99 protein-coding genes (2 of these 99 only partly in view) are annotated in these 115,343 nt (G+C 48.0%); 73 read left to right on the forward strand and 26 right to left on the reverse strand.

Features of this window, described 5'->3' with window-relative positions; translation table 11 throughout:
- From BLV50_RS11610 to BLV50_RS11635, 6 genes are all read left to right on the forward strand, one after another.
- Positions 1–735: the 3' portion of a sensor histidine kinase gene (locus BLV50_RS11610; RefSeq protein WP_090807800.1), read on the forward strand. Its footprint begins 729 nt before the window's first position; only the last 735 of its 1,464 coding nucleotides appear in the window; the start codon falls outside the window, past its left edge; its stop codon occupies positions 733–735.
- Positions 732–1,889, forward strand: coding sequence for a hypothetical protein (locus BLV50_RS11615; RefSeq protein ID WP_090807802.1), 1,158 nt, complete (start codon positions 732–734; stop codon positions 1,887–1,889). The genes BLV50_RS11610 and BLV50_RS11615 overlap by 4 nt, the downstream gene beginning before the upstream one ends.
- Before the next feature lie 234 nt (positions 1,890–2,123).
- A complete protein-coding gene (locus BLV50_RS11620) occupies positions 2,124–2,828 on the forward strand; it encodes an ABC transporter ATP-binding protein (protein ID WP_063565941.1) in 705 nt (234 codons plus the stop codon).
- Positions 2,825–4,189: an ABC transporter permease gene (locus BLV50_RS11625; protein ID WP_090807804.1), complete on the forward strand. Its 1,365-nt coding sequence runs from the start codon at positions 2,825–2,827 to the stop codon at positions 4,187–4,189. The genes BLV50_RS11620 and BLV50_RS11625 overlap by 4 nt, the downstream gene beginning before the upstream one ends.
- A 74-nt stretch (positions 4,190–4,263) precedes the next feature.
- Positions 4,264–5,373 carry an efflux RND transporter periplasmic adaptor subunit gene (locus BLV50_RS11630; protein ID WP_090807806.1) on the forward strand — a complete coding sequence of 370 codons (1,110 nt, stop codon included), beginning with the start codon at positions 4,264–4,266 and terminating at the stop codon, positions 5,371–5,373.
- Between the two features lie 549 nt (positions 5,374–5,922).
- Positions 5,923–8,355 carry a glycoside hydrolase family 6 protein gene (locus BLV50_RS11635; protein ID WP_090807808.1) on the forward strand — a complete coding sequence of 811 codons (2,433 nt, stop codon included), beginning with the start codon at positions 5,923–5,925 and terminating at the stop codon, positions 8,353–8,355.
- 165 nt (positions 8,356–8,520) lie between these two features.
- Here the strand turns inward: BLV50_RS11635 and BLV50_RS11640 are convergent, their stop codons facing one another.
- A complete protein-coding gene (locus BLV50_RS11640) occupies positions 8,521–8,985 on the reverse strand; it encodes a hypothetical protein (RefSeq protein WP_090807810.1) in 465 nt (154 codons plus the stop codon).
- Between the two features lie 491 nt (positions 8,986–9,476).
- Between BLV50_RS11640 and BLV50_RS11645 the strand changes: the two genes are divergently transcribed.
- A complete protein-coding gene (locus BLV50_RS11645) occupies positions 9,477–11,819 on the forward strand; it encodes a rhamnogalacturonan lyase (RefSeq protein WP_090808760.1) in 2,343 nt (780 codons plus the stop codon).
- A 252-nt stretch (positions 11,820–12,071) separates the two neighbouring features.
- Here BLV50_RS11645 and BLV50_RS11650 read toward each other — a convergent pair whose 3' ends face one another.
- Complete coding sequence (locus tag BLV50_RS11650; RefSeq protein ID WP_090807812.1) at positions 12,072–12,674, reverse strand: histidine phosphatase family protein; 603 nt, start codon at positions 12,672–12,674, stop codon at positions 12,072–12,074.
- Positions 12,675–12,857: 183 nt separating this feature from the next.
- On the opposite strand from BLV50_RS11650, the gene BLV50_RS11655 reads away from it, so the two are divergent.
- Positions 12,858–13,865 (forward strand): AraC family transcriptional regulator, encoded by a 1,008-nt coding sequence (locus tag BLV50_RS11655; RefSeq protein ID WP_256337939.1) that lies wholly within the window; start codon positions 12,858–12,860, stop codon positions 13,863–13,865.
- Between the two features lie 232 nt (positions 13,866–14,097).
- Positions 14,098–15,603, forward strand: a complete 1,506-nt coding sequence (locus tag BLV50_RS11660; protein ID WP_090807816.1) for an alpha-glucosidase/alpha-galactosidase — start codon at positions 14,098–14,100, stop codon at positions 15,601–15,603.
- A gap of 48 nt (positions 15,604–15,651) precedes the next feature.
- Here BLV50_RS11660 and BLV50_RS11665 read toward each other — a convergent pair whose 3' ends face one another.
- Entirely contained in the window at positions 15,652–16,239 is a 588-nt protein-coding gene (locus BLV50_RS11665) for a hypothetical protein (protein WP_143038113.1), read from the reverse strand.
- 145 nt (positions 16,240–16,384) lie between these two features.
- On the opposite strand from BLV50_RS11665, the gene BLV50_RS11670 reads away from it, so the two are divergent.
- From BLV50_RS11670 to BLV50_RS11700, 7 genes are all read left to right on the forward strand, one after another.
- Positions 16,385–16,744 carry a PadR family transcriptional regulator gene (locus BLV50_RS11670; protein WP_090808763.1) on the forward strand — a complete coding sequence of 120 codons (360 nt, stop codon included), beginning with the start codon at positions 16,385–16,387 and terminating at the stop codon, positions 16,742–16,744.
- Positions 16,741–17,433: a permease prefix domain 1-containing protein gene (locus BLV50_RS11675; protein WP_079695063.1), complete on the forward strand. Its 693-nt coding sequence runs from the start codon at positions 16,741–16,743 to the stop codon at positions 17,431–17,433. Before BLV50_RS11670 ends, BLV50_RS11675 begins: the two co-directional genes overlap by 4 nt.
- A complete protein-coding gene (locus BLV50_RS11680) occupies positions 17,430–17,987 on the forward strand; it encodes a DUF4825 domain-containing protein (protein ID WP_079695064.1) in 558 nt (185 codons plus the stop codon). The genes BLV50_RS11675 and BLV50_RS11680 overlap by 4 nt, the downstream gene beginning before the upstream one ends.
- A gap of 130 nt (positions 17,988–18,117) precedes the next feature.
- Positions 18,118–18,888 (forward strand): amino acid ABC transporter substrate-binding protein, encoded by a 771-nt coding sequence (locus BLV50_RS11685; RefSeq protein WP_079695065.1) that lies wholly within the window; start codon positions 18,118–18,120, stop codon positions 18,886–18,888.
- Positions 18,889–18,997: 109 nt separating this feature from the next.
- The gene (locus BLV50_RS11690) at positions 18,998–19,657 is read left to right on the forward strand and encodes an amino acid ABC transporter permease (RefSeq protein WP_090807818.1); all 660 of its coding nucleotides are present in this window, start codon (positions 18,998–19,000) and stop codon (positions 19,655–19,657) included.
- Positions 19,658–19,719: 62 nt separating this feature from the next.
- Positions 19,720–20,475: an amino acid ABC transporter ATP-binding protein gene (locus BLV50_RS11695; RefSeq protein ID WP_072735141.1), complete on the forward strand. Its 756-nt coding sequence runs from the start codon at positions 19,720–19,722 to the stop codon at positions 20,473–20,475.
- A 175-nt stretch (positions 20,476–20,650) separates the two neighbouring features.
- Positions 20,651–20,989 (forward strand): DUF4190 domain-containing protein, encoded by a 339-nt coding sequence (locus BLV50_RS11700; protein WP_063567824.1) that lies wholly within the window; start codon positions 20,651–20,653, stop codon positions 20,987–20,989.
- Positions 20,990–21,116: 127 nt separating this feature from the next.
- Here BLV50_RS11700 and BLV50_RS11705 read toward each other — a convergent pair whose 3' ends face one another.
- Positions 21,117–23,303, reverse strand: coding sequence for a YhgE/Pip domain-containing protein (locus BLV50_RS11705; RefSeq protein ID WP_090807820.1), 2,187 nt, complete (start codon positions 23,301–23,303; stop codon positions 21,117–21,119).
- Positions 23,304–23,383: 80 nt separating this feature from the next.
- Positions 23,384–23,962, reverse strand: a complete 579-nt coding sequence (locus BLV50_RS11710; RefSeq protein ID WP_090807822.1) for a TetR/AcrR family transcriptional regulator — start codon at positions 23,960–23,962, stop codon at positions 23,384–23,386.
- Between the two features lie 386 nt (positions 23,963–24,348).
- Between BLV50_RS11710 and BLV50_RS11715 the strand changes: the two genes are divergently transcribed.
- Entirely contained in the window at positions 24,349–24,552 is a 204-nt protein-coding gene (locus BLV50_RS11715; protein ID WP_090807824.1) for a hypothetical protein, read from the forward strand.
- 404 nt (positions 24,553–24,956) lie between these two features.
- On the opposite strand, the gene BLV50_RS11720 is transcribed toward BLV50_RS11715, so the two are convergent.
- Positions 24,957–25,508 (reverse strand): CGNR zinc finger domain-containing protein, encoded by a 552-nt coding sequence (locus BLV50_RS11720; RefSeq protein ID WP_090807826.1) that lies wholly within the window; start codon positions 25,506–25,508, stop codon positions 24,957–24,959.
- Between the two features lie 91 nt (positions 25,509–25,599).
- Here BLV50_RS11720 and BLV50_RS11725 point away from each other — a divergent pair, with 91 nt between their 5' ends.
- From BLV50_RS11725 to BLV50_RS11820, 20 genes are all read left to right on the forward strand, one after another.
- The gene (locus BLV50_RS11725; protein ID WP_090807828.1) at positions 25,600–26,508 is read left to right on the forward strand and encodes an arginase family protein; all 909 of its coding nucleotides are present in this window, start codon (positions 25,600–25,602) and stop codon (positions 26,506–26,508) included.
- A gap of 158 nt (positions 26,509–26,666) precedes the next feature.
- The gene (locus BLV50_RS11730) at positions 26,667–26,876 is read left to right on the forward strand and encodes a tautomerase family protein (RefSeq protein ID WP_063567830.1); all 210 of its coding nucleotides are present in this window, start codon (positions 26,667–26,669) and stop codon (positions 26,874–26,876) included.
- A gap of 56 nt (positions 26,877–26,932) precedes the next feature.
- On the forward strand, positions 26,933–27,850 hold the full coding sequence (locus BLV50_RS11735; protein WP_079695379.1) for an ABC transporter permease: 918 nt from the start codon (positions 26,933–26,935) through the stop codon (positions 27,848–27,850).
- Positions 27,851–27,862: 12 nt separating this feature from the next.
- Complete coding sequence (locus tag BLV50_RS11740; protein ID WP_063567831.1) at positions 27,863–28,741, forward strand: carbohydrate ABC transporter permease; 879 nt, start codon at positions 27,863–27,865, stop codon at positions 28,739–28,741.
- 42 nt (positions 28,742–28,783) lie between these two features.
- A complete protein-coding gene (locus BLV50_RS11745; RefSeq protein ID WP_090807833.1) occupies positions 28,784–29,821 on the forward strand; it encodes a response regulator transcription factor in 1,038 nt (345 codons plus the stop codon).
- Positions 29,818–31,656: a cache domain-containing sensor histidine kinase gene (locus tag BLV50_RS11750; RefSeq protein WP_090807835.1), complete on the forward strand. Its 1,839-nt coding sequence runs from the start codon at positions 29,818–29,820 to the stop codon at positions 31,654–31,656. Before BLV50_RS11745 ends, BLV50_RS11750 begins: the two co-directional genes overlap by 4 nt.
- A 30-nt stretch (positions 31,657–31,686) precedes the next feature.
- Complete coding sequence (locus BLV50_RS11755; protein ID WP_090807837.1) at positions 31,687–32,454, forward strand: SDR family NAD(P)-dependent oxidoreductase; 768 nt, start codon at positions 31,687–31,689, stop codon at positions 32,452–32,454.
- A 34-nt stretch (positions 32,455–32,488) separates the two neighbouring features.
- A complete protein-coding gene (locus tag BLV50_RS11760) occupies positions 32,489–34,858 on the forward strand; it encodes a DUF4962 domain-containing protein (protein ID WP_090807839.1) in 2,370 nt (789 codons plus the stop codon).
- Between the two features lie 359 nt (positions 34,859–35,217).
- Positions 35,218–36,768: an extracellular solute-binding protein gene (locus BLV50_RS11765; RefSeq protein ID WP_177031171.1), complete on the forward strand. Its 1,551-nt coding sequence runs from the start codon at positions 35,218–35,220 to the stop codon at positions 36,766–36,768.
- A 23-nt stretch (positions 36,769–36,791) separates the two neighbouring features.
- Entirely contained in the window at positions 36,792–41,138 is a 4,347-nt protein-coding gene (locus BLV50_RS11770; protein ID WP_256337940.1) for an alpha/beta hydrolase fold domain-containing protein, read from the forward strand.
- 227 nt (positions 41,139–41,365) lie between these two features.
- Complete coding sequence (locus BLV50_RS11775; RefSeq protein WP_090807843.1) at positions 41,366–43,351, forward strand: CotH kinase family protein; 1,986 nt, start codon at positions 41,366–41,368, stop codon at positions 43,349–43,351.
- 112 nt (positions 43,352–43,463) lie between these two features.
- A complete protein-coding gene (locus tag BLV50_RS11780) occupies positions 43,464–44,108 on the forward strand; it encodes a Vat family streptogramin A O-acetyltransferase (protein ID WP_072735152.1) in 645 nt (214 codons plus the stop codon).
- Between the two features lie 248 nt (positions 44,109–44,356).
- Positions 44,357–44,803 carry a hypothetical protein gene (locus tag BLV50_RS11785; RefSeq protein ID WP_063567839.1) on the forward strand — a complete coding sequence of 149 codons (447 nt, stop codon included), beginning with the start codon at positions 44,357–44,359 and terminating at the stop codon, positions 44,801–44,803.
- 54 nt (positions 44,804–44,857) lie between these two features.
- Complete coding sequence (locus BLV50_RS11790; protein WP_218135390.1) at positions 44,858–46,057, forward strand: sensor histidine kinase; 1,200 nt, start codon at positions 44,858–44,860, stop codon at positions 46,055–46,057.
- A gap of 9 nt (positions 46,058–46,066) precedes the next feature.
- A complete protein-coding gene (locus BLV50_RS11795; protein ID WP_079695083.1) occupies positions 46,067–46,753 on the forward strand; it encodes a response regulator in 687 nt (228 codons plus the stop codon).
- Positions 46,754–46,956: 203 nt separating this feature from the next.
- Positions 46,957–48,768 carry an ABC transporter substrate-binding protein gene (locus BLV50_RS11800; RefSeq protein ID WP_090807846.1) on the forward strand — a complete coding sequence of 604 codons (1,812 nt, stop codon included), beginning with the start codon at positions 46,957–46,959 and terminating at the stop codon, positions 48,766–48,768.
- Positions 48,769–48,857: 89 nt separating this feature from the next.
- Positions 48,858–49,868 (forward strand): ABC transporter permease, encoded by a 1,011-nt coding sequence (locus BLV50_RS11805; RefSeq protein WP_063567843.1) that lies wholly within the window; start codon positions 48,858–48,860, stop codon positions 49,866–49,868.
- Between the two features lies 1 nt (position 49,869).
- A complete protein-coding gene (locus BLV50_RS11810; RefSeq protein ID WP_063567844.1) occupies positions 49,870–50,706 on the forward strand; it encodes an ABC transporter permease in 837 nt (278 codons plus the stop codon).
- Positions 50,707–50,710: 4 nt separating this feature from the next.
- Positions 50,711–51,847, forward strand: a complete 1,137-nt coding sequence (locus BLV50_RS11815; RefSeq protein ID WP_090807848.1) for an ABC transporter ATP-binding protein — start codon at positions 50,711–50,713, stop codon at positions 51,845–51,847.
- 60 nt (positions 51,848–51,907) lie between these two features.
- Complete coding sequence (locus BLV50_RS11820) at positions 51,908–52,708, forward strand: ABC transporter ATP-binding protein (RefSeq protein ID WP_063567845.1); 801 nt, start codon at positions 51,908–51,910, stop codon at positions 52,706–52,708.
- A 271-nt stretch (positions 52,709–52,979) separates the two neighbouring features.
- Here BLV50_RS11820 and BLV50_RS11825 read toward each other — a convergent pair whose 3' ends face one another.
- Together BLV50_RS11825 and BLV50_RS11830 are read right to left on the reverse strand one after the other, a co-directional pair.
- Positions 52,980–53,252, reverse strand: a complete 273-nt coding sequence (locus BLV50_RS11825) for an HU family DNA-binding protein (RefSeq protein ID WP_053783990.1) — start codon at positions 53,250–53,252, stop codon at positions 52,980–52,982.
- A gap of 134 nt (positions 53,253–53,386) precedes the next feature.
- Entirely contained in the window at positions 53,387–53,587 is a 201-nt protein-coding gene (locus BLV50_RS11830; protein WP_062320808.1) for a cold-shock protein, read from the reverse strand.
- Between the two features lie 169 nt (positions 53,588–53,756).
- Between BLV50_RS11830 and BLV50_RS11835 the strand changes: the two genes are divergently transcribed.
- Positions 53,757–54,683, forward strand: a complete 927-nt coding sequence (locus BLV50_RS11835; RefSeq protein WP_063567846.1) for a tyrosine-type recombinase/integrase — start codon at positions 53,757–53,759, stop codon at positions 54,681–54,683.
- Between the two features lie 66 nt (positions 54,684–54,749).
- On the opposite strand, the gene BLV50_RS11840 is transcribed toward BLV50_RS11835, so the two are convergent.
- Positions 54,750–55,271, reverse strand: coding sequence for a hypothetical protein (locus BLV50_RS11840; protein WP_063567847.1), 522 nt, complete (start codon positions 55,269–55,271; stop codon positions 54,750–54,752).
- A 217-nt stretch (positions 55,272–55,488) separates the two neighbouring features.
- Here BLV50_RS11840 and BLV50_RS11845 point away from each other — a divergent pair, with 217 nt between their 5' ends.
- The 6 genes from BLV50_RS11845 to mglC all read left to right on the forward strand — a co-directional run bounded on the left by BLV50_RS11845 (position 55,489) and on the right by mglC (position 63,885).
- Positions 55,489–57,108: a response regulator gene (locus BLV50_RS11845; protein ID WP_090807850.1), complete on the forward strand. Its 1,620-nt coding sequence runs from the start codon at positions 55,489–55,491 to the stop codon at positions 57,106–57,108.
- The gene (locus tag BLV50_RS11850) at positions 57,105–58,919 is read left to right on the forward strand and encodes a cache domain-containing sensor histidine kinase (RefSeq protein WP_090807852.1); all 1,815 of its coding nucleotides are present in this window, start codon (positions 57,105–57,107) and stop codon (positions 58,917–58,919) included. Before BLV50_RS11845 ends, BLV50_RS11850 begins: the two co-directional genes overlap by 4 nt.
- A complete protein-coding gene (locus tag BLV50_RS11855; protein ID WP_177031172.1) occupies positions 58,909–60,087 on the forward strand; it encodes a sugar ABC transporter substrate-binding protein in 1,179 nt (392 codons plus the stop codon). Before BLV50_RS11850 ends, BLV50_RS11855 begins: the two co-directional genes overlap by 11 nt.
- Positions 60,088–60,208: 121 nt before the next feature.
- Positions 60,209–61,270, forward strand: a complete 1,062-nt coding sequence (locus BLV50_RS11860; protein ID WP_090807856.1) for a galactose ABC transporter substrate-binding protein — start codon at positions 60,209–60,211, stop codon at positions 61,268–61,270.
- 74 nt (positions 61,271–61,344) lie between these two features.
- Positions 61,345–62,850, forward strand: coding sequence for a sugar ABC transporter ATP-binding protein (locus BLV50_RS11865; RefSeq protein WP_090807858.1), 1,506 nt, complete (start codon positions 61,345–61,347; stop codon positions 62,848–62,850).
- 15 nt (positions 62,851–62,865) lie between these two features.
- Complete coding sequence (gene mglC, locus BLV50_RS11870; protein ID WP_090807860.1) at positions 62,866–63,885, forward strand: galactose/methyl galactoside ABC transporter permease MglC; 1,020 nt, start codon at positions 62,866–62,868, stop codon at positions 63,883–63,885.
- 63 nt (positions 63,886–63,948) lie between these two features.
- Here the strand turns inward: mglC and BLV50_RS11875 are convergent, their stop codons facing one another.
- On the reverse strand, positions 63,949–64,284 hold the full coding sequence (locus BLV50_RS11875) for a hypothetical protein (RefSeq protein ID WP_079695092.1): 336 nt from the start codon (positions 64,282–64,284) through the stop codon (positions 63,949–63,951).
- Positions 64,285–64,558: 274 nt separating this feature from the next.
- Between BLV50_RS11875 and BLV50_RS11880 the strand changes: the two genes are divergently transcribed.
- The 4 genes from BLV50_RS11880 to lpxA all read left to right on the forward strand — a co-directional run bounded on the left by BLV50_RS11880 (position 64,559) and on the right by lpxA (position 69,044).
- Entirely contained in the window at positions 64,559–66,115 is a 1,557-nt protein-coding gene (locus tag BLV50_RS11880; RefSeq protein WP_256337941.1) for an ATP-binding protein, read from the forward strand.
- Between the two features lie 279 nt (positions 66,116–66,394).
- Complete coding sequence (gene lpxC / locus BLV50_RS11885; protein ID WP_090807862.1) at positions 66,395–67,225, forward strand: UDP-3-O-acyl-N-acetylglucosamine deacetylase; 831 nt, start codon at positions 66,395–66,397, stop codon at positions 67,223–67,225.
- 20 nt (positions 67,226–67,245) lie between these two features.
- Positions 67,246–68,271, forward strand: coding sequence for a UDP-3-O-(3-hydroxymyristoyl)glucosamine N-acyltransferase (gene lpxD, locus BLV50_RS11890; RefSeq protein ID WP_090807864.1), 1,026 nt, complete (start codon positions 67,246–67,248; stop codon positions 68,269–68,271).
- Entirely contained in the window at positions 68,268–69,044 is a 777-nt protein-coding gene (lpxA, locus tag BLV50_RS11895) for an acyl-ACP--UDP-N-acetylglucosamine O-acyltransferase (protein ID WP_079695096.1), read from the forward strand. The genes lpxD and lpxA overlap by 4 nt, the downstream gene beginning before the upstream one ends.
- Before the next feature lie 97 nt (positions 69,045–69,141).
- Here the strand turns inward: lpxA and BLV50_RS11900 are convergent, their stop codons facing one another.
- The 9 genes from BLV50_RS11900 to BLV50_RS11940 all read right to left on the reverse strand — a co-directional run bounded on the left by BLV50_RS11900 (position 69,142) and on the right by BLV50_RS11940 (position 79,871).
- Positions 69,142–70,977, reverse strand: a complete 1,836-nt coding sequence (locus tag BLV50_RS11900; RefSeq protein ID WP_177031173.1) for an ABC transporter ATP-binding protein — start codon at positions 70,975–70,977, stop codon at positions 69,142–69,144.
- Entirely contained in the window at positions 70,961–72,682 is a 1,722-nt protein-coding gene (locus tag BLV50_RS11905; protein WP_079695098.1) for an ABC transporter ATP-binding protein, read from the reverse strand. Before BLV50_RS11905 ends, BLV50_RS11900 begins: the two co-directional genes overlap by 17 nt.
- A 70-nt stretch (positions 72,683–72,752) precedes the next feature.
- Complete coding sequence (locus BLV50_RS11910; protein ID WP_063568243.1) at positions 72,753–73,187, reverse strand: MarR family winged helix-turn-helix transcriptional regulator; 435 nt, start codon at positions 73,185–73,187, stop codon at positions 72,753–72,755.
- Positions 73,188–73,388: 201 nt separating this feature from the next.
- Entirely contained in the window at positions 73,389–74,336 is a 948-nt protein-coding gene (locus tag BLV50_RS11915) for an iron-hydroxamate ABC transporter substrate-binding protein (protein WP_063568242.1), read from the reverse strand.
- A 90-nt stretch (positions 74,337–74,426) separates the two neighbouring features.
- A complete protein-coding gene (locus BLV50_RS11920; protein ID WP_090807868.1) occupies positions 74,427–75,443 on the reverse strand; it encodes a FecCD family ABC transporter permease in 1,017 nt (338 codons plus the stop codon).
- A gap of 2 nt (positions 75,444–75,445) precedes the next feature.
- Entirely contained in the window at positions 75,446–76,417 is a 972-nt protein-coding gene (locus tag BLV50_RS11925; RefSeq protein ID WP_064641087.1) for a FecCD family ABC transporter permease, read from the reverse strand.
- A 202-nt stretch (positions 76,418–76,619) separates the two neighbouring features.
- Positions 76,620–78,338, reverse strand: coding sequence for a helix-turn-helix domain-containing protein (locus tag BLV50_RS11930; RefSeq protein ID WP_090807870.1), 1,719 nt, complete (start codon positions 78,336–78,338; stop codon positions 76,620–76,622).
- Positions 78,339–78,371: 33 nt separating this feature from the next.
- Complete coding sequence (gene fetB, locus BLV50_RS11935; RefSeq protein ID WP_064640349.1) at positions 78,372–79,121, reverse strand: ABC transporter permease; 750 nt, start codon at positions 79,119–79,121, stop codon at positions 78,372–78,374.
- A 9-nt stretch (positions 79,122–79,130) separates the two neighbouring features.
- Positions 79,131–79,871 (reverse strand): ABC transporter ATP-binding protein, encoded by a 741-nt coding sequence (locus tag BLV50_RS11940; RefSeq protein ID WP_079695103.1) that lies wholly within the window; start codon positions 79,869–79,871, stop codon positions 79,131–79,133.
- Between the two features lie 228 nt (positions 79,872–80,099).
- Here BLV50_RS11940 and BLV50_RS11945 point away from each other — a divergent pair, with 228 nt between their 5' ends.
- On the forward strand, positions 80,100–81,101 hold the full coding sequence (locus BLV50_RS11945; RefSeq protein WP_090807872.1) for a Gfo/Idh/MocA family protein: 1,002 nt from the start codon (positions 80,100–80,102) through the stop codon (positions 81,099–81,101).
- A gap of 21 nt (positions 81,102–81,122) precedes the next feature.
- Positions 81,123–81,743, forward strand: a complete 621-nt coding sequence (locus tag BLV50_RS11950) for a pyroglutamyl-peptidase I (RefSeq protein WP_177031174.1) — start codon at positions 81,123–81,125, stop codon at positions 81,741–81,743.
- 261 nt (positions 81,744–82,004) lie between these two features.
- Here BLV50_RS11950 and BLV50_RS11955 read toward each other — a convergent pair whose 3' ends face one another.
- Positions 82,005–82,847, reverse strand: a complete 843-nt coding sequence (locus BLV50_RS11955) for a 1,4-dihydroxy-6-naphtoate synthase (protein ID WP_063568235.1) — start codon at positions 82,845–82,847, stop codon at positions 82,005–82,007.
- Positions 82,844–83,716, reverse strand: coding sequence for a futalosine hydrolase (locus tag BLV50_RS11960; RefSeq protein ID WP_177031175.1), 873 nt, complete (start codon positions 83,714–83,716; stop codon positions 82,844–82,846). Before BLV50_RS11960 ends, BLV50_RS11955 begins: the two co-directional genes overlap by 4 nt.
- A 477-nt stretch (positions 83,717–84,193) precedes the next feature.
- Here BLV50_RS11960 and BLV50_RS11965 point away from each other — a divergent pair, with 477 nt between their 5' ends.
- From BLV50_RS11965 to BLV50_RS12010, 10 genes are all read left to right on the forward strand, one after another.
- Positions 84,194–84,583 carry a GntR family transcriptional regulator gene (locus BLV50_RS11965; RefSeq protein WP_053783970.1) on the forward strand — a complete coding sequence of 130 codons (390 nt, stop codon included), beginning with the start codon at positions 84,194–84,196 and terminating at the stop codon, positions 84,581–84,583.
- On the forward strand, positions 84,576–85,478 hold the full coding sequence (locus tag BLV50_RS11970; protein WP_090807874.1) for an ABC transporter ATP-binding protein: 903 nt from the start codon (positions 84,576–84,578) through the stop codon (positions 85,476–85,478). The genes BLV50_RS11965 and BLV50_RS11970 overlap by 8 nt, the downstream gene beginning before the upstream one ends.
- Positions 85,453–87,471, forward strand: a complete 2,019-nt coding sequence (locus BLV50_RS11975; protein ID WP_090807875.1) for a hypothetical protein — start codon at positions 85,453–85,455, stop codon at positions 87,469–87,471. Before BLV50_RS11970 ends, BLV50_RS11975 begins: the two co-directional genes overlap by 26 nt.
- A gap of 498 nt (positions 87,472–87,969) precedes the next feature.
- A complete protein-coding gene (locus BLV50_RS11980) occupies positions 87,970–88,836 on the forward strand; it encodes a hypothetical protein (protein ID WP_218135391.1) in 867 nt (288 codons plus the stop codon).
- Between the two features lie 107 nt (positions 88,837–88,943).
- Complete coding sequence (nikR, locus tag BLV50_RS11985) at positions 88,944–89,456, forward strand: nickel-responsive transcriptional regulator NikR (RefSeq protein WP_090807879.1); 513 nt, start codon at positions 88,944–88,946, stop codon at positions 89,454–89,456.
- A gap of 306 nt (positions 89,457–89,762) precedes the next feature.
- Positions 89,763–91,406, forward strand: a complete 1,644-nt coding sequence (locus BLV50_RS11990; protein ID WP_090807881.1) for an ABC transporter substrate-binding protein — start codon at positions 89,763–89,765, stop codon at positions 91,404–91,406.
- 41 nt (positions 91,407–91,447) lie between these two features.
- Positions 91,448–92,443, forward strand: coding sequence for an ABC transporter permease (locus BLV50_RS11995; RefSeq protein ID WP_090807884.1), 996 nt, complete (start codon positions 91,448–91,450; stop codon positions 92,441–92,443).
- Positions 92,440–93,423, forward strand: coding sequence for an ABC transporter permease (locus BLV50_RS12000; protein ID WP_256337942.1), 984 nt, complete (start codon positions 92,440–92,442; stop codon positions 93,421–93,423). The genes BLV50_RS11995 and BLV50_RS12000 overlap by 4 nt, the downstream gene beginning before the upstream one ends.
- A 2-nt stretch (positions 93,424–93,425) precedes the next feature.
- The gene (locus tag BLV50_RS12005) at positions 93,426–94,382 is read left to right on the forward strand and encodes an oligopeptide/dipeptide ABC transporter ATP-binding protein (RefSeq protein ID WP_090807886.1); all 957 of its coding nucleotides are present in this window, start codon (positions 93,426–93,428) and stop codon (positions 94,380–94,382) included.
- A complete protein-coding gene (locus BLV50_RS12010) occupies positions 94,372–94,974 on the forward strand; it encodes an ABC transporter ATP-binding protein (protein ID WP_090807888.1) in 603 nt (200 codons plus the stop codon). The genes BLV50_RS12005 and BLV50_RS12010 overlap by 11 nt, the downstream gene beginning before the upstream one ends.
- 240 nt (positions 94,975–95,214) lie before the next feature.
- On the opposite strand, the gene BLV50_RS12015 is transcribed toward BLV50_RS12010, so the two are convergent.
- Positions 95,215–96,411, reverse strand: coding sequence for a MalY/PatB family protein (locus BLV50_RS12015; protein WP_090807890.1), 1,197 nt, complete (start codon positions 96,409–96,411; stop codon positions 95,215–95,217).
- Positions 96,412–96,742: 331 nt separating this feature from the next.
- On the opposite strand from BLV50_RS12015, the gene BLV50_RS12020 reads away from it, so the two are divergent.
- The gene (locus BLV50_RS12020) at positions 96,743–97,438 is read left to right on the forward strand and encodes a stalk domain-containing protein (RefSeq protein ID WP_090807893.1); all 696 of its coding nucleotides are present in this window, start codon (positions 96,743–96,745) and stop codon (positions 97,436–97,438) included.
- 244 nt (positions 97,439–97,682) lie between these two features.
- Here BLV50_RS12020 and BLV50_RS12025 read toward each other — a convergent pair whose 3' ends face one another.
- Positions 97,683–99,683 carry a S9 family peptidase gene (locus BLV50_RS12025; RefSeq protein WP_090807895.1) on the reverse strand — a complete coding sequence of 667 codons (2,001 nt, stop codon included), beginning with the start codon at positions 99,681–99,683 and terminating at the stop codon, positions 97,683–97,685.
- Between the two features lie 343 nt (positions 99,684–100,026).
- Between BLV50_RS12025 and BLV50_RS12030 the strand changes: the two genes are divergently transcribed.
- The 6 genes from BLV50_RS12030 to BLV50_RS12055 all read left to right on the forward strand — a co-directional run bounded on the left by BLV50_RS12030 (position 100,027) and on the right by BLV50_RS12055 (position 104,157).
- Positions 100,027–100,596 (forward strand): STM3941 family protein, encoded by a 570-nt coding sequence (locus tag BLV50_RS12030; protein ID WP_090807897.1) that lies wholly within the window; start codon positions 100,027–100,029, stop codon positions 100,594–100,596.
- A gap of 35 nt (positions 100,597–100,631) precedes the next feature.
- Positions 100,632–101,498, forward strand: a complete 867-nt coding sequence (locus BLV50_RS12035) for an aldo/keto reductase (RefSeq protein ID WP_090807899.1) — start codon at positions 100,632–100,634, stop codon at positions 101,496–101,498.
- 188 nt (positions 101,499–101,686) lie between these two features.
- Positions 101,687–102,097: a GntR family transcriptional regulator gene (locus tag BLV50_RS12040; protein WP_090807902.1), complete on the forward strand. Its 411-nt coding sequence runs from the start codon at positions 101,687–101,689 to the stop codon at positions 102,095–102,097.
- Positions 102,090–102,788 carry an ABC transporter ATP-binding protein gene (locus tag BLV50_RS12045; RefSeq protein WP_063567684.1) on the forward strand — a complete coding sequence of 233 codons (699 nt, stop codon included), beginning with the start codon at positions 102,090–102,092 and terminating at the stop codon, positions 102,786–102,788. Before BLV50_RS12040 ends, BLV50_RS12045 begins: the two co-directional genes overlap by 8 nt.
- Positions 102,785–103,525 carry a hypothetical protein gene (locus BLV50_RS12050; RefSeq protein WP_063567683.1) on the forward strand — a complete coding sequence of 247 codons (741 nt, stop codon included), beginning with the start codon at positions 102,785–102,787 and terminating at the stop codon, positions 103,523–103,525. The genes BLV50_RS12045 and BLV50_RS12050 overlap by 4 nt, the downstream gene beginning before the upstream one ends.
- A 134-nt stretch (positions 103,526–103,659) precedes the next feature.
- Positions 103,660–104,157 carry an LURP-one-related family protein gene (locus tag BLV50_RS12055; RefSeq protein ID WP_090807905.1) on the forward strand — a complete coding sequence of 166 codons (498 nt, stop codon included), beginning with the start codon at positions 103,660–103,662 and terminating at the stop codon, positions 104,155–104,157.
- A 151-nt stretch (positions 104,158–104,308) separates the two neighbouring features.
- Here the strand turns inward: BLV50_RS12055 and BLV50_RS12060 are convergent, their stop codons facing one another.
- Together BLV50_RS12060 and BLV50_RS12065 are read right to left on the reverse strand one after the other, a co-directional pair.
- Positions 104,309–105,184, reverse strand: coding sequence for a WYL domain-containing protein (locus tag BLV50_RS12060; protein WP_256337943.1), 876 nt, complete (start codon positions 105,182–105,184; stop codon positions 104,309–104,311).
- Positions 105,150–106,505 carry a helix-turn-helix transcriptional regulator gene (locus tag BLV50_RS12065; protein WP_090807909.1) on the reverse strand — a complete coding sequence of 452 codons (1,356 nt, stop codon included), beginning with the start codon at positions 106,503–106,505 and terminating at the stop codon, positions 105,150–105,152. Before BLV50_RS12065 ends, BLV50_RS12060 begins: the two co-directional genes overlap by 35 nt.
- Positions 106,506–106,938: 433 nt before the next feature.
- Between BLV50_RS12065 and BLV50_RS12070 the strand changes: the two genes are divergently transcribed.
- From BLV50_RS12070 to BLV50_RS12090, 5 genes are all read left to right on the forward strand, one after another.
- A complete protein-coding gene (locus BLV50_RS12070; protein ID WP_063567680.1) occupies positions 106,939–108,432 on the forward strand; it encodes a TROVE domain-containing protein in 1,494 nt (497 codons plus the stop codon).
- A 24-nt stretch (positions 108,433–108,456) separates the two neighbouring features.
- Positions 108,457–109,260, forward strand: coding sequence for a nucleotidyltransferase domain-containing protein (locus tag BLV50_RS12075; protein ID WP_090807911.1), 804 nt, complete (start codon positions 108,457–108,459; stop codon positions 109,258–109,260).
- Between the two features lie 27 nt (positions 109,261–109,287).
- Complete coding sequence (locus BLV50_RS12080) at positions 109,288–110,745, forward strand: 3' terminal RNA ribose 2'-O-methyltransferase Hen1 (RefSeq protein WP_090807913.1); 1,458 nt, start codon at positions 109,288–109,290, stop codon at positions 110,743–110,745.
- Complete coding sequence (locus BLV50_RS12085; RefSeq protein WP_090807915.1) at positions 110,742–113,420, forward strand: polynucleotide kinase-phosphatase; 2,679 nt, start codon at positions 110,742–110,744, stop codon at positions 113,418–113,420. Before BLV50_RS12080 ends, BLV50_RS12085 begins: the two co-directional genes overlap by 4 nt.
- A gap of 247 nt (positions 113,421–113,667) precedes the next feature.
- Positions 113,668–113,919 (forward strand): RNA-binding protein, encoded by a 252-nt coding sequence (locus BLV50_RS12090; protein ID WP_063567677.1) that lies wholly within the window; start codon positions 113,668–113,670, stop codon positions 113,917–113,919.
- 196 nt (positions 113,920–114,115) lie between these two features.
- Here the strand turns inward: BLV50_RS12090 and BLV50_RS12095 are convergent, their stop codons facing one another.
- Complete coding sequence (locus tag BLV50_RS12095) at positions 114,116–115,036, reverse strand: AEC family transporter (protein ID WP_063567676.1); 921 nt, start codon at positions 115,034–115,036, stop codon at positions 114,116–114,118.
- A gap of 121 nt (positions 115,037–115,157) precedes the next feature.
- Here BLV50_RS12095 and BLV50_RS12100 point away from each other — a divergent pair, with 121 nt between their 5' ends.
- On the forward strand, positions 115,158–115,343 hold the start of the coding sequence (locus BLV50_RS12100) for a mismatch-specific DNA-glycosylase (protein WP_090807917.1). Its footprint extends 330 nt past the window's final position; the window shows 186 of its 516 coding nt (coding positions 1–186); it begins with the start codon at positions 115,158–115,160; its stop codon lies beyond the right edge, outside the window.

The raw sequence follows: 115,343 nt of genomic DNA on the forward strand, positions 1-115,343 counted from the left end.
CAGATTGACGTGATTGAGAGAGAACGGGATGAGGTCAAGCATTTACAGGCACGCAACAAGGTTTTTTTTGACAATGTGACGCATGAATTAAAGACACCGCTGACCACGATACTGGGGTATTCCCAGATTCTACGGGATAATGGATTTACGGATCAAGCATTCTTCGATAAAGGGTTGAAATATATTATCAACGAGAGCCAACGCCTCAACGTCATGGTTGCGGATATCCTTGAAGTGACCGTATCGTCCACACCGATTCAGACCTTCCGTTTTGAGCGGGTGAATGTATCGAATATTATTCGGGAAGCCTGCGAAGACATGTCCATCAAGGCGGGCAAGTACAATATTGGCATTCGCTATGAGCTGGAAGAATTGCTGTATGTCCAGGGGGACTGGAATAAGCTCAAGGAAGTTTTTTTGAATGTGCTGGATAACTCGGTCAAATACGGGAATGTGAATTCCATCATTCAGGTCCAATCGTTTCGGCTGGGGGATTCGGTAGCCATACTGATTCGTGATGAAGGAGAAGGCATTCCGGAGGAAGCGTTGAAGCATGTATTTGAACCCTTTTACAGGGATAACGGGAAGAACAGGACAGAGAAGGGAAGCGCTGGGCTGGGCTTGTCAATTGTGAAAAACACGGTGGAGCAGCATGGGGGAACGGTGGAGATGAAGAGTATATTAAACAAGGGAACACAGGTGAATATCAGTCTGCCTGGAGAATCGGACGTATGAAGAAACGAGGATTTTGGAGCAGATATCGCGATATGCTTATGTTATCCGGTTTGCTGATTGTATTTGTCGGAGGTATCTTTGGCATTGGTAGTCTGTTCAGCATTGGACATGGGAAGCCCAGGACCGTCATTCTGCCGGATAAACAGTTCAACAGCCGCCTCGCCCCACCGCCAAGCAGCACCATTCAGATTGAGTCGGCTACCAAGCTGCCCAATGACTTTGCCATTTATGATTTTGAGGTAGCTGATCCCAACACGGTCATATTGAATCGGCCGGATCGTTCCTATACCGGGATCAAGCTGTCGCAGCTGCATATGGATGATAATCTCTTGAAGGACATCGCCACGAATACAGAGTATGGGATTACTTTGAGTCCGGATCAGAGCAAGCTAATTTATTCACAGTACCGATCGACTCAGGCGCAGAAGACAACCTATGAATATGATTTGAAAACAGGAGAACATCTCAAGCTGAAGAATGACAACTCCTATTCACGCGTCTTTGTAGGTAATGAATCCTACATCGGATATGATGACCTGGTGTTCAACATGGTGGAGCTAAAGTCAGGAAAGAAACATGAATTGTACAGTTATGATGAGTTAGTTGCCAAGGTTGCGCAGGTGAGTAACATTTCAAGTCCGGATGATACTCTGATTATGCTGGATTCATATGAGATTAGCCGGGATCTATCACGGGTGTATGTGCTGGTCAAACTGAAAGAAAATTACGCCGTCTATAGCTTCTCTCTGAACGACAAAAATGATATCACCGCATACACCCCTGCCCAGGATATACAGCAGTTTAAGGTTTTGAAGAATGGGGACATGCTGATTCAGGGCATGATCAACAACGAACAGGGATTGTACAGATATCGAGCGGATACCAAAAAGTTTGAGCTGCTGGTCAAAGGGCCTATCTGGAGCTTCGATCTGGATGAGGAGGAGTCCCGCATTGCCTATTTTTTGACACTCGAAGGACAGAAGAATGAGGTGCACATTGCCTATCTGAATGACCGGAAGCTGGGGTCCGATACGGTTATTTACCGGAATATCGATTACTTTATCAAGTTGAAATGGAATGACAGCAATCTCTTTGTTGTCGGGAGCTCTATGGAAAAAAGCGAGTTATATCGGTTTAGCTTCCGAGCTTGGTAAAGATGTGAATATGGAATGCTCAGAAATTAGGCCCTATGGAATGAAGTCGCTATGTTAAGGACTGAACCCATAGGGTCTTTTTGTGATTTGAACATGTTGCATAAATCCAAAGAAGGCCATTCGATCCAATGGTGTAAAAGGCTGATTTTACAAATTGGATACAAGTCCAGATTGGACCGATACATCTGATGGCTATAATTACCTCTATTACATCGATGAGAGGAAGCCGGATTCATGCTGCGAGTTGAACAGGTATCACACACGTTCCGCAATGCACAAGGGATTGTTCCCGTATTGCAGGACATTAACATATCCGTGGGTAAGGGTGAGATGGTTGCACTGCTGGGAAGCTCCGGTTCAGGCAAATCGACGTTATTGCATCTGATGGCAGGTCTGATGAAGCCGGACACAGGCAAGATCCTTATTGCAGATCAGGATATTGTGCGTATGAGTGAGAACCGACTGGCGGAATTCCGCCGGACACATATTGGCTTTATTTTTCAGGCGTATGAGCTGCTGGCGAACCTGACAATTCGGGAAAATGTGGAGCTGCCGCTCGTGTTTCAGGGCATTCGCCCATCACGGCGTAAGCAAAAGGCGATGCACCTGCTGGAACAGGTTGGCCTTGTCGGCAAGTCCGAATTATTCCCTTCCCAGCTATCAGGAGGGCAGCAGCAGCGCGTCAGCATTGCGCGTTCACTGATTACGGAGCCGTCCGTCATATTCGCGGACGAGCCTACCGGGAACCTGGATACCCGAACGGAGGAAGAGATCATTTCCATTTTGCAACAGCTGAATCGGGAGATGCATACAACATTCGTTATTGTCACGCATGAGGCTGAAGTGGCGGAGCAGATGCAGGTTGTCATTACATTGCAGGACGGATGCTTGGTGGAGAGCGGCCAGTCCAAGGCAGTAGAGCAAGGAGAGCGGTTGTGAGAGTTCTGGATGTGTTGCGAATGTCATGGGGACAGATTGTGCGCAGAAAGGTGGTTACTCTTCTGTGCATGATTGGCCTGTCCATCGGCTGTGCGGCCATGATTATCGCATTAAGTGTGGGGCAGTCGGTACAGGTCTATGGTGAGAAAACGTTAAACGAGAATTACAAAATGGATGAGATTACGGTATCTCCCAATGAGGGAATCGGTTCGGGCGGAAGCAATGGGCAGACGTCCACCTTCGAACGAGGAGCGCTGACGGCTCGGAAAATCGATATTATTTCCAGCCTTCCGCATGTCGTCGCCGTTGCTCCGATGCTGAAGCTGGATATGCTGGAGATGGCTACATTGGATGGCAAAAGCTCCAATGTGGAAGTTATCGGTACAGAGCTTGGATCATTGAGCCGTTTCGGCTACCGTTTTGACAAAGGCGGGGCATCGGGGATCAGCGGAGCCGCTATTGTGAATTACGGTGCAACCTTCGGACTTGTGGACGCCGAGGTGATCCGCGAACTGAACAACAAGCTCATGGAGGATTCGTTTAATGACGAGTTTCTACAGCAATACATGGCGTTGATGTCTACCCAAACCGAGCTGTTTCAGGCACAGTTTAACCTGAAATATCAGGACATGAATGATTCATCCAAAGCCAAAACAAGCTCCCCTTTGCGAGTGACGGGTGTACTGAAGGTGCCTGGCGGCATGAGTGAGAACAATGCCATGTATGACAAAAAGGTCTATGTTTCCCTCGAAACCGCCCGAATGCTCGCTGAACAGTTCCAGAGCAGTCAGGCACAGGCCGCAGCAGCAGGACGGTTGAACTCGGCGCTCGTGAAGGTAGAGGACAAGAAGTATGTGGCACAGGTGCAGGAGCAGATTCAGAAGCTGACGCTGATGACAGACAGCAATCTGTATCAGGAGCAGGCGATGAAGGAACAGCTTGGCATGTATCAGAAGGCCGCTATGGGCATAGGGATATTCGTTATGCTGCTGGCTTCTCTATCCATTATCGTTGCGATGATCATGTCCACACATCAGCGCCGCAAACAGATTGGCGTCATGAAGGTGCTGGGAGCCAATCTGTGGCAGATCAGGCAGATGTTCATTACTGAAGCTGCTGTACTTGGAGTGTTGGGCGGCATTGTTGGTGTCTTCATCGCTTACGCAGCCATTCAGGGGGTAAATGGACTGCTCCAAGGGCAAATCTCGATGGAGGCAAGCACACCTCTCCAAGTGGTTATTGAGACGTCGGCCCTGCCTGCTGGTATAGCGTTTGCGGTGTTGACCGGAGTACTCTCGGGAATCTATCCGGCGATTAGCGCCTCGCGTACAAATGCGTTGCAGGTAATTAAATCGGCATAAATAAAGCAGAGATACAGGAAAGCACAGTTTATGGATTTAAGGATTTAACAGATGAAAATCACCAGACAGATTCAATGAAGGGACATACGGCAATGAAGAATTCGGCAATAGGCAAATGGATAAAGAGAATCATCATGATCGGACTGCTCGCAGGCGCTGGATATTTTCTGTACCAGCAATATAAACCGGTACCCGAAGCGCCCATCGAGGCTCCGCAGCCCATTACATTTGGAGTCACACAGGAGACGATCACGCAGGAAATTCAGGTCAAAGGCAAGTCGGCTTATGCCAAACAGACGGATGTGTACGCTCCTTTTGCCTCGAAGATAAAGCAGTGGAATGTGGAGAATGGGGAGCCCATTCACAAGGGAGCCGTCATGTTCTCGCTTGATTCGAAAGCATTGCAGACGGAAGTGCAGCAGTTGGAGACCGATATTGAGAAATCGAGGCTGGAAGCTCAATTGAATGAGATTGGTCTTACTCAGGGAGAGGGTCCCGAGCAATTGGGGGTTACTGAAGAAGAACGGAAGAAAGCCTTCGCCGAGCGGGAAACAAAACGACTGAGCAACGAAATGAACAAGGAATCCATCGCCGTAAAGGAGCAGGAGGTTCAGGCCAAGAAAGCGGTCATGGGTTTATCCACCGTGTACGCGCCGGTATCCGGTGTGTTTCTGATGAACGATACGGAGACCAAGACACGTATGGTGAGCGAAGGTCAGTATGTGGGTACCATTGTGGACACAGGCAAATTACAATTTGTGGCGGCCATTAGCGAGCAGGAGCTATTCAAAATCCAAACAGGCATGCCTGTAAGTGTACATATGACGGGAAACAAGGAGGTTCCGTTAACCGGAAAGGTCATCAAAATCTCCAAGTTTGCCAAAAAGGGAACGGAAACAGATCTGAAGCAGCCTTCCCAATTCGATATTGTCATTGATTTGAAGCCAAACGCCAAGCTGATCGGTGGATTAAGTCTGGAGGGCAAGATTGAAACGCTGCGCAAGGAGAAAGCGACGGTCGTTCCCACGCTGGCGGTCATGCGAGATCAGGATACGGCATATGTGATGCTGGATCAGGGCAACGGGCAATATGTACAGCAGACGATTCAAACAGGCATCGAGACAGATGACAAGACTGAAGTATTGAACGGCTTGAAACCAGGAGATATTGTTGTGCTTCCATAAAAAAATAGCATGAGAATATGCTATGTCAATTAGCTCATCACGGGAGAAAAGCCCGTGATGAGCCTTGTTTATGGCTTGGGGAGGCACATCTCAGAATTCCTGCCTGCTTTATGGAATTAAATATAATAAAATTTAATAAATTCAATTTACAGTAATATTTACATGGAGTATAATCGATTCATAAGGAGGTGGACACGCGATGTGAGGTTTGTATCGAGGGTAAGCCTTTTTTTAAAACTCTAAAAGTAAGCGCTTACTTTAATTAAGTCAGAGCAATGCCTTGAAAGCCGTTCACCAAAGATCACCCGCACACACCTACAGATGTTATCCCCCTTGCTTTGTCCCTTAACCTCAGTGTAAGACACCATTTCTGTTTCTTGTTTCACACCTTATTGTTGTTGACCTGGCTTGTCCCAATTGAACTACATTCATGGAGGTGAAGTCCCTACAGCTCATCCATACGTTCTCTACCGTGCATAGCATCTTGCCGACACAGAGGATCAGACATGAGTATATACCCAATCCAAGTACAGGAAAGGTGGAACCCTAATGACTAAATCGAAAACCTTATCGAAAGGCGGAAAGGTGCTTCGCAGAAGTGTAAAACAAATGCTGGCAGCAACGCTGCTCGCGGCGGGCATTTTCCCGGGCATGGCTCCAGGAGTGAGTCAGGCGGCTGAAGCGCATGTGGATAATCCGTTTGTCGGAGCTACGTCGTATTTAAACCAGGATTATTCCGCTCTCGTGGATACGTCCATTGCTCTCACCAGTGATGCAGCGTTAAAAGCCAAGATGGAAACGGTGAAATCCTATCCAACGGCAGTCTGGATCGACCGTATTGCTGCCATTAATGGTGGAACAGACAATGCCGGACGCAAAAGTGTGGAGCAGCATCTGGATGCCGCCTTGGCACAAAAGAAGTCAGGTACTCCAATTACCGCTTCATTCGTTATTTACAACTTACCTGGGCGGGATTGTCATGCCCTTGCATCCAATGGTGAACTTCCACTAACACAGGCGGCCCTACAGACGTATAAAAATGATTATATCAATGTAATTGCCGATATTTTTGCAAAGCCCAAGTATCAGGACATTCGCATCATCGCCATCATTGAGCCGGACAGTCTGCCCAATCTGGTAACTAATCTCAGTACACCAGCTTGTGCCCAAGCGAGTTCAACAGGAATCTATGAAGCTGGCGTGAAATACGCATTGGAAAAGCTGCATGCTATTCCGAATGTGTACAACTACCTGGATATTGGTCACTCCGGCTGGCTTGGTTGGGATAACAACCGTACAGGCGCAATCTCGCTGTATACCAGCGTTGTCCAAGGAACAGCAGCAGGTCTGAATAGCGCCGATGGCTTCATTACGAACACAGCGAATAGCACACCGCTGAATGAACCGAATCTGCCTAATCCCGATCTGAACATCGGCGGACAACCGATCAAGTCTTCCAAGTTTTATGAGTGGAACCCTTACTTTGACGAAACCGATTTCACTGCGGCACTGTATAGCGGATTTGTACAAGCTGGTTGGCCGGCCAGCACGGGCTTCCTCATTGATACCAGCCGTAATGGATGGGGCGGGGTGAATCGTCCAACGTCTGCCACAGGCAGTGATATTAACACGTACGTGAACTCCGGGCGTGTGGATAAGCGCGATCACCGGGGGAACTGGTGTAATAACAGTGGAGCAGGCATAGGTGAAGCTCCTAAAGCAGCACCAGGACCAGCCCATCTGGATGCCTATGTATGGGTCAAACCTCCAGGGGAGTCTGATGGCTCCAGCTCGGAAATTCCGAACAACGAAGGAAAAGGCTTCGACCGGATGTGTGATCCAACCTTTACAACTCGTGATGGTGTATTGACGGGTGCACTGCCTAACGCACCAGTGTCGGGTCACTGGTTCCATGACCAATTCGTCATGCTGGTGCAAAACTCATTCCCTGTTCTTCCAGCCAGCAATGGTGGAGGGGGTGGAACGACAGCTCCAGCAGCTCCGGCAACACTGTCTGCGACAGCAGGCAACGCACAGGTTTCCCTGAGCTGGACAGCCTCTACAGGTGCGACTAGTTATAACGTGAAACGGGCGTTGAGTGCGTCGGGTCCATTCACTACGGTTGCTGCGGGCGTGACAGGCACATCGTATGCCAACACAGGTCTGATCAATGGTACAACCTACTATTATGTGGTTAGTGCCGTGAATGCTGCGGGTGAGAGTGTGAATTCGGCTGTAAAAAGTGCGGTACCAGTAGCAGGTGTGACTGCCCCTGCTGCACCAACAGCGTTGACAGCTACGGCAGGCAATGCTCAAATCAGCTTGACTTGGGTGGCTTCGGCAGGAGCGACAGGTTATAACGTGAAACGGGCGTTGAGTGCATCGGGTCCATTCACTACGGTTGCTGCCAATGTGAGCGGCACATCCTACACCAATACGGGTCTGACCAATGGAACGACCTATCATTATGTGGTTAGTGCCGTGAACGCTGCCGGGGAAAGTGTCAATTCTGCCGCAGCTTCTGCAACACCGCAAAGTGTAGTTGTTCCGACCAGTGACCTGGTTCTGCAATATCGTGCGGGAGATACCAACGCGGCAGATAACCAAATCAAACCGTATTTCAACATCAAAAACGTAGGTAACACGGCTGTAAATCTGAGTGATCTGAAAATCCGTTATTACTTCTCCAAAGAAGGTACCGCAGCGATGGACTCTGCTATCGATTACGCTCAGGTTGGCGGAGCCAACATCCAGCGTACGTTCACTGATTCCTATGTGGAACTGAGCTTCACTTCTGGAGCAGGCGCGATCCAGGCAGGTGGACAATCCGGAGATATCCAGCTCCGCATGTACAAAACGGACTGGAGCAACTTAGATGAAACCAATGATTATTCCTACGATCCAACCAAAACATCCTATCAGGACTGGAACAAGGTGACCCTCTACAAAGGCGGTACCCTGGTCTGGGGCATTGAGCCTTAAAAGGGTGGCCAGATGATGGCCGAAGTGTTCAGTAATTAAGGCGAGTAAGATGATCTGATGCAGTGAAGGTCATAAGGGCGTTTCCAGCCCAACATAAAGTAGGGGCGTTTCGAAGTCATGTTCATGACCTTGGAACGCCCTTGCTGTTATTTTCAGCTTCACGTATCAACTGTTAATAGCTATGCACCAACTCTCATGGAGAGGGGCTTCAAAATCAGAGAGAGTAAGAGTGGAACGGGATAAGTTTTTTCTTGTAATGACTTCATCTTCATAATCATAGCCAAACCAGAGATGCCAGATTTCCAAATTTATTTCTTTATTAAGTGTAGTAACATAATTATATAATTCCTTCGTTAGATCTATTGGAGGAACATCAAATTTATAAATATGATTGAGATTAGTATATTTGCTCATGATTTTTAAAGCATATGAAGCACTTTCTATGTGAAAATGATTAGACTCTACCGGATCACCATAAAGAACCTTTGCATGTTCATTCATTTCTTTCCAAGGAATCAGGCCATCCGGAACATTCATACGAATCATATCCCCTACAGTTAAAATCTCTTGTCCTCTAAGTTTGATCTCGGGAATTGGACGATCTGCTGCTATGTAGAATTCGAAACTCATCTTCAATCACCCTGCCTTCATAAGGTACTCTTATATTATTGCATACAAGGGAATATTTTGAATATAAAATAACCGAAACGGCTGCTCCGCTGAACCGAAAGTAATATTTTCACATTAATCCTTCCTGAACAACACTGATTATTGATCGTTTTGGACGGATATTTGCCTATGTAAGCAGCAGGCAGGATGTCTATAATAATACCCGATGGGCAGGATGAAGCTGCTCTGATTGATGACAAAATGGAAAGGGGAGAGTCGAGAGAATCAGTATAGGAGGAAGCTTTTCTCTTGCACTTTTTGTAAGCGCATTCAGTAAAATTTGAAGGATATGAACGTCTGTATGGATTGACGGATGTCGCAACGATCAAGCACAGCCATAAGCATCACCCATTCTGTCTCAAGGAGAGTGAAGGTCGATGAAATCCAAAACATTAGCGCCGATACATAAAGGATCGGTTTCAGGTATGTACTCCAATCGCAGGAAGGTGCGTATGCCACTTGCAGCCAAAATGCTGTCTTCGGCACTAAGCGTTGCTTTGCTCGTTGCGGGAACAGCGGGTGCGAGCGGAGCAGCAGCTTCCAGTGAGAACAGCGCGGCAGAGGCCAGCATGCAGTCACATAAGGGAGGGAGTTCTTTGAAAGACATTCAGCTTGAGTATCTTGATCGCGGTCTGGTTGCGGCGTCTACTTCCGAGGGTGTTTTTCTCAGTTGGAGGTTGCTTGGTGACGAGGCCACAGGGTATAGCGATAAAGGTCTGACAGGCACGGATTTCAACGTATATCGTGATGGAAAGAAGATTGCTACGGTCACCGACAGCACCAACTATGTTGATGCCGCAGGCAAATCGTCGTCCCGTTATGAAGTGGCAGCGGTAAGCAAGAAGGGCAAGGAGAGTAAACACAGTGCATCCGTCAAACCTTGGGCGAACGGCTACGTCGATATTCCTTTGCAAAAACCGGCCGATGGTGTGACGCCAGTGGGAGAAGCCTACTCGTATTCTGCGAATGACATGAGTGTGGGCGATGTGGACGGGGACGGTCAGTATGAGTTTTTTGTAAAATGGGACCCTTCTAACTCCAAGGATGTCTCGCAAAAAGGCTACACCGGTAAAACGTACGTGGATTGTTACACGCTGGACGGACAATTGTTGTACCGGATCGATCTCGGGGTTAACATCCGTTCGGGTGCTCATTATACACAGATGCTCGTTTATGATTTTGACGGGGATGGCAAGGCTGAGATGATGTTCAAGACTGCACCGGGAACGAAGATCATCAAATATAACAAAAAGGGAAAGGTCACTTCCGAGAAATACATTACCCTTCCGAAGCAGGATCGCAAGGCAGGATACTCCAACGAAGATGATTACCGTTTAAGTGCAGATGGCTACTATGATCATGTCGTGGATATGTTCAAAAACTGGCATAAACATGAAGAGGTCGTGAAGGGCAACTGGCCTGCTACGTTGGAGGAAGCTTTTGGGATTGAGAAAAAGTATAGTTATCCATTGTCTCAGAAGGATGCTGAGAGCTTGGCCGATTACTTCATTGATGTGTATGCACCAAGCCGCAGTGACAAGAATGAGCTGCGCAAGTTCGAAGGTTTTATCGTCGATGGACCTGAGTATGTAACGGTGTTCGAAGGAGAGTCGGGCAAAGAGCTGGAGACCATTCCTTATGAGCCGGGACGGCAGGACGATGGGTTGATGTGGGGCGATTACGCAATGGCGCGTATTGAACCAGCGAACCGGGTAGATCGTTTCTTGGCAGGCGTGGCATATCTAGATGGAAAGAAACCGTCTGCGATCTTTGCACGCGGGTACTACACACGTTCGACCATGGTCGCCTACAACTGGGATGGCAAAAAGCTCAAACGTGAATGGAAAGTCGACAGTGGCTGGACACCGATGAAGAACCCGTTCAATGACGGTCCGCATGGGGTGGACGGTACTGATCCAGAGTATGGCTCCATTACAACGCAAGGTGCGCACTATTTCAGTGTTGCTGATGTGGATGGAGACGGTAAACAGGAGATTGTGTACGGCTCGGCCACGATTGATCATGATGGCAGTGTGTTGTACAGCTCCAAGGACCTGATGCCAGCGGAGAGTGCTGCTCCGGGAACGATTGCACGTCTGGGGCATGGGGATGCGCTTCATGTAGCGGATATTGATCCGGATCGTCCGGGGCTGGAGATCTTCATGGTGCATGAGGGTGGCCCTTGGGCACCATACGGATATTCCCTGCGGGATGCGAAGACTGGGGAAGTGATCTATGGCGGGTACACGGGCAAAGATACCGGACGTGGCATGATCGGTGATGTGGACCCGACCCGCCGCGGATTGGAGACATGGGCTGTGGGACTGTGGACGGCCAGCGGTGAGAAAATAAGCGATAAGGCTCCCGGCACGAATATGAATATTCGCTGGGCCGCTGATATGACAACTCAAATCGTGGACGGTGCCATTAATGTTACGCCTACGATTAAGGATTGGAATCGTGGAACTCTGCTGACCGCGAACGGCACGTTGACCAACAATTATACCAAGGGTACGCCATCTCTAGTAGCGGATATCTTCGGGGATTGGCGGGAAGAGATGCTGGTGAGAACCGAGGACAGCTCGGCGATCCGCATCTACCTGAGCACCGAAAAGACTGATCGCAAACTGTACACGCTAATGCACGACGCGATGTATCGTGTCGGCATTGCTGGACAGAACAGTGGATACAATCAGCCGTCCTACCCATCCTTCTACATGGCATCGGATATCGACTGGTCGAAGGTTACGCTGCCGAAGTTCGACACGCCCAAGTCGGGTAAGGGTGAAAAGTGAGATTTGAGAAGTGTCCCAATCCTCAGATGATCTTATGATGGTTGGGGTTTGAGGACTTAATACCAGTATGTTGATACTGTTGAACGTATTTGGAAAACCTGAATCCAAGTGTTTCCAACAGTGTTATTTTGTTATAAGAAGTTTACTATTGTATTAAAGTGAAGCTCTGGAGTAACCTCGGTGCGTTTAGGCGTACGGGAGGTTACCCGGAGTTTTTTTGATATGGTCAAACCGAAACAACAAACGACATCATCATTTCAAATGTGCTACGGATGCAAAATCTTGAATGGTATACTTTCCGTTTTCATGAATCAATGTGGTGATGGAGCATTCGGGAATCAGTTGACTTTGCATGGCGATAAAATTAGGATGCCAGACGTTAAGTTCAAGCTCTGGGAATGTGTTTACTAGAAAATCCGTAATTAACCCGCCATGAGTAACGATAACGATATGGCTATCTGGTGGCTCTACATTCGTCAATTCCGTTAGGAAAAAGGCCAAACGTTGGCCTGCCTGCTTAGAGGAATCACCCACAGGTGGGAGGTAGTCTGGATCACTTGTGCATCTGTCCCACATCGCGATGAATTCTTCAAAGGTTTGTTCAGGTAGGTCCCCCCAGTTGGCGCGTTCACGCAGACGCTGGTCTTCAGTCACTGTAATGTTTGTTTGGAGAGCAATATGTGCCGCAGTGTTGATCGCTCTTTGAAGTGGGCTTGCAATGATTTTGGTGACAGGTACGTTAGCCAAATGAAGTGCTGTCGACTTAGCTTGTGCTACTCCTTCGGATGTAATGGGAACATCACCGATGCGCTTTTCTTTTAATGCATGCCTCACCAGAAAAAATGTAGTTTTCATAGTCTCACTACCTCCTCGTTATAGATTAGATTAAATAAAATAAAATTGATTAGATTTATAACTAATTATATGTTTATCTAATTTGTAATCGCAATGATTTTTCAATTACATGGTGAAATACATCGCCGAGACTTGCTACAATGGAAAAAAGTGAGGATCGTTGCAGCAACGGAGGTGCAGGCATTGGAAGCAAAACATTGGACAGGCAGTCTGTTTCAGGAGAAACTGCGCACAGAGGACTATGGACCGCGTTTTTACGCGTATTATTACAAGCAATGGGACAACTACCAGATGTCTTATCACGATCATGATTCCACGGAGATCATGTACATTATTTCGGGAATGTGCCGGGTCGATGTACAGATGCAGGATGGCAGCTCGGAACAGGCAGTATTAAAAAAAGGGCAGTTCATTCTGCTGGACGCAGGGGTTCCACACCGTCTGCTGGTGAAGGATGGCGTACCGTGCCGCATGCTCAATGTGGAATTTGGAGTTGCCAGATCGCAGCCAGGGCATCCATCCATTCGCCAGCTTGCGTTGGAAGAGGAGGAAGTCCATGCTTTTCTAGCACAAGCCACGCCTTATCTGGTTTTGCCTGACCCGGAAGAGGTGTACCACATTATGAAAAGCCTTGTGCTGGAGCTGGATCAGCGTGGACTGATGGAGCAGGGTCGATCTTCTGCACCTATTCGGATTATTCCGCCGGAGGAACGCTCGCATCATCGCGAAGCCCGTGATCTGAAGTCGCCTGAGCAAGGTACGCTGGTACGCACGTTGTTTATCCAACTGCTGGTTCGGGTCGCAAGACTGCGCGGGGAATTCAACCGAAGTGCGTTGGATCAGACGGAGCTGTACGTGAAACGTACGATTGAATTCATGCATCACAATATGGATCGTAATATTCAAATGAAGGATATCGCAGCAGCAGTGAATCTGCATCCAGGCTATTTGCACCGTATTTTTCGCCAGCACACGCAGCGCACGCCTACCGACTATCTCACGATGCTCCGAATGGAAAAGGCGAAGATGCTGCTGCAACAGACCGATATTCCAATCTCCGAAATTTCCGATTACGTTGGCGTGGGGAGCAGACAGTATTTTCATATGTTGTTCAAGAAATATACAGGCCGAACTCCGGTTGAATTCCGTTCCTCGATGGAGCGACATGTCAGTCATTATCCACTGGAATAATAGGGGGAATAGGTACTCTGTTTTTATCTGAGCAGGATAGGCTGAATGATCTTCGGACACAAAAGTGAGGATTTTTGACAGCTACTTCGTGAACTAGTCATGATTTTGATAACGCTTCCTTATGTACCGTTGTTACAATGATTTCATCAGGCAACTTCAATTCAATTGCAAGTGTTACTGAATGAAGTCATTAACCGAAGCCAATCGTTTCGGATTACGGGAGGAACTGTGCATGTCGTTTAAAGTGGCATTTATCGGGGCAGGCAGTATCGGATTTACGCGGGGGTTGCTGCGGGATTTGCTCGCGGTACCGGAATTCAACAATATTGAGATTGCGTTCTGTGATATCAATCAGCACAATCTGGACATGGTCACCGAGCTGTGTCAGCGCGATATCCGCGAGAATGGACTGAATATTCAGATTCAGCCGACAACGGACCGGAGAGAAGCGCTCAAGGACGCGAAGTATGTACTGTGTACAATCCGAGTGGGCGGGTTGGAAGCTTTTGCAACCGATGTGGATATTCCGCTCAAATATGGGGTAGATCAATGTGTCGGCGATACGTTGTGTGCAGGTGGGATTATGTACGGCCAGCGCGGAATTGCTGAGATGCTCGACATCTGTAAGGATATTCGTGAGCAAAGCGCACCGGATGTGCTGCTCCTCAATTATTCCAACCCAATGGCTATGCTGACATGGGCCTGCAACAAGTATGGCGGTGTTCGCACGATTGGATTATGTCACGGGGTACAGCATGGGCATCACCAGATTGCGGAAGTGTTTGGACTGAAAATGAATGAAGTGGATATCGTATGTGCCGGAATTAATCATCAGACCTGGTACATCAAGGCGTCCCATGAAGGTAAAGACCTTACAGGCGATTTGCTCCAAGCCTTCGAGAAACATCCAGAGTATAGCCGTACCGAGAAAGTGCGGATTGATATGCTGCGCCGATTTGGTTATTACAGTACGGAATCGAATGGTCACCTTAGCGAATATGTGCCTTGGTACCGCAAACGTCCGGAAGAGATCAAGGACTGGATTGATCTGGACAGCTGGATTAACGGCGAGACGGGCGGGTACCTGCGTGTATGTACAGAGGGAAGAAATTGGTTTGAGACTGATTTCCCGAACTGGATGAAGGATGAGCCAATGCAATTCGCCCCGGAAAAACGAGGCGGAGAACATGGTTCCTACATTATAGAAGGGCTGGAAACGGGACGCGTATACCGCGGACACTTCAATACCGTCAATAACGGTGTGATCTCCAACCTGCCGGATGATGCGATCATCGAAGCACCGGGATATGTGGATCGTAATGGTATTTCGATGCCACATGTAGGCGACCTGCCACTCGGCCCGGCTGCCGTGTGTAATGTGAGCATTTCCGTACAACGACTTGCGGTGGAAGCTGCGGTACATGGTGACGACAAACTATTGCGTCAAGCGTTCATGATGGACCCACTCGTAGGTGCGGTATGTAATCCAAAAGAAATCTGGCAAATGGTTGACGAGATGCTGGTCGCTCAAGCCGAATGGTTGCCTCAATATGGTGACGCCATTGCTGCGGCAGAAGCAAGACTTGCTGCAGGCAACCTGATTCCTACGAAGGAATATGAAGGTGCTGCACGTCTCAAAGTGAAAACCGTTGAGGAGATGCAGCAGGATCGCGATGCCGCCAACAAAAATGCGGGTGAATCGGATAAAGGGAAAGATCGGGAGAAAGTGCAACAATAGATAAAAATGAGTAGGGCTTCTCCAAAATTGGAGGGGCCTTGTTTGGTTCTATTTTTTTTCGACACCACGGATTACAAAGGCAAAAGAGGTATCACCCAAGGAAACCTGCGAATTTTTTGGGGAAGACCAGCCGATAAAGGCTCCATAATAATGAGTACCTTTTTCCTGTGCAAACTGGAATGATCCTTCTCGGAAAGAGATGGGACGTGCCTCCCCGTTCACATATTCAACCAGAGTGAATTCGTTAGGCGGTACATCCGTACTCAAGTTAATAGATATGTTCTCGCCCACCAACACCGAGACAGGTACTTTACCTTCCAGCAATTCCACATCACCTGCATAGTCAGCACACATACCTCCCCAGCAATAACTGCCCTGTACAGCTGGAATAGAGATGCCGCTTTCGCTCTGGATAGTTGGCGTAGGCAGTTCCTGGGGTAAGTTGGGTCCAGATTCCTTAGCGTTCTCCTCTAGTGAACCCAAATCAGCTTCCTTTGTATCTGGCGATGGGAGAGAGGGAGGTTCGTTTGTGCCGTTACTTGGAGTAGGATTACAGCCGGATAATATCAGCAAAGTTGTAAGGAACACGAGTGAAGCCAATGTTCTTATAGTAATGAGAAAATTTATTTTAGCCACCCCCCTAATATCTTCCAGACGAAGAAAAAGAGAAGAATGTTGCTCATTGCGACGCATATGTACCATGCGATACATATTACCTTTACAGACATAGTAATATGTCTTATAGTATACCCAGGATTGAAGAAAGTCGGTGAATCTGCAGATGGATGAACAAGCGATTAACAGTGACCTCATTCGAGGCAACATTGACCCCATTATTCTGAGTGTACTTATACCGAAGGATAACTACGGCTATAGCATTATTAAGGAAATTTATCGCAAGAGTGGAGACCGGTTTGAATTAAAGGAACCGACACTCTATTCCAGTCTGAAAAGGCTGGAGAAGAGCGGATATGTGGAATCCTACTGGGGGGAAGAGAGCCAGGGAGGACGACGCAAATATTACCGAATTACAACGCAGGGGCAGGAAGCTTATACCCAGCAAGTTCACGCTTGGAACGCAGCCAAAACATTGATTGACTGCATGATTATTTCCGGGGAAAAGGGAGATGAAGGGATATGACATTGGAAGCTCGCATTACCCGCTATGTGAATCGTCTGTTCAATGATGCGCAGGATACATTGGCCAATCAGGAGTTAAAAGAAGAGATTCACAGTAATCTCGCTGCACGAATTGAAGATTATATGGAGCAGGGTATGGACGAGGAGCAGGCTTTTCAGACTGCCATACAACATGTGGCTGGCATGGAGCAGATCATGAGTGATCATCGCAGGGTGCATCGCGTTCCTTATTGGACTGCGGTGTTGCAGTCTGCCTTGATCTATAGTCTTATCGCCTGGATCATTACCATTCCAATGAGAGTCATGGTCCAGGGCGCAACCATTAACAATTTGCTTATGATCATGAGTGTGATCGTTGGTGGAGCGTATGTATTTTACATGATGAAAAATAAAAATACTTCGACTGATCCAGAGGACACTGCCGTTATTCGTACACCTGTGTTCTTACAATGGACGCGCAGAGTGTGGTGGTTATGGGCAGGGCTCATCGTTGTGTTATGGGGTACACAGGCGGCGCTGCGATTTGGAAGCAACATCTGGTATAGTCGACCGATTCAGGTAGAGGGACCCTATCAATTTACGGTAATCGCAATTGCTTTTGCCATACCTTTATTAAGTATTATTATTCCTTTGATCGTGCAGAGGGCGTATCGGATCGTGAGCAAGTATGAGGCAGGCGATGTCATATGACGGGAAAGAATAAATGGATTATTGCATTGGTCATGCTCGGTATCTTTGGTGTTATTGTGGTTGAGGGCGTCGTTAATCCGAGAATAGAGGCGAAGCAGTCGCAGTATGAAGCAGAGCAGCAAGATCCATTGACCCATGATTTTGCGGCATTGGCGAAATATCGCAGTCCTTATATGGGCGACTTCTCTAATCTCAGCCATTTGAATCAAGCCTTGCCTCTAAACGGCCAATTGAATGGGTATCAGTTGGTTCCAGAGACATTTACGGCTCAGATCAATTACAGGATAAATACCAGCGAGATGAAGTCCGAAGAGTTGGAACGAATACTTGTATATAACGCTGCTGCCAATTTTGTATGGATTGAGAATTTGGAGCATGTGCTTTATTCATTTGAGGATGTTCAATATACTTTGAGCCGTGAGGCTGCTCAGCAATGGGCTGGAACGGAATTGAAGACCCTTCATGAACCGAAGGAGTGGGATGCAGCGGTGCGTAAGAAGCTGGTGGAACCCGCGAAAGTGAAAGAAGCTTTTTCACAAATTGTTGACAATTAAGTTGGTTCAAAGATAAGGAAAAGGTAAGAGGCTCGACTCTTCTCCTATGCTATGTTATTATAAGACTCTGATAACGTGGTAACGAACTAAAGCGTTTGGGTTTGGTTATAGACATGGAGGGGTTAGAGAGATGAGAAAACAAGCGATATTTCTATTATTGATCAGCATATGCATGATTGTTGTTGCGGGGTGTTCCAGCTCGGGAAGCAAAGATGAACATGCCATTATTGTGGGGATAGATGATAAATTTGCTCCAATGGGCTTCCGGGATGACAAGAATGAAATTGTTGGTTTTGATATTGATTATGCCAGAGCGGCAGGGGAGAAAATGGGGAAAGGAATTACGTTCCAACCCATTGATTGGTCTTCCAAAGAATCGGAGCTGAACAGCGGCCGAATCGACCTGATCTGGAACGGGTACACGATTACGGATGAACGGAAAGATAAAGTGCTGTTCACGAAGCCGTATCTAGAGAACAGCCAGGTTGCAGTTACACTCGCGGACTCACCGATTACGAAGTTGGATGAACTGGATGGCAAAAATGTAGGATTGCAGGCGCTGTCCTCTGCGGCAGATGCACTCGCGGCAAGTCCTCTGAAGGATAAAGTGAATGCTTCCGAATTCCCGGACAACGTACTGGCGCTAACCGATCTCAAGACGAAACGTTTGGATGCTGTCATCATCGACGAAGTGGTCGCGAGATATTACATGTCCAAGGAAGAGGGAACGTTCAAACTGCTGGATGAATCCCTTGCTCCGGAACAATACGGCATTGGTGTGAAAAAAGGCAATGAAGAACTACTGAATCAGCTGCAAAAAGCATTGGATGAGCTGAATGCCGATGGCACAGCAGCCGAGATTTCCACCAAATGGTTTGGTGAAGATGAAGTTTTGAAATAGGATCAGGCCACTTGCCTGACATATGTAGTAAACAACATGACCCCGGATTCCAAAAAGGAGCAAGTCTCCTGCGGAATGCGGGGTTAACAGATTAGAGGAGCCGATTGCGATGAGCTGGGAGTATTTATTGGGCGTCATGAAGCCCATGCTTGAAGGTGCACAGACCACGATCTTTTTATTTTTGCTGGCCATTATAGTGTCTTTACCACTTGGATTTGGAGTAACCTTATTGATGAAAAGCCGATTCAAGCCGTTGGCATGGATCGCTCATACGTACGTATATGTGATGCGGGGAACGCCGCTGATGCTTCAGCTGTTGTTCTTTTGCTTCGGTCTGCCGTTGCTTCCAGGCGTAGGAGAGTATCTTGTATTTGACCGCTTTACGGCGGCAACGTTGGCTTTTATTTTGAATTATGGTGCGTACTTTGCCGAGATTTTCAGAGGTGGATTGCTCTCGATTGATAAAGGACAACATGAAGCTGCACAGGTACTGGGCCTAAGCAAATGGCAAACGATGACGAAAGTCATCATCCCGCAGATGTTTCGGGTAGCATTACCTGCCACTGCAAATGAATCCATAAGCCTTATTAAAGATACGGCATTGTTGTACGCTGTTGCTGTACCTGAGCTGCTTCATTACGCACAGGCCGCAGTAAACCGGGATTTTAAATTGATGCCGTTTGTTATAGCAGCTATTATGTATTTGCTGATGACCATGGTACTTACCTTGTTCTTCAAGGCACTGGAGAAACGTTATACATTTGAGTAAACGCGCACGGAACAGAAGTATATAAAGTTATCTAATCTCATCAATTAAAGGACTGTCTGCATATGACACATATTATAGAAGTGAATCAATTAAGAAAATCATTCGGCACACTTGATGTGCTGAAGCAGGTAACGTTCAACGTGGAGCCGGGTGAGGTCATTGCCGTAATCGGGCCTTCGGGTTCGGGTAAAAGTACGATGCTGCGCAGCCTGATTCATCTTGAGGATATTTCGGGTGGCACCATTCGTATCCAAGGCCAGGCGCTGGCTGAGAACGGATCGTATGCAGGTGCCGCGGATATTCGGAAGATTACGGATCGCATGGGCATGGTCTTTCAGCATTTCAACCTGTTTCCGCATCTGACGGTACAGGCGAATCTGGAACTGGCACCGAAGACGTTGAAAAAAGAAAGCTCAGCGATCATCCGGCAGCGAAGTCTGGAGTTGCTCGGTAAAGTAGGGCTCTCCGACAAGGCGGATGCGTATCCCGCCAACCTGTCCGGTGGACAGAAACAGCGCGTAGCGATTGCCCGCGCACTAATGATGCAGCCCGACATTCTGCTGTTCGACGAGCCGACTTCGGCACTCGATCCCGAGCTGACCGGAGAAGTGCTGCGCGTCATCAAGCAGCTGGCACAGGAGAATATGACGATGATGATCGTCACCCATGAGATGAGCTTTGCCCGCGATGTTGCGGATCGTGTCTTCTTCATGGATAACGGAGAAATCGCCGAGGCGGGACCGCCGGAGCAGATCTTCGGTAATGCCAAGCTGGAGCGCACGCGTACGTTTTTGCAGCGGGTGGAAGTGGAAGGGTAGAGGTTAAGACGAGTTAAGATATGGATTTAACGAGATCCGGATTCGTTAGATCGACGAAAGTCGACGATGAATCCGGATTTTTTTAATAAAATCGGAATATTTACAAATAATGGAGCATATTTTTCCAGTTAATCAAGTATAATAAGACTACTTAATAAACAGGGAGGATTTACCTTTGGATCAACGTCACAATGATGTGGATCGTTATTATAGCGATCCGCTTCCGCCACCACCTTATGTAGTACCAAAAACCAATAGCAAGTCTATCGCAGCTCTTGTCTTGGGGATTTTGTCAGTGATAATTCCATACTTGGGATTTCTGATAGGTATTGTTGCTATCGTATTTGCATCTATTTCTCTTAAAGAAATCAAGCTTCGTATGGAACAAGGAAGAGGACTCGCTATTGCTGGTCTCGTCTGTGGCATCATCGGCACGGCGATTTATGCAATTATCATTTTGTTCATCCTGGCTGCCGCCTTCTTCTACGTTAGCACCGATATATCTACATATTAGAATGATAAGGATAGTGGATAAAAAATTGCCTCTTTACTAAAAAAGCAAGGCCGTGTATAAGCAAACACCCGCTGTTATTGAAGCGAGGGCGTTGCTTACAACAGGCCTTGCTTTTTATGTTTCCATCCTACACGTGAAGCACTGCTTCTCTACTTACTTCCTCGCCTTCATTCGTACGATGCACCATGAAATACGTAAAGGTAGCCGCCAGACCAATCACGGCAAAGAGGCACAAAATTCCGATCTGATCCCAAGCCACACCGAACTGTCCACTCGAAATAACAGCTTTATACCCGGTTACCGAATAGGTCATCGGCAGCCATGGATTGAAACCTTTCAGCCAATTCGGAATAAGCTCCAACGGGAACGTACCTGCACTGGTGGTCAATTGGAAGATTAACATGAGGATCGCCAGGAAGCGGCCGGGATTCTCCAACCAAGTAACCAGAGCCTGAATGATATACATGAAGGTCAGGCTGGTAACGAAACTGAATAAAAGGAACAAAGGCACGCTTTGAACTTCCAGACCCAAGCCGGACAAGACAAGCCAGGAAGCGAGTAGGGATTGCACGGCACTCATGATCGTGAAAGCCAGCGTTCTGCTCACAAAACGATTCCAGCTGCTCGCATCGGCAACCGAGCTGCCGCGTGTGGGTACAACCAGCGTTGCAATCAATGCCCCGACAAACAGCCCCAATGATAGGAAGTATGGCGAGAATCCTGTTCCATAGTTGGGCACCTCATTATGTTTATGTTCATCCACCTGAACGGGCTCTGCATACATCGTTACAAGTTCATCCGTCTTTTTCACACTGCCCGTTTGATCGGCGGCATCATTCAGTTTGGTGGCAAGCTCACCAGAGCCATCGCTCAATTTGGCGGTACCTTCTTTTAAATCTCCTGCGCCGTTATCCAGCTTGCGGGAACCATCGGCAATGGTGGTGATTCCGTCTGAAAGTTGGTTCAACCCATCAACCAGTTTCCCTGCACCTGCGTTTAATTGACTAGAACCCTCTGAAAGTTTGGCTCCGCCAGCGGCAGCTTCAGACAACTTGGAGTTGAACTGCTGGAGGCCAGTCGCAAGCTGCACCTGTCCAGCGGACAATTGTGTTGCTCCTTCTATAAGCTGCTGCTCACCCTGTACTAACTGGCTGCTGCCTTGATGCAGCTGATGTTGAGCAGCTTGCAGGTTTTGGCTGCCTTCGAGCAATTGCTGTCCACCTTGATATACCTGTTCACTACCAGCGGCAACAGCCTGGCTTGCTGCCAGGAGTTGCTGTACAGCCGGGTTAGCAGCTAACTCTGGACTGGCTTCAGCTAATTGAGCAAGACCTTGCGCAACGGCCTTGGCACCTTCACTTACTTTGCCACTGCCTCCGACTGAAGTCTGCAATCCAGCGGTCAGCTTGGCGCTGCCTTCCTCGGTTGCAGCCAGTCCAGCATCCAATTTTGCGACTCCTTCCTGAGCAGATTGAATCCCAGCCTGTAACTTTTTGCCGCCAGCTTCAGCCTGTGCTGCTCCGTCACCAAGCTTCGCACCTGCTGCCGCCAATCGGGACAAGCCATTGGAAAGGGAGCTGGCTCCTGTATGAAGCTCATCAATACCCTGAGCTAAGGTGTTCGTGCCTTCTTTTAACGGGGTAATGCCTGTTTCGAGTTTGTTGGTTCCATCGGCCAGTTTGGATAGGTTCTCTTTCAACTTGGAGGCACCTTCATCCAGCTTAACCGCACCCTCGTTGATCTGACCTGCGCCGTCTCCGGCATCTGCCAAACCGCTAGAGATTTTCTCTACCTGATCCAGCAGGGTTTCCGTATATGATTCCGTCACTTTCGCAGAGACTTTGGATTTGATCTGTTTGACCGCTGTCCCGCCAATCTGCCCCGCTAGGAAGTTGTATCCTTCATTGGGTTCATAGATCAGCTCTGCCGATTGTGGATGGTCATCCATTAGAGTGGTAGCTTTTGCGGAAAAATCCTCTGGAATAACAATCGTCATGTAATATGTGTTGTCTTCCATGCCTTGCTCGGCTTCTTCTCGGGTCACAAATTGCCAGTTGAAGTCATCACTTTTTTTCAATTCATCGACCAGATTCTGTCCGACTTCCAGCGATTTGTCATTGTAGGTTGCCCCCTGATCCGTGTTGACCACGGCAACAGGCAGTTCATTCATTTTGCCGTAAGGGTCCCAGAACGCATTGAGGAACAGACCGCTATACAGTACCGGAATGAACAGCACCACGAGAATCGGAATAAATATTTTTGGTTTCTTGAAGGCAGATTTCAAATCCTGCCCAAATACAGTGAATGATTTCATCATGTTCTCTCCCCATCATTACGCTACTCTGTTGCTATATCTATCTCTAATTGATAAAGGATTCATATTCACATCTTTCTTTATGTAGGGGATAATCCACTTTTGAGAAAGAGGCCAACGAAATCCTTGATCTGATCCTTGTGCAGCGAAGGATGCGCTTTGTTCCAATCGGAAGTTAAGGTGACGTACAGCTTCAGCAGGACAAAAGAGACCAGTCTGGGATCGTCTTCACGAATCTGCTGTAGTTCCATGGCGCGCTGAACTTGACGTTCTAAATATTCGAGAATGGCTGTCTCTACTTTCTGCAAACCTTCCTTCGCCTGAGGTGTGCCGAACTCGTTTACCTCCTGAAACAGCTTGATTAACAACTCATGTTCCTCTCTATACTCCAGCAAAGCGTCCATGCTCTGGTGTACGTTCTCAAGAAATGGTTTGTCGTCCTGCACAGTTTGCTCTGTAATCCGCTTCATATCAGTAATGATCGAGTGGAGGATCTCTCCGAACAGTTCTTCCTTGTTCTCGAAAAAAGTATAGATCGTACCTTTGCCCACATTAGCCAGTCTTGCAACTTGCTCCATTGTAGTGGCTTTGTATCCAAACAATGCGAACGATTTCTCAGCAGAATCAATGACCTGCTGCCTTCGATCGATAGTTTTCATGGCAGCTAACACCTCCTAATCATATGCAATGATAAAAGATAACTTAAAGTTGACTGGATTACTTATTCGGTCAATTGGTCGTAAACAAATGTACCATTGAATGGGGAGGGAGGAAGTGATGTTTATCATAATGTTGGATAAAAGCTTTTGAGGGGGATTAAGTGAAGCTAGTATGTATTCAGACAGGTGCTAACGAAAAAAAACGAGTTTTTGATAAGTAAGACTTTTTTTGTTTCAGAGAAGGATAAGATCTAGGGGGAAATGCCGATAACTGAAATGCATCTTATTTTAAACTATGATGGTTAAGAATCACAGATGAAGAATCGATAGATGAAGTTAAATATTATGCAGAGATCTCTAAAATTAATTTGATGGTGTTAGATTTATTGGAAGGCAAAACAAAGGTTTTAGATGAATATGTATCATTTATTCTGCAAAGTAAGGAAGAGTTGATTACTGGGCTCTTAACGCTACTTGAAGCAAACCGATTAAGTGGGTTACCAATAAAAGAATATGAAAGTTTATTTGAAGAAAATATACAGATCATTGACTGGAAGAACATTCAGATACTGATGCCTCATATTATCTAGATTTCTGCTATGAACTGGCGATGTATTACGGAAGGAGTGGGAGAAACACCCAAGCAGTAAGAGTATTATTAAACTGTACTGTAAGTCATACGTAGTTGAAATATCATGTTTGTCTAGGTTGAATAAGGTTTTTAAATAGAATAAATAACGTGGCTGAGTTACACTTGGCTTTGTAGGTTTTGACGATAAAAAATGACTTTTATTGATTAGAGATTAACTTCCCAAATTGCCTTTTGAAATTGCATAGATTTAGTTTTATGTATGACTCATAGCGCAAGGATAATGCTTGTCGATTTTCACAATGAAGGCCGCGTATTAACTTAGTATCTGTTCGCCCTCTGTACGGAGAGCGAGCAGAGGGTCTTATAACAGTTAAAAGAAAATTCCATTAACCAATAACCAATTCACAGATGGCCGAGCTGTCTGTGTTTTTTGACATGATATCGGGTGGAGCAACGTTTGCTACAGAAGCGTTGCAGCCCGTTTTTGGAATGATCTATAAATATTTCCTCGCAAGGTACAGAAGCACACGCTTTAAGGCGTGATCTACCGTATTCGGTTAATTCCATCCCTAATACCAATGAGCAGATGGAAAGCAGTGAATCGCTCAACGAATGTCCTTTTCCTTCCGGTTGATCATATACGAACATGAATTGCCCACCCGTAGTTGTAGATAGGCTTGACTGGATTGGGGCACGAGAGAGATGTGTGTTTAGGAAAAGAGAGAGTTCTTTGTCCGTTGCCGTTCGAATAAGATCACGAAACGTATCGCGATAAGAATGTACAGCTATTAAATCTTTCGAGGCAGGTAACTTGGTTGAAAGCAACCCATGTTTACTCAGAAGTTCTGTGAGTAGAGCCACGCTACCGATTCTTTCGGGTTCTTCGTAAAAGGGATCATAGGTGTTGATTAGTTCAAATGTGAAAGAAAACCATGTTTCGTTGTAAGACTTCATATTAGTTTGACTCCTTACATTTTTCGTTATATAGTAATGCTTAAATTATGTTTTAGTACTTACATAAAGTCAAGTGAGGAGATAGAAATCGGTGAACAAAACCATTCAAATGATACATGCACCTACGAATCTGGGGCTCCGCAAACATCCAGATGGACGTGAAAGAGGATGTGACAAGCTTCCAGATACACTTGAGCAGTTGGGCTTGCATTCAGCTATTGATGCGAAAGTTACTCAACGAATATCCAAGCCTGAGCATCCTATCGAAGAAGTTTTTGATGAAGGAACATTAAATGGCCGGCAAGTGGCTACTTACTCCGTTAATTTAGCTAATGTGGTCCAAAAGGTAATAGAAGATGACGATTTTTCATTGGTATTGGGTGGGGATTGCAGTGTCCTGGTGGGGAGCGCTCTTGCCCTCTCGCGGAAGGGGACATATGGATTAATTCATATCGATGCTCATCCGGATTATTATCATCAGGGGAACAGAGAACAGGCTGTTGTTGGCGGAATGGATCTGGCAATCGTTACTGGAACGGGGACAAAGCTTCTTACCAATTTAGAGGGACGAGCTCCTTATATTCAACCAAAACACGTTCTTTCGATAGGTTACCGAGAATCTGATCCTGAACAGGACATTATAGAGGAAGCCACAATAGCTGGTATTTCTTTTTGCAGTGCGGAACAGATCAGGCGCGAGGGGCTAGAGAAGACGACAACGTTAATACAGAACTATATGAACCGAACCAATGAAGTTGAAGGTTATTGGCTTCATCTGGATGCAGATGTGCTGGATGCTTCGATTATGCCTTGTGTGGATTGCCCGGAATCCAATGGTCTTACCTGGCATGAACTGGAGCACATACTCCAGACGATTTTGGCTTCCAATCTAATTATAGGGATGACGGTAGCTATTTTGGACCCCGATTTAGACTTTACTCAAGAGGTTTCTCGAAAATTTTGCAATCTGCTTATTAAAGTGCTGCAAGGCAAAGAGTAAGCCCATCCGAAATATTAGTTATTAGCCCTCTCACCATCATCCCCACCTAAAGAAAACACAAGTGAACGAAAAGACAGTCCATTGTTGCTCTCTCACAGGAACGCTAAGATGAAGTTGTTGAAGCGTTTACATTATATGGTGAAGGGAGCTTAACTCGGATGCCAGAAATTACGATCAGGCTGTATGAAGGCAGGACGGATGAGCAAAAGCAGGAGATCGTGGAGGTGTTCACACGCGAGCTATCTCGTATTATCGACCGTGAGCCGGATTATATTTCCGTTGAATTCAATGAAATCCCATGGGACGAGAACGTTCCTGATAATTTGAAAGCCATGCAATCACAGAAGCAAGGAGGGGAGAAGACGTGAAGCCGGCGGACATTGCGCCGCCAAGCCGAGGAACAGCCAGACTTAACTCGTCTGGTCTGGGCACTCGGCTCGGAGATGCGGGACGTTATCTGTGGCGATACCGGATACTATATCTGCTCTCCGTACCGGGCATTCTGTATTTTTTCCTTTTCAAATATGTACCTCTGTTCGGCTCGATCATTGCTTTTCAGAACTACAACATTTTCAAAGGCATCACCGGAAGTGATTGGGTAGGCCTGGAGCATTTCCAGAAGATGTTCAGCCATTATGACTTTTTGCGAATTCTCAATAACACACTTCTGCTCGGAATATATGATCTGGTGATTGCATTCCCGGTACCGATCTTACTGGCCATTCTGCTGAATGAAGTACGGATGATTGTGTTTAAGCGTTTGTTGCAAACGATTGTTTACATGCCACACTTTCTGTCCTGGGTCGTCATTAGTGGTATCTTCATGGGTATTTTCTCGATGGATGCCGGGGTGGTGAACAAGGCACTTGGATTTCTGGGCATGCAGCCGATCTACTTTCTTGGAGAAGACTCGTACATTCGTTCCATTCTGATCGGTTCTGGGATCTGGCGCGACTCCGGTTACGGAACGATTATTTTCCTGGCTGCCATTGCGGGAATTAATCCCGATCTGTATGAGGCGGCAGAGGTGGATGGAGCCGGACGTTTGAAGCAAATATGGTCGATTACCCTGCCATCCTTACTGCCGACGATTATGATCCTGCTACTGCTGCACATCGGAAAGTTCCTTGATCTGGGCTTTGAGCGTGTGTTCGTATTCCTGAATCCGCTCAATCTGGAATCTGGAGAAATTCTCGATACGTATATTTACAAAGCTGGCCTGCTCTCACAGCAATACAGCTATACAACGGCTATCGGATTGTTCAAGTCGGTCGTGGGTTTGATGCTTGTTCTACTCGGTAATTTCTTCAGCAAAAAAACAACCGGCGAAAGCCTGTATTAGGAGGCGAGATAGATGCGTACCCCCAGTGTCCGTTACCGTATATTCCGCATTGGAAATCTCGTTTTTCTTACGCTGCTCTCGTTGACGATGATTCTGCCTTTCATTAATGTGCTGGCTCAATCTCTTAGCAGCTCGGAAGCGATCATGGGCGGAAAGGTTAGCTTCTGGCCTGTCGCTTTTACCTGGATCAATTATGAATATGTATTCGGCGATGCTTCGTTCTGGCGGGCCTTTGCGGTATCCGTTGGTGTGACGCTGTTTGGTACGCTGGTCAATCTCGCTGCAACGGCATCGCTGGCGTATCCCGTTTCCCGTCCAGAGTACAAGGGGCGCTCCCTGGTCGTCATGTTTGTCTTGGTGACCGTTGTATTCTCGGCGCCGCTCATTCCGAACTTTATCCTGATGAAGGAACTGCATCTGGTCAACAATCCGCTGGTTCTGATTGTGCCAGGAGCGATTAATGCCTTTAACTTTTTCGTCATGCGCTCGTTCTTCGCACAGCTGCCGGGTGAACTGATCGACGCTGCCCGTATTGATGGCTGTGGGGAATTCGGCATCATCTGGCGTATCGTCATTCCATTGTCCAAACCGGCCATGGCATCACTCGGCATTTTCTATGCGGTGGGCCACTGGAACGCCTATTCCACCGCGCTTTATTATCTGAATGATCCGGCCTGGTGGCCGATCCAGGTAACACTCAAGAAGCTGTTTGAGAGTGACGATATTTCCGTCGATCCAGGTTCTGCCGTCTACAGTACCCTTGCACATACATCGCCGGAAGGCATCAAAATGGCAACCATCATCATCGCCACCCTGCCGATTATTATCATTTACCCTTTCCTGCAAAAGCATTTTGTAAAAGGAATCATGGTCGGCTCCGTCAAATCTTAAGTACATGAAGCATACAGATCTGACGGGAACGGGGGAATGGCGATGTTCAGAATCTTGATTACGGATGATGAACCGATGATTCGGATGGGTCTGGCAAAAATGATCAAGCAAGCGGGGCTGTTCGACTGTGAGATAAGACAGGCAGCGCATGGGGAAGAGGCCCTTCAGGTGGTAGAGGCCTTTCGGCCACACATCCTGTTTACGGATATCCGCATGCCGACGATGGATGGTATTGAGCTGTGTCGACGTTTATCCGAGCAAGGCAGCACGATACGCATTATTGTGGTTTCCGGTTATTCGGACTTTGAATATGCAAGAGCCTGTATGGATTATGGGGTAAAGCGATATCTGTTGAAGCCTGTGGGACGACAGGAGCTACATGAACTGCTGCTCAAATTGCTGGCATCCGAAGAGGATAAACCTACGGTGTCCCTTGTACCCGTGAGGGAGCTGAATGATTGGGCGATGCGTCTGGAAGAGGCCATATGGGAGCTGAGACAGTCCGATGTCACGGAGCTGCTCGCAGCATGGTCTGGTCGCTATCCGGCATATTCGTTGATGCCTGAGCAGACAGCGGAGCTTTTTCATGAATTACTGGAATTGATTGTGGCCCGAATGAACGCACGTGGCAACGGTACGATGAGTATATCCTGCGAGTTAAATGAAAGCGCTTCCTCGAAAGAATGCTTCGAGGCTCTGGGCAACGAGATCCACACGTTAATGAAGACGATCAAGGAAAAGCGCAGTGGCAAGCGCAAGCATCCAGTGGAAGAAGCAAAAGCCTATCTAGAGAAGCATTTGCGTCGCGAAGTTTCACTGGACGAGATTGCTGCCAAGTTAGGCCTTAACCCGTCCTACTTCAGCCAGCTGTTCAAACAGACGACAGGTCAGACCTTTATCCAATACCGGATACGCAGCAAAATGGAACTGGCCAAACGCATGCTGGAACAGCCGGGCAACCGGATTACGGATATTTCCTACGAAGTGGGGTATGCGGATCATCCCCATTTTACGAAAACATTTAAGAAAATTACCGGACTGACCCCGTCCGAATACCGCAGCAAGTTGGGCATTGAATGATGAAGCGCAGCCTGTCCATCCGCCTGTTCTTTCATTTTGCCGTCGTGATTACGTTGTCTCTGTCCGCCATCGGCCTGTTCACCTATACCTATGCCTCGACTGAAATGAACGACCAGCTTGCGGAAAACATCGCCCAAACGATGCGCAATACGGCGTACCAGACTGAACTGTATTTGCAAAATTATGATCGTGCAACCTACTCCATTCTCTCGAACGGAAGTGTGAAGCATTTCCTCGATATGAATTCGGAGGACAGTTATGCCTATTACGAGTACAGCCGTCAGATTAAGACGAACGTGTTCCCGCCTGTTTTTATGTTATACCCACAGATCAAGTTCCTGTATGTTATCGGGGATAACGGGCGTGTTGTGATTGATGACAACCAGAATTCAGCTGGTATACCGGATATCGACGCGGCACAGCAATATAAGGAGTTGCTGGCTGCAACCCCTGCAAATGGAGAATCGACGTTGCTTACCCGCAGTATTCGCAGTGGACAGAGCGCCAATGTGATTACGATCGCTCGCCGGATTAGAGGGGTATCCTCCTATACGCCAAACGGAGTACTGGCGATGGAAGTAAATGTGCTGGAGCTTGACAAAATATGGGGAGAACTCGACCTCGGTCAAGGTGGGTATCAGTATGTGATGGATCAGAACGGAACTGTAATCTACACACCCGGGGACGAAGAGGCGCAGACAGCGATGGCGTCCAACACTGTGAATAGGCTTATGCACATGGAGGCAGGATCACTGGAACAGAACACGGATGGCACCAAACGGTTGCTCATATCGGAGCTTTCTGCATATTCGGGTTGGCGTTTTGTCGCTTCCGTGCCGCTGTCGGAGCTGCAAAGACCGATTGCAACGATCCGTTCAGCCACATTATGGGTTGGTGCAGGGACCTTGCTCGCCGCGCTTGTCGTGGCCTACCGGATCGGAGCATCTCAAGTGGAACCTATTCGTGTGCTGATGAACGGAATGAGACAGACGGAGAAGGGAATTTGGAACAAGGTGGAGATGAAGGAAAGGCGCGATGAAATTGGTGTGCTGATCCGCAGCTATAATCTGATGGTCAGCCGCCTGTCGGACATGATTGAGAGTGTATACGAGTCGGAGCTGCGCCGCCAGAAGTCGGAAATCGAGCTTCAGCAGGAGGCGCTGGAACGGCACCGTGCGGAATTTCAGGCGCTTCAGTTGCAGATCAATCCGCATTTTCTCTACAACACCCTGGAAACGATCAAATGTTATGCCGTCGTACAGGACTCCGAAGAAATTGCACAGATGGTGGAATCCATGGCTCATATGCTCCGTTATTCCATTCAGACCAATCTGGAGGAAATTACGGTTGCTAATGAGTTGAAGCATGTGCTGGCCTACCTTTCCATCATGAAACATCGCATGGATCGAGAGCTTGAAGTTGAGGTTATCATTGCGCCGGATCTGTTGTTGGAAAAAATGGTTCGACTCACCCTTCAGCCACTGGTGGAAAATGTGTTACAACACGCATTTCCGCGAGGCATGGAGCCCGGTCACTTTATCCGTATCGATGCTCGGAGCCTGGAAGATCGCTTTCTTGTCATCGTCCAGGATAACGGCATGGGCATGAGCGAGGAACGCCTAGAGAAGCTGCGTGACCATCTGGAATTGAATCGTCTGGCAGGCGAAGATTCCGATGATGTCTACCATCGTGGGGGTATCGGACTCATGAATGTCCATCGGCGGATTCAGCTTGTATTTGGAGAAATGTATGGCTTGATGATTGAGAGTGAGCGAGGCTTGGGAACGACCATTACGATGGCGCTTCCCGCAGATCAGCATAGCAAACGGATTTAATTGAACATATAACAGGGAGGAAGATCGAACATGAATATTAACTTGCAGAACAAAATTGCGCTGGTTACCGGCTCCAGCGGAGGAATTGGTGCTGCCATTGCTGGGGCATTGGCTCGTTGCGGAGCAAAGGTGGCTGTGAATGGCCTGCATAATATGGATCGGGCGGAGGAGGTCGTGACCGCCATCCGGGATGCTGGCGGTGAAGCAGCTGCATTTCAGGCAGATGTGACCGATACGAATGCCATAGAATCAATGGTTGGGGAGATTACGCTCCGCTTTGGCGGTCCGATTGATCTGTTGATTAATAATGCAGGGCATCTGGTGGAACGAAGCCCCATTGAAACGATGAGCGAGGAGCTTTACAGCCGGATTATGGATGTCAATCTGAAGAGCGCCGTATTTGTCTCCAAAGCGGTCATTCCTGGTATGAAAGCGGCTGGAGGCGGCCGAATTATCAATCTGACCTCGGTAGCGGCTCATAACGGGGGCGGTCCGGGTGCAGCTATTTACGCAGCCTCCAAGGCGGCTGTCATTGCGTTAACCAAAGGACTTGCCAAAGAACTGTCTCCTGGCGGGATTACAGTTAATGCCCTATCACCGGGCTTCATCGGGCAAACGGCATTCCACGCAACGTTCACCTCGGCGGAAGGTCGATCTTCTGCGGTAAGCAGCATCCCGCTTGGACGGGAAGGGACTCCCGATGATGTCGCAGGAGCGGCACTGTACCTGTGTTCCGAGCTGGGTTCTTTCATAACCGGAGAAACGATTGAAATCAATGGCGGAATGTACATGCGTTGATGCTACACCATTGCGATAAGGAGGGGACGATACGATGGAAGTGAAGCGGAAGCTTGCAGAAAGACCGTTGTACCAACCAATCAGCGGGCCGTTCCATGTGGACTATGCACCTGACGAACATACTGTTCTGACAGAAAATCCGCCAAGGTTTACCTGGATGGCGGCACAGCAGGAGGATGAGAATGCCTATCTGCTGCAGGTGTCGGTGGGGCCTTCTTTTCAGGAAGAAGGGACGATGACCTTTGTACCGCTCCCGTATAACTTTTTCACGCCTGACCGGGTGTTTGAACCTGGGGAATATTATTGGAGATATGCGCTGCTTGTAGATCATCCAGTGCAGCAAGATAGCGAAGCCAAAGCGGACGCTGTGCTGGGTAAGCAGCAGGAAATTTCGGCATGGAGTGAGGTGAGGCAGTTTACGGTGCCAGCGGGATTGCCCGAGACACCGTTACCTTCTCGAGCTCAGCGGTATGTTGCCACGGACACGTCTCACCCTCGGCTATGGCTCGGAGAGAGTGGGCTAAGGGCACTTGCGGATGGTATTGCATCAGATGCTACATATTGCGGCTGGGATGTGTTTATGGCAAATTCCGTGGAGCCGTGGGCCAATCGCGAACTGATCTGTGAACCGCTGCCTTACCCGGAGAACAAACGTGTCGCCCCGCTCTGGAGGCAAATGTACATTGACTGTCAGGAAACGTTATATGCGATTCGTCATCTCAGCATCGCAGGGCGGGTCCTACGTGACGAACGGTTGCTTGAAGCAGCCAAAACCTGGCTGTTGCATGTGGCGGCTTGGGATACGGAGGGAACGACCTCCCGTGATTATAACGATGAGGCGGCTTTTCGGGTCGCCGCCGCGCTCGCTTGGGGCTATGACTGGCTGCATGATGAGTTGACCAGTGATGAGCAAGAGGTGGTAAGGCGCAGCTTGCTGCGGCGGACAGAACAGGTGGCCCAGCATGTGATGGTTCGCTCGAAAATCCATCATGTGCCTTATGACAGCCATGCCGTGCGTTCATTATCCTCCGTGCTTGTGCCCTGCTGTATGGCCTTGTTGCATGAGGAGCAGCAGGCTGCAGAGTGGCTGGATTATGCGATCGATTATTATGCCTGTCTGTACTCCCCTTGGGGTGGTAGTGATGGGGGATGGGCCGAAGGTCCAATGTACTGGACAACAGGCATGGCCTATGTGACCGAAGCAATGAATTTGTTGCGAAATTTTGCGGGCATCGATTTCTTTCGTCGGCCGTTCTTCCAGCGTACCGGAGATTTTCCACTCTACGTGTACCCGCCCGACGCTCGGCGTGCCAGCTTTGGAGATCAGTCTACGCTGGGTGACCCGGTAAACTTGAAAACAGGCTATCTTGTCCGCCAACTGGCAGGTGTTACAGGCAACCACTGGTACCAGTGGTACTTTGAGCGTGTACGCCAATCCGATCCGGGGACAGAGGGGGCTTTTTATAACTACGGTTGGTGGGACTTTAACTTTGACGATCTGGTATACCGCCACGATTATCCGCAGGTGGAGGAAGAGTCGCCTGTGGACATCGAGCCGCTCAAGTGGTTCCGTGATGTGGGGTGGGTAGCCATGCATCACCGGATGGACGATCCGGATGAGCATATTATGCTTCTTCTCAAATCGAGCCGTTATGGTTCCATCAGCCACAGTCATGCGGATCAGAACAGCTTTACCCTGCATGCATTTGGTGAGCCGCTTGCGGCGGATACGGGCTATTATATCGCGCACGGCAGCTCCTTTCACCGGGAATGGCGCAGGCAGACACGCTCCAAAAACAACCTGCTGATTGGCGGAGCAGGTCAGTATGCCGAGAACAACAAGGTGCTGAACATGGCTGCCACCGGGCAGATCGAAGAGGCCTATTGGCGGGATGGCGATGGTTATGTGCGCGCGGTAGCGACCGATGCCTATGCCAGCACCGTACCCCATGTGAAGCGTGTTGTACGGGAGATTCATTTTCTGCAATCCTCCTATTTCGTCATTGTGGACCACATTGATCTGGAGAAGCCGGACAGCGTTCAATGGCTGTTCCATGCACTGCACCCGCTACAGCTGAAAGGGCAGAGCTTCCGTCTGAACGGTAATAAGGCGGGGCTTGAAGGCACGTTTGTATATGCTTCCTCCGGTGAGTTGTCGCTCAGCCAGACGGATCAATTCGCAGAGGTGGACCCGGCAGAGTACGAAGGGTTGGAAAGACATTATCATCTGAGCGCAGAAACGCGGCCTGCCTCAAGCCATAGAATTGTAACGCTGCTTGTGCCATATAAGATCGAGGAGCCGAAATATGTCCCTTATTTCATTGATGACCAGGATCACGGTATCCATCTCTATTTTACCGACAACGGTGTAACGAAGAAGATCGAGGTATCCAAGACGTACTAGATAAGATGAACTGGATATTTACACAAGAACGAAGAGTGCAGAACCCACTGAAGAAGCGAAGCGTTCGCCTTTATCCCCGGATTTTCCCCTCTGAAAAGGGAATCAAAAAAATCTGGGGATAACAGCGATCGGAAGAGGGTACTGCAATCGCAGTGGCTGAGTGTAATGTTTGTACGTTCAATTTATATAGTGCTATATGACTGGATGCTGTTGAACGCTGAGTGCTGACCTAAAGAAAACGCAATCTCATCTAAAACATCCCCATTGTTGCAGGCGGTGGGGATGTTTTAACATCTATTTGAAAGCGCTTCACCAACGAGTGGTACCTAAATCTAAATTAGGATGAAAAGAGGGGTAGCATGAAAAAGTGGATGGTCTCAGGCATGGCGCTATTGCTGGCGGCAGCTGTTATGACGGGGTGCAACAAAGGGAGCGGAGCGGCATCCGGTGAGGGAGGGGGAGACGGCAAAACAAAATTCTCCATTTCACTACGGACGCTGGCGTATACGTATGTGGAGAAGTCACCCGACATTAACAAGGATCAATGGGTGAAGAAACTGGAGGATCTGACCAATACCGATCTGAAAATTGTCCTGGTGCCCCATAAGGAATATGAACAGAAAATGGTCCAGATGTTTGCCACCAATGATATTCCTGACGTGGTGCAGGGTGACGGCGGCGTCAACGGCAAAGAGATGGCCGGATCGGTCGAAGCCGGGGTATTTCAGCCCCTGGATGAACTGTTGCAGCAGTACGGGCAAGATTTGCTCAAAGCCGTGCCGAAGGAAGCCTGGGACCAGGTAACTCATGACGGTCATATCTATGCCATCCCTGAATATTTATCCAATCCATCCCGCCGGGCAACCTGGATTCGCAAAGATCTGCTGGATCAAACGGGACTACCGGTACCAACTACAGTTGAGGAAACGATGGACGTTTTGCGCGCCTTTAAGAAGCTCGGCGTGGAGAATCCCTATATGGGACGTGAGGATTTCAAATATGCAGATACCTTTTTCGGTGCCTATGACGTACAGCAGTTCCTGTCCATGATGGAGCAGCAGGGCGACCAGGTTATACCGAAGTTCATGGATAACGAGAATATGCAGCAAGCCCTAACTGTCTATAAGACGATGTACGAGGAAGGGCTCATCAACAAAGAGTTCGCCACCATCAATTCCACCGTATTCAAAAATACGATTCTCTCGGGCAAGGCAGGTATGTGGTCCATGAACGCCAACGAACTGATCCAATGGGAGAAGCAGATTAAAGCGTCGGTTCCCGATGCCAAAATCGAGATTATCCCTTCCCCAGTCGGCCCCGACGGAAAGGGCGGTTATTATCTGTACGGTCCGGTGACACGTGCCTACTTTATTAATAAGGATGCGGCTGATCCAGCTTCCATTATCCGTTTCTTTAACTGGATGGTGTCTGACGAAGCGGAGAAGTTCTTCACGTACGGTACGGAAGGAGAGACCTATACAGAGGATAATGGTGTGATTTCATATACAGCTCCGACAGACTCTGCTGGCGTGGACGAGGAGCGTTACCGTCAATCGTTCTTATGGTTCGTACAGGACACGACATACAATAAAGGCTCGTTATCATTGACAGAAGAAGGCAGAAAGCTGATGAATATTTACGATACGATTTTAGCCAAAGAAGGTCGGGATGGCATCAACTTTGATCCGCGTTTGGAAGCTTTTGTACAGAATCCCGATATTGCTCCCAATTCGGATACACCTCCTCAGGTATTGCTCACACACATGATCAAGATGGTTTATGGTAAGGAGCCAATTTCCGATTGGCCGAAAGTGGTAGAGGAATGGAAATCCAAGGGCGGCGATCAGGCAATCAAAGAAGCCACCGAGAAATTCAATAAGGGTGAGGGAGTGTCGGCACCGCGTCGCTAACTAAGCGGGATGGAACCAGTGTAGTGAGTCAGCTGAATACGGAGGGGATACAAGTGAATGACGTGTTCAAAACGTGGAAGAAGCGGGTTGTACTTGTTGCCATGTCTGTCATACTCATTAGCGGTATTACCGTTCCCGTGCATGAAGTCCGGGCGATGGAAGACGCTGATCCTCATTCTATTTTAAATACTACGCAGGAAGAAAATATCCCAGATCCAGAGGGCCCAGAGCTGGAGATTTACGCGGAAAACTTTGATGACCCGGACAATTTTGGCTCTACAGGCGGAATTGCACTGAGAGCTCCCTGGCTGCAGGAAGGAGTAGGTGGAAGCAAGGCCAAAACATCATCTTCCACAACTGCACCCTCGCTGCCCAACATGATCAAGATTGACGGAACCGATGCACTCGCGCTGCCACTTGATCTAACTGGATACGGAAATATCCGGCTGAGCTACTATACACGCGCCTCGTCCTATATCAGCGGAAGCATTATTATCGAATGGTCGAAGGACGGGGGCAGTTCCTGGGCAACGCTGGAGACATTTGAACTTCCCCCAGGCACTCCAGATGTGAAGAAGAAGGAAGGGAATACGCTAAAAAGCTGGGCGCTGGGTTCGGAAGCGAACAATAACAGCACGGTGAAAATTCGTTTTCGGACAGGAGATGCCATGCAGGCCAACATGTATATCGACAATGTTGCCATTTATGGTCAGGCTATTCCCGGTATAACGCCTGCCCCATCGCCAGTTCCGCCTGGAGAGGAGAATACTGAATTTACGCCACCACAAGGAGTGACTTTATACGAGGATGTGGAGATTGGCACGGCTGGTGGGCGAGCAATCTATTCATCCATTGCTGTTCCTGAGACAGCGGCAGCTGAACCGATGCCGGTCATGGTCTATATCCATGGAGGTGGATGGAATCACGGGGACCGAAAGCAGGCATTGAACTCCATTTGCAATTATGTACTCAAACGCGGTTATATCGGTGTATCTCTGGACTACAGGCTGACGCCTGAGGCGCCTTTCCCTGCCCAGATTCAGGATGTAAAGCTTGCTATCCGATATTTGCGGGCCCATGCGGCGCAGTACAACCTGGACCCGAGTCGTATAGGCGTCTGGGGATCATCTGCGGGCGGCCATCTGGCTGCATTGCTCGGTACAACAGGGGACATTGTGGCTGGTGACACTGTAATGCTCGATACAGGGGTGACGGTAGATGTACCTGATCTTGAAGGTTCTGGCGGATGGCCTGAGTATTCCGACAAAGTGCAGGCGGTCGCCGACTGGTACGGACCCGCTGATTTTACAACGACATTTGCCAATAACTATAGCTCGGTAACGGCTCTGCTTGGCGGACATCGTGCATTCGATGTACCGGAGCAGGCCAGACTTGCGATGCCGGGAACTTATGCTTCACCGGATGATCCACCGTTCTGGATTCGGCACGGTGATGCTGATGCCACCATTCCTTACACAGACAGTGTTACTTTCGCGGGACAGCTTCAATCTGCGGGTGTCCCGATAGTGGATATGAAAATCGTACCTGGTCAGGGCCATGGATTTACAGGGACGGCTTCCGAGGTTGCCAATGCGGAGGCATGGGCCTTTCTTGATGAACATGTGAAGAACCGGATCGTTACGGAGCCCATTATGTTCAAAAACAATCCCGAAGACACTTTGCCTGGAGCCGAAGAAGAAAAACCGTTGATTGAAAAGGTCATCGCCAGCAAGCTGCCAAGTGACGATGCGGCGATTGACAGCAGCAAGCCTGATCTGAATTTTAATCAGGCAACGGGCTCCAGCACCGGATTACTAAGCATCTCTTCCACTTCATCCACCAAGAAATATGTGTATTTCAAATTTGATATGTCCGGAAATGAGCCCGAAGGAGATCGGTATCGACTACGGATTGCCGCCAAAAAAGGCACATCAAATATCAATACAGAGTTGTCTCTTTACGGTTTGAATTCAACAGACTGGAGTGAATCATCGTTAACCTGGTCGAATGCCCCGGTCCAAAGTCTCAGCGAAAGTTCGCTGCTTGGCAAATTCCAGGTCACGGCAGATCGTAATGGAAGTCCGGCCGTCTATGAAGTGGATGTAACCGATTATGTGAAGAGTCGTCCAGATGCCGGGCAGATTGCATTTTTGCTCGCGGATGCGGGATCAACAGGTGTTTCCGTTAACGTCTATACCAAGGAAGCCAACGGAACGAGCAATCCGCGTCCACAGTTATCGGTCATTGCTTTAATCGAAGAAGGAAGTGACACGCAGTCACCAGAATGGGAGCAGGGAGCTATACTTGAGATTCGCAACTGGGGAACGGATTTTGCGGAACTGAGATGGCCCGCTGCCAGCGATGATACAGCTGTATCTGCATACCGGATATATCGGGAGGGAGTTTTGCTGGCTGAACAAAGTAAGCAGTCATTTCATGACAGCGGACTTGCAGCCGGAACATCGTACACGTTTCAAGTGAGGGCGATTGATGAAGCTGGCAACGTCAGCAGTGCCCTATCATCCGATTTGACCACCCTTACCGTTCCGGTATCGTCCCTGCCTGTTGCCTCCGTCTCGGCAAGCGGTAGCGACGGCAACCTGGCGACTAATACCATCGACAATAACAGTTATACACGCTGGTCTGTTGCCGGAGAGGGGCAATGGATCACATTTGATCTGGGGCAGGCACAGCAAGTGGGCTATGTTGGGATTGGTTTTTACAAAGGGGATGTCAGGAAGACCTTTTTTGAAATAGAAACGTCTGTTGACGGTGATCATTGGACCCAGGTATATGGCGGCGAAAGCAGCGGGGATACAACAGAAATGCAGGCATTTGATATCCCGGATACTTCTGCACGTTATGTACGGATCACCGGACATGGCAATTCTGATTCAAGTATTTATACAAGTCTGACCGATGTGCATTTGTATGCTCCTTTTGCAGGCGGAGGGACGCCTGTTGCCCTGATTCCATACATTGAGCCACAACCACCGGAGGGAACGGAGCCCTTTATCGCTCCAGGTCTGACGGAGACAGATGGAACACCACATGCAGTCCATCCTCCTCATACTGTAACCGGACGTACGATTGATGTACGGGATTACGGAGCAGATCTGGCTGATAATACGAGCGATGACCGACCTGCAATACAGGCTGCCATTGATGAGGCCAGCGTTGGTGATGAAGTGTTTTTGCCTGATGGAGTGTACAATTTGTTGTCCGGGCCGGATGGAACTACCGACCTGATGCTCAAATCCGGGGTGAACCTGAGAGGAGAGAGCAGTGGAGGGACCGTGCTCAAGACATCGTTGGATCAGGTGACGGGCAGCGCCGTCCTGAAAGCATCGGCTCAGCACAGCATTCTCGTATCCAATATGACCCTAACTTCATCCTGGTCTGGCAGCTACACGACCGATCACAAATCCAACAATCCCTCCGCAGGGGGGCCGGATAGCATGATCCACATCGCTAACTATGGTGAGAAACCATCGTATGACATTACGATCGACGGTGTAATTGTGGAGAAATTTAAACGAATGGCTATCCGCATCGAACACAGCCGAGATGTCGTTGTGAAGCATGCAACATTCCGTAATGCAACAGATCTGGGCCCTGGGGGTTCAGGCTACGGAATATCCATTCAGGGAACGGCCAAGACTGATCGGCTCGGCTTTGACAATGATACGATATGGAATGTGGTGGAGGATAGTACGTTTGAGGGCCCTTATCTCAGACATGGAGCGTTGATCCAGTTTGTTGCCCATAACAACGTACTGCGTGGCAATACATTTAACGGAACGAAGCTGGATGCTATTGATCTTCATGGTGAACTGGAGTATTTGAATGAAATCTCGGGCAATGTCATTACGGATGTGCTGACAGGCGCAGGGATTGGACTTGGCAATACAGGGGGTTCAGCACCCAGCAATCACAGCAAGTCGGGCAAAGGAAACTACATTCATGACAACACGATCAGGAACAGCCAAATCGGCATTTCGGTAACCATGGGCACCCCCGATACTCTAATCGAGGATAATCTCATCGAGAGTACAACCACGATTGCAGATGCGGCAGGAATCAAAGTGCTGAATGGACCGGGCACGGTGGTTCGAGGCAATGTGATCCGTAACAATACCGCTAGCGGTTACTGGGGCGTGCGTCTTGAGCGCGACAAAGGTGATGCTGGAGCCGGCAATATTGGCGAAGGAAACCCCGAGAATGTGTTAATTGAAAATAACCGAATCGAAGGTAACACAAACGGAATTGGACTCTTTGCCGGAGTCGGCATTCTGCTGAAGGCCAACATTCTAAACAATGTGAATGAGGACTATTACAAAGCAGCAGGTGTTACCGTTACCGAGCTGTAAAGGATCAGAGCAAGTAGCCTAGCAGGCGTCTATATAAGTTGAAGCTCAATTTTACACTATACTGCAATCGGAGTGATCAGGTGTACCATTTATAGTTCAACTTATGTAGCCTGATGGGCTACTTTTTGTTGTGAATCATTTATTTAAGATTCATTAAAGGTTTGTCCTCTACCATGGTTTCATAAGCCTAAGTTGCTTAACAGAAACCAAGAAGGAGGATTCATCATTTGAATAGTTTACTACGTAAAGTTGCAGTAACGGCCTTGTCCGTGACGATGGTAACATCATCTTTTGCCCTGGTAGGAAGCCCGAACGCTGCGTTTGCCGCAGAGGATACAAGCACTAGCACAGGCGTCACGCAAGCCTATGAATCGTTGTTCCAAACGGACAACGTCATTGATGTGAATGTTACGATTGATGATGCAGACTGGAAGAGCATGCTCGAAAGCCCGCTGGATAAGGATTATAAGAAGGTAAGTGTGGAAGTGGACGGCAACAAGCTAGATAACGTTGGTTTCTCCACCAAGGGTAATCTGACTTTGAAATCCGTAGCCTCCATGCAAGATTCTGACCGTTACAGCTTCAGACTGAAGTTCGATAAATACGACAAAACACAAACCTTGCTCGGTCTGGATAAAATGGTCCTGAACAACAACTATTCCGATCCATCGTACATGCGTGAAGTTCTTCACTATGAAGCGCTGCGCAGCATTGGCATGGATGTACCGATGACGAACTACGTTAATCTGTATATCAACGGCGAACTGGTTGGTTTCTATACCGGGGTTGAAGCAGTAGATGACAGCTACCTGGAACGCAATTACGGTGAAGATTATGAGGACGGTGTCCTCTACGATACGGATGAGAAGAGTTACCTGCAATATTCAGAAGGCAGTGACTACAGCACCATCACCGAAGATTTGGGTACGGACGAGAATAAAACCAAACTCAAAAACTTCATCAAAACGCTGAACGACATGCCTGAAGGTGAAAAAGGTGATATCGAGAGTGTGCTGGATGTGGATTCGGCACTGAAATATATCGCGGGCAACATGGTCTTTGGTAACTATGACAGCTATAGCGGCGACAAAGGGCATAACTACATGCTTTACGGAGATGCGGCTGGCAAATTCACCGTCGTACCTTGGGACTTTAACATGTCCTTTAATGGATACTCGGGTGGGGGCGGACGTGGTACAACAACAACTGGATCAACCACGACCAACACCAATGCAACGAACGTATCCGTGGACGAGCCAGTACTGGGCATTAGCATGGAAAATGTACCGATGATCAACAACTTGCTTGAAGTACCCGAGTATAAGGAAAAATACTTGAGCTACGTCAATGAGTTGACGGATTATATGGAAGGCATCCAGGATCGTATCACAGGTCTGGCTGACATCATTCGTCCATATGTAGAAGCAGATCCAACGAAGTTCTACACAACCGAGCAGTTCGAATCCAACATTGCATACTCTGCCAACGCTGATGCAACAGGTGGTATGGGCGGCATGGGTGGTACACCACCAGAAGGATTCGAAGGCATGGCACCACCAGAGGGCATGGAAGGTATGACGCCTCCGGAAGGTTTTGAAGGCATGACACCTCCCGATGGTACAACACCGCCGGATGGCACAACGGGAACAGGAACAACAGACAGCACAGGCAATACCCAGACACGTCCTGGCGGTAACTTTGGCGGAGGCGGAGGTATGGGCTCTATGGCAGCGGGATCGCTGACGACGTTTGCCCTGAACCGACTTGCCAATCTGCAAGAGCAGCTTGGACGTGAAGTAACGCCTTTGCCAGAGACTTCAGAAGATACAGGCACGGATAACGGAACAGGAACGACGGACAAAGCGATTACCGTAACTCTCGATGACAAAGCGATTACGTTCCCGGATCAGGACCCGCTAGAGCAAAGTGGCCGGGTTATGGTACCCGTGAACGCCATCCTTGAAGCTTTGGGTGCAGAAGTAACGTGGGACAAAACAGCGAAAACTGTAACAGCTGTTCTGAATGACCAGACGCTTGTGCTCCAGATCGGAAGCAGCACAGCAACGGTGAATGGTGAAACGCTCGAAATTGATGCACCAGCCATTATCAAAAACAGTCGCACGCTTGTGCCGGTACGCTTCATCTCTGAAGGACTGGGACTGACCGTGGATTGGGATCAAACGGCTGCACAAGTAACACTTACATCCAAATAAGAAAATCTCTCAGGTATAGTTAGTAATGTTGTACTACGGAGAACGAGAAAAGGGATTCGATGATCAGATCGAATCCCTTTCTGGTACAATGAGGGAAAAGGAGGGAACACATATGGCTCCCGATAAAACAAAACTTTTCCCTAATGATAATATTCGTACCGTTTGTTACATTCAGAATTTGCCGCCGCGCTCTAATGTGCTGATCGGTGATTATACGTATTATAGTGACAACAGTCGTCCACCCGAGCAGTTTTATGACCGCATTCAGCATCATTATGATTTCCTAGGCGATCGGCTGGTGATCGGTAAGTTTTGTGCAATTGCCGAAGGTGTGACATTCATTATGAATGGTGCCAATCATCGGATGGAGGGCATGACAACCTATCCCTTCAATATTTTTGGTGGTGGTTGGGAGAGAGTAACTCCTACGCTGGATCAGCTTCCTTTTAAGGGAGACACTGTATTGGGCAATGACGTCTGGATTGGGCAAAATGTAACTATCATGCCGGGTGTCACGATTGGAGACGGTGCCATCGTCGCTTCCAATGCGACAGTCACCAAGGATATCGAGCCTTACACCATTGTGGGTGGCAATCCGGCCAAACCAATCAAAAAGCGTTTCGACGACGAGATCATTGCTTTACTGCTGGAACTGAAATGGTGGGATCAAGATGAGGCGTGGTTGGACACACATTTGGAACGACTGGTCTCTACATACGATCCGCAGACATTGCGTGAGCTTCTGAAGAGTAAGTAGGTTGGTGTACGTAAATTGATTTGCAAAAAAACGAGACTATCGCTGGTTCCTTATGGAGCCAGTTTTTTTATTTTGCACTCCATATGCTCATCATCATCACACTTCATGGAACCTTGCATATCCACAATAAGCCCCTGGATGGAAGAAGTTAAGAGAGCCAATCCATCTATAGGTGGACTTAACTCCCGTTAAATTCGGCTACACTAAATGTAGATCAGAGAACACGTGGAGAAGGTGAGGAAAAAAACATGATGAATATTGTTATTGTAGCTGTCATTGTTCTATTGTTATCGCTAAGGGAGAAGGAAGTGAAGACATCCCGTTTATGGGTCTTTCCAGCGATTATTGCGTATTGGGTGCTTTCGAGCGTAGTAAATACACCATTAACGGTGGGCAACATTCTGTTATATATTGTTTTTCTCATCATAGGTTGCGGGATTGGTGCGTGGCGGGTACATCTGGAACAGCTTCGAATCCATCCAACTACAGGTAAAATGATGTCTAAGGGATCGCTGGCCAGTAGCTTGCTTCTGATCGCGGTTATGGTGTTAAGACAGCTCGCCAGCCAATGGGATGTGCATCATACGGTGGTTTCACTGAGCAATGCTCTTTTGTTTCTACCTCTGGGAAGTATTGCTGCCCGGCGTTATTTTCTGTATGCCAAAGTCCAGCGCTTTCAAGGCAGAGGTGTATAATCATTTCAAACTTTAGGATTGGAAAGGATAGCTATGCAGAACGATTCGAAATGGATGCAGATTCGAAAGGTGGTACTGGATCATACAGCAGATCTTATTTTAACGTTGCTGCTGCTCTCCAGTCTGATCGAGCCCTTCAAAGAATTGGCGTGGGTCGATTTGGGTGCAGGACTGGTCGTTAGACTGCCCTACCTTATGTTGGTTTGGGTTCCACAGTCACTTCGAAATGAGCGGATGCGAACGTTAGGGATATTGGTGATTTGGATGGTGACGCTGCTCTATGCCCAGTTCTTCCAGGCCGAGTATCGCATATTTGAATTAACCTTTTATCTCATCGGATATACTGCGCTAAAATTGCCCATCCATCGTTCTTCGTTGCTTGGCTTCGTTATCATCATCGGGAATGCGGCGCTGCTCTATATGGATGAATACGAACCCAATCAGATTCTGGTGTATTCGATGGCTCACGCTGTAACCTATATTCTATGCTGGGCTGCGAGAATCAGGCGTGAAAGCAGACAGGACAGCAAACGACATTATGAGGAATTGCAGAAGGTGCACGCTGAACTGACACATGCCCATCAGGAGCTTCAGGATACACATCAGGAGTTGGAGCAGGCTACCGTGCGATTGATGCAGTATGCCGTACTTGAAGAACGAAGCCGAATCTCAATGGATTTGCACGACAGTGTTGGTAACCGATTGACATCCATTATTGTTCAGCTTCAGGCATTGCCATATATGATGAAGATGGATGCAGCGGAAGCCGACAAAGCGATGGGTACGGTGCTTGAAGTAGTCCGACAATGTCTCCAGGAGGTTCGGACTGTTGCTCATCAGATGGGCAGCAATGAAGCAGGCCTCGGGCTGGTCGCCTTGACGAGTCTGGTGAATGAGATACGGGAGATGGCAGGTTTCACGATCAAACTGACCCCCCAAGAGCAGACGAGCCTTTGGACGCCAGAAACGTCCGAATTATTGTATCGTGTACTTCAGGAAGCGTTAACGAATATCATTCGTCATGCCCAGGCTTCGCAAGTGAAGGTGGACATCTTGGAGAAGGAGCATCAGCTACATATGATTGTGGAGGACAACGGAATGTATCGCAAAGAGAATCCGATCTCTCCCGGTTTCGGACTGTCGAGTATGAGAGCAAGATGTGAAAGGGCAGGCGGTTCCTTATCCATTGATGCAGTCGATCCACATGGAATGAGGTTAACCCTTACCATTCCTCAAGATGTGAAGGAGAGGTGATGAACAATAATGGAGCAAGACATACAGGACATACGTGTACTCCTCGTGGATGACCAGCATCTGGTCCGGCATGGTTTACGTTTTATTATTAATGCACAGCAGGATATGGAAGTGGTAGGCGAAGCGGGCGGGGGACATGAAGCAGTCCTTCTGGCAGCAGAGGTTCGTCCACATGTCGTATTGATGGATGTGCAGATGGAAGCAGGAGACGGACTGGAAGCGACAGCGGAGCTGATGAAGATACTGCCTGACTGCAAAGTGGTCATCCTGACCACATTCGATCATGAGGACTATGTGTACAAAGGAATACGTGCCGGAGCTGTTGGTTATCTGCTCAAGGATGCGGCGCCGGACGAACTCGTTGATGCGGTTCGTGCTGCATACCGGGGGGAGGCGATCTACCGCACGGCGGTGGCAGCCAAGGTGATCGGTCTTGCTATTCGTTCAACTCCGAGTCATTCGGATTCAGTGAAGGAGACGGTAGCAAACAAACCATTGCCGGAACCGTTTACGGGACGGGAATTGGAGGTTTTGCAGCAGATGGCATATGGATTACGGAATGAGGAGATTGCTCGCAAGCTTTTTATCGGTGAGAGTACGGTCAAGACTCATGTACATCGCATTTTGCAAAAGATTCAGGTGGAAGACCGCACACAGGCGGTCGTCTTTGCCATTCGTAATGGATTCGTCAAGTAAACCGTTCTTGATCTTCTGTGGAGTAGTGATCCAAATTTAGCAAATAACCAGCTGCCCCATGCGGAGCTGGTTATTTTGTATGACCTCAAAAACAATGTCTCAAAATTGAGAAAAGAGATGGAATGTTGTGTGAGATAAGTCATAGAATAACTTTAAGTAAGCGCTTCCAATAACATCAATATGAATTCACGGAGGGGTTCAGAATGCGATTTAAGAGAGCTGCCACACCGCTCGTCGCTCTGTTCATGTCGGTCACATTGTTTGCCGGATGCCAAAGTGTTCAGCCGCCATCAGTAAGTGAACCACAAGGGACGGTGGATACACCGACCACGACAACCCAGAACGAACCTGCACCTCAGACCAACAAGGAGACACCACGTAATGAGACCTTGTATATCAATGGACTGCAATGGGGGCCACCAACCAACTTCAATCTGTTGAGCGGAAATCCCGCATTTCCAGTGAATTACGGCAACTCCAGGGAACTGGTGTACGAAACCCTGTTTATGGTAAACCAGCTGGACGGTGGCCTTGAACCTCTCTTAGGCAATTCGTATGAATGGACGGATGAAACCACTCTGCGTATTGAGTTGAATGCGGATGCGAAGTGGAGCGACGGAACGGCTTTTACTGCAGATGATGTTGTATACACCTATGAACTGGGCAAAAAATACGATATCAACTGGAGCAGCTTCTGGACCTACATCAGTGAAGTGAAAGCAGATGGAGCACAGGCCGTGGAAATTAAGCTGAACCCTGATAACCCCAACAAGCTGACCGTACTGGACAGCATTGAACTGATCCCGATGCTGCCGAAGCATATCTGGGAAGAGATCGAGAAGAAGAACAATAATGATCTGACCGCGATTCGTAAAGAGGTTAATGACAATCCAGTGGGAACCGGAGCCTATAAGCTTCATTTTTACAACGACCAGAAAATTACGATTGTCCGTGACGATAACTACTGGGGGCAGAAATTGTTCGGCAAATTGCCCGCACCGAAGTACATCACTCACGTGATCTACAAGGATAATGCCGCAGGTGATCTGGCGTTCAAGAGTGGGCAAGTGGACGTCTCCCAGCAGTTTATCCCTCAAGTGTGGAAGATGTGGGAAGGCGGGGCTGCTGTAAAAACGTATCTGAAGGATGCGCCGTATTATCTGCCCGGTTCCATGCCAAGCATTTTCTTCAATCTGTCCAAAGCCGGACTCGATAATGCTGACGTTCGCCGTGCGATAGCCATGAGCATCAACTATGACAAAATCTCGGAGCTGGCCATGAGCGGGTATTCCGCGCCAATGCAGCCTTCCCTGACCTTGATCTCGGACGCCGAGTCCAAATATATTGACCAAGATGCCATCAAGTCGTTGCAATGGACGATGGATATTGAAGGAGCCAACGCTCTGCTCGACAAGATTGGAGCAACCAAAGGTAAAGACGGCATCCGTGTTCTTAACGGCAAACGCCTTGGACCTTTCGAGGTTGAATGTCCTTACGGCTGGTCTGACTGGAACGCTGCCCTGGAGATCGTAGCGCAGAGCGCCAAGGCCATAGGGATTGAGATTCGCACCAAATTCCCGGAATCCCCGGTATGGACCAATGATCTGCAAACCGGCAAATTCGATATTATCATGAACACGCCTGCAGGCGGGGTCAGCCCAAGCCAGCCGTGGAACCGTGCGATGACGATCATGTACTCCAAAGGGGTTGCCCCAATGGGTGAGATGGCTTTCTGGAACTGGGGACGGTACCAGAATGACCGTGCAGACGCCATTATTGAAGAGATTCCATCCGTGTCTGACGAGGCGAAGCTGAAGTCACTGTACACTGAACTGAATACCATCTGGCTGAAAGATATCCCTTCTATTCCGCTAATGTACAGACCATGGGTGTTTGACACCGTGAACGAATCGGTTTGGAAAGGTTTCCCGACAGAAGGAGATGGCACCAACATTCCGCCGCAAATCTCGATGGACGGCGCAGGTATTAAGGCATTGTATCAGATCCACAATTAAGGAACTCATATTGAATCAGGACACGATGAAGTGACACGCCACTTCAGACATAAGGCCCTTATCCGCTAAACTCGGGGGTGCTAAATCCTATGAATGCCTATTCCAGATATGTCGCCAAAAAAGTATTCTGGTACGGCCTGACCCTGGTCATTGCCATCGGACTGAATTTTATTTTGCCTAGACTGATTGAAGGTAACCCGGTGAGCATGATCGCTTCCAAAATGACGTCAGGGATGACTGACTCGGATTCCATCAAGCGGGTGTATGAGACGTTTACGGTTGAATTCGGCATTGATCAGCCACTATGGACCCAATTCGGCATCTATTTGAAAAATCTGTTCACAGGCAATCTGGGCACGTCCTTTGGACTGTATCCGAAGCCTGTGACGGACATTCTGGCCTCCGCCGTCCCTTGGACGGTGGGGCTTCAACTTCCGGCCATCCTGGTCGGCTGGATCATTGGTAATTTGCTCGGTGCGATTGCAGCGTACCGGAAAGGTGTTTTTGATAAAGTACTGTTTCCGGTAGCTTTATTTATCAATTCCATTCCTTTTTTTACTCTGGCTATTATTATGCTGTATGTCTTTGCGTTATCACTGAAATGGTTCCCTTTATCGGGCGGATATGACTTCCAGATGGTACCGCAGCTGAGCTTCGACTTTATCATGTCCGTGGTTCGCCACCATACCTTGCCGTTCCTCTCCATCGTGCTTGTGACCATTGGTGGTCAGGCCATTGGCATGCGGGAGATGTCCATCTATGAGCTGAATTCAGACTATGTGTTATACAGCAAACTGCTGGGTATTCGCGACGGCCGAATTGCGCGTTATGTGTTTCGTAACGCTATGCTGCCGCAAATTACGGGACTTGCGCTCTCCATCGGTACGATGGTAGGTGGGTCACTCATCTGTGAGATTGTCTTCAGTTATCCAGGCATCGGCACATGGTTGTTCACGGCCATAAGGCAACTGGATTACCCACTAATCTCGGGGTGTACGCTGCTGATTGCCATTGCTGTATTGCTTGCAAATTTCACTATTGATGTCATCTACGGTTTCATTGACCCGCGCATCAAGGCCGCTCAAATGGAGGAACAGTGATATGAAGCATTCGATCTCTATTTTGCTGAAGTCACCCAAATTCATGATCGGCGCGGTGACTTTTGTCGGCATGCTGCTCTTGGTTACGATCTATCCGCTCATTAATCGCAGTGATCCCCTCGAGATGATTGCGATGGCGTTCCAGCCACCTGGCGATGGCCTGCTGCTAGGATCGGACAATTTTGGACGGGATATTTTCCTTGAATTGATGTATGGCATCCAGACATCCGTACGTGTGGGGCTAATTGCAGGTGTGTTTGCGACCGTTATCGGTTTGGTTATGGGTCTGGTGTCGGGATATATCGGGGGAATGCTGGATAACTTTCTGACGGCGATCACCAATATTTTCATTGTTATTCCTTCGTTCATCATCCTGATCTTGATCTCCGTCAGCATTGATTCACGCAGTTCCCTGGTGACGGCGATCATTATCGGTATAACTAGCTGGCCTTGGACGGCCCGGGCTGTGCGAGCCCAGACGACATCTCTGCGTAGCCGGGATCATGTGCATATTGCAAAAATTTCGGGACACAGTACGCCGCGTATCATTATCCATGAGATTTTGCCCTATATCGCGTCTTATGTGGTGATGGCTTTTGTGCTCCAGACGGCATCGGGCATTCTGTCCGAAGCATCCATCTCCATGCTGGGACTGGGGCCGTATAATACGATCTCACTCGGCATCCTGATGAACTGGGCACTGGTGTTTGAAGCGCCAGTAGCAGGGGCGTGGTGGGCGTTCATTCCTGCGGCGCTGGCGATTGCCGTCATTACCTTCTCGCTTTATCTGATGAATACGGGCATGGACGAAATTTTTAATCCGAAAATAAGGAGCTAAGACCATGAACCAACCTATACTTCAGGTCAGCGGTCTGAAAACCTATTACCGTACCCGGCTCAAGGAGAATGTCTTTGCCGTCGACGGGGTGGAGTTCGGACTGAAAGAAGGGCAGACGCTGGGCATTGCAGGTGAATCGGGCTGTGGAAAATCGACGCTGGCGCTCAGCCTGATGGGCTTTTATTTCCCGCCGCTTCATTATGGCAGTGGTTCGATCCGGATTAATGGTACCGATATTATGCAGCTGAACAAAGAGCAGCTTCGTTCGCGCATTCTGGGCAAGGAAATTGCTTATATTCCGCAGGCTGCCATGAATGCACTGAACCCAACGCTGCGTATTATCAGGTTTATTGAAGATATCATGAAGGAGCATCGTCCGGAGATGAAACGGTCGGATGTGCGGAAGATGGCTACGGAGCGCTTCCAATCACTGAACTTGTCGCCGGATGTGCTGGATATGTATCCAAATGAATTATCCGGCGGCATGAAGCAGCGAACGGTTATCGCCATCTCAACAATTCTGAATCCCAACGTGCTCATTGCGGATGAACCTACTTCGGCACTGGATGTAACCTCCCAGAAGGCGGTCATTCGTCTATTGAAGGATTTGTTGAAGCGCAAAGTAATCAAATCACTGGTGTTCATCACGCATGAGCTGCCGCTACTGTACCATGTCACGGATGAAATTATGGTGATGTATGCCGGTGAGATTGTGGAACGAGGCACGGCAGAGCAGATGATTTTCAATCCGCTGCATCCGTACACTCGCAAACTGATGGGCTCCATCATTGTGCCGGAAGAGGGCATGAAGGAGCACAAACTGGCTGCCATTCCTGGTGCACCACCAAATCTGAAGAATGTGCCGGAAGGCTGCCGCTTTGCAGAGCGCTGTACACTGGTGACCGACGAGTGCCGCCAGGGCAAAATCGAGAACATTCATGTCGATGGGCGCCTATATCGCTGTCTCCTGACACCAGAAATGCTGGAGCAGATCAGGGAGCAGGAGCAGGACAGTCACTTACAGCAGGAGAGCATGAACGAAGAGCCCCAGGAGAGGGAAGAAAATCAGGAGGAGAATGACTCAAATAAAGAAGATGTCCGAGATGTTCAATCTGACACAGACGATATCGCAGACCAATGAAATGATTCTTTCTGGGCGTAATGGGCTCGGATCAAGGCTCCCCGAAAGGAGTGAGGTAGTATGGCGATGGGCAAGGTGCTGATCAGCGGCCGCCATCTGACCAAGGTGTACGGTACTGGCAATCGCAAAAAGGCAGCCGTGGACGATGTGAGCTTTGATTTTCATGAAGGGGAGATTATCTCCATTGTCGGAGAGAGTGGCAGTGGCAAGACGACACTCGCGAAAATGATCATGGGCTTGCTCAAGGAAACGGGTGGAGCGATTGAATACGATGGCAAGCCCAGACAAATGAAGCGGTACCGTGAGCGTAAAGCCTATTGGAAGGATATACAGGCCATTTTCCAGGACCCGTTCTCTTCGTTCAACGTATTTCACCGGGTGGAAAAGCTGCTGGTGGACTGTATCAAACTTCAGGGGCTGAAGCTGAACAAGGACGAGGAATATGCCAAAATGAAGGAAGCCTGTTCTTTCGTCAACTTGAAGTTCGAAGAGTTATACAACAAATATCCGTTTGAGCTGTCCGGTGGACAGATGCAACGGCTCATGATTGCCCGCATTTTCATGCTGCATCCTAAGGTGTTGATCGCCGATGAACCAACGTCCATGGTGGACGCATGCTCGCGTTCAACGATTCTGGATATGCTGCTCAAGCTGCGCGATGAGAACCGCATGACGATTGTGTTTATTACGCACGACGTGGGTCTGGCTTATTATGTGAGCGACACGATCTGTATTATGGAGCATGGACGAATGGTGGAGGCGGGGAGAGCGGAGGAAGTTATTCACCATGCGGAGCATCCCTATACCAAACAATTAATCAATGACGTACCCAAAATTCATTCTCCCTGGGTGCTCGATTAACACAAATCAAGCCCTGGACCGTTTTGAGCGGAACAGGGCTTCTTATTGTCCAAGATGAAAGGTTCGTTTTAGCGAGTGGGTAGTTGTGGTGTCTGTGCAGACTCTGTTGATGGGGGTGTTGAATGGGTGTGATCTTCCGCGTTATTCTGGTCTGTCTGCTTGCCCGAATAAAAGTTAATGATATCATCAACCGTAGAAAACACGACATTTACATCAAAATGTTCGTTGTGTGTTTGAATAAAAACCTCTTTTCCGATCTTGTTGTTGCTGTTTAGTTTAGAGCTTCTTTCATTGTTAATCCTGCTGTGAATACAGGAACTTTACCTGCTGGAAGTTGAATTTCCTTACCAGTTCGACGGCTTTTACCCATACGTGCTTCACGATTACGCACTTCGAATTTGCCGAATCCAACCAGTTGAACCTCTTTACCTTCTTTTAAAGCTTCCAAAATCGAATCCAGTACAACCGTTACGGCCTTTTCAGCGTTCTTTTTGGAGAATCCGCCGTTTTTGGCTACTTCTGTGATCAATTGTTCTTTATCCATTTGTCATACCTCACTTTTCGTTTTTGGATGATAAGTTTATGAAGTCAGCATTTTGAAAGACGCTCTTTGAATCTATGCAAAATGCTCATGTAATAAAACAAAAAGCTGCCTTGTACAAGGCAGCTTTAATATAATTAAACTTTAGTAACGTTCTCAGCCTGTGGACCACGGTTACCTTGAGTTACTTCGAATTGGACGCGTTGTCCTTCATCCAATGTTTTGAAACCGTCGCCTTGAATTGCACTGAAATGAACGAATACGTCTGTTCCTTCTTCAGTTTCGATAAAGCCAAATCCTTTGTCCGCGTTAAACCATTTCACTGTACCTGTTTGCATGTAGTTCCTCCAAAAAATAAGTTTTTAAACGACCATTTTGAAAAGGTTAATTTTAGAATCAACGCTAATCAGGTATATTCAACCCACAGACTTGATGTCCGCTAATGTATCGATTAATATGATAATACCATGTCCGCTAATATAAGTCAAGATTTGGAGGTTTTTTCTAATGGATAAGGGTTGTGGTACTTCGGTACAAGGGGAAATGGTTGTTCAGGAATTCATACATATGCTTACGAACCAGGGAGAATTGACTCCCAAAACCTTGAAGGAATATGCGAGTGATTTGAAGCATTTTACCGAATGGTATATAGGGAACGATTCTCGGAGTGAAGAGATCTCATTTCGAATCGAAGACGTGCATACATCGACTTTGGTCCGTTATCGGGAAGATTCACAAAAGGTAATGCAATTGAAGCCGTCTACCATTAATCGCAGACTGATTACATTGAAGCGTTTTTTTAAGTGGGCTTCATCGGAAGCCAGGATTAGCAGTAATCCTTCCAAACCTTTGAAATTCATTCCGGAAGACAAGGTTAGCCCCCGCCGAATGACCACCGAGGAAGAACAATCATTCATATCTGCCGTCGAAGACGGTAACTCGCTTCGGGATCAGACCATCCTTACCCTCATGTTTCATACCGGTATACGAACGATGGAGATATGCAACCTCGCTCCCGGTGATATTGAATTGGGCAAAAGAAGCGGGCAACTTACCGTGCGGGCCGATAAACGAAACGGTCAACGGAAAATTCCGCTGAACATGACATGTATTGCTTTGTTGAAGATGTACATGGTTGGCCTCGCACCGGATAGTCCTTACCTGTTTCCTTCCGAGAAAACCAGTGATCGCTTAACGGAGAGGGCGCTGCGCCATTTGATCAAAAAGGTGATGACTACAGCCGGTCTGGAAGGGCTAAGTTCCCATGATCTGCGTCATCGGTTCGGATACGCTATGGCCGAGCATACACCACTGCATCGCTTGGCAGAAATGATGGGGCATATCAACCCGGATACCACGATGATTTATGTGAAGGGGTTAAATGCCAATTTATCTTTGTCAGCAGAAGAGGATGGAGAAACGGAACCGCATTAAAGTACATGCAGCACTCTTTATGAGGGAGTACGAATGGATATAGGATCAATGATGCCCTGACCCACTTCAAGTGGATGAGGGTTGTTTGGTTATCCAAGAATGACTTACATCCCATTCAGACTTGTTGTTTGCATTGATTTGCAATTCTAATGTAATCATGGCATAGGTGCCATCAAGCTTTTCCCAAAAAAGTATCGCCTTTGTATGATCGGGATGTAAAAGCAAGGCAGGCATGACATCTCCGTTTTCCAGCATGGTTCTTCGTTCGTTACTATAATAGGCAGCGATGAAGGAAGAGTGCTCTTCACGGGGAAGGGTGTTTAATGAATCCTCCAAGCTGTAAAACAGGTTCCATTCAGTTATATTCTCCTTCTCACTATTCTCATTCAGCGTGGTACGTATCGCCTTTATTCCTCCCCTCCATGATTTTGTTAATTTCTCTTGAAGTTCTTGAGGTTGGTTCTCCCAGAGTGAAGACTCGGTGGATGCTTCAAATCGATCGGTTCGAATCGTCTCCGTGATTGCACCGCTGCAATTTAATATTGCGGCAATACCGGTCGTTATCATTCCGGATTTCAAGTAATTCATCAGTTAATGGATTCCTTTCCTATTTCTCAATTTACTCCTTTCAATAATTTACCTTATATTTCGTTTGTGAGCGCTCATTATATCAATCTTATCATCTTAAAAGTAAGCGATTACATAATTAAATTTATATTGTATATTATGATGGCAACCTTGGATCATATCGACATATACATTATTGCTTGGGCTTATGGCCCCTTAAATAAAGGAGGAATCTGACGTGTACCGGGTATTGCTGGTGGATGATGAAGAGGATGTACGCGAAGGGTTGGTTGTAGAGGTAGATTGGGAAGCGCTCGATCTGCGCATAGTTGGTCTGGCGGAGAATGGACGTGAAGCACTGGAGATGGCCGAACGAGTGGAGCCGGATATTGTGGTAACGGATATCAGCATGCCATTTATGGATGGACTTGAACTTGCTCGAAGGTTGCGGGAGCGCAATCCGCTTGTGAAAGTGGTGATTTTGACTGGATATGATGAATTCGACTACGCCCGACAAGCGGTCTCGCTGAGTGTGGATGAATACTTACTGAAGCCATTCTCGGCGGGGCATCTGACAGAACTGCTTACAAGGTTGCGTGCGCAGATGGCGGCTGAAGTGGCCGAACGAGAGGATGTACAGCAGCTGCGCGACCATTATTATACAAGCCTGCCCCTGTTACAGGCGGACCTGATGGCCACTTTGCTGCATCGGCAAAAATCACCGGAATATATCCATGGCAAAGCAAAGCAATGCGGACTGGATCTGCATGGTGAACGCTATGGAGTATCCGTATTGACCCTTCATATGGACGGAGACCAATCTGCGGATGCGGAGTTGAAGCAGTTCGCTGCGCTGAACATTGCCGCAGAGGTATGGACGGAACACGGGGCCGGACATGCTTTTATGCATCAGGAGACGATTGTGCTGCTCTATGTAGATCGGTGGGGTGGAGAAGATGGGGAGAAACGACAGCAGCAGGCGCTGGAAAATGTAATGCGCAGCATCAATCACTATCTGCGTATTCCTGCCACTGTTGGATCGGGCTCAATCGTGAACACACTGGCAGGTGTGAAGCATGCCTATGAGGATGCACTACTGGCACTGGATTATCGACTTGTACCGGGGACCGATCCCCTTATCTATATTGCAGATGTGGAGCGGCAGACGGCGGGCAAATTGCGTTTTGACGAGTTGAAGCAGCAAACGCTGACACGTTGTCTGAAAGCGGGTACGCAGGCGGAGCTGGAGGACGCGCTAGAGATCATTTTCCGGGAAATTACGGTGGAGCATGGGCGAAGTGACATTCAACTGTATCTGATTGAAGTTTTAACAAACGTTTGGAAGGCAGCTCAGGCATCGGGCGAGGCCATGAAGGACATTTTTGGGGCAGGGTTCCAGTTGTATGCCGATTTGTTCCGTTTGCCTGGGTTGTCTGAGGCACAAGGTAAGGTGCATGAGGTTTGTCTGCTCGTTCAACATCGCATTGCCAGCGGAAGGCAGCATGTCTATAAGGATATTGTGGAACAGGCATTGTCGTTTACCAAAGAACACTACGCCGATCCGGATCTGTCCATTCAGAAAGTATGTGGGCATCTGCATATCAGTTCGGGTTATTTTTGTGGCATTTTCAAAAAAGAAGTACAGCTTACCTTCCTGCAATATCTGATGCAAATCCGTATGGAGGCGGCCAAGGAGTTGCTTCGATCCACAGAGATGAAGTCGTTTGAGATTGCTGGTCAGGTAGGTTTCGCAGAACCGAATTATTTCAGTTTTTGCTTCAAAAAACATATCGGCGTCTCGCCCAAAGAATATCGCAAACAGACTGCACTAACAGCTAGTGAAGGCCCAAACCGATGAGAACGTTTGCCGGATGGATAAGATCCCTTTGGCTCAAGCTTCGGTCCAGGCTGCGTTCATCCAGAGTCAGCAGTATCCGCTTTATTATTACATGGTCCTTCTCTGTCTTCATTGTATTGGTGCTGACCATCATGGCGATGCTGCTGCATGACAAATTCACGCAGGCCGCGGAGCGAAGTGCGGAGCTGACGACGAGGCAGATCGTGGATCAGGTCAGTTACAATCTGGAGGATTATGTTCGCAGCATGTCGCATCTGTATCGAGCCATCGAAGAACATATGCTGCGGGATGGCACGTGGGAAGGGGATCAGGTAGATAAACAGCTGGATACGCTGCTTAGCAGCCGCGAAGATATCATCTCCATTACTTTGTTGGATTCAACAGGGCATTTGCTCAAGAATAGACCTTCAGCTGAATTAAAACCGAGTGCGCATGTAACACAGCAAGGGTGGTTTCAATCTGCACTCCGAGTGCCGGATCACCTTAGTTTCTCACTGCCTCATATCCAGAACATGTACACAGGCCCATACAAATGGGTCGTTTCTATGAGCAAAGGCATTACTGTACGTCAAAATGGTCAGGATCGGCAGGTCATTCTGCTGGTGGATATCAACTTCAAACAAATGGACGAACTGAGCCGCCGAGTCAGTCTGGGGCAGCGGGGATACGTCTACATTATCGACGAAAGTGCAGGCAATATCGTCTACCATCCGCAGCAGCAATTGATGTACATGGGGCTCAAAAGTGAAAATATCGAACAGGCACTGGTTGCAACCGGCAGTTATGAAGATGAGGCGGATGGGCAGAAAAGGTTGAATGCGGTCAAGTCTGTCGCCAATATTGGATGGAAAATCGTAGGTGTGGCCTATCTGGATGAGATCATGACAACCCGCCAGGAGGTCAATGGATATCTGATTCGGGTACTGCTGGTTGTGCTGGTACTGGTCATCCTCGTCTCGCTGTTCCTCTCTTCCAGTCTGACACGTCCGATTCGGCGGATGGAACGAAAGATGAAGGCTGTGGAGCGAGGGGATTTTAACGTGGAGCTACCCATTGAAGGGCCGCTGGAAGTGGAACGTTTATCCCGTCGTTTTAACCTGATGGTCTATAAAATCCGGACCTTGATGAATGAAATCATTCATGAACAGGAGCAGAAGCGTCGTCTCGAACTGGAAGCTTTGCAGGCTCAGATCAATCCACATTTCCTCTACAACACGTTGAATTCGGTCGTGCGTATGGTGGGCATGAGCCGGAATGAGGAAGTCATTACGATGATCACTTCGTTATCCCGATTGTTTCGCATCAGTCTCAGTCAAGGCAAAACGATTATTACGGTCAGGGAAGAACTGGAGCACGCCCACCATTACCTGACGATTCAGCATATGCGGTTCAAGCGTAAATTTAATTTTAGCATGAAGGCAGATGAGGATACGCTGGACTGCCTGACACTTAAGCTGGTGCTTCAGCCACTCATTGAAAATGCGATCGTGCATGGCATTGAATATCATATGGACGAGGGATGTATTGAGATTCGTGTATACCGGGAGGACGACAAGCTGGTTTTTCGCATTACGGATAATGGGGTCGGCATGACGGAAGAGCAGATGTCGAAACTTCTAATGGGCAGTCCTATCGTGAAAAGTGGTGCAGGATCAGGTGTAGCTGTACGCAATGTGCATGATCGGATTCAGCTTTATTATGGCGAAACTTACGGTCTTGAATTCGAGAGTGAGCTGGAAGAAGGCACAACCGTCTGGATTCGCATTCCGATCCAATCGGAACGAGAGGAGGACGATGCGCATGAAAGCTAATAAGATCAATAGAACGGACTGGATGGGTCATCTAGTTATGAAAATAAACATCTGCCCTCGCGTGGAAGTCATACGGATGAGAGTCCATCTCCTTCGTTACATGGCCATGACAATTGCAATCTGCTGCCTGTTGTTATGTATGGCATGCGGTATGTCGAATGCTGATCCGGCGGGATCACCGCCGCGTATTGCACTGATTACGCCTGCGGGAACCGGAGAACTTGCAGAAGCGATACGTCTTGGGGCCGAAGCGGCTGCCAAAGAAGCGGGAGCGGAGCTTATTACGGTGGAGGCTTTCCCCTCGGAAGGGTTAACTTACGCGCCTTCTAACCCTGACTTCACAGCAGAACAGGGAAAGGTGAAGCAAGAGCATTTGCAAAATGGGACTTATTCACTGAGCGAGCGTGAACAAGCCCAGGTGGATGCGGTATCACTGGCACTGGAGCAGGGAGCATCGGCCCTGTTGATCGATCCCTTGAGTGAGAAGACACTCAGCGACATCATTCAGAAGGCACAGACTAAAGATGCCAACGGAGTGATTACTCCCGTCATTTTGTTGAATGATGAATTTCCTGTTAAAGGCATAACAAGTGTTATCTCGATAGATAACGTTGAAGCTGGACGGCAGGCGGGTCAGGCCATGGCTGTGCTTCTGGGAGGGCGAGGACGTATAGCCCTGCTTGGTCCTGATCCTGTAAATCCTGTTCTGATTAACCGGGAGCTAGGAATAGAGGAATCACTGGCTCAATACCCGGACATTCATGTGGAGGCCCAATCCGTATGCAGCACACGGGATGCTTGCTGGCAGGCGGCGAAGCAACTGCTTGACCAGCAGCAGGTGAACGGGATGATTGCCCTTCAGGAACCTGCTTCTCTGGGGGCAGCGGATGAACTGAATCGACGTACGTCCGAGAACAATGGGAACAAGGTGAAGATTGTGGGATTTGGCAGTGAACAGCAGCAGTTAGAGCAGTTACAGGAAGGCAGAATTCAGCACTTGATTGTGCAAAATGGATTCAGTGCAGGTTATCTTGGTTTGAATCAGGCCGTTGCACGGTTGAACAACCAACAGGTGCAAGCCAGGGTAACACTGGAAACGAAGTTGGTCAGTACGGACAATATGTTCTGGATGGATAATCAGAAGTTGTTGTTTCCTTTTGTACAATAAAGGCTCAATTGAGGAAGATTTCGATAAAACAGAGGAAGATATTGTATTCGAATTTATTGTAAACCCTTTCATAATAAAGACATCGGTAAAGCCGAATGAACTTGGGGGAGGTCATTAGGATATGAAGAAAACGTGGATGACATTGTTGCTTACAGCGTGTATGGTTGCGGCGGCGGGGTGCAGCAGTGGCGGAGACAGCGCAGGCGGAAGTACAGGAACAGATACAGGAGGCCAGACGGCGGCAGGGACGGAAACGCCTAAGATTGGCGTGGCGATCTATAAGTTCGATGACACGTTCATGACGGGTGTGCGGAATGCAATGACCGCAGCAGCGGAAGGCAAAGCCACACTCGATATCGTGGATAGCCAGAACGCACAGCCGACCCAGAATGAGAAAGTCGATCTGTTTGTATCCAAGAAATACAACGCAATGGCTGTGAATCCGGTTGACCGGACCGCAGCAGGTGTCATTATTGATAAAGCCAAAGCGGCCAGCATTCCAGTTATCTTTCTGAACCGTGAGCCGGTTGCTGAAGACATGAACAAGTGGGATAAAGTGTATTACGTTGGAGCCAAGGCGGAAGAGTCCGGCACGATCTCCGGTCAGCTCATTGTGGACTACTGGAAGGCCCACCCGGAAGCAGATAAAAACGGTGATGGCAAACTGCAATACGTCATGCTGAAAGGCGAGCCCGGCCATCAGGATGCTGAGCTACGGACCAAATATTCCGTTCAGGCAATCCAGGATGCCGGAATTGAAGTGGAAGCATTGGCGGAAGACACCGCGATGTGGGATCGGGTCAAAGGACAGGAGAAAATGCAGGCGTTCCTTGCCTCCCACGGAGACAAGATTGAGGCGGTATTGGCTAACAATGATGACATGGCACTTGGAGCCATTGAAGCGTTGAAAGCAGCGGGATACTTCAAAGACGGCAAAACGATGCCGGTTGTCGGCGTCGATGCAACGGCTCCGGCCATTCAGGCCCTTCAGGACGGAACGATGCTGGGCACGGTGTTGAATGATGCCAAGAACCAGGGCGCAGCAACGGTTGCACTGGCTTCCGTACTTGCGAAGGGAGAGACGCCAACGAAGGAAAACACGGGTTATGACATTACGGATGGCAAATACGTCTGGATTGCCTACAAAAAAATTACGAAAGACAACATTGCCGACGCCCAATAACAGCAGCAAACAGGGACGTCCGTCATGAGATGGCGTCCTTTTTTTGCCGGGTTTACGGAAGGGGAGGATGAAAGATGGAATCACCTTACCTGCTTGAGATGGACGGAATATCCAAAGCATTTCCGGGTGTGCAGGCACTAAGCCAGGTCACATTGAAGGTAAAGCCGGGTACGGTTCATGCGCTGATGGGAGAGAATGGTGCGGGCAAATCCACGCTGATGAAATGTCTATTCGGTATGTATCGCCCGGATGAAGGAACGATTCGGATGGACGGCAATCAGGTGGAAATTCCGAGTTCGAAAGCGGCGCTTCAACATGGCATATCGATGATTCATCAGGAACTGAACCCGGTGCCATACCGTCCGGTGATGGAGAACATCTGGCTGGGGCGGTTTCCGATGAGGGGGTTGTTGGTGGATGAGAAACGAATGTACGCTGATACACTAGCCTTGTTCAAGGACCTGAATCTGGACATTGATCCCAAGGCTCAGGCGGGAACTTTATCCGTTTCCAAAATACAGTCGATGGAAATTGCCAAAGCGGTCTCTTTCCAATCTAAAGTTATCGTGATGGATGAGCCAACTTCCTCGCTCACGGGCAAGGAAGTAGACCAGCTCTTCGCCATTATTAATCAGCTGCGCAGTCGCGGGGTGTCTATTATCTACATTTCGCACAAGATGGAGGAAATTCTGACGATCTCGGATGAGGTCACGATTATGCGGGATGGTTTTGTGGTCGGTACCTGGGATGCTGCTGATTTAACGACCGACCTGATCATTACCCGCATGGTTGGACGTGATCTGGATGAACGGTTCCCGGAAAGGACGAACGTACCTGGAGAAGTGATTTTGAAGGCAGAAGGCTTAACCTCCAGCCAGCCGAATTCGTTCCGTGATGTGACGTTTGAATTGAGGAAAGGCGAAGTGCTTGGAATCGGCGGCCTTGTTGGGGCACAGCGGACGGAATTGATTGAGTCATTGTTTGGCTTACGCGGACTTGCTTCAGGGACAATCTCGATTCATGGGCGCAAGGTGAAGATCAAGTCACCTGCCGCAGCAAAGCGTCATAACATTGCCCTTCTGACCGAGGAGCGAAGAGTCACAGGAATTTTTCCAGTGTTGTCTGTGTATGAAAATACGATTATCGCGAGTCTCGGACGTTACCGGAATCGGATTGGTCTGCTGGATGAGAAGAAAGGCCGAGATGAGGCACGTGAGCAGACTCTGAAGTTTAGAACTAAAACGCCTTCAGTTAACACGCTAATTCGCAACCTGTCTGGTGGTAATCAACAGAAGGTACTTCTGGCTAGATGGCTGTTGACTGACCCTGAAATTCTACTGCTCGATGAACCGACACGTGGGATTGATGTGGGCGCGAAATTTGAAATCTACACCATTATTACGGAACTGGCCCGCCAGGGCAAAAGCATTATTATGATCAGCTCGGAGATGCCCGAACTGCTGGGCATGTCGGATCGAATCATGGTCATGAGCGAAGGGCGGCTTACCGGAATCGTCGACGGTGCTGAGGCAACAGAGCAGGATATCATGAGGCTGGCCGCACAGCAGCGGATGGCTTAGTCAGGAGGGAAATACATGAATACACAAGTTATCAATCAGGTGAAGCAGTATGTGGCGCAGCGCGCGATCTTTATTGTGCTGATCCTACTCGTCATTGGCATTGCCATTGCCGATCCGCACTTTCTTGCTTTCTCTACACTGCGGGATATATTACAACAGTCCTCCACACGGGCCATCATTGCGCTGGGTGCTGCTTTTATCCTGGTAACGGGCGGGGTCGACTTGTCGGCAGGACGGGTCGTTGGTCTAACGGCTGTTGTATCCGCATCGATGCTGCAAATCGACGAATATGCCAATCGGTTCTTTCCCGATCTGCCACAGTATTGGGTAGGATTTCCAATCGCTATCGGGATCATCGCAGGCTTGGCAGTGGGTCTCGTCAACGGCATCATTGTAGCCAAATTGCATGTTCCACCCTTTATCGCCACACTGGGCACAATGGTTGCGGTATATGGTCTGAACTCGATTTACTTTGATACAGAGCCCAATCAGTCACAACCCATTGGTGGATTGAGATCGGATTTTACCGTTATTGGATCTGGTTACATTGATCTTGGCGGTGGTTATTCCATTCCGTATATTGTATTGATTGCTATAGGGGTGGCATTGATCTGCTGGGTCGTCTTCAACAAGACCCGCCTTGGGAAGAATATGTATGCCATCGGTGGCAATATTCAGGCTGCTCATGTGTCCGGCATTCATGTGGCACGCAACCTGATTGCGTTGTATGCCATTGCAGGTGCACTGTATGGACTGGGCGGTGTACTGGAAGCCGCCCGTACGGGCGGGGCAACGAACAATTACGGCAATATGTATGAGCTGGATGCTATTGCGGCCTGTGTCGTGGGGGGCGTCTCCACAGCGGGTGGTATTGGTACGGTGCCCGGTGTAATGGCAGGGGTGCTGATCTTTGGAGTCATCAACTATGGTCTGACCTTTATCGGTGTAAGTCCTTACTGGCAGCTGATTATTAAAGGGTTGATTATTGTGGCTGCTGTGGCATTTGATATCCGCAAGTATATGGCGAAAAAATAGAAGTGTAGTATTGAATCAAAGAAGCCAGCACTCTTGTCATTCAAGAGTGCTGGCTTCTTTATTTTATGAATTTACAAACCTGTCCACCATATTAACCACAGGACCAACGATGCATAGAAGCAGCATAAACGCGGCTACGTTAAAGGCTACCTTTGTACCATAGTGCGAACGATACTTGCTAGCGATAATTACAGCAGGTATCCAGAAGATTGCCGCCGCCACGAAGGGAAGGTGAAGTCCCTGGTCTCCATTACTATAGATAGGCAAGTTCAGTAGATTAAACAAATAGTGGCTAATCTGTACCTTTTCTGTGCCCCAGGAAAAATTAAAGGCCAACCCCATTGCGAGCACCAGCAAAGAAAGTGTCCCGATGCCCAAAGGTTTTCTTTGTTGTATCATGCTTATCCCTCCATAACCAAGGTTTTATCCTAAATAAATCCATTAATGTATTGTAACACAGTATTGATCAATGTGATGTATGATAGTTTCGCAATCTCCGTTTTCCTATAAACCGTTTGTCCTATTTTAATAATAAATTTATACATTCATGTGAATTTGACAAGCTTCCACTAATCGACAACATTAGCTAAACATAATCGATATAATACATGTAATTGAGGTATTGATGTGAGTAAAATGTCAAAGGGGGCGAGGCCTTTTGCTAAGTTACACGATGAAAATGCTTATTTTCCCGCTGGGATGTCTGCTTGTTATCCTGTCCTCTTATTTTCTAGGGCTTACTCCCCATCTCGCGTTAATGATATGTGCTGGTGTGTTATTTGTAGCAAGTATATATGGGGAGAAACGTTATCCTGCACTGCGTAATATCCATTGGCTCTTTCTTGGTATATTCCACTATTTCAGTGAACTGAACTGGTGCAATATACTGTATTACCTGCTCATCATGTCGATGATTCAATATAAACAACGTGTTACCCAGACGTTACCCATTTCGATGCTGCTTGTGCTCGAATATACAGTGATTCGGCTTTCCTATGTACCGATTGATACATATGCTTTGCTGGTATCCCTGTTTGACATGTTAACTGTGATTGTCATTATATTTTTATATCATACCTTGATTAACAGCGAGGCAGAGAAGCGCAGGCTACGGGAGAAAATTCAATTCCTCACCCTCCATGACCCACTCACCGGGTTGCTGAATTATGAAGGGTACATGGATGCTCTTAATAAAACGGTGGAGGAGCACCGCTCCTTTCTACTGATTATCCTGAATATTCAGAATTTCAACGGGTTTGACAAAGAGGTCGAAGACAACTGGTGCAGCGTAATAGGAAATACAGGCGAAATTATTACGACACAGTTTTCGGATGCATACGGTATATCCCGCTATGCAGGAGATCGCTATGCCGTCATTTTGCCTGAAATACAAAATATTGAAGAACGCATGTCGTCACTGCTGTCAGGGGAGTTACGGGGGTTGCAGGTGAACTACAGCATTTCCCTGTATCCGGGAATGTCTGAGACGTTGCAGCACTTTATTACGGTGGCGGAGGACAGGTTATTCCAGCAGCAGCGCAATAAATGGTTGAAAAACGAAGAGGAGGTCTTTCGTTCCGAAAGACTTCGGGCTGTTGGTGAACTGGCCGCGGGCATGGCTCATGAAATTCGCAACCCCCTGACTGCGATTCGAGGTTTCCTGCAGCTTTCACGGGGGCAGGCCTTCAATATCGCACCATGGTATGAAGTCATCATGGGGGAGATCACGCGTGTAACAGAGCTAACGGCTGAGTTTTTACAATTTTCCAAACCACACACCAATCACATGAAACCTGAACGAGTAGGGCATTGTCTCGAACGTGTCATGTCGTTAACCGAGTCGGATGCAGCATCACGGGGCCACCGAATTACACTTGAAATGACTGGGGAGCCAGTCGTGGTTAATATGGATCGGGACAAGATCGTACAGGTTCTAATCAACCTGATCCGTAATGCTTTTGAAGCGATGGAAGACCCTGGTGAGGTGCATATTGATCTGTTACATGATGGAGATAAAGCACTTATCTCGATTACCGACACGGGCAGCGGCATTCCAGAGAACTCTCTGGCGACGATCTTTAATCCGTTTTATACGACCAAGGAAGAAGGTACCGGACTTGGACTGGCTCTTTGTCAGAAAATCGCTCAGGATCATCATGGCAAAATTACCGTTCATAGTGAAATGGGGATTGGCTCTACATTCACCCTTCATTTACCTATGGGGGCATAATTCCAACAAACAAAAACGCTGAACTACTCCCCGTCAAGTAGACAGTTAAAAAAATGGTTCGGTTAGAAACCTTAGCTCGGATAACGTGCTAAGGTTTCTTTTATGCTACTCTGCGCGGTGACGCTTTTTTCAGCGTACTTGCGGATCATTTTATTCTCAGCTACATATCCGTGTGAATTTGACGAGCCTCCAAATATCGACAACATCAGATAATCATAATCGATATAATACATGTAAATAGGATCCGAATGTGAGAATTATGTCAAAGGGGGCGATGCTATGTACCAAAAAACGATTCGTAATAGTTTTACATTAGACGGTATTGCTATACATAGTGGGAATTTGTCAGAGATTACTCTGCATTCTGCACAACCAAACACGGGTATTATTTTTAGAAGAGTGGATATAGATCCATATGAAATTATTGAAGCTAAAATCGGTAATGTATCCAATACGGAACGTTGCACACAGCTTAAAAACAACCATGGATACGCTGTATCTATGGTTGAACATACGCTGTCTGCTGTTCGAGGGATGGGTATCGATAACGTGATTATTGATGTTAATGGTGAAGAATTACCCATTTTTGATGGCAGCTCTACCGATATTGCAGCAAAGATTTCAGAAGTTGGCCATCTGCAGCAAAAAATTAAAAAAACATATCTTCATTTACAACAAAAAATTAGAGTTGAGCACGGTAATTCTTTTCTTGAAGCTCATCCCTCTTCAATGATCTCCTATTGCGTGTGTTTTAAAAATGAACACAAAATTGCCTACCTCTCAGATCAAACATCCAATTTTAATTTTATAGAAAACAATTACTTAACGGATATTGCACCAGCTAGAACATTTTGTTTTGAAGAAGAAATAATGTACTTAAAAAGCAAAGGTTTAATTCAAGGAGCTTCTTTAGAGCATGGAATAGTTATTGGTGAAAAGAAAATTTATCCCAATTTACGTTTTCATGATGAATTATCTCGTCATAAGCTGCTGGATCTTATTGGCGATTTAGCTTTGAATCCTCCTTTTCATGCAAAAATCATAGGATCGGGAACCTCTCATTATTTGAACACTCTTTTTGCTAGAGAATTATTAAATAATCTAATCTAAATACAAAAGGAGACGATATCATGCCATGTAATTTAAATGAAATTTCTGAACAGTTAAATGGGATTCTAATAGGTGATGGCGATGTCGTTATAACAGGCGTAGGTTCAATTCATGCTGCTAAAGAGGGAGAAATTGCTTTTGTAACGGATAAAAATCTAAATAAATTAGATAAATGTAATGCTTCAGCGTTCATTGTGCCAGAAACGACAATAATAGAATTTAAAGTACCTGTTATTAAGGTGAAAAATCCCAGACTCGATTTTATTTGTTTAATTGAAATGTTTAGTGAGAAAATCAAAAGTAATGGTGTAGTATCATCAGAAGCAATTCAGCCTTCGGTAACGTTAGGCTACAATGTGCAGATCGACGAATTCGCGGTAATCAAAGAAGATGTGTCTATTGGGGATCATTCTGTCATTTCTGCGCATTCATTTATTGGAAAAAACGTGACCATTGGAACGAATTGCTTGATCCACCCTAATGTCACTGTTCTACAGGATACTTTCATCGGAGATAATGTCATTATTCACTCAGGCGCAGTGATTGGCGCTGACGGCTTTGGTTTTGAATGGGATGGTCAAAAACAAGTTAAAATACCGCATATCGGAAATGTCATTATTTTTGATGATGTTGAAATTGGCGCAAACACCACTATTGATCGCGGAACGATTGATTCAACAACCATTGGTAAAGGGACCAAAATGGACAACCTTATTCAAATTGGCCATAATGTTCAAATTGGTGAGCACTGCATTATCGCAGGTACAAGTGCAATTGGGGGCTCATCAAAAATAGGTAATCGTGTCATAATGGCTGGCGGGAGTGCGGTAATTAATAATATTACTATTGGAGATAGCTGCGTTGTTTTAGCTAAAACCATGGTTACTAAAAACATGCCCGCGAACTCAATGGTGTCAGGGTATACGGCTCGTTCACATAAGAGACAACTACGAGAATCCGCTGCACTTTCCAGACTCCCCCAAACGATAAAAAAACTAAATGAAAAACTTGATGAACTTTCCAAAACAAAGGAAGGTGCTAAATGATACATCAGTCAGCCATTATTCATCCTACAGCAGTAATTGGAGAAAATGTCGAAGTCGGACCCTTCAGTATTATTGAAGAAAATTCAAAAATAGGTAGCGGGTGTAGGATTGGAAGTCACGTTATCATAGGGGCTAACACGATATTGGGGGGGGATAACTATATTTCACATGGTGCCATTATCGGTTCAGATCCACAAGATAAAAGTTATCAAGGCGAAGAATCGTATCTCATTATTGGAGATAATAATACCGTGAGAGAGTATGTCACCATATGTAAAGGCACATCAAAAGGAGATTGTTTCACGAGAGTAGGAAGTAACAACTTTATTATGAATTATGCTCATATCGCACATGATGTATTGATGGGAGATCACAACGTCATCGTCAATAATGTGCAGATTGGCGGACATGTTAATATTGAAGACTATATCACTTTTGGTTGTGGTTCAGGTGTACACCAATCATGTAACATAGGAAGGTTTGCAATGATTGGAGCGGGAAGTAAAGTTTCACAAGATATCGTTCCATATTCTTTAGCAGATGGTCCGCGTTCGTACATACATGGAATCAATACCGTTGGTCTAAGAAGAAATGGATTTTCAAATGAAGAAATAAGCACGATAAAAAAGATTAATACCATTTTATTTCGCCAAAAGCGAACTCTTGATCAATCTATTGAAGAAATAAACAACTTACCTCCTTCTGAATTTAAAGAACACACATTGAATTTTCTATATAAATCTACACGCGGAATTGTACGAATGAAGCGATAAAATGGAAAACGCCGCAAAGGTCCGGAATGAAGCGGAACCTAAAGCGGCGTTTTTGTTTGTGTTTCTTTGTTTTAATCATCAATGAACACGAACCCAATCAGGTAAGCTGTCCCTGATGCAACTGATAATAGAAACCTTGCTGTTGCATCAACTCATCATGGCTGCCTCGTTCGGCAATTTTGCCGTCATCAATGACGAGAATCTGATCGGCCTCACGAATCGTGCTTAACCTGTGGGCAATGACGAAGCTGGTGCGATCCTTCATCAAGGTGCGCATCGCCTCCTGAATCTGCATTTCGGTGCGTGTATCGATGCTGCTGGTTGCTTCATCCAGAATAAGAATTGACGGATCAGCAAGAATGGCACGAGCGATGGTTAACAGTTGTCGCTGTCCTTGACTCAGATTGCTGCCACCGGAAATGATCGGGTTATCGTAACCCTGCGATAATTTGCGGATGAAGGAGTGGGCATTTGCCAACTTCGCTGCTTGCTGGATCTGTTCGTCCGTTGCATCGGGTTTGCCGTAGGCAATATTGTCACGAATGGTGCCGGAGAACAGATAGGCATCTTGTAACACAATGCCAAGTTCGCGCCTTAGCTGGTCCTTCTCCAGTTCGGAGATGTCACAGCCATCAATGGTAATCCGTCCGCCCGTAATCTCGTAAAAACGGGGCAGCAGGTTGATAATGGTCGTTTTACCCGCTCCAGTCGGTCCGACAAGTGCAATCATCTCGCCTGGCTTGGCGGTGAAGCTAACCTTTTTCAAGATTTCCCTCTCGGGGCTATACCCAAAGGATACATCTTCAAATACAACTTTACCCTGGATCTGCTGCAGTTGTTTCTTCTGTTCTTCCACGTATTCACTTGGTGTATCAATAATGTGGAACACACGTTCAGCACCTGCAATCGCTGCCTGAATCAGGTTGTACTGGTTTGCCAAATCATTGATGGGCCGCTCAATCTGGCGGGAGTAAGCAAGGAAACTTACAATCAGCCCGATGGACGTCAGATCATGATAAGCCATCCATCCACCTACCGCTGCCAGTATGGCAAAGCCGATATTGTTCATGACATTCATCGTTGGCCCGACCAGACCAGATACGCTCTGAGCTTGGGTACTGGAAGTGCGAAGCTTCTCGTTCAGATTCTGAAAATGTTTTTGTGCCTGCTCCTGACGATTATAGGCTGCAACCACCTTTTGTCCGGCAATAGTTTCCTGAGCGTAGCCATTAAGCTCACCAAGCAACTTTTGCTGGGCGGTAAAATGTTTGCGTGTTCTTGAAGCGATCAGCCGAGTGGCGATCGTAATCAGGGGAACAGTGACCAGACTGAGCAGTGTCAGTCGGACATCCAGTGCAAACATGATGGACAGAGAGCCAACCAGCAAGATGGCGCTGGACATCAGTTGAGTTACACTTTGATTCAGCGTCGTGGACACGTTATCGATATCATTGGTAGCCCGGCTCATCAGATCACCGCTCTGATTTTTGTCAAAAAAGCTGATCGGCAGCTGTTGCAGCCGTGAAAACAGAGCATGGCGCAGATCTTTTACGGTCAGTTGGGAAACACCGATCATGACATAGGATTGAGCCCACATCATGAACGAGCCGAGGACGTATACGGTCAGCAATAACATGCAGTCTTTCAGCAGACCGTCCGTAATTTTGGGAACGATATGTTCATTGACCGCACGGCCGAGCAGATAAGGTCCTGCCAGATTAAGTAACGTTCCAAGAGCCGTCAGTACCAGAGCAGTGATAACCCCTTTGCGATGACGTCCCATGTATGACCATACTCGGATGATCGCGTGCCGTGCGTTCTTGGCTCTTACTTTGGGAACCGGACCTCGGCCGGGTGGCCCAGGTCTTCCGATCATCGGTGGGACAACGGTTTGATGGATGGAGGAAGAAGCGTTTTTAGCCAAATTGAACATCCTCCTTCCGTTGCTGCGAATAATAGATGGATTGGTAATGTGATGAATGGGCCATGAGATGTGTATGTGTACCACTTGCCACGATTTCTCCTTCATCAAGCACGTAAATACAGTCTGCATCCTTTACAGAAGAGATACGTTGTGCAATCAAGAAGGTGGTACTATTTCTCATTAGTGAATGCAGAGCCTTCTGAATACTTGCTTCGGTACGCAGATCGACGGCACTGGTGCTGTCGTCCAGAATTAGAACCTCCGGTTGCATGAGTAGGGCACGGGCGATAGAAATTCGCTGTTTCTGTCCACCTGAGAGATTGACCCCGCGCTGGCCCAACTCCGTGTCATATCCATCTTTCAGATTCATAATAAAATCATCAGCCGCCGCCGCTTGAGATGCGGCACGTAGTTCAGCTTCCGTTGCATCAGGTCTGCCGAAGCAGATGTTATCCCGGATGCTGCCACTGAACAGGATGGATTCCTGTAATACGATGGACACACGGCTGCGAAGATCCTGGAGATCCCAGTTACGCACGTTCACTCCATTCACGAGCACTTCACCCTGTGAGGCATCATACAAGCGGGGGATCAGCTGTACAAGTGAGGTTTTGCCTGATCCTGTAGATCCGAGCAGGGCCACTTTTTCTCCCGGCCGAGCCGTCAGTGTAATTCCGGAGAGGGTATGTTCTCCATCATAGCGGAAATATACGTCCTTGAATTCCACCTGACCTGCTCCTTTACGAGACATATCATCTCCCGATTGAATATCAGGCTGGGTGTGAAGCACCTCGTTGATGCGTGTTGCAGATACCTTGGCGCGGGAGAAGCTCATCATCATCATGCCGATTGAAGTGAGCGACGAGAGTACAACCGTTACGTAGTTGATAAAAGCAATCAAATCTCCGGCGGCAATATCGCCTCCTACTACCTGAAAGCCCCCAAACCACAGTACCGCTACAATGGTTGCATTCAGCATCAGGCTTAATACCGGTGCATTCAGCGATACGATGCGCCAGGCTTTCACTGCCGTATGGGTATAATCTTCATTGGCTTGTTGGAAACGCTTCTTCTCCTGACGCGCGCGTGCAAAAGCTTTGACGACACGAATGCCGGCCAGATTCTCTTGAAGAACCGCGTTCACCTTGTCGAGTTTGTTCTGAACGCTGGCGAACAGCGGATAGGAAGCGGATATCAGGATGTATAAGATGATAAAAAGAATCGGCACGGACAAAATGAGAATGAGCGCCAGTTTGACACTGATTGTAAACGCCATAATAATACTGCCGATAATCAGCATCGGCGAACGGATAAACATACGCAGAAGCATCTGTACAAAGGTCTGCATCTGGGTGATATCACTCGTCAGGCGAGTAATAAGCGAGCCTTCCTGGAAGGTATCCAGATTACGGAACGAAAACTTCTGGATATGATCAAACAATTCCTGGCGCAGATCGGTTCCGTATCCAACGGCAGCTTTGCTTGAAAACAGCGTACATCCTGCACCGCCAACCCATCCGATTAACGCAAAAAGAAGCATAAACAAACCTGTAGTCATAATGTGGGACAGGTTCCCTGCAAGAACACCATCATCCACAATGCTGGACATCAGCTTGGGTTGAAGCAGGTCCATAGCAACCTCAAGGACCATGAGCAGCGGAGCAAGAATGGCCGCTGACTTATACGGGGTAAGAAATCGTTTTAACGTCCACAATGGGAAAAATCACCTCATTCGATATGAAATAATCATGTTGCAAAAATTTATGCAGACAGATGAATCTCACTTAATATTCTCGCAGATTCTGAACCATGCGCTGGGCGAGCGCTGACATCAGCTGCGATTCTTCAGGTGTAAAATCTTTCTGCGCTTGGCGATCAAGCTCTTGGAATACTTCTCTCAGTTCCTTAAGCGCAGCACGGCCTTGATCGGTCAGATAGACACGCAGACTGCGCAGATCCTTCGGGTCAGCTTCACGCCGTATAAAACCCGAGCTTTCCATACGTTTCAGCATTACCGTTACCGTTGCAGGGGCGCGGCGAAGCTGTTCGGCCAGTTGTTTCTGGGTCTGACCATCTTCCCGTTCAAGCTGGAATAGCAGCGGCGGTTGTCCAGGATACAACTCAGGGTGGTTGATAAGTTTCTCATGAACCTTGTAACGCTGTAGCTTGACGAGTTCTGATAACTGTCCCATTAACCGTTCATTTCGATCTGATTTCATAAGCGCTTCCATCCTTTTAATTAGTCGACTAACTAAATGATAAGTTTCATTTGACATATCGTCAAGTGATTTTGATTTTTTAAAATGGATACAAAAAAACCTCTGCTTTGAGTGGATGAAGAGAGCATGTTAGCTGACTCTGTTCCTATCTACAAAGAGAGGTTTTTTGGTGTTTTTTAAATGTTGTGCGTAAGGATCATTTTATTTCTTAGAGAACATTTCTTTGGCTTCATCCATGGCCATTTTATTGCCGATTGAAGAATAGTCCAACCAAGGTTGAGCACCGATTGGGTAGACATGACCTGCTTTGACAGCCTTTAGTCCTTGCCAGATCGGATTATTTTGCAGTTCTTTGAACATGTTCTGAGCTTCATCATCCGAGTTCACGACAACGAAGATCGCATCTGCATCAAAGTCCGGCAGTATTTCACGTGAAACAACTTGATACGGTTTGGACGAATCGAATTCTTCAATGCCTTTAGCTGGAGTTAACCCCAGATCTTCATACAAAATTGGGCCCATTGGACGGCGTGTACTGAATACACGCAGTTCTTTGGCGGTAACACGGATAGCCATTACGGTGCCGTCACCGATTGTATCGTGAATCAGGGATTTTACTTCTTCCGTTTCAGTTGCATAATCCTGAATGTATTGCTCTGCTTCTTTCTCGCGGTTGACCAGTTTACCAATGTCTTTCAGATGGTCGCGCCAAGTGCCATCATCCAGATTGAAGACGTGTACAGGGGCGATTTTCTCGAATTTGGCAATATCATCACCGGAGAATTCTTCGTCCAGATAGATGACATCTGGTTTCAGGGCAAGCAAGGCTTCCATGTCCGGGTCCTTAACGGGACCGAGCGGCGTTGTATTTTGAAGACGGTCAGCAACATGGGACAGGAAGGCTTTGGCTTCCCCGCCGATCACCGAACCAACCGGTGTAATGCCGAGAGACAGCAGGTCATTGGTCAGATGGATCGACATGGATGCGATGCGTTGATCCCCGGAAGCGGAATTGGTATCCTGTGTAGCGTTCGAAGTGTCCGTAGTAGAACCTTCCGACGCAGAGGATGAATTATTGGCGTTCCCGCAGGCTGCGAGTACAAGCACGAGACAGATGCTCATGAAGAGCATAAGGTTTTTCTTTAACATGGGTAATCTCAATCTCCTTGAACATCTCATGGATGTTGTTTTTATGTTGGGTGTACCGGTGAAATTATTCGGATTGTTCCGATAAATTTATTACTTGGTTCGTACCAGCAGATATAAAAAGTAAGGTGCGCCGATCGCAGCGACCACAACACCTGCCGGAATGGAATTAGGCTGAAAGATCGTTCGCCCGACCGTATCGGCAGCAACCAGGATCACCATGCCGATGAGTCCGGCGGCTGGGATCAGATGGCGATGCATCGGGCCAACCAGTCTGCGGGCCAGATGCGGCGCCGCCAGACCAATGAATCCGATCCCGCCAGCCATAGACACACTGACGGCAGACAATGCTACCGTGCACAATAGCAAAATAACACGTTGGGATCTGACGGGTGTACCAATACTGGTCGCGGCAGCATCTCCCAGATTGAAGGCATCCAGCGTTTTGGAGCGGCTCCATATGTACGAGATGCACAGCACAACCCATGGAAGCAGCGCCTGAACATGAACCCAGTCTCTGCCCCAGACGCTACCTGCCAGCCAGCGGGCGGCGAAGGAATAGGTGTCTTCATCCAAACGCAGGGACAGATAGAGCGTCAGGGCATGGAAACCGGCTGCTACGGCAATGCCCACCAGAATAAGCTTAATGGGGGATACTCCGTTATGTCGGTCATAGGATAGCAGCATGATAATCAACGCCGCGGCGACACTGCCTGCAAAAGCAAACAGCGGAATCAGCAAGGCCACCGAACCATTCATGGAATGGGAGAAGCTTACGAATACCATCAATCCAAAAGCCGCTCCTGCATGCAAGCCGAGGATGCCCGGATCGGCTAATGGATTGCGTGTAATGCCTTGCAGCGCAGCACCGGCAACACCGAGTCCCGCTCCGGCGAGTACAGTAACCAGAATGCGTGGCAGTCGATAGTCGAACAATACAATCTGATCATCCGGCGTACCATAGCCAATCAGGGTGTGAAGCACGGCTATTGGTGATAGGCGAATTGTTCCCGAGTTGAGGCTGACAACGATAACGGCACAGGCGATACAGAGCAGCGCAACGCTGACCGCTATGGAACGTTTGCCTCGTGAAGGTGTATTCGTGTTCATCGCTATAGGGCCCTCCTTTCTTTACGGGCCAGATAGAGGAAGAAAGGTACACCGACAAAGGCAACCATAATGCCTACAGCCAGTTCTTGAGGCGGGTTCACAATGCGTGATCCTAGATCGGCGAGCACCAGCAAGACGGCTCCGAGCAGGGAGGACATCGGAATGATGAGTCGATAATCCACGCCAACCAATTTGCGAGAAATATGTGGTATGACCAGTCCAACAAAGCCGATCGAGCCTACAGCAGAAACGGATACGCCAGCCAGTACAACAACCGCCGTCAAGGCAAACAGTCTGGTCCAGCGGAGGTTGATTCCGAGATTAATCGCAACTTCTTCTCCTAGCGACATGAGAGATATCCGACGGGCCATAGGCAAAGTGAGCACGAGAGTAACCAGCAGAACAGGCAGAATCAGCTTCAGATGCCGCCATTCAATTCCCCCGAAACCACCCGCATACCAGAAGGCTAAATCCTGGCTCAAGTCAAAATATATGGCGACACCGGTGCTAAGCGAACTCAGCATGGCTGCAATAACGGCACCCGCAACGGTAAGCCTGATGGACGTCAGTCCTCCGGGTGCCGCCATGCCCAGCAGGAAAATGAGCAGCGTGCCAAGCACAGCCCCTACAAATGACAGGAACATAATCCAGCCATAAGGCAATCCTGGCCAGAAGGCGAAGCTGAGCGCCACGACAAAGGTAGCACCCGCATTGATCCCCAGAATGCCGGTGTCTGCCAGCGGATTACGTGTGATTCCCTGCATGAGCGCTCCAGCTACAGCAAAGGCTGCGCCAATCACAGCAGCAGCAATGACACGTGGCAGCCTTAGCTCGTGAATAATCTGATGCGGCGTCAAAGCCGGATTGTACTGAAATATGGCAGTCCACACGGTCTCCAGTGTCAGCCCCTTGGCACCAAGAGAAATGGCGACAAACATACTAAGCAGCAGTGCGGCAATGGCCGCCAAAAACATCAGGCCAACCGTCACTGCGGATTTTCTTGATTTGGACGGACGTTGTGACAGTCCCGGATGTTGAATGCGGGTCACTCCTTTGTTACCAACAACGCATTGCTGTTGTTATTGATTATCATTATCAATTAGTGAACATTATAAAATCTTAATTCAGGCCCGTACATGGCATAAATTAAGATTATAGAGATGGACATTTTTTAGATTACAGAAATGCTGGTTTGTTCGTCAACATAGAGAGCGCTTCATCGAGCTGGATGTTGATGGAATAAGGAGCGTATACCACCCATGAATTCCAGTCTATGACATGCACACGCCCAGCTTTTACCGCAGGATAGTTTTCCCACAACGGATCAGCCGTAATCTGCTGTAACAGAGTAGTACGTTCGTGCATGGACGTAACCGCAATCAGAAGCACATCCGCTTCCAATCCATCCCATTCTCCAGGCGTGAAAGACATCCAGTTGAATCCCACACCGGCAGGTTTGCCTGTTAGTTCTTTCTGAATTCGATCAGGAGCGGACAGTTGCAGGCTTCGGTAAAATACATGACCGAAGTTGCGATTACTGTACATGCGCGGTCCTTTTGCAGTTAAGGTACAGATCGCGACGGTGACCTGACCTGCTGTATCTCTGATCTTTTTGCGAGCCCGCTCCGCCTTACGCTCATGCCGATCCAGCCACTCCCTTGCCGCTTGAGTACGATCCACGATAGAGGCGATTTTCTGCAAATGACCAAACATGTCTGTCTGATTCCAAGGGATGGTGATGATTGGAGCGACATCTCCGATATGTTCCATCGCTTTAGCGGCTGCGTTGTCCTTGGTCAGAATTAAGTCGGGATTCACATCAAGGAATGCCTGTCGTCCCTGTTCCCACGGTTCATAGGCATGGAACGGCAGCGTCAACGATTTGGGAACATGGGGCAGATGGCCCTGGATCTGCGCTGCGCATGGTGTGATGCCAAGAGTCATCAGGTGATCGGTGTATGGATAGGAGAGTGAGACGATATTTCGATGTACCTGCTTGGCATAGGAAGTTGGCGCATAACCGGCATGGTTCCTGAAGCGGCGGCTGAAATAGAATTCGTCCCGATAGCCTACCTGGCGGGCTACATCACGAATACGCAGATCTGAAGTCATGAGCAATTCCTTGGCCCGATTCATTCGTAAATGAGTGATATATTCGATAGGATTTTTCTGCATCCGACTCTTAAACAGCTGTGAATAATACGACGGATGCATACCTGCCAGTTCGGCCAGCTTCTCCAGCTTGATTTCGTTCATATAGTTTTCCCGCATATACTGCAAGGTGGATCTGAGCCACTGTTCTGGCTCGTCCTGTGCTTCCGCATGCTCCTGACCTTCCAGCGGCCAGAGCGTATGAAGCAGATCGGTCAAAAGCAGCTGCACTTTCAAGCTGGTCTGTGAAGCTTCTGTTGTTAATTGTGCGGCAATTCGCTGTATCCCATAGTAAGGGCCCTGAATCCACCCAGTTACAGGTGAACCAAGCTCTCGCTCATATATTCGCCGTTCTTTCGTTTTCTCAGCAACCCGAAACAGATCGAAATGAATGATATACAATTCAATCTCATGGTCCGCATCAGAGAAAAGCTCCAGAGAAGTTCCCGGTGTAGACAAGAAGGCGGACTTACGTGTGACAAGGGATTCGATACCGTTCGCTACCAGCTTGCCCGTGAATTTATGCATGTAGACAAAGGTATGGTGAGGGAGCTCAGTCTGACTCCATTGCCAATGCGTATTCACGGTAACCAGCTCTGCCAGACGCAATTCGAGCAGCGCATCGTTAAGAAAAGCATCCATTTCCGTTGGTGTAATGGATTCATCAGTGCGTTTCGAGTGATCCGGTTGGGTCAACGTGTTGGAGGTATTGCCGTTATTATTGGTGCTTGGATGGGTTAACATGGTGTGACCTCCTTTCCTCGCGAGGTTGATATATCATAGCGAGCGCAGCCGCATATCCGATGTGAACCACTGTCGGTACGTCATCATGCTGAGCAGAATGCTGGTAATGGCGGCTGAGCTGGTAAAAGCAAACACGATCAGAATCTGGTAACGCACCGCCTCAACCGGATCAGCACCCGCAATAATCATGCCTGTCATCATGCCAGGCAGCTGTACGAGTCCTACCGTTTTCATGCCATCGATCGTGGGGATCATGCTGGATTTTACAGAACGTTTCAATACGTCCTGAAAAGCACGTCTTGGCGTTGCGCCCAGTGCAAGCAGGGATTCAATCTCTCCTTTGGAGGATTCGACCTCGCGCTTCATCTGATTCAGGAACAGCCCGGACACCACCATGGCATTACCGATGGTCATCCCGCTCAATGGAATAATGTATTGCGGAGTAGGCTCTACAATACCCAGACCTAACAACAGCCCCATCATGAGCAGCTCCGTGACCGTAATTGCAGCCGCAATATATAAGGAAATCCAGCGAAGTCCTTTGCCACGTTTGCCTGCATTAATGGAGGCTACGATAATCATGAATCCGACAATGGCAATGATAAGAACGGGGTGATCCGAGTTAAAAATAAATTGAAGTACATATCCGACAAGCAACAGCTGTACAGCGGAACGAACGGTGCCTATAGCAATATCCTTTTCCAGATCAAGCTTCTGCCAGACAGAGATGAGCATGGTGACCATCACAAATATAATGGTAAAACTCAAAGCGATGAGTGACATGATTTCTCCTTATTCTGCCGCAGGGGCAGGGTGCATAATGAATTGTCTGGCCAGGTCCGTGGCCGGATTGTCAAAAAAATGAGCTGTCGGCTGGCGCTCCAACAATGTCTGATTGCCCATAAACCAGGTGGTTGTACTGAATGATTGTGCCTGTTCCTGATCATGGGTAACCCAGACGAGCGAAGTACCTTCCTGCTGACTCCAGCGGGTCAATTGTTCTTCCACCAGGCGTGCGTTGGTCCGATCCAGGGAAGCAGTCACTTCATCCAGCAGCAGGACCTCAGGACGCAGCATCATGGAACGAATAAGAGCTATGCGCTGTTTCTCCCCACCGGAGAGGTCAATGGCCCGCTTATGAATATCAAGATTCTCCAGTCCCATCCCTGCAAGCAGGCGGCGGGCGAGATCCTGATCGTATGGCTGCCTGTGAAGCAGATGCACCGTTTTCAGGTTATCTTCCACGCTGCCTGCCAGCATGACAGCTTGCTGTGCGACATAAGTCATGCGTGTGCGCCAGATACGAGGGTCCGAATCCCGATAAGAAATTCCTTTCCAGATCAGGTCTCCTTCATCAGGAATATCCAGCAGGGCGAGAATGCGGAGCAATGTGCTCTTCCCTTGGCCGGATGCACCGAGTATGGCAATACGTTCTCCCTGATCCACTTCTGCGTTCACATGTTCAAATAAAATACGCTGCTCGGTTAAACCGATACGTTTTACTAGTTTATCAATGGTTAAAAGTGTGGACAAAGTCGGGTCGTCCTTTCATCCGTGATCTGCAATTATCTTAGCAAAAATACGAAAAAATTGAAATGAGAGTGAATCTCAATTAGATCAGTGAACTTAGAGCATGGAATGTAAGAGATGAAACGGGTCTGACGCAAGCGGTTCTTTTTGGTAAAATAAAGAAGACTCCGTGTTGGCCTAATCGAGATCGTGATCTTTTTAAAATATGTTGATATCAGGGGAGGTTTTATGATGACGAAAGTTGTTGGACGGGACAAGGTAAATTGGGGCATTATGGGTACGGGATGGATTGCATCCCAGTTCGCACGAGATCTGGAGCATGCCGGAAACGCCGTAAAAGCTGCGGTGGGTTCACGAACATCTGAAAGCGCAGAGAAGTTTGCAGCTGAATATGGTTTTGCACGCGCTTACAGTTCATATGATGAGATGCTGCAGGACCCTGAAGTGGACATTATTTATGTGGCAACACCGCATCCGTTACATAAGGAAAATGTGCTTGCTTGTCTGGAAGCGGGTAAAGCAGTACTCTGTGAGAAACCGTTTACGATGAATGCCCGTCAGCTGGAGCAATTGGTGGATAAGGCGCGTGAGCGCAATCTTTTCCTCATGGAAGGCATGTGGACACGCTTTCTGCCACCGATTACCCAAGCCAGAGCATGGATTGCGGAAGGCAGAATCGGCGAGGTACGTTTGGTCAAAGCAGACTTTGGTTTCCGCGTAGGCTGGGAGCCGGAAGGCAGGTTGCTTAACCCGGATCTGGGTGGAGGTGCTTTGCTTGATGCAGGCGTATATCCGATCTCCTTCGCGTCCATGATTTTTGGCGAGCAGCCTCAGCATGTGTGGAGTACGGCGAACATTGGACAGACGGGTGTGGATGAACAGTTCTCCGTACTGTTGTCTTATTCCGAAGGTCGTTCTGCATCGCTGAATGGAGCCATTCGTCTTAACTTGAGTAACGAGGCTGTCATATATGGCACAGAAGGGTACATTCGTTTACCACTTTTCCTGGCAGGCAAAGAAGCTTATCTACATGTGAACGGTCAGGACGAACCGGAGACATTTATCGATGACCGGACGTGTATTGGATATGCGTTTGAAGCGGAGGAAGCAGGTCGCTGCATCCTGGAAGGACGTACGGAGAGCAGAACGATCCAACTGGACGAATCCCTGGAAATCATGAAGTTGATGGACACGATTCGTGGGCAGTGGGGCCTGCGGTACAAATCCGAGTAAATAGACAGGAGTGGAAAAGCGATGGTGAAAATTCTGATCTCCGGATTTGAACCTTTTGGCGGGGATGCTGTGAATCCGACGGGAGAACTGATGGAGGCACTTGCGCATGAAGTGATAGAGGGAGCGGAGCTGAAAACAGTGCTGCTGCCTGTGCACTTCGATGAATGTGCGGATCTGCTAATCGCAGAGATGGAATCCTATCAACCGGATGTCGTCATCGCCTGTGGTTTGGCCAAAGGCAGGACAGCTATTACACCTGAACGGATTGCTGTTAATGTCAAAGATATTCCTCCTGGCTCCTATGCGGACAACCAAGGGCAGAATCCCGTGGACGAGCTCATAGTGGAAGGCAGCCCGGATGGCCTGTTCTCCACATTGCCGATTCGTGCAATGGTGAATAACATGGGGGCAGCAGGCATCCCGGCTGCGGTGTCCAATACGGCAGGTACGTATATTTGCAACAATACGATGTACCGGGTGCTGGATCATATCCGATTGAGACAACTTCCGATTCGTGCCGGATTTGTACATTTTCCAGCTTCAACGGAGATGGCTGTGCTTCAGCCTTCCGTTTCGTCGCTGCCCATTCCTACGATGCTGGATGCTCTGCGGGTTATGATTCGCACGGTAGTGGCGGAGTAATTGAGTTTGGATCAACATTTTGTATAGGTTCGGTTTGTTGTTGGAATAGATTAATAAGGGCTGTCCTATTGTCATGAATATGACTTTATAGGACAGCCCATTGTATTATCTAACGAACTAGATTCACTTTTAATAAGGTGTTAACGATTCGTTAGCGCCTTGGACACGCAGGTCAATAGCATAGCACTGAGATCGTGCCCAACAGAAAATAGGAAAACGAAATTGGACACAGCCTCCTATTTTGTATTGATGCCGTGCGAATTAGATCCGCAACAAATCCAGATCGAACTCGGGAACAAGTCCTTCTTTCATCGCTCGTCCAAGCAATGCTGTAATTGCACCGTAACCGTCATCGCCCAGGTTGGCGCTGAACTCATTAACGTACAGGCCGATATGCTGCGCAGTTACATCAGGGTCCATCTCTTGTGCATGTTCCATAACGTATGCTTTGGACTCATCTGGATGCGCCCAAGCGTATTCCACCGAGGCACGTGCCCAACCTGCAAGAGCATGAGCATCCAGGTTACGACGGGCGATGATTGCACCCAGCGGGATTGGCAGGCCAGTGTCGCTTTCCCACCAGTTACCGAGATCTGTCATAAGTTTGAGATCATAATTCTGGTACGTGAAACGTGCTTCATGGATAACCAAACCTGCATCGATCTTGCCGTCCCGTACAGCAGGCATAATCTGGTCGAATGGCATAACGACAATCTCGCCTACACCGCCGGGAACATTTTGTGCTGCCCAGAGACGGAATAACAGGTAGGCTGTTGAACGTTCGCTCGGCACGGCAACTCGGCGTCCTGAGAGATAGGCTGGATCGGTTGTACCGTTAGCGGTCAGAACCAGCGGACCACATCCTCTGCCAAGTGCGCCGCCCGCAGGCAAGAGCGCATAATCATTCAGCACATAAGGCAGTGCTGCATAGGATATTTTCATAACTTCAGGTGTATCTGGTCCATCCGGATTTGCCGCAAGGCCGTTGGTAATATCGATGTCCGCATAACGGACATCAAGCTCAGGTGCACCAGGAATCAGTCCATGCACCCAGGCGTGAAAGATAAATGTATCGTTAGGACAAGGGGAAAATGCAATTTTCATGATGTAAGTACCTCCCGTAAAATGGAACTTGCAGCCTGGAGCGCATCCAGAGCATCCTTGATGCGCCAGGCGTCGCGGTCGCGTGGACCGACCGCGTTGGATATAGCCCGCAGTTCGAGTGCTGGTATGCCGAACTGCTGGGCTGCAGTTGCTACGCCGAAGCCTTCCATGCCTTCGGCGGCGGCATCCGGCACGCGGCGCAGCAGCTCCGCGGCCGTCTCGGCAGTTCCGGTCGCCGTGGATACGGTGACCGCCGTGCCTCCGCTGACAGCGAGCCCTGCCCGCTGCAGCTCATGGCGCAGGCGCGCGGCAAGCACCGCGTCCGCCGCCACACGGGACGAGCCGAAACCGAGCTCGTCCACGCTGAGGAAGCCGTCTGGCGTCTGCGAGCCCAGATCGGCGGCAACCATGGCGTCGGCTACCACGAGGGAGCCGACGTCCGCTCGGCCGGGGAACCCGCCGCCGATGCCGGCACTGACCACCAGCGTGTACGCTGGAGTCAGTCCGGTCCCGGCAAGGGGCCCCGGCCTTGAGGATGCGGCAGATGCTTGTGCCGCATCGGGTTCGCTTGGCGCGGCGGAGCCTTGCGCAAGCGCATTTGCGCCAGCCGCTGCTGAGGCAAAGGCCAGCGCGGCAGCAGTTCCTGCTGCCGCCGAGGCAGGGCCAACACCAACAGCAATCACATCAAAGTACGCAGCTTGGTCACCCAGGCCGCGTAGTACAGCCTCTTTTTCCGCATCAACGGCGGTTACGATTAATACACGCTGTGTCGAAGCTGTGGATGTCGCGTTTGTTTCAAAGCTACTTGACAAGCTTGCAGTTTCTGGCCGATTACAATCTATAGAATCATTCTTTTTCTGTTCATTCATCCCGAATTCTCCCTCATGAGGTTTTTATAAAGCCATCTATAAAATATGTACGCATAGGTCAGACGGAGTGACAACTGTACTGACAACGAGCGAAGCGAGCACGTGAACCAGCGAACGAGCACAACGTTCTTCTCCATCATAACGGAAGGGGAAAGATCAGAACAAGCTTTGAACGTATTTAGCCGAATAAGTGATTTAACGAACAGCAGCAATCCGCCCGAACCAGTCTGAACCCTGAAATTACGCGTTTCATATAACAGAATAATCTATTTTCACCTGGCTATATGTCACTTTGATCATATATATAAACCTAACGCGAATCATACGAGAAGTCAAAGTAAATGGTTGACAATCTGTATTAACTGTACTAATAATAGTAATACAGTTAATACACCTTAGGATTGGATATATACACTTCAATATACAGTCATCGTTCATCAATAGGGTATTACAACTTTTATAGAGAGGAGGTGCGGGATGTTCGAATTGGATGTACGCAGCCGTAAGGCGATCTATGAGCAACTAGTAGACAAAATCAAAGAAATGATCGTGTACGGTGTTCTCCAACCCGATGAGCAGCTGCCTTCCGTTCGCACACTGTCCGGGCAGCTTACGGTTAATCCGAATACGATTCAGAAGGCGTACCGGGAACTTGAACGTGAAGGTTATATCTATTCATTGCAGGGAAAAGGGAGCTTCGTATCATCGTCCGTGGAACATCCGAATGCAGCCATGAGAGATGAAATCAGAGCCGCTCTGGTGAAGCTGATTGCGGAAGCTTCATATTCCGGTCTAAGCAAAGCCGATATGACGCTTTTATTTGAGGAAGCGATGGCCCGTATAGAGAAGGGGGAGCCTCATGATTGAGCTGAATCAGGTCATTAAGGCATTTGAACAGGAAAAAGCCGTTGATGGCGTCACGATGCAAGTACATAAGGGATCGATCTACGGTTTACTCGGTTCCAACGGGGCAGGCAAAACGTCGCTGCTCAAAATACTGGCAGGCATCTATCGTCAGGATAGCGGAACGGTTCGCATTGAGGGACAAGAAGTATATGAAAATATGGACCTCAAGGGACGCACCATTTTTATGGCGGATGCGCCATACTTTTTCCCGCAATCCTCCATCCATCAGATGGCTGCCTTCTACCGTTCGGTATATCCGCGCTGGAATGAGGAGCGTTTTGTACAGCTCGGCAGTGTATTTAAACTGGATGTGAAACGTAAACTGCATCGCATGTCCAAAGGCATGCGCCGTCAGGCAGCCGTATGGCTTGGACTTAGCTGCATGCCTGAAGTACTGCTCATGGATGAGCCAATTGATGGGCTTGATCCGGTCATGCGGCAGCAGATCAAGAACCTGCTGTTCCAGGAAGCAGCGGAGCGTCAGGTGACGATTCTGATCTCGTCTCACAATTTGCGCGAGATTGAAGACCTATGCGACCATGTTGCCATCATGCACAAAGGGCGGATTATCGTAGAGAAAGATCTGGATGATCTGAAGGCTGATACACATAAAATTCAGGTCGCTTTCCGCCATTCTGATCATGCCAAGGCTATGGACGAACAGGTGAATATTTTGCATGAAGAGCAGCGTGGAAGTGTATCCCTGTTTATTGTGAAAGGCAATCGCGAGGCTGTGACGGAACGGTTCCGTGCATTTAATCCCTATCTGCTGGATGTGCTGCCGCTGACGCTGGAAGAAATATTTATCTATGAAATGGAGGATGCAGGATATGATATTCAACCGATTGTTCTGTAACCGGGGCATCCTGTTCCAAAATTTCAGGCAGCATGGATGGATCGGCATCTTGTACCTGATTACGCTTCTGTTTTCTTTACCTCTCTACATTGGTACAGAGTACCGGGAAGTACCACAGCAGATTACGAGTTTGTTCCAGGCGAATGGAGAAGTACAAATCCTGTTTGCCATTACCTTGCCAGTAGCGGCGGGCATTTTTCTGTTCCGGTATGTGCAATCTGGTGCACCTTCGGATCTGTTCCACAGTTTACCGCTGCGCCGCAAGCATCTGTTAACCGTTAATTTGTTGACAGGATTTATTATGATCCTGCTTCCGATCTGGATAACGACTGCTATTACAGGCTGGGTTTGGGCCGTTTTGGATCAACCCGCATTTATATTCGGAGGTAGTTCAATCTGGATGTGGGGCCTCAGTATGAGCATTTACTCACTGTTTATGTTCATGCTGACCGTGGTGGTAGGTATGTGCATTGGACAGTCCGTATTACAAGGACTTACCGTTTATGCGATCCTCTTGTTGCCTGTTGTCGTGTGGTTCATTATGTCCCTGCATCTCCAGCATTATTTGCTCGGGTATCCATATGATGATGTGAGATTCGATGCAGAAAAAATATCTCTAGTTCTTCGAATGGGCTCGATTAGTGGAACTCCTGTGATCCGTTGGGAACTCATTATCTATTCAATATTGGCACTATTGTTCATCCCGTTGTCTTACGTATTCTATGCGAAGAGACAGGTGGAGTCCGCTTCACAAGCAATTACGTTTACCCTTGTGAAACCCATATTCCGCTTTGGGTTGATGTTTACGTTAGTTTTAATTGGTGGAGCATACTTCACCGTTATTGCTCCTAGAGGATCATCGGGGTGGGGAATCATTGGATATGTCCTCGGCGGAATTGTCGGTTATGTTGGGGCTGAGATGATCATTCGTAAAACATGGCTAATTTGGACCAATAAATTATTACCAAAATTTGCTTTGTACAGTATCATGGCAGGATTGATTTTGTATATACCTGTTGCGGATTGGAACGGCTATGCGACAAGAGTACCTAATGTGAATGAAATAAAGAGTATCAAGCTTGGCAGCAACAATTACATTTACAAAGACGGCGTCAATGTGAAAGTAGATGATGGTCAACTTTACTTAAATGATCCAGATTATATGACAGCCATCCTTGCTCTCCATCAAAAGATAGTGGATTCCAATCTGCCTTTGTTGAATGACACTATTAATCCCAACTCTGACGAGTTTGTGTTTATCAATTACAAGTTGAATAATGACAAGGTGATGAAACGCAGATATAACATTCCCGAATCAGAATTCCTTCAGGAATTGAAAGCTTTGAAACAGACTCAGGGATACAAGGCTGTTTCAAATAACACGTTTAAGCTGGATGAAGATGTGCTCAGTATCGGAATTCGGTCAAATATTAGTTCATCACGCAAAGTATACATCAGTAATCCAGAACAAATCCGTGAATTCAAGGAACTGCTGAAGCAGGATATTTTGGATCAGAACTATGAGGAGCAAAGCTCCCCATGGGAGTCATGGGCTAGTGCAGAATTAAACCAGGAATCTTCTTCTGATCCTTATTACTCGAGAACGATGTGGAATTTTGATATTAAATCCAGTTATAGTCGGGTGATAGCTTGGTTGAAACAAAATAAGCTATATGATCAGCTCGAAGTTTCAGCAGATGAAATTGCATCAGCACAGTTCTCCAAGCAGGAGATCAACAGTATAGGCAATGCTAAGGCCGTGTATGCTGAATCAGAATACATCGATGCTAATCTAAGTGGCAATAAACAGGTCGCAACCAAAAACAAACAAATTATCAGCGATCTGCTTAAACGTCAACGATCCGGTTTTCATACAGAGAGAGCTACAGTTTATCAGATCAAGTTGAATATTACCCGTGGTGAGAACATCTACATGATGTTGAAAGAAGAAGACTTAACGGAAGAAATGAAAGCCATCCTGGCCGGACAGTAAGATAATCTGCAAGCGGGAAGGGTTCTCCCGGTAAATATGCTGATTTCTCTATCTGACTTGACCAGATACAACACATGGAATATATTAGAAAAAGGTAGTGGTTCGATTCGAGATGATGACCATTTCGGCGAATCCCATATGGAACGGCTTATGAGGGAAGCACCCGTAAGAGCAGGCAATACGCCTGACTTGCGGGTGCTTTTTTTGTTTTAGCCAAGATTCATTCATTCAGGGATCGTAATCGGATCACCGCGCAGACACGTCCAGCAGGTTCTAACTATCAATTCACATTGAGGGGAGCAGAAGAGAATGCAAACTGGAGTTCGAGATGACAAAGGATATCATCATGAGAATCGTCAGGCGAATCATGAGACAAATCTTTGTTCATGTTCAGTGCAAGCCAGGCAAAGCCGCTTAAATGAAGGAAATGAAGGCAAGCAACAAATCATGAATCAATCCTCTATAAGGAGCATGAAGAATCGCAGTTTCATGAGCAACATGAGTAACCGATACGGGCCACGCCCTAACCTTCTCGCTAATGTATGGACCCGTATGAGTCTGGGACTCATCATCATATTCATTATGAGTGTGATGTATTATTCCTCCGCTGCTGAAGCGGCGGGCCCTGAGCTTGGCGTAACAGCCCAGAAGGCGTGGGAGACCGTGCTGAACAAGGCCGATTCGCAGACCAAGTTGTCCCTGCAACGAGCGTACGAGAACGTTGGCAACTGGACGACTCAGGAACAGACTTGGGAACGAAAGACAAAGACCATTCATGCCGAAAATACCAAGGAGCTGGAACAATTACGTGTAAGTATAAGGCAAATCGATGATGCAAAGATCGCTGGTTTAACCGAAAAGGTAAAACAAACCGAGGCCCGGTATGAGTCTTTGTTTGCTTTGTACAGTTCAGTGAATAGGCAGCTCGACGCCGCCAAAGCGATCAAAAACAAAGAATGGAGTGCGGCTATTCGCACCCAAGCGGATACGTTGAAACCAGTTGTTCAGCTTGCCCGAGAAGACATTCGTTTCAAGAAAAAGGAGCTTGCCGAAGCTCGCAAACGGAAAAGCACAGAAGTGAAACGATTGCGTACTTTACTGGCTGGAGCGGATCCGGTGAAGAAGCAGATTCAAACGGGCAAAAAACAGGCGAGCCTATCGAAAGAGCGATATTCAAACGCGTTACAGCAGTTCAAGCAGAGTATGAAGCAAGGCCAGTCATCACGTGTGTTAAGTTCGTTGAACTCATTGGCTGCAGCGACAGAGAAATGGGCAGGCTCCAAACAACATATCTATACACTGGAACAGAAGGTAAGTGCTACCTACGCCAAAGTCAGACAGGAACTGACCAAGAGACCTAAATAAAAGCGAGCTACATTATCCTTTTTGCGACTACCGAGTAACAACAGTATATTCGATGAGAAGACAGGACTGTGGTACACTCGAAGCAAACGAGGCGGCAGGAGGATATGATGGCAGACAAAGAAGATTTGACCCGGTTCGGTGTGGCATTTCCCACGCCTCTGATCGAACAGTTTGACAGCTATATTGAAGAGCAGGGATACAAGAACCGTTCGGAAGCTTTTCGTGATTTGGTCCGTAAAACATTGCTGGAGCCCTCTGCATTGCATTCCGAGCAGGATGTAGCTGGAACTATTGTGATGGTGTATGACCACCATATCAGTGATCTTCCTATTCGGTTAATGGAGCTGCAGCACGAGGCACACCATGACATCATCTCCAATATGCATGTGCACCTGAACCATAATCAGTGTCTGGAGGTCATTGCGGTAAGGGGCAACCTAGGACGATTGCGTCATCTGCATCAGCAGATCCAGGTTCAAAAAGGAGTACTGTATGCAGAGCTGTCCGTAACGTATGTGGATGAACTCAACAAAATGGCAAGCCACCACAGTCCTCACAATCATGATCACAGCCAAAATCAACAAAGTCATCACCATCATCCTGATTCCTCAACGGATTAACTTTCAAAATTTCAATAACCGATTCATTGGCTTTAGCCGACTTTGTCCATAGCACGTATTTAGAACAGCAGATTATTGGTCCAATACCGATAATCTGTTGTTTTTTATCCTGTTACAATACCTAACTTCAAACAGTATATCGTCTATCGACACCTCTATTATTCTTATTTAAATTCCCTGTAAATGAAAATAAATGGATTCTGAAGTTAAGTTTGTTGACACAAAAAAACTCTTTTGTGCTACAATTTTCAAAAAAAGTAACACGGAATGGGTTGAATCGTAAAAATTAAAGGGGGAACAACGTAAATGCGCGGATTTTCATGGGGGAAACGATCAGTTAGAGCGGGAGTAGGCATTTTACTGATATGCACAGTTGGGCTGTCGGGATGTACACAGGGGACATCCTCAACAGAGAGCGTCCATCAGGCGGCGACTTCTCTTCCCAAAGAAGAATTGGTGCTGGCCGTTGGCACGGAACCGGAAGGTGGATTTGATCCCACTACGGGTTGGGGACAGTACGGTTCGCCGCTCTTTCAGAGCACTTTGCTGAAAAGGGATGCCAAACTCCAACTGGTCAATGATCTGGCGACAGATCATTCCGTCAGTGAAGATGGGCTGACTTGGACCGTCACACTGCGGGATGATGTAAAGTTCTCCGATGGTGAGCCACTGACGGCCGAAGATGTCAGGTTTACATTTGAAACGGCTGCCAAGAGTGGTTCGGTCATCGATCTGACCAATATGGCTAATGTGGAAGCACTGGATGCGACAACTGTCGTCTTTACATTAAAGTCGCCGCAGTCCACGTTTATCAGTCTTCTGACTACACTCGGTATTGTGCCTGAGCACGCCTATGGTCCTGATTATGCCGAGCATCCGGTTGGGTCTGGTCCATACAAGCTGGTGCAGTGGGATAAGGGTCAGCAGGCGATCGTCGAGGCTAACGAACAATATTACGGGAAAAAGTCCACATTCCATAAACTGACGTTCCTCTATCTGGATGAGGATGCAGCCTTTGCAGCGGCGCAAGCCGGAACAGTCGATATTGCGGCTATCCCGGCGGCATTCAGCAAGCAGCAGGTAAGCGGCATGAAGCTGGAATCAGTGAAAACAGTCGATAACCGGGGCATCATGTTCCCGATGCAACCCGCAGGAGCTAAGTCTGGTGACGGCCTGCCGGCAGGCAATGATGTTACTTCCGATATCTCCATTCGTAAAGCGGTAAATGTCGCGATTGATCGCACTGCATTGGTGGAGGGGGTACTGGAGGGGCAAGGTCGTCCAGCCTACTCGGTCAGCGACGACCTGCCGTGGAGCAATCCGGATTCTGTTTTTGCAGATGGGAATCTCGATGAAGCGAAGCAGATTCTGGCTGATGGCGGCTGGGTGGATACAGATGGTGATGGAATTGTAGAAAAGAACGGCACAAAGGCCGAGTTCAATCTGATTTATTTTGCAGGGGATCTAACGAGACAATCTTTAGCGCTGGCTGCTGCGGATATGGTGGCCCAGGCAGGGATCAAGGTCAATGTAGAGGGAAAGAGCAGGGAAGAGACGAAAAAGCTGGCCTATACTAATGCCGTATTATTTGGGTGGGGAAGTCATGATCCGCTTGAGACATACAACCTCTACAGTAGTACCCATAAAGGGGAAGGTTACTACAACACTGGATTGTACAGTAACCCAACTGTGGACAACTGGATGCAACAAGCTCTCCAAGCGACAACGGAAGAAGAAGCACTGCCCTTCTGGCAGAAAGCGGAGTGGGATGGATCGACAGGATTTAGTTACCAAGGCGATGCGCCATGGGCATGGCTGGTGAACATTGACCATCTGTATCTGGTGAAGAATGGTTTAAATATCGGTGAACAGCAGATCCATCCACATGGTCATGGGTGGCCGGTGACATCCAACCTGGAAGAATGGTCCTGGGAGGAAGAATTGAAATAGAAACGCTGCGGTAGCTTCAGCCTGAATTGGGGAGAGATTGGATGGAGGACAGGATGGGATGGGCCAGATTCGTCGGATTTAAAATGTTGCGGCTGTTATCTTTGCTGGCAGGAGTCAGCGTGGTGTCGTTTATATTAATGCAGTTCTCTCCAGTGGACCCGGTGGAGGCTTACATTGGTGGAGATATGATCAGGGTGAGCGCAGAACAACGCAGTCTTATTGAGGAACGTTGGGGACTCAATGATTCACCCGTAGAACGGCTGTTTACTTGGGGACAGGCACTAGTTCAGGGTGATCTGGGAACATCGATGATCTATAGACAGCCGGTTGCGGACATCATACATGAACGATTCATGAATTCTGTCGCTCTTATGGCGGTGGCATGGGTGTTATCCGGTCTGATTGGATTCGGTCTGGGTGTCGCTGCTGCCATGAGGCGGGATTCGCGGCTGGATCGTCTGATCTGTTGGTACTGTTACACACTGGCTTCCACACCGGTATTCTGGATCGCGCTGTTACTGCTCATGGTATTCGGTGTATGGCTTGGCTGGCTGCCAATCGGACTTGGTGTACCTGCGGGCATGGCAGCAGATCAAGTGACATGGGGAGATCGGGCCATGCACATGATTCTGCCTGCGCTGACGTTGAGTCTGACGGGCGTAGCCGCTATTGCCTTACATACCCGGCAGAAGCTCGTGGATGTGCTGGACTCGGATTATATTCTTTTTGCGAGGGCACGAGGTGAGCGAGGTGTTCAACTGTTTCGTCGTCATGGGTTCAGGCATGTGGTACTGCCAGCTTTGACGCTGCAATTTGCTTCATTTAGTGAATTGTTCGGTGGAGCTGTGCTCGCGGAGCAAGTGTTTTCCTATCCCGGATTGGGGCAAGCAACAGTCCAGGCTGGATTGCGCGGTGATGTGCCGCTGCTGCTTGGACTTGTGTTGTGCAGTGCGATCTTTGTGTTTACAGGCAATATGATTGCCGACATTCTATACCGTATTATTGATCCGCGCATGAAGGAGGAGGCTATAGGATGAAACAGACATTGGAACGTCCCTCCCGGCCTGCGGCTCAGACTGCACAGCATCCGAAAGTTAACTCTCCCGAAAGTGAGGCGGGGAACAAGAGAAATTGGAGGTCAGTACATCCACGTACTCATGGTGGGAAAGGTTATTCAGGTGGCAGTAATTCTCGTTTCCGTAATCCGCGCAAATGGGCGATAATCTGGGGTGGCCTGGGTGTGACATGGATTGCAACCGTGTGGCTGACAGGCAGACTGCTGCCCGCTGAATCGACGCTGACCTCCTTGATGGATCGGAATCTGGCTCCGGCTTGGGCGCATCCTTTCGGTACGGATTGGCTGGGACGAGATATGTTCTTGCGCACATTGAAAGGATTGGCAACGAGCATTCAGGTGGGGTTACTCGCGGCTTGTGGCGGCGGACTTATCGCGCTATTGCTGGGTCTTGCTGCTGCTTCAGGGAAAGCTGTGGACCGGGTCATTTCATGGATCATAGACCTCTTTCTGAGTGTTCCCCACTTGGTGTCGCTGGTAATGCTAGCATTTGTGTTCGGTGGAGGGTTGCCTGGGGTGACGTTAGCCATTGCCCTGACTCATTGGCCGAATCTGGCCCGGATTGTAAGGGCAGAGATGATTCAGCTGAGATCAGCAGAGTATATTCACATCTCACGAAGATTGGGTCATTCGCGAATTCGTATTGCGGTGCAACACATGCTGCCTCATCTGATCCCGCAGCTATTCGTGGGAGTGCTGCTGATCTTCCCTCATGCCATTCTGCATGAGGCAGCGATTACGTTTCTGGGGCTGGGGCTGTCACCGCAGCAGCCAGCGATCGGTATTATTTTATCAGAGTCGATGAGATATTTGTCCGCAGGGATGTGGTGGTTGGCCTTTTTTCCCGGTCTCGCATTGTTGTTGGTTGTTCGTGCGTTTGATGTGTTGGGCGGTAGTCTGAAGACATTAACGGGAACCGGCAGTTCAAGGGAGGTGGTGTAGACATGGCGCTTCTTGAAGTGGAGGAAGTATCGGTTTCGTTCCGGCGTGCTCGGGGATGGTTTGGGCACGAGGAGAACCATGTTATTCAGGATCTGAATCTGTCTGTCAATGAAGGGGAGATTGTCGCCGTTGTAGGGGCAAGTGGATCTGGCAAAAGTGTGCTGGCGCAGGCGATCATGGGCATTCTTCCTGCCAATGCGACGATAGAAGGTCGGATTAGCTATGCAGGCGAACCCCTGACCATGGACCGGCAGCTTCAACTGCGTGGAGATGAACTGGTGTACATTCCGCAATCGGTCAGTTATTTGGATCCGTTGTTGAAGGTGGGCAAGCAGGTTCAACCTGTAAGCCAAAAGACAGGGCGTAAGCACCGATCGACGCTCCGATCCACGATGCAAAAGGCAGAGCAGGAACTGACGGGACGTTATGGATTGCCTCAGGGCACGTCGGGCAAATATCCGTTTGAGCTGTCAGGTGGTATGGCTCGGCGGGTGTTGATGGCAACGGCCACCTCCGGTGCTCCAAAACTCATTATTGCAGATGAGCCAACACCTGGCATCCATCCCGAAGTGCTGGCTGAAACGATGAAGCATTTTCGTCAACTGGCCAATGAAGGCGTCGGCATCCTTTGGATTACCCATGATATTACGACTGCTTTGACGGCAGCAGACCGCATATCCGTATTTTACGCAGGCTCCAATGTGGAGACGGCACAGGTTTGTGACTTTACGGGAAAGGGCGAAAGATTAAGACATCCATACACGAAGGCGCTCTGGAATGCGTTGCCGCAAAATGAATTTCAACCTCTGTCTGGTACCCAGCCTGCAGCAGGTCGGCAGCAGGTAGAAGGATGCTCATTTGCACCACGCTGCATTGGAGCGACCATGGCTTGCACGAACGAACGTCCTGAGCTGCGCAAAGTTCGTGGTGGGGAAGTGAGGTGTGTTCATGCCACTTGAAGCTAGAAAGACAGGGTATCGTTATGGTAAAGACGCTTGGGTATTTCAGGATATAAGTATGAAAGTACAGCAGGGAGAGGCCGTTGGTTTGTGGGGTCCCAGTGGCTGTGGCAAAACAAGTCTTGGACGAATCCTTGCAGGTTATATGGAACCGATGGCAGGTCAAGTGCTGCTGGATGGGAAGTCGCTTCCGCTAACCGGAGCATGTCCGGTACAGCTTGTATTCCAGCATCCGGAGAAAGCGGTGAATCCACGCTTGCGCATGCGCCGTGTCTTGAAGGAAGCTATGATCGAGGATCAGGAGCTGCTCGATGACTTGGGTATCCAGATGAATTGGCTGGATCGAAGGCCCGGTGAGTTGTCAGGCGGAGAATTGCAACGATTCTGCGTTGCACGTGCACTCGGCACAGCAACTCGTTACGTGATCGCTGATGAGATGACCACCATGCTGGATGCGATCACACAGGCACAGATCTGGCATACCGTGATGAATATCGCGCGTCAGCGTAACCTGGGACTGTTGATCATCAGCCATGATTGGGAGTTGCTGGACAGGTTATGTGATCGGATTGTGCAGATGCCAATTTCATAGCTTACGGGTATAAACCGTTTTCCAATATAAAAGGGGTGTCCGAGTAGTCCATCATGAACGTTAATCATGGATATGACTACGGGGACAGCCCCTTTTTGCAATTTTAAAGAAACCAATGCTTTAACGAAACTAGCGCACGCTATTAGACGGAATTCTACACTTTCGGTGTTGGAACGAATCGTAGACACCTTATATGCCCGATTCGTTAGCGTCTTTAATTTCCTTTAAAAGTATCTCAACTTATTTGTTCGACAGTCTGCCCACCAGCACAGACAATCTGCGCATCGCTTCTTCCACTGTTGAACGTGGGCAGGCTACATTCATGCGCATGAATCCTATGCCTTCTGCTCCGAAGATACTTCCATCATTAAAGGCGAGTCCCGCTTCCTTAAGCAGCATCGTACACAGCTGTGCATGCGGAATATTCAGCTTCCGGAAATCCATCCACAGTAGGTAAGTTGCTTCCGGAAGCCGGATTCCGATTTGCGGCATATGCTCTGCGACATACTCCTGCACGTAATCCATATTTCCGCGGATATAGGCAAGACAGTCATCCAGCCATTCTTCAGCACCGTTGTAGGCCGCTTCGGATGCAACTGCTCCCAACGTGCTGATGTTGGCAAGTCCCATCGTTTTCACGCCCTGCATGAATGTTTCCCGCAGTTTGACATTTGGAATGATGATATTAGAGGTGCAGAGACCCGGAATGTTGAACGTTTTGCTTGGTGCTGTACAGATGATGCTGAGTTCAGCGACAGCTTCAGAAATAAGTGCCAGCGGAGTATGCGCACCGCGTTCGTGGACCAGATCGGCATGAATTTCATCCGAAACGATGATTACATTATATTGCACGCAGAGTGCAGCAAGGTTTTGAAGTTCTTCACCAGTCCATACCCGTCCAACCGGGTTATGGGGACTGCACAGAATTAACATTTTGACCCGACCCGTCTTCAGGCAGGATTCCAGATGCTCCAGATCCATGGAGTAATGTCCATCGTTCTCCACCAACGGATTAGTCATCAGTTCTCTGTCTTGACCACGTACCACATCATAGAAGGGTGCATATACCGGAGTCTGAATTACTACTGCATCTCCCGGTTGGGTGAACCGTTGTACAGCAATACTGAGTGCAGGCACAATACCTGGGGTGAATACAACCCATTCATCGTTAATACTCCAGTTGTGACGTCGCTCCATCCATCCCAATAGCGCTGCATGATACGCATCTGTTCGCACTGTATAACCAAAAATCCCATGTTCCATTCGAGTCTTCAACGCCTGAATGACCGATGGTGGAGCGGCGAAATCCATATCAGCAACCCACATGGGGAGTGCATCTGCAACACCAAAGATCTCCTCAAGCGCATCCCATTTCTCTGATCCCGTGGAGAGCCGATTAATCGGCTCGTCAAATGTATGATTATTGTTCTTGCTCATTGCTTAAATCCCCCTTGAAATCCGTTCCTTCGACTACAATCGACAGATTATTATCTAATAAATTTGGTGATTTCGCAACTTGTAACCGCCAGATGGATTCCATTTTGTATAGAGCTGCATCCAGGAATATATTCATGTAATAACAATGATTCAAGTGTGCGTAAAGCAAAATAATGAAACGACTAATTTTGTGCGTCGCTGGTCCTGTTTTCCTCTTAAATCATGTACAAGCTCTCACCAGATGGTATTATGATTCCAACCTTTGGTTTAACAACGAAGCACCAACCGTACATATATTTTCGGTAATAGATACAATCAGGAGGTATTTCGGATGAAAAATAAAAAGTGGATTTTAACCGCTGGTGTCTTCGGCATGGTACTAACGGGATCAGCGGGGGTATATGCAGGAACACAATTGGAAACCATCAAGGCTTATTTAAACCATGGGTTAGGTATTGAAGTGAATGGACAGAAGTTCACACCGACAGGTGACAAGGGCAAGAATCTCGCCTCCATTACGTATCAAGGCAGTACTTATCTGCCGGTTCGTTCCATTGCAGAAGCGTTGAACACGGAAATAACGTATGATTCGAAAACCAATAAAGTAAGCATTGGTTCCACAAGCTCCTCCAGTGGGTCCAGTTCCACAAGCAACAGTGGTTCGACTTCAACAGCATCAACAGATAAAAACAATCAGGCTGAAATTGTGAAGGCCAAATATTTACCAGCTGATTTACCTTTACCAACGGATGCCAAGATAATTAGCCTGATAGAGTCTAGTGTAGACGGCGGCAAGAACAAAATCGTCTTTACATATACAACAAAAGAAACGCTGCTGACGGTAGGCACTTCCTACAAAGGTTATTACCAGAACAAAAACCTCACTCAATACAGCCAAGACGTACAGGGTGAAGGATTCAACGTTATTGCCCGTAAAGAAGGGAAATTTGCCGTATCCATTACTGGGTCCACTTCCACAACCGACAAGGATGTTAATGAAATAACTGTTGTATGGGAAGATGAATAGTCGTGACAACAAGTACTCGTAGCCATGCTTTGATAAAAATAAACTTGGGATAGTAACGCTGAACGCAGTAACTGTCCCATATCCAAACGTCCAAACAGCAAAAAAACCACCAGAGAAGGTCATGATATGACCGCTTCTACTGGTGGTTTTTTGCTAATCCTGAATTCTTCCCGCTCAGGCACACATGAGGAGCAGGAGGAAGAATATTTATCTTTTATTTCATAAATATGATCTTATTATGGCGTTACAAGTGCTCGTTAAACCATCCAGCAATATGCTCCAGACGACGTACCCGTAAGTGCGGGTGACCTCCGCGGGACAACTCGTGATTGGCTCCCGGGAAACGAACGAACCGAGTGGTCTGTTTGCGTCGCTTCAAGGCAACATATAGTTGTTCAGCTTGTTCAATCGGACAACGCAGATCCTGCTCACCATGCAAAATCAGCAGCGGCGTGCTGACATTACCCACATATGCAAGCGGAGAATGTTTCCATAACTTCTCGGTGTCATCCCATGCATTACCGCCAATCTGGTCTTCCGTGAAAAAGAATCCAATATCACTGACTCCGTAGAACGAGAGCCAGTTAGAGATGGAGCGCTGAGTGACGGCTGCCTTGAAACGGTCAGTATGTCCAACAATCCAGTTAGTCATGAAGCCACCATAGCTGCCGCCAGTGACGCCCAGACGGGACTCGTCGATAAACGGATATCGGGAAATCGCATAATCCATGGCTTCCATCAGATCACGATAATCCCCACCGCCATAGTCACCCCGGCAGGCATTCACGAATTGCTGCCCGTATCCGAGCCCACCTCTTGGATTAATATATACAACAGCATAGCCCTGTGCTGCGAGGATTTGGAACTCATGCATAAACGTAAAGCCATACATCATATGTGGACCGCCGTGAATTTCAAGGATGGTTGGGACTTTGACTCCTTCCACCATACCAGCCGGTTTCAGCATCCAGCCTTGCAGTCGCAGGCCATCAGAGGAATCGAACCAGAAGGTCTCGGGTGTGCTAAGTTGGATTTCTTCATCCAGTTGAGGATTGCTATGGGTCAATTGTATAGGCTCGGCCCCAACTTCATCAGGTTGAGTATATAGAAAGAGATCACCAGGACTAAGTACGTCTGCTACGCCTGCCACAATCTGTCCATTTTCCAGCTCAGCAAACTGATAGAACTCTTTCTCGTCCGGCAAGATGTATTCGGCATGACTGCCATCTCGTGCGAATCGGGCAATCCGGACGCTACCTTCAATAGTAACAAGACAGAGAATGGATGAACCATCACGACTGAATACCGGGCCCGTATTAGTTAAGTGTGAGCGCATATCACCAACGAGGCTATGATTGATCTGTACATCCCAATCCTTGCTTAGACATACGGGTTGGCCGCCTGAGACCGGAAGGGTATAGAGCTTGACCAACGTAGCATTTCCATAGGAACGGTCGCTGGCAAGCAGTGCAAGGGATTGTCCATCAGGTGCGTACGACAACCGGCCGAAAGAGTATCCTTCCGGAGTCAACTGCTGCACGTAAGATCCGTCAGCCTTGGCACGATACACATGGTTTGTCAGGGTGTAATCGTTATGCTGCTCGCCTTCTTCCGGAAACTGAGCGATCCAGGCAATGGACTCTCCATCCGGCGACCACGCATAGTCCCCGACGTCATAATGGCCTGTAGTTACAGGGATCGCTTCTCCGCCTTCAGTTGGAACACGGAAGAGATGGGTTCGTCGACCGTTCCACAATCCACCGCTGTCAGATTTCATTCGAATTCGATCCACGACAAGTTCTTGCAGCAGTTTTTTATCTATGTCTTCCGTTTCATCTTCGTCTTTTTCACTCATGTCCACAGATGATTTAACAAGCAAAGTGAGCCCATCCGGTGACCAGAGCAGGGAGCTAACGCCATGCTTTAAATGGCTGACTTGCTGTGCTTCTCCACCATCTGAGGCGATCAGCCACACTTGTGTTTTGCCTTCATGTTCTCGTAAAAAAGCAAGCTGTGAACCATCTGGCGACCAAGCAGGAGCGTGATCCTTATCTCCGGATGTGAAAGCTCTGTCCTTCTGGTTCTCCAGGTTAAGGAGTCTCAGGTGAGAAGAATAACCGTCTCGTGCTTCGTTTGTTTTCCGACTTACATATACCAGTTGTCCGCCCTGAGGAGACGGAGTTGGATCATTAACCCATGTAATCTGAAAAAGATCTTCCGATGTTATGCCGCGCAGACTATTCATTGTTTGTCCTCCCACCACGATCAAATTGTTTTAATTTCCTAACCTTTCCATTTATATTAACGGAAAGCATGAGGCAGGACAACACGATTCTGAACGAACGTACTCCTATTTCTTAACAATATCGCCTGTGCCCGAAAGGAATTATTGGAAGCATGACGAATCCTAATGTTGAATAGTCATGAAATGGACGAAAAGCTGTCTGAAAATGATGTTTAATGTCAGTTGAATCTGTTTAATGAACAATGCTATTTAGGTATATTTGGTAATCCAGCTCATTTAATGAGCTGTACCCCGTTTATATAGATCATTCTTGTCTCAGTCACCATGAAGGAGGAGCATCACTTTGTCCACATCCTATGATCAACAGCACGTGGAATACCCGAGCCGGAAGCGAATGGCATGGCTTACAGTGGGGGCGGCACTTTTTGTAGCAGCCGGATTTTTTTTGATGTTTGATGATTCTTCAGCCAAGGGATCTGCCATTTCTTCCGTTATAGGCTTGTTCTCCATTATATTTTTTGGGCTTTGTCTCTGCTACAGCCTGGTGAAGATGATTAAGAAGGAACCTTCCTTTGTTGTCGATGAACATGGGTTTGTGGATTCATCTTCTTACACATCAGGAGGGTTAATTGCCTGGAAAGATGTTGAGAATATTTTTATGTATGAATTCATGGGACAGAAGATGATTGGGGTTAAATTGTGGGACGAGAAAGCGTTTCTGGATCGTCAGAATGGGATGAAGCGCAAATTAATGACGGTAAACAGCAGCATAGTCGATGCTACGGTAAGCATTGCCCAGAACAGCCTCTCATTACCACTGGACCAGTTGTATATCATGATGGTGGAGCGTTGGAAGCAATCGAATGAAAGGGCGAGTGAAGGAAGTAGCTTTGATCTGTTTAATAATGAATAGATAATGAGGAATATTGTCAGATTGGAGGAGTACAGATGCAACAAGGAAATCAGACGCGTACGATCCAGCTACCCGATGGGACAACACTGCCTGCAATCGGACAGGGAACATGGTATATGGGTGAGAAGCAATCCAGTCGGAGAGAAGAAGTTCAGGCACTGCGTTATGGTATTGAACGTGGAATGACAGTAATAGATACGGCTGAGATGTATGCTGAAGGCGGGGCGGAAGAGGTCACTGGTGAGGCGATAAAAGACTGTCGTGATGATGTATTCCTGGTATCCAAGGTGTATCCTCATCATGCGGATCAGAAGCAGATGATTACCGCTTGTGAGCGCAGCCTTTCGCGTCTGGGTACAGATCGCTTGGATCTGTATCTGCTGCACTGGCGTGGAGGTGTGCCGTTGGAAGAGACGGTTGAAGCTCTGGAACAGTTGAAACAATCAGGCAAAATTCTGCGCTGGGGTGTTTCGAATCTGGATACAGAGGACATGCAGGAGCTATGGAACATTCCAGCTGGTCAGCATTGTGCAGTGAATCAGGTGCTGTATCATGCAGCTTCTCGTGGTATTGAATACGAGCTTCTTCCCTGTTTGAGGGAACGCCGTATTCCTGTTATGGCCTATTGTCCGCTGGCCCAAGGTGGCAGGCTTCGTAAAGAATTGTTGGAGCATTCAGTCATCCGTGAGATTGCCAAGGATCGAGGAGTCAGTCCTTCGCAAATTGCGTTATCCTGGGTTATCAGGGATGGAGACATACTGGCGATCCCGAAAGCTGTACAGCTGAATCATGTTGTAGAAAATGCTGCGGCGATGGACGTTATTTTGACTCAAGATGAAGTTGTTCGGTTGAATGAGGCATTCCCTGCACCTAAGGGTAAAGTGCCTTTGGATATCGTATAGAAACTTCTTGTCAGACCGATTACATCATACAATGACCGTAGTTGGAAGAATCAAGAGTAATAAGAGCAGATCTGAGGATCTGTTCTTTTTTTGCATTTGGAGCCATTTTAAATAAATGGGCTTTACAACAACAAATCACTAGTGTACTATGTAACTAACACACAGATACAGAGAGGAGCGAGGACACTGTGAGCATCGAATTTGACAACAACTTGCCAATCTACCTGCAGATTATGCAGTACATCAAAAGACAGATTGTGACCGGGACACTTAAGGCAGGCGATAAAATTCCTTCGGTTCGTGAGCTCGCGGCCGAATTACAGATCAATCCTAATACAGTACAGCGAACATTTCAGGAGTTGGAGCGGGAAGAAGTGGTTGAAACCAAGCGAGGTCTGGGCCGATACGTGACAAGTGAGGAGTCGAAAATTATGACGATCAAAAAAGAGATGGCTGGTGAATTGCTGGAGCGTTTTCTGACAGGAATGCAGGAGCTGGGCATCGAAGAACAGGATATCGTAAATATCGTCGCTGTTGCCGTTGCGGAAGGAAAGCAATCACTGCATCGCGATGGAATAGGAGGAACAGTGAATGAGTAATATTCTTGAGCTGAACCATGTGAGCAAAACGTATGGCGGCAAGAAAGCACTTCATGACATCACGCTTGATATCGCACCAGGCCGAATTGTAGGTCTGCTGGGCAGTAACGGCAGCGGTAAAAGTACTTTGATGAAGCTGGTTGCAGGGCTTCTGCACCCTAGCAGTGGAGATGTTCGTGTTACGGGAAAAGCGGTAGGTTTGGAAACGAAGTCGCTGGTATCCTTTATGCCGGACCGCCCATTAACCGAGAGTTGGATGAAGGTACGGGACGCGATTGCGTATTACCGCGATTTCTACGCTGATTTTGATCAAGAGAAAGCGAGAGAGATGCTTGATTTCATGAAGCTTGGAGAGGGAGATAAGGTAAGACATCTGTCGAAAGGCATGAATGAACGACTGCAATTAACACTGGCTCTTTCCCGTAAAGCTCGTCTTTATCTGCTCGATGAACCGATTGGCGGGGTAGACCCGGTTGCACGTGGCAAAATTCTGGATGCGATTGTGAAGTTCTATGACGAAGACAGCAGTCTGATCATCTCTACACATCTCGTAACGGATATTGAACGAATTTTTGATGAAGTGATCTTCATTCGTGAAGGTGAATTGGTGATGCGGGAAGAAGTGGAGACACTGCGTCTCAAGTACGGTAAAAGTGTGGATGAAATGTTCAAGGAGGTCTATGCGGAATGATGACATTGCTGAAGTATGACTTTAGAAGGAATTGGAATACGCTTTTGGCTGGGTTAGCCGTATTGATTATCGTTCAAATTGGGCTGGCATTGTTTTTTTCTGAAGTAACAGGGAGTGTTATAGGTGTCATTGCATATGTCGGAGCAGGTGTGGCCATTTATGTGAAAATGATCAAGACATACCGATCCAATATCCGTTCGTTCAACCGTCGTCTTGTGCCGGTAACAGGGCTGTCTCACGTCTTGTCTCCGATCATATTCGGAACACTCTGCTGGTTGGGCTTAATGGTTGTTGCTGCCATTCACTACTTTATTTACAGTACAACGCATACAGGGATTAACTTTACCAGCTACATTAACGATTCGGGTATTCATGTTTCGGAGATTCTTAATGTGTTGCTGTTTCTCTGGTGGGTGGCTATGTTCAGCATCATAATCATCTTCCTCTCCATTTCTATCGGAGGCAGCTTCCGCTTTAAAACAGGACCGTGGATCAGTATTGTCGCATTTTTCGTACTAGTCAATGTCATTAGCTGGCTGGAGAATATCATCTTCTCGGGTCGTTTTAATTCGAACGAATTATTTCATTTCACTGAAGAAAGCACAGCGCTCTCCTTTACGTCCAATCGGATTACATGGTCAGATGGAACATGGGCCAGTATTATTTTTGAAATCATCGTGGCTGTGATTTTGGTTGGTGTTGCTGTGTATCTGAATAATAAAAAAGTTGAAGTTTAAGATAAGATTCTGTCAGCTGCAATTTAGCTGGCAGATTTTTTATTTGAAGCAATTCCCATTTCTTATACGTAAATAGGGATATATGTCGTTTTACAATAAAGGAGAAGGTTTATTTCTTGTAAGGGAGGGGTTTCATGGAACTCTATTTCAGAGATAATTTCTTTAATGCAGGGTACACCGAGATTATGAACCATGAACAGGAACAGGCAGGTCATCTCGATTTGAAAAGTGCCTTTGGTTCATCGCTTGATGTATTCGATAACTCGGGACTCATTTGCAGTGGTAAATTCCGCATGTTAAGTAACCGTTGGGATGTAACCTCAGCCGATGGAAGGGAATGGGGTGTCTTACGGGCGAGGATCAGTTTCTTCAGTAAGAAGTATGAGTACGATGCAGGACCGCGTGGTGTGTATGATGTCTCCGCTCCGGCGTTTTCACATGAATATGATATCACCGGGATGGGCGGTAAAGTTGTGGCAAGCTTCAGGCGTACAAGTGGCTGGTTCGGTTCAGGCACATTTGTGTTAGACAACCAATCAGAACATCTGGATACGTATGAATTGATAGCGGTTGTGATGGGTGTGCATGCGATTAATAAAAGAAGGAACTCGGCTGCCGGTAGTGGCGCGTAGAGAAAACATATGAACAAAGAGGCTGTCCCTTAGGTCGTTAGCATAACGGGGGACAGCCCTTTTTGTATTATATTATTCTAATGAAACGAACACACGCTATTTGTCCCCCTATGCATAAGTTGGACGTTTAACGAATCACAACTAACAAGAGCTATGCAGAATCACTGCCGTCTGCATTGGCGAAAGGCTTTTCAATGGTGTGGCTGCGCACTCCTCCAGAAGTCCGTTCAGGCAGTGCTTCAAGTTCGGTTTCCGCATAGCGTGCCAATACTTTGGCGGCTGTCTCGGACATTCGCTCTCGAAGCACAGCATTGTTTGCAATCCGTACCCGTTTGCCCAGAAAACGCATTTTGGACAGTACGTAATCCATCTCATTACGCGGAATGGTCAGCTCAATGCGGTACGTCTGTTGGGCTTCCACAAATTCGACCTGCTTCTCGAAGCAGGAAAAGGCATACAGAATTCGCGATAACTCCTGATTGAACTCCGGCAGCACTTCGATCCTCACGGTGGTCTTCCGGTTCTCAGTTAAAATGGCGATTTTGGCAGCATATTGAGAAGCAGTTTCCGGTTGAAGCGGCTGGGCTTCCGCGGTAATGATGCTGTGCAGCTTCGTAGACATTAGTTTGTTGTAGAGTGGAGCATACCAGAGTACGTACCATTCTTTTTTGACCATGGAATATTCGAGCTTGTAGGGGTATCCAAACTGATCCTGGCTGATTCGTCCATTGCGTACACGCCCTGTCAAGCGAAACCCTTGATGATGCAAAATCATCTGCCGTAATGGTTTGAGCAGCGGATGAAAGACACTGTTTTCTTCACTTTTGGCTTTTTCGGTCAGGTAATCCTGAAGGTCCAGATCCTGCTCTGCATCCAGCATTTCATGCATTTTGTGCAACGTGTCAGGGTGCAGCGCTTCTGGTGCGGCAGGGTGATTCAGCATCATGCGCAGCCAGGCCCGTTCCTGGGATGTCCAGGTGAACAGTCCGGTTTCATTCAATCTCGTCATCATCTGGTAGTTGAACATCTTCTCGAACAGATTCATAATATTGCGCAATCTCCTTCCATTCCTTAATCATCTCCTGACGCAGCCTCTGTGGAGCGATCACCTCACAACTTGAGCCAAAACTCCGAAGCCACGGCTTAATCTCGGTGATACCGTTGACCTGGATTTCATACAGAAAGGTATGTTCCGTTTCGGGCGTAATCGTTCCCCATTGGCCTTGCAAACGAACCCGATCCAGAATGAAGTTACGTTGGCTGTCCTGAGGATGGAAGAAGCGGGCTTGAACCGTTACGGTGTTTCCCGTATCCACTAGCCAGCTGTAGCGGCTGATCTCGGCCCACTGTTGTTTCAATTCAAGCATATATCCTTCTTCAATCGAATCCTGTTCCTCCAGCTGTGTTATGCCTTCCATGCGGAATTTCACAAAGCCTCGGCGTCCCTGATATCCAATGACATACCAGCGGCCATACTGATGGTCATAGACAACTTCAAGCGGTACGATCCGGTTGGATCGTCCGCCTGCTTCCCGTTCAAAGCGTGGATTCGTATTCTGCGAGCTGTAGCTGGACGGTTTTTTGGGTGAATAATATAGAAACTGGATATGTTTTCGTTGGCGAATCGCACTAAGCAGAGTGTACAGATGTGCTTCGTCCAGAATGCGTGAATAATAGTGGTACTTGTATATGAATGGCTCGGTGGCTTCTTCCTGCGGATAACTTGCGCCAATGGCTTTTTTGAGACTATCCCGCAATATATAGCCTTGTACGGACGGAACCTGGGTGTTTGCCATAATATCCACAAAATCATACAACTCCAACTGTTCTTCCACGGATAGACCCGTAAGTACGTCCTGCTGCAAAAGGTAACGATATGGCCTGCCGCCAGGTTCCTTGCGGATCACCCCCACTTCTTCCAGATACTTCAGATCGGAGCGAATGGTCTTTTCGTCAGGCAGCGCCAGTTCCTCTGGAAGTTCAGCGCAGCAGGCATCCAGTAATTCCATTGCGGTTAAAGCTTGATCTTGCAGGGTATGCAAAAGGACAGAAAGTCGCTGCACTTCAGTCTCTTTCATCGACTTGGCTCGAAAGAGGAAGAGCAGCATAGGCTCAGCAGATTCTCCGTACTGGAAGCGAACAAGGTCCGCCATTTCTTTGTTTGGTTCCGAACCTGAGCGTTGGTCAGCGACGGTCTGCATGATTTCTTTTAATCTACGCTGGGTTTTATCAAATGTATGTACGGAGATGCCGAGCCGTTCGGCATACTGTTTACGGTTGTACGCACCACTTGTCAGGGACAGCATGCGCAGAAATTGGATTTCTTTATCAAAGCTCTCTTTAGCCATGAATATTCACTCCTTGGTGGCCTGGAGTCAGGCGAATGTATGGATGACTATGTTGGCAGAACAATTCTTCGTTATATAGAAACATTGGTGATCTTCCCATTTACTATATCCCTACATTGTATCAGGATGAGTGGCTGGTTTCATTTTAACTTATGGAGGTCGCCATACTTTCGCCATGTTCGCGTGCAAATGTGTGAGGCATAATAAGGTTGTGAAGCGGGGCAGCAACAAACTCTGCGGATCAAGGTTCCGAGGCGCCAGGGAGGGTTACTTCGACTGTTAATCGACCAGGTCGTTGGTTCGAATCCAATCGCCGCCGTTCATGGCGGTGTAGCTCAGCGGTAGAGCGGGTATTATACCTTCCCACCTTTTTCCTCGGAACATTTTATTATGGAATATCAGTAAATAGACTCACACCGGGAGGTCATGAGGGATGAGCAGAGCAAAACAATTATTTAATCAACCTCAGCCAACGACACGTAATCATGGGGGCTACGGAGCCTATGAGCGATTGGTGGAGGAACAATATATACAGATGTTGATGACCAATACATTGAACAATACGTTTTATGCAGATACACAGCAACTGATGGATGATGCGATGGTCAGTCATCAGGAGATGGCTGAGGTCGATGCAGGGTTTATGGCGCGGGCGCTGGTCTATGCTCGTAATGAAGGTTTGATGCGGTTACAGCCTCTATACGGGCTGGCACTGCTGTCTAAGGTGGACCCGGATCAGTTTGCGAAGGTATTCTCCAAGGTTGTACAGACACCGGCTGACTTGGCCGATTTTCTGACGATTCTAAGAGGAACGGGTCGGGGACAGGGCGGTCGAGCGGTGAAGCGCCAGGTGAGTCAATTTTTGAACGGCATCACTGAGTATTGGGCAATCAAATACAACGGGCGAGGGCGAGGATACAGTCTGGGCGATATGATCGCTACAGCACACCCCAAGCCGACAGATATGAAGCAACAAGCCTTGTTCCGTTATTTGCGAGGACATGAGGTGGATCTTACGGACCTGCCGCAGTTGCAGGCGCTGGAAAAGCTGAAGGCTACCCCAAACCCGGCAAGTCGGATGCATCTGATTGAAAAAGGCAAACTGCCGTATTCGGTGGTCACATCAATCATGCAGCCGACACGTACGGTATGGGAGGCGTTGATGTCCCAGATGCCGACCTTCGCATTGTTACGTCATCTGAATGCAATGGATCGGGCGGGAGTGTTTGAAAAATCGAAAAATATCGATTACGTAACGGGCCGTCTAACGGATGCAGAAGCCCTGCGCAAGTCGCGCATCTTACCTTTCCGATTCGCCAGTGCGTATGAAATGATCGCAAGAGAAGAGCTGCGCTATGCTTTGCGGGAAGCGGTGGAGCTATCGATTGGCAACCTGCCATCGCTGCCGGGAAGAACCGCCATTTTCCTGGATCGCTCCGGTTCCATGCAAGGGGATTATTTGCGGATTGGTTCGGTGCTGGCACTGGCGCTATATAAACAAACACGAGGCAACTCGTTGTTCTGGTTATTCGACCATATGGTTGAAGATGCTCGTCCCAAGATGGATGAAAGCATCCTTTCCCAAGCTCACCGGATTCGCGCACAAGGTGGAACCGACACGGGACGGCCTGTACGAGAGCTTCGGGATATCGGAGAAAAAGTGGATCAGATCATTATGATCACCGATGAACAGCAGAATGAAGGCAGTCCGTTATATGTTGAGCTTGAACGTTATCGACGGATGATGAATCCGGACCTGAAGGCATTTATTGTGGATATTGCACCTTATCAGCAGGCAATGGTACCGCCACGGGATGGAAAAACCTTTTATATCTATGGATGGAGTGAAACGGTACTGACGTATATTGCTGAGACTATAACGGGATATGATACACTTGCGAACCGGGTGAGAGAGATAGAGATTTAAATTGGAAATGTGGAGGCCACAGAGATGACTCATGTTCATGAAGAAATGAGAGATACGATTAGACAGCAGCTGAAGCAGATTGAACAGGAGGAGCAGGTGCGGATCATCTATGCCTGTGAATCGGGCAGCCGGGCATGGGGATTTCCTTCACAGGACAGCGATTACGATGTTCGTTTTCTGTATGTGAGACCACTTGAATGGTACTTGTCCATTGAGGATAAAAGGGATGTTATCCAACGCCCAATCAGTGATCAGCTCGATATGAATGGTTGGGATTTGCGCAAAGCCTTGAAGCTGTTTCGCAAGTCGAATCCACCGCTACTGGAGTGGCTGCAATCCCCGATTCAGTATGACGAACCGTACAGCGTGGCAGAGCATATTCGTGCACTTTCGCCTTTGACCTTCTCGCCAAAGTCCTGTATGTACCATTATCTGAATATGGCGAAGGGAAACTTCCGGGATTATCTGCAGGGTGAGCAGGTGAAGATCAAAAAGTATTTCTATGTGCTGCGCCCACTGCTGGCCTGTGGCTGGATCGAACGTTATGATGCGATGCCGCCGATGGCCTTCGAAGAGCTGGTGCAAGAGCTTGTTCCTGAGACTACACCGCTGTATACGGAGATTCATGAGTTACTACGCCGGAAAAAGGCGGGCGAGGAACTGGATCTGGAGCCGCAACTGCCTGCAATACAGGCTTTTTTGGCGGAGAAGATCGAGCATTTTGACAGACTGGCTGGACAGATGGAAAATGAACAGATTATTCAATATGAAGAACTGGACCGGATCTTCCGTTTTGCGCTGCAAGAGGTGTGGGCGGCAAAGGAATAAGAATAATAAGAAGAAGGAGGAGAACTGATGCATCTAATGATGAAAGCAAGAGGAGCAGGGTCAGGAGCTGTATCGCGTTTGCTGGCGAAGAATCCACATAACGTATATGACCGGATGGAAAAAGGTGTACGCGTACGAATTGTGTACATCACCGATACCGAGAGCGAAACGGAAGTGCTGATTCATGCCGAGCCTGATCCTGTTGATCTGGTAAGAGGCACTCCGAACGGTTACGACATTACACAATACATTAATGACCGAGAATTTGTGACGAGCAGTCTGTTCTGCTCTTACATACGTCCTGCGCTGGGGACGGCACTGAATGGTAAACCGAAGGAAGACTATGTGCAATGGGTGGATCACCCGTTCGATATGGAGCTGTCATTTGGACCCGTGGCATCGGACCTACCTGATCGGGTTGTGGAGGAACTATTCACGTCACTTGGCTACGCAGTTACCCTTGAGCGAGATGAGTTGTCTTATACGTTTGATCTGAAAAAGAAAAGCTCCATCCGCCGTGTTAGGCTGCACGGACAGGTCACGGTGCAAAATGCACTGCGTCAGTTATTTCTGCTGATCCCAGTGTTGGACAACTACAAACATTATTTCATCAGTGAAGATGAGATTGATAAGATCAAACGTTATGGCGAAGGATGGCTGGAAAACCATCCGTTGAAAGAGCTTATTGTCCGACGTACACTGCGATTTTCTGAACTAATTCGGAAGTATGAGCTTCAGGAAGGGGCTTTGTCTGTTTCGGTTGAGCAGGCAGGTGAGTTGAATCAGATTTCGGATAAGGATATCAATGAGAATGATGAGGGGATTCAAGATGGCTCCGCAGGTGAGGTTGAGCGATCTGAGTCACCAGTGAGATTAAATGAACTGCGTTATCGTGCAATCACGGAAGTGGTTACAGGTCTTCCAGTCAAACGGCGTATTGTCGATATGGGAGCCGGGGAAGGCAAGCTTTCTGCTCGCTTAGCCTACATTTCGGGCGTGGAATCCATTCTGGCCGTTGAACCATCAGGTCAGTCACGGCTTCGGGCTATGGAGCGCTTTGCGAAGCTGGAAGATCGCAGTGGGGTCATTGCTATGCCGGAGCCTGTGATCGGTTCGCTCTATTATTTTGATGAACAGATGCAAAACCAGGATGTCATGATCCTGTGTGAAGTGATAGAGCATATCGAAGCGTATCGCTTGAACGGAATTATGGATACCATTATGAATGATTATCGACCTGATGTGTTGCTGGTGACGACTCCGAACAAAGAGTACAACGAAGTGTATGCGATGGAGCAGGAGAGCTTCCGTCATCATGATCATCGTTTCGAGTGGACTCGGGCGGAATTGGCTGAACGATGTGAGGAATGGGCACTTCAAGGGAATTATACTTTTGAAATAAGGGGTATTGGTGATTACGCAGAGGAATACGGACAACCTACACAACTGGTCATTTTTGAGCGGAGAAAGGAGAATGAATCATGAAGAACAACAGGGAGCCTAATGAGATAGAAGATACAGTCAGGTGCCAGGGCGATGAGGCAAATACCTTGGATCGAAGACAGTGTGAAGTTCGCTTGCCGCATGCAGGCATCGTTGTTCTGGTGGGGCCTTCGAACAGTGGTAAAAGCACGTTGTTGGATCGTCTCGTTGTAGAAGGTGTCATCCGAAGAACCGAAGCAGTCTCATCTGACCAATTCCGAATGTTAATTGGAGATGACGAGTATGTGGATTGGAAACATCGGCCTCGTAGCGAAGCAGACGTAATCTATGCCGAGTATCAGCAGGTATCTGCCAAGGCGTTTGAAGCGATGGAGGCGATGCTTGGGGCCCGTTGCCGTCTGAACAAGCTGACCTGGGTTGATGCCACTCATCTGTATCCGGAGGATCGTCAGCGTTTGATTCAAATTGCCAGAAAAGCTCATGTGCCCGTGATTGCTGTCGTACTGGATATCCCTGAAAAAGAACTGCTCGAACGTGATGCTCAGCGAGAGTATCCGCGCGGACGTCAGAGGGTGAAACAACAGTTGCAGCAGTTTAAACGAACACTACGCTCCATCCGTGAAGATGGCTTCGACACTAATTATGTGCTGAAACAGCCCGATGAATTCTCGTTTATCCGTACATCCAACCCTCTTGTGATTGATATGGATACAGGTATCGACATCATTGGAGACATTCACGGCTGTTATGAAGAAATGATGGAATTAATTCTGCGACTCGGATATGTGGATAAGGATGGAAGTGGGCTTTACTATCATCCAGAAGGACGGAAGTTGGTTTCGGTTGGAGACGTAACCAGTCGTGGACCAGAATCGTTAAAATGTCTATTGTTCTGGCAGCGGCATTGTTCATCCGGACTGGCCTACATGATCGACAGCAATCATGGCTGGAAGATAGGACGTTATCTGGATGGTCGTGACGTTACGTTGAGTCATGGCGATGAATATGTGGAGGCCGAGCTTATTCAGTTGGAGCAGGAGCAGGGCCAAGAGACGGCAATGCAAGTACGAGAAGAACTAAGGACATTTCTGCTTGATGCGCCATCGCATCTTATTTTTTCAAGAAATGGCGTACGTCAGGTAGTTGTAGCACATGCAGGGATCCGGGATCACTTTATCGGGAAACAGTCTAAACGCATTCAGGATTATTGCCGCTACGGTGATGTGGAAGGAACGGATGAGTACGGCAGACCGATACGTAAGGATTGGTACGTAGATCACGCTACTGGTGAATGTATTGTCTGGGGACACGATCCACATCCATATCCAACGATAGTGAATGACACGGTCAATATTGATCAAGGTGTTGTTTTTGGTGGCATGCTCACAGCGTGGCGGATGCCGGAACGCGAGGCAATTAGTGTTCCCGCGAAGCAGGATTACGCTCAAGATCCGGATAGTCCACTTAAACGTTGGGAACGGCGAAGATTTGCCCCGCCTAACTTGCGCAAGTTCAAGGAAGGATTCACAGTGCAAACCGGAAGCCGAATGGATGTATCCATTCATGCTGAGGTGGCGAAGGCGGCGATTGATACGTTTTCCCATTTTACCGTACCTTTGGAGGAACTGGTTTACATCCCGCCTACGATGAGCCCACCACCAACAGCTTCTTCGGTTGAAGGGTATCTGGAACATCCGCGGGATGCGTTCCAGTACTACCGATCTCAGGGTGTTACACGGATGGTAGCGGAGAAAAAACATATGGGAAGCCGTGGCATTGTGCTCCTGTTCCGGGACGAACAGATAGCTGAGAAGCGGGTGGGAAGACCAATGCTGGGGAACATTGTGACCCGGACAGGACGTTCCTTTTTTGACCGGACGATTGAGCAGGAGGTGTTATCAAGATTACATGCGGATTTGATCTCAGCGGGTTATTTTGACCGTCATCAGACGGAGTTCGTATTACTCGATGCAGAGATTGTACCTTGGAATCTGAAAGCGCGGGAGCTGATCTCATCGCAGTATGCACATGTAGCGGAGGCCTCATTGATGGATCGGGAATTGGTGGTAACCAAATTGCGTGAAGCCGAGATGGCAGGCCGAGATGTGGAGGAGTGGTTGCAGGACACAGAACGTAAGCTCGCCAATGCTAGAACATTCCGCGACGTATTTCAGAAATATTGCTGGGATGTAGAGGACATCGGAGATATTCGTATTGCGCCGTTTCATACCTTGGCACATAGCACCGGAGCGTTCTGGAATCAGACACATGAATGGCATATGGAGCAAAATCGTGAGTTCGCTCGGATGTCTACGATGATGATGGAAACAGAATATCGCGTAATTGCAGATAGGGCAGATGAAGATGAGGTCATTCGTTGGTGGGATGAAATCACGGCAGAAGGACATGAAGGTATTGTCATTAAGCCGGAAACATTCCGTGCCTGGAACGGCAACAAAATGATCCAACCTGCGATTAAAGTACGAGGTCGTGCGTATTTGCACATCATTTATGGTATGGATTACCTCGCACCGGACAATTTGTCCCGGCTCAGCAAACGCAAAACGTCCAAAAAAGAGCGCCACGCTCTGATGGAAAGTGCCTTGGGTATGGAGGGAATCGAGCGTTTTGTGCGCATGGAGCCTGTGGAAAGAGTGCATGAATGTGTGCTCGCAACATTGGCTTTGGAGTCTGAACCGGTGGACCCACGTTTGTAACAGGATTTGTGAAGCATGAGACTTCTGATTCCTTTAGATGCAAGGTAATAGGGCAGGTTTGGTATATCCAAGCCTGTTTTTGTTTATTTTTCGTCAAAATATTTCATTCAAGATAATTAAAATTAGGAGTTTTAACGTTAATATAAATAACTAAAGCCCTATATGTTTCCAATCCATTCTGGGTAATAATTAATAGTAAGCAAGTGGTCATTGGAATCTCACAACGTAACGATAGGGGGTAACCTGTATGGCGTCAATGATTCTGTTGGTGAAACAGACGGAAGACGATGAAAAGGTTATTTATCGATTCGGACCGAATGAGCGGAAGATGGGACTCATTGAAATGAATAAGGTCAAGGAAAGTGTGAAAGAACTGGAACCTGTTCAGGTCGAGGGTGTCAGTCCGAGTTTTTATTTCAATCGGGCCGCACAGCGACTGGTTCGATGTTTGTTCAGAGAAGGCGGTAAGTTCCCTGAACGGACGACATGTGAATCTTAGTTTTTTAAGGCTGGTAAGTCGAACAACAGACTTGATCAGATGGCATATGAAGATAACAAAAGAGGTCCAAGTGCATCCGGAATATGGATGCGTTGGACTTTTTTTAGTTGAGCTGTTATATCATCCATATCCGCATAACCAAAAAGTTCACTGCTCCTTGGAGGAGAGTGAACTGGACATTTTTTAAAATATGGCATTAGAACGTCTTCGCAAAGGAAATCAGTGCAGTAATTGTAATGATGTTAAGCAGCGTCGAGATCAAAACTGTCTGGGCCGCAAAGTCTGGCTCGTTATCATACTCCTCGGCCAGAATGGACGCATTGACTCCAGTAGGCATACCGGATGCGATAATAAGAGCCTGAGCGGCGATACCTTGCAAACCGAGCAGCAATACAATCGAAATCCCGATGGCCGGGCCAATCAGCAAACGCAGAAATGTGCTAATATACACATCAAGACGATACAGGCGGATTGGATATTTCACAATTTGGGCGCCAAGTGTCAACAATGCTACAGCGACCATACTTTGCTGCGCGTAAGTCAGTGGCATAGACAGGAAAGTGGGCAATGGAATATTCCCCATATGAAACAAAATGCCGAGCAACAGTGCATAAGGAACGGGCATTTTTAGAAATCCAATGATTACCGCACGGTAATTGCCTTTGAGCTTCGCACCTTGAATGGACAGCACACCATAGGTAAATGTCAGCAATGCCTGTAAAGACATGACCAGTGCCTGGATGGAAGAGGCCAGCGGATCGCCACGAAATACCAGGGAGTTGATGGGCAGACCATAATTGCCTGCGTTGTCCAGCATGATGCTGTTGTTGAAGGCGGCCTTCATGCCTTTGTTCATGCGAAGCGAGCGTGCGAACACAGACCCCACAATATAGAGAATAAGTACATATAAGGCGTAAAAAAGCGTGACAGTTCCGAGCAATTCCCCCGACATATCGGAGTGATACATGCTCATAAAGACGGCTGCGGGGGTAATACAATAGAAATTGATTTTGGCGAGGGTGTACAAGTCCAACTTGAACACCTTTTGCATCCAGGACCCGACGGCAATCAGGAGAAAGACGGGCAGGACGACTTCAAGCATGATGTCTGCAATCATCAGTTCAGCTTCCTTTTTCATGAAAATTTCAGTCCGATTTCGAAAATACTTCAACCATTATATCATTTTATACACAGATGAAAGATGTAAATGACTAAAAAAGATGAGGGGGCTTTTCATTATGATTCCAGATCATCTGGATTATGGTTTATCGATATTATTTATTGGATTCAATCCCAGCATCACTTCTGGAGAGACGGGTCATCATTACGCTTATAAAGGAAACCGTTTCTGGCGCATTCTTGAACGTTCCGGATTGACCCCTCGTTTATATGATGCACAAGAGGATGGAGAGTTGCTGAAGCAG

Origin of the sequence: Paenibacillus sp. 276b, from assembly GCF_900107875.1 — a bacterium.
Classification (GTDB): Bacteria; Bacillota; Bacilli; order Paenibacillales; family Paenibacillaceae; genus Paenibacillus; species Paenibacillus marchantiae.

Excerpts from the sequence above, each read along its gene's own strand:
- BLV50_RS12075 (WP_090807911.1), top strand. The coding sequence starts at position 108,457 with ATGACTCATGTTCATGAAGAAATGAGAGATACGATTAGACAGCAGCTG.
- BLV50_RS11630 (WP_090807806.1), top strand. The coding sequence starts at position 4,264 with ATGAAGGGACATACGGCAATGAAGAATTCGGCAATAGGCAAATGGATA.
- nikR (WP_090807879.1), top strand. The coding sequence starts at position 88,944 with ATGGCAGACAAAGAAGATTTGACCCGGTTCGGTGTGGCATTTCCCACG.
- BLV50_RS12055 (WP_090807905.1), top strand. The coding sequence starts at position 103,660 with ATGGAACTCTATTTCAGAGATAATTTCTTTAATGCAGGGTACACCGAG.
- BLV50_RS11960 (WP_177031175.1), bottom strand. The coding sequence starts at position 83,716 with ATGAATGAACAGAAAAAGAATGATTCTATAGATTGTAATCGGCCAGAA.
- BLV50_RS11900 (WP_177031173.1), bottom strand. The coding sequence starts at position 70,977 with ATGTTCAATTTGGCTAAAAACGCTTCTTCCTCCATCCATCAAACCGTT.
- BLV50_RS11620 (WP_063565941.1), top strand. The coding sequence starts at position 2,124 with ATGCTGCGAGTTGAACAGGTATCACACACGTTCCGCAATGCACAAGGG.
- BLV50_RS11835 (WP_063567846.1), top strand. The coding sequence starts at position 53,757 with ATGGATAAGGGTTGTGGTACTTCGGTACAAGGGGAAATGGTTGTTCAG.
- BLV50_RS12060 (WP_256337943.1), bottom strand. The coding sequence starts at position 105,184 with ATGTTCAACTACCAGATGATGACGAGATTGAATGAAACCGGACTGTTC.
- BLV50_RS11785 (WP_063567839.1), top strand. The coding sequence starts at position 44,357 with ATGATGAATATTGTTATTGTAGCTGTCATTGTTCTATTGTTATCGCTA.
- BLV50_RS11915 (WP_063568242.1), bottom strand. The coding sequence starts at position 74,336 with ATGTTAAAGAAAAACCTTATGCTCTTCATGAGCATCTGTCTCGTGCTT.
- BLV50_RS11840 (WP_063567847.1), bottom strand. The coding sequence starts at position 55,271 with ATGAATTACTTGAAATCCGGAATGATAACGACCGGTATTGCCGCAATA.
- BLV50_RS11635 (WP_090807808.1), top strand. The coding sequence starts at position 5,923 with ATGACTAAATCGAAAACCTTATCGAAAGGCGGAAAGGTGCTTCGCAGA.
- BLV50_RS11670 (WP_090808763.1), top strand. The coding sequence starts at position 16,385 with ATGGATGAACAAGCGATTAACAGTGACCTCATTCGAGGCAACATTGAC.
- BLV50_RS11755 (WP_090807837.1), top strand. The coding sequence starts at position 31,687 with ATGAATATTAACTTGCAGAACAAAATTGCGCTGGTTACCGGCTCCAGC.
- BLV50_RS11995 (WP_090807884.1), top strand. The coding sequence starts at position 91,448 with ATGGAGGACAGGATGGGATGGGCCAGATTCGTCGGATTTAAAATGTTG.
- BLV50_RS11660 (WP_090807816.1), top strand. The coding sequence starts at position 14,098 with ATGTCGTTTAAAGTGGCATTTATCGGGGCAGGCAGTATCGGATTTACG.
- BLV50_RS11810 (WP_063567844.1), top strand. The coding sequence starts at position 49,870 with ATGAAGCATTCGATCTCTATTTTGCTGAAGTCACCCAAATTCATGATC.
- BLV50_RS11780 (WP_072735152.1), top strand. The coding sequence starts at position 43,464 with ATGGCTCCCGATAAAACAAAACTTTTCCCTAATGATAATATTCGTACC.
- fetB (WP_064640349.1), bottom strand. The coding sequence starts at position 79,121 with ATGTCACTCATCGCTTTGAGTTTTACCATTATATTTGTGATGGTCACC.
- BLV50_RS11685 (WP_079695065.1), top strand. The coding sequence starts at position 18,118 with ATGAGAAAACAAGCGATATTTCTATTATTGATCAGCATATGCATGATT.
- BLV50_RS11975 (WP_090807875.1), top strand. The coding sequence starts at position 85,453 with ATGATATTCAACCGATTGTTCTGTAACCGGGGCATCCTGTTCCAAAAT.
- BLV50_RS11980 (WP_218135391.1), top strand. The coding sequence starts at position 87,970 with ATGAGTAACCGATACGGGCCACGCCCTAACCTTCTCGCTAATGTATGG.
- BLV50_RS11930 (WP_090807870.1), bottom strand. The coding sequence starts at position 78,338 with ATGTTAACCCATCCAAGCACCAATAATAACGGCAATACCTCCAACACG.
- BLV50_RS11860 (WP_090807856.1), top strand. The coding sequence starts at position 60,209 with ATGAAGAAAACGTGGATGACATTGTTGCTTACAGCGTGTATGGTTGCG.
- BLV50_RS11880 (WP_256337941.1), top strand. The coding sequence starts at position 64,559 with ATGAAAATGCTTATTTTCCCGCTGGGATGTCTGCTTGTTATCCTGTCC.
- BLV50_RS11825 (WP_053783990.1), bottom strand. The coding sequence starts at position 53,252 with ATGGATAAAGAACAATTGATCACAGAAGTAGCCAAAAACGGCGGATTC.
- BLV50_RS11920 (WP_090807868.1), bottom strand. The coding sequence starts at position 75,443 with ATGAACACGAATACACCTTCACGAGGCAAACGTTCCATAGCGGTCAGC.
- BLV50_RS11830 (WP_062320808.1), bottom strand. The coding sequence starts at position 53,587 with ATGCAAACAGGTACAGTGAAATGGTTTAACGCGGACAAAGGATTTGGC.
- BLV50_RS11955 (WP_063568235.1), bottom strand. The coding sequence starts at position 82,847 with ATGAAAATTGCATTTTCCCCTTGTCCTAACGATACATTTATCTTTCAC.
- BLV50_RS11820 (WP_063567845.1), top strand. The coding sequence starts at position 51,908 with ATGGCGATGGGCAAGGTGCTGATCAGCGGCCGCCATCTGACCAAGGTG.
- BLV50_RS11850 (WP_090807852.1), top strand. The coding sequence starts at position 57,105 with ATGAGAACGTTTGCCGGATGGATAAGATCCCTTTGGCTCAAGCTTCGG.
- BLV50_RS12035 (WP_090807899.1), top strand. The coding sequence starts at position 100,632 with ATGCAACAAGGAAATCAGACGCGTACGATCCAGCTACCCGATGGGACA.
- BLV50_RS12000 (WP_256337942.1), top strand. The coding sequence starts at position 92,440 with ATGAAACAGACATTGGAACGTCCCTCCCGGCCTGCGGCTCAGACTGCA.
- BLV50_RS11615 (WP_090807802.1), top strand. The coding sequence starts at position 732 with ATGAAGAAACGAGGATTTTGGAGCAGATATCGCGATATGCTTATGTTA.
- BLV50_RS11865 (WP_090807858.1), top strand. The coding sequence starts at position 61,345 with ATGGAATCACCTTACCTGCTTGAGATGGACGGAATATCCAAAGCATTT.
- lpxA (WP_079695096.1), top strand. The coding sequence starts at position 68,268 with ATGATACATCAGTCAGCCATTATTCATCCTACAGCAGTAATTGGAGAA.
- BLV50_RS12005 (WP_090807886.1), top strand. The coding sequence starts at position 93,426 with ATGGCGCTTCTTGAAGTGGAGGAAGTATCGGTTTCGTTCCGGCGTGCT.
- BLV50_RS11910 (WP_063568243.1), bottom strand. The coding sequence starts at position 73,187 with ATGAAATCAGATCGAAATGAACGGTTAATGGGACAGTTATCAGAACTC.
- BLV50_RS11945 (WP_090807872.1), top strand. The coding sequence starts at position 80,100 with ATGACGAAAGTTGTTGGACGGGACAAGGTAAATTGGGGCATTATGGGT.
- BLV50_RS11745 (WP_090807833.1), top strand. The coding sequence starts at position 28,784 with ATGTTCAGAATCTTGATTACGGATGATGAACCGATGATTCGGATGGGT.
- BLV50_RS11795 (WP_079695083.1), top strand. The coding sequence starts at position 46,067 with ATGGAGCAAGACATACAGGACATACGTGTACTCCTCGTGGATGACCAG.
- BLV50_RS11740 (WP_063567831.1), top strand. The coding sequence starts at position 27,863 with ATGCGTACCCCCAGTGTCCGTTACCGTATATTCCGCATTGGAAATCTC.
- BLV50_RS11710 (WP_090807822.1), bottom strand. The coding sequence starts at position 23,962 with ATGAAAACTATCGATCGAAGGCAGCAGGTCATTGATTCTGCTGAGAAA.
- BLV50_RS11855 (WP_177031172.1), top strand. The coding sequence starts at position 58,909 with ATGAAAGCTAATAAGATCAATAGAACGGACTGGATGGGTCATCTAGTT.
- BLV50_RS11760 (WP_090807839.1), top strand. The coding sequence starts at position 32,489 with ATGGAAGTGAAGCGGAAGCTTGCAGAAAGACCGTTGTACCAACCAATC.
- BLV50_RS12065 (WP_090807909.1), bottom strand. The coding sequence starts at position 106,505 with ATGGCTAAAGAGAGCTTTGATAAAGAAATCCAATTTCTGCGCATGCTG.
- BLV50_RS11680 (WP_079695064.1), top strand. The coding sequence starts at position 17,430 with ATGACGGGAAAGAATAAATGGATTATTGCATTGGTCATGCTCGGTATC.
- BLV50_RS11875 (WP_079695092.1), bottom strand. The coding sequence starts at position 64,284 with ATGATACAACAAAGAAAACCTTTGGGCATCGGGACACTTTCTTTGCTG.
- BLV50_RS11645 (WP_090808760.1), top strand. The coding sequence starts at position 9,477 with ATGCCACTTGCAGCCAAAATGCTGTCTTCGGCACTAAGCGTTGCTTTG.
- BLV50_RS11800 (WP_090807846.1), top strand. The coding sequence starts at position 46,957 with ATGCGATTTAAGAGAGCTGCCACACCGCTCGTCGCTCTGTTCATGTCG.
- BLV50_RS12045 (WP_063567684.1), top strand. The coding sequence starts at position 102,090 with ATGAGTAATATTCTTGAGCTGAACCATGTGAGCAAAACGTATGGCGGC.
- BLV50_RS11790 (WP_218135390.1), top strand. The coding sequence starts at position 44,858 with ATGCAGATTCGAAAGGTGGTACTGGATCATACAGCAGATCTTATTTTA.
- BLV50_RS11640 (WP_090807810.1), bottom strand. The coding sequence starts at position 8,985 with ATGAGTTTCGAATTCTACATAGCAGCAGATCGTCCAATTCCCGAGATC.
- BLV50_RS12085 (WP_090807915.1), top strand. The coding sequence starts at position 110,742 with ATGAAGAACAACAGGGAGCCTAATGAGATAGAAGATACAGTCAGGTGC.
- BLV50_RS11815 (WP_090807848.1), top strand. The coding sequence starts at position 50,711 with ATGAACCAACCTATACTTCAGGTCAGCGGTCTGAAAACCTATTACCGT.
- BLV50_RS11805 (WP_063567843.1), top strand. The coding sequence starts at position 48,858 with ATGAATGCCTATTCCAGATATGTCGCCAAAAAAGTATTCTGGTACGGC.
- BLV50_RS11720 (WP_090807826.1), bottom strand. The coding sequence starts at position 25,508 with ATGAAGTCTTACAACGAAACATGGTTTTCTTTCACATTTGAACTAATC.
- BLV50_RS11950 (WP_177031174.1), top strand. The coding sequence starts at position 81,123 with ATGGTGAAAATTCTGATCTCCGGATTTGAACCTTTTGGCGGGGATGCT.
- BLV50_RS11965 (WP_053783970.1), top strand. The coding sequence starts at position 84,194 with ATGTTCGAATTGGATGTACGCAGCCGTAAGGCGATCTATGAGCAACTA.
- BLV50_RS11695 (WP_072735141.1), top strand. The coding sequence starts at position 19,720 with ATGACACATATTATAGAAGTGAATCAATTAAGAAAATCATTCGGCACA.
- BLV50_RS11690 (WP_090807818.1), top strand. The coding sequence starts at position 18,998 with ATGAGCTGGGAGTATTTATTGGGCGTCATGAAGCCCATGCTTGAAGGT.
- BLV50_RS12015 (WP_090807890.1), bottom strand. The coding sequence starts at position 96,411 with ATGAGCAAGAACAATAATCATACATTTGACGAGCCGATTAATCGGCTC.
- BLV50_RS11675 (WP_079695063.1), top strand. The coding sequence starts at position 16,741 with ATGACATTGGAAGCTCGCATTACCCGCTATGTGAATCGTCTGTTCAAT.
- BLV50_RS11970 (WP_090807874.1), top strand. The coding sequence starts at position 84,576 with ATGATTGAGCTGAATCAGGTCATTAAGGCATTTGAACAGGAAAAAGCC.
- BLV50_RS12050 (WP_063567683.1), top strand. The coding sequence starts at position 102,785 with ATGATGACATTGCTGAAGTATGACTTTAGAAGGAATTGGAATACGCTT.
- BLV50_RS11750 (WP_090807835.1), top strand. The coding sequence starts at position 29,818 with ATGATGAAGCGCAGCCTGTCCATCCGCCTGTTCTTTCATTTTGCCGTC.
- BLV50_RS12070 (WP_063567680.1), top strand. The coding sequence starts at position 106,939 with ATGAGCAGAGCAAAACAATTATTTAATCAACCTCAGCCAACGACACGT.
- BLV50_RS11650 (WP_090807812.1), bottom strand. The coding sequence starts at position 12,674 with ATGAAAACTACATTTTTTCTGGTGAGGCATGCATTAAAAGAAAAGCGC.
- BLV50_RS11765 (WP_177031171.1), top strand. The coding sequence starts at position 35,218 with ATGAAAAAGTGGATGGTCTCAGGCATGGCGCTATTGCTGGCGGCAGCT.
- BLV50_RS12090 (WP_063567677.1), top strand. The coding sequence starts at position 113,668 with ATGGCGTCAATGATTCTGTTGGTGAAACAGACGGAAGACGATGAAAAG.
- mglC (WP_090807860.1), top strand. The coding sequence starts at position 62,866 with ATGAATACACAAGTTATCAATCAGGTGAAGCAGTATGTGGCGCAGCGC.
- BLV50_RS12020 (WP_090807893.1), top strand. The coding sequence starts at position 96,743 with ATGAAAAATAAAAAGTGGATTTTAACCGCTGGTGTCTTCGGCATGGTA.
- BLV50_RS11925 (WP_064641087.1), bottom strand. The coding sequence starts at position 76,417 with ATGTTTTTGGCGGCCATTGCCGCACTGCTGCTTAGTATGTTTGTCGCC.
- BLV50_RS11705 (WP_090807820.1), bottom strand. The coding sequence starts at position 23,303 with ATGAAATCATTCACTGTATTTGGGCAGGATTTGAAATCTGCCTTCAAG.
- BLV50_RS12025 (WP_090807895.1), bottom strand. The coding sequence starts at position 99,683 with ATGAATAGTCTGCGCGGCATAACATCGGAAGATCTTTTTCAGATTACA.
- BLV50_RS11730 (WP_063567830.1), top strand. The coding sequence starts at position 26,667 with ATGCCAGAAATTACGATCAGGCTGTATGAAGGCAGGACGGATGAGCAA.
- lpxC (WP_090807862.1), top strand. The coding sequence starts at position 66,395 with ATGTACCAAAAAACGATTCGTAATAGTTTTACATTAGACGGTATTGCT.
- BLV50_RS12095 (WP_063567676.1), bottom strand. The coding sequence starts at position 115,036 with ATGATTGCAGACATCATGCTTGAAGTCGTCCTGCCCGTCTTTCTCCTG.
- BLV50_RS12080 (WP_090807913.1), top strand. The coding sequence starts at position 109,288 with ATGCATCTAATGATGAAAGCAAGAGGAGCAGGGTCAGGAGCTGTATCG.
- BLV50_RS11990 (WP_090807881.1), top strand. The coding sequence starts at position 89,763 with ATGCGCGGATTTTCATGGGGGAAACGATCAGTTAGAGCGGGAGTAGGC.
- BLV50_RS12010 (WP_090807888.1), top strand. The coding sequence starts at position 94,372 with ATGCCACTTGAAGCTAGAAAGACAGGGTATCGTTATGGTAAAGACGCT.
- lpxD (WP_090807864.1), top strand. The coding sequence starts at position 67,246 with ATGCCATGTAATTTAAATGAAATTTCTGAACAGTTAAATGGGATTCTA.